Genomic DNA, 115,343 nt, shown 5'->3' on the forward strand with positions numbered 1-115,343 from the left:
CCAATGTCATCGAAATCCTGTCCATGTGGAGTCTCGGGGCGGCACTTCCGTATACGTTCGGTTTATTCGCCAAGAGCCGCAAACAGGGCTGGATTATTTTCTCGGTGATGATGACCTTGTTTATCGCTTTCCTGTCGCTGAACTATGCCGCTGAAACCAATGGCAATCCGGCGCTGAACCGCTTGGGCATCGATGCCTCGCAAGGCAGCATGGAGGGCAAGGAGGTCCGGTTCGGGGTTGCTCAATCTTCTCTGTTCACGACGGTGACGACCGCGGCCACAACCGGGTCGGTCAACAACATGCATGATACACTCACGCCGCTTGGAGGGATTACGCCGCTGTCCCTGATGATGCTGAACTCTGTTTTTGGCGGAAAGGGCGTTGGGCTGATGAATATGCTCATGTACGCGATATTGGCGGTGTTCCTGGCCGGTCTTATGGTTGGTCGAACCCCCGAATTTCTAGGCAGAAAAATCGAGGCGCGGGAGATGAAGCTGATTGCGATTGTTATCCTGGTGCATCCATTTATCATCCTGGCTCCGACCGCCCTTGCGCTGATGACGGATGCAGGGCAGGCAGGCATTACCAATGCGGGCTTTCATGGCATCTCGCAAGTATTGTACGAATACACGTCTTCCGCTGCCAATAACGGTTCCGGATTTGAGGGTCTGTCAGATAACACGCCGTTCTGGAACATTACAACAGGACTGGTCATGCTCTTCGGCCGTTACATTTCGATGATTGCCCTGTTGGCGGTGGGCGGCTCGCTGATGCGGAAGCAATGGGTTCCCGAGACGCTTGGGACGTTCCGGACAGATAATAAGCTGTTTGCCGGCATTCTCATTGCAGTGGTTCTGATTATCGGTGCATTGACCTTCCTGCCTGTACTTGTGCTTGGTCCGATTGCTGAGCATCTGACGATCCGTTAATAGAAAAGGTGGCCTATTACCATGAATAATACGAGAAAAAAAGTGATGTCCAAAGAGATGGTTCGTCAGGCGCTCAAGGAGAGCTTCACGAAGCTGAACCCCGTCCTGATGATGAGAAATCCGGTCATGTTTGTGGTGGAGGCCGGCACCCTGGTTGTTTTGCTGATGACGTTATTTCCGTCCTATTTCGGGACAGAGGGCAGTATCGGATTTAATCTGACGGTGTTTGTGATTTTGCTGTTGACGCTGCTGTTCGCTAACTTCGCAGAGGCTCTTGCCGAAGGACGCGGCAAGGCGCAGGCCGACTCCCTTAAGCAATCCAAGCAGGAAATGACGGCTCATAAAGTGATGGAGAACGGAGGGGTACAATCCGTACCATCCACGGATCTTCGCAAAGGAGATATCGTGATCGTTACGCAGGGCGAGATGATTCCCGGGGACGGGGAGGTCATTGCAGGCCTTGCGTCCGTTGACGAATCGGCGATTACCGGCGAGTCCGCGCCCGTCATTAAAGAAGCCGGCGGCGATTTCAGTTCGGTTACCGGGGGTACCCGGGTTGTCAGCGATACGATCAAAATCCGGATTACGAGCGATCCGGGGGAATCGTTTATCGACCGAATGATTTCGCTTGTTGAAGGAGCCGCCCGCCAGAAGACGCCGAATGAAATTGCTCTGAACACGTTGTTGATCGTCTTAACGCTGATTTTCCTGATCGTTGTCGTTACGCTCGCACCGATTGCGAAGTATCTTGGCATCGAGCTGTCCGTTCCGGTGCTGATCTCGCTGCTGGTGTGTCTTATCCCGACCACGATCGGGGGCTTGCTGTCGGCGATCGGGATTGCCGGCATGGACCGGGTGACGCAGTTCAATGTGCTGGCGATGTCGGGCAAGGCGGTGGAGGCAGCCGGTGACATCAATACAATGATTCTGGATAAGACGGGAACGATTACGTTTGGTAACCGGATGGCCAGCCAGTTGATTCCCGTCGGCGGTGAATCGCTTGCCTCGGTTTCCCAGTGGGCAGCCGTGAGCTCGTTGCAAGACGAGACGCCGGAAGGACGCTCGGTATTGGAGCTGCTGAAGAAGGAAGGACTCGAAGTGGATGAAAGCATGGCGGCTGGGGCGGAATTCATCGAATTTAAGGCTGAGACCCGGATGAGCGGCATGGATCTGCAGGATGGACGGAAAGTCCGCAAGGGTGCGGTGGATGCCGTCAAGGCGTGGGTGCAGTCGCAAGGAGGTTCCATCCCTTCGGATTTGACGCCAAACAGTGACGCCATCGCGACAGAGGGCGGAACTCCGCTCGCTGTCGCCGTGGATAACCGCATCTATGGTCTGATCTACCTTAAGGATACCGTGAAGCCGGGCATGAAGGAACGGTTTGAGCAGCTGCGCCGGATGGGCATCAAGACGATTATGTGCACGGGCGACAATCCGCTCACCGCGGCGACGATTGCCCGTGAAGCAGGTGTCGATGATTATATCGCCGAGAGCAAGCCCGAGGATAAGATTGCCGTCATCCGCCGAGAACAAGCCGAAGGGAAGTTAGTAGCGATGACCGGTGACGGTACGAACGACGCCCCGGCGCTGGCCCAGGCCGATGTGGGGCTGGCGATGAACAGCGGTACCACCGCAGCCAAGGAAGCGGCTAATATGGTGGATCTGGATTCAGATCCATCGAAGATTATCGAGGTGGTTGCCATCGGCAAGCAGCTGCTAATGACGAGGGGCGCGCTGACCACGTTCAGCGTCGCGAACGATGTCGCCAAATATTTTGCCATCATACCGGCGATGTTTGCAGCCGCCATACCAAGCATGAATGTTCTCAACGTCATGGGACTGGGTTCTCCCATGTCGGCGATTCTGTCTGCGCTGATCTTTAATGCCGTCATTATCCCACTGCTGATACCGCTTGCGATGAAGGGCGTAGCCTATAAGCCAATGAGTTCGTCGAAGCTGCTTCAGCGCAATGTGCTGATCTATGGCTTAGGTGGCGTGATCGTACCCTTTATCGGGATTAAGCTGATCGACATGATCGTCCATCTGTGGATTTAGATATGATCATCGTAGCAGGCATATCGAGATAACTCGAAGATTGCTTTACGTGGAAGATATCAAGGGAAGGATTGAGGAATTATGAATAATCCATTGCAGCAATCATCACCGGCGCCTCATACTAAGGCGGGTTCCGCCCGTGTCTCCCTGGGCATTGCCGTAAGAACGAGTCTTGTATTTATCGTGTTATGTGGAGTTCTCTATCCGCTGGTTACGACAGGAGCTGCGCAGCTGCTCATGCCGAAGCAAGCCGGCGGCAGCTTGGTCACGGATTCCGGCGGAAAGGTGGTTGGATCGGAATTGATCGGCCAGAACTTTACGGAACCTCAATATTTTCACGGCAGGGTGTCCAGCATTGAATACAACGGAGCCGGCTCAGGCAGCAATAACTACGCACCTTCCAATCCGGATTTGATCGAACGAACGAAGGCTTCGATTGAAGCATGGAAGGAGAACAATCCGGACGTTCCGGCGAGCAAGGTGCCGATCGATCTGGTAACGAATTCCGGCTCCGGGTTGGATCCTCACATATCGCCTCAGGCAGCGGATATTCAGATTCCGCGGATCAGCAAGCTGACCGGAATTGCGGAGGCAGAGCTTGATCAGCTGGTAAAGGAACATACGGAGGGACGGGACTTGGGCGTGTTTGGTGAATCGCGCGTCAATGTATTGAAGCTGAATCTGGCTCTTGCCGAGCTTCTTGATTGATCATGGACCCATTTCGGAGAAAATCGCCGGAGGAAATCTTAAGGTCGATTGCGAAGCTCCACCATGGGAGACTCAAGGTATATATCGGGGCTGTGAGCGGTTCGGGAAAAACCTATCATATGCTTCGCGAAGGACAGACTCTAAGGCTGCAAGGCATCGATGTCGTCATATGTGCCGTATCCACGATGCAGCGTCCGGAAACGGTGGAGCAGGTCCGGAATTTGGAGCGGGTGCCCAGCATTCATTGGGTGGAGGACGGCGTAGAGAAGAAGGATCTTGATCTGGATCTGCTGCTGCAGCGCAACCCGGAGGTGGTGCTTGTTGATGGGCTTGCCCATCGGAACCGGAAGGGAGCGCGGCATGCCACGCGGCTGGATGACATCCGATTCCTGTTAAGTCGGGGGATCAGCGTCATCACGACGGTCAACGTGTATGAGCTGGAGGACGTGCAGGGCATTGCCTCCAAGCTGACAGGCATTAAAGCCAGCCATACGGTACCGGCTGATACGCTGGAGAGCGCCGATGAGGTGGTGCTCATTGACGTAACACCCGAAACGATGCTGGAACGGGCACAGGATGGCCTGCTTGGAGGCGGCAGCGTATGGAAGCAGGGCAATCTGGCCGTGCTCCGGGAGTTGACGCTCCGTCTTGTTGCTGAAGGAGTGAGCCATTCGCTGGAGCGGTACCGCAAGGAACATGGGCTCGTCGGTCCATCGGGAGCCCTTGAGCGAATACTGGTGTCCACCCAGTACCATTGGAACGGGTCTATCTATATGCGACGCGGGCAGCAGATCGCGAAGCGATTAAACGGCGAGCTGTTGGCCGTCACGTTTGTGAAACCGGGATTGGAGCTTACCAAAGAACAGGCTGCCTTTAAGCGTTCCATGGTTAAGCTCGCGGTGCGGATTGGTGCCAAGCTGGAGGAACTTCCCCTCCGTTCCCGGAGGAAGCTGGCTGACGTGCTTGTTCAGTATGCGGTGGAGCACCATGTTACACGCATTGTTCTTGGCCATTCGAAGCAGACGCGCATGCAAGAGCTGTGGCAGGGCTCGATCCTTCAGGATCTGCTGAAGAAGACGCGTGGGATGGATATTTTTATGGTGGCAGATCGGGCGGCACATGACGGGGAGCGGATCATCCCGGCTCGGCTCCATCCGCAGCGGCTCCCTTCCGAATCGTTCCATCGCTTGAATGAACAAGAGCTGGACCGGAAGATGGAGCAGGTCAAGCGGGGGCGGTTTAAAGTCTATATCGGGGCTGCCCCGGGTGTGGGCAAGACGTATGCGATGCTGCGCGAAGGCAACGATCTGCTGAAGAAGGGATTGACGGTTCTGGCTGGATTGCTGGAGACGCACGGCCGGAAGGATACGCGGGCACAGGTAGCTGATCTGGAGGTTCTTCCGCGAAAAAGGGTGGACTACCGGGGATCGCTCCTTGAGGAGATGGATACCGATGAGATCATTCGCCGCAGACCGGACGTGGTCCTCGTGGATGAGCTGGCGCATACGAACGTGCCTGGGAGCAAGTACAAGAAACGGTATAAAGATGTGCTGGACATTCTGTCGGCCGGCATTTCCGTCATTACGACCGTGAACGTGCAGCATCTGGAGAGCTTGAATGATGCTGTCGAGCAGATTACAGGCGTCCGCGTCCGCGAGACGATACCGGATCATATTCTGCAATCGGCCGATGAGGTCCAGCTCGTCGATGTGACGCCGGAGTCTCTGCAGCAGCGGATGAAGGACGGGAACATTTATGCGAAGGAGAAGGTGCATCAGGCACTCAGCCATTTTTTCAAGACGGGAAACCTTATTGCCCTAAGAGAGCTTGCCTTAAGGGAAATTGCCGATGATGTGGACGAGAGACTGGAATCCTGGCAGCGCAGCGGCTCGCTTCGGGGGCCGTGGCGCCGCGAGGAGGTTATCTATGTCATGGTTGGCAGGGGCCCGCAAGCGGAGCGGCTCATTCGACGCGGCTTCCGGATCGCTCATCGGCTGAAGGCGAACTGGTATGTGGCGTTTCCTCTGGAACGTCATCACAGTCTGTCCCATGACGACGAGCAGCGCCTGACGGCGATTCAGACATTAACGGAGCGACTTGGGGGAACCTTCATGATGCTGCCGGTAAAAAGGGGGCCAGCATGCGCCTTTTCTTCTCAATTGGTCGCAGCAGCAGACGAGGTTAAGGCAACCCAATTCATTATCGGCCAGCCGCAGATGGCCGGATGGAAGCTGTGCGCTCAGAGGAGAATGATCCGGGGCCTGCTAAGAAGCGCAAGGCATATGGATGTGCTCGTAGTTGCGGATTATGATCCGCATATTTGATGGTTGAACTGCCGGGAGCTGGATGCTTTGCGAGCACCGGTGAGTCAGGAAACGGTGGAAATGCTGAAAGTGCAGGAAGTGCAGGAAACGCGGAAAACGCAGGAATTGCAGGAATTGCAGGAATCGCAGTAAGCGCGGATAACGCAGGAATCGCGGATAACGCAACATTCCGGAAACAAGAACGCAGAGAACCCAACAAATGCGGAAGCGGAAAAACTCAAGCAATACGAGCGGGAAATACTAGCGCAAATGACACGGATAACACCAAAAGGGGGCTGTCCCATAAGTAAGTTTGCTCACTCGATAACAGCTTGATAGGTGAAAAAGCAGGGGGAATAAAAGAATGGCGGTGCCAGGGAGGTCATCCCTGCACCGCCATTTCTGTACCTCATCCGCAAATATCCTGTATTAAACAATCAACTCTGGAACCTCTTTTAGATTTGCAATATTCCTATATGCCCTTGGACGATTCCCACTATTGGGCTCGTACGGATTTGAGTCCGTTCCGTCAAAAAGTAGGCGGAGTAGAAACTGCTATTAGCAACGTTTCGCCTTCCCAGATATTCTTATAACTATGGGGGATTCTGGCATCATAATAGATGCTGTCCCCTTCTTCGAGCCTATAACGTTCATTGCCCAGTACAAACTCCAAACGCCCGGAGTGAACAAATAGAAATTCCTCGCCATCACTGTGGCCGACGCTGACGTCGCCGTAAGCTGCTCCTTCCTCCAGCACTCCCCATATCGGCCCCATTTTGTTGCTGCTTCCTTGGCTGAGCGCGTACCAGGTAATGCGGGAGCCTTCGGAATGCACCAAAGGTTTACGCTCATTTTTTCTAACGACAATGCTTCGATTCTCCTCACCAAACAAATCCGTAAAATTCACGTTTAATGCATTCGCTATGCGCTTCAGAACGCTGATGGACGGATTCGCCTTATCGCGTTCAATTTCACTGAGAAAAGACAAGGATATGGAGGCTGCTTGGGCTACCTTCTTAAGCGTTAATTTCTGTTTTTTTCGTGTACTTCGAATTGCTTCTCCGATCGAATTCATGTGCCAGTCTCCTAAATCTCGAAATTATTTCGCTGACAGCGAAATTTACTATTTTATAATAGGTGTAATTATGAGCAATATCAAGCTCTTTTACTAGGGCGGAATTACGGTGTAAAAACGTTGATTTGGCGCTATTATTGGACTAAGATTTAATCAAGGTTGACGATCGAATTTCACCCGGGTATCTGCACATCGTTCACTCAACAGAATAATTTTCATTTACAGCGAAACTTTTGAAGGTAACAAGATACTAATCACATGATTGCAACAGAAAACCGTTCCTTGTTACTCGAATTCATAGAAACGTGTCAGAAGGACGAAAGGGGCATAAAAGAATGACTACCGAAATTTCCAAAGTCTATCAAGTAGGTGATGTTACTGTTACGCGTGTCACGGAAATGATGCTTGGCGGTATTCCGCCAGAAGTGTATTTTCCGGGATCGTGGGACCGCATGTTCCTGGAGGAGAATCGGGACTCTCTTCCGTCTGGCCTGATCGATGGCAATTCTCAGCTTATCGTTAGCATTGGAACATGGGTGGTGAAAACCACGAACCATACGATCCTAATCGATACAGCTACAGGGAACGATAAAAATCTGCCTCTTAATCCGGACCTTGCCAATCTCCAGCTCCCTTATCTCAAGCGGCTGAAGGAGGCGGGGGTTACGCCGGAGGAAGTGGACTACGTTCTGCTGACGCATCTTCACGTGGACCATGTTGGTTGGAATACGAAGCTTGTGGACGGAAAATGGGTGCCGACTTTCCCAAATGCCAAATACGTATTTCCCCTCGCGGAGCAAGAATATTACTCCAGCGAGGCCAGCCACAACAAAGCAAACGAAGTAAACTTTAACGTTTACGAAGAAAGCGTATTGCCCGTTGTCGAAGCTGGCTTAACGCAAACCATCGGCCCTGAGGGCGGGCATTTTCTTGAAATTTTCAAATTCATTCCGACACCCGGCCACAGTATCGGCCAAATGTCCATCAGTCTCAAATCTGACGGAGAAGAAGCTTTGTTTGGCGCCGATGTGATGCACCATCCGTTCCAGGTTTTTAATCCGGACTGGAACTCCATGTACTGCGAATTTACCGATCAAGCCCGTATTTCACGGCTTCGGGTACTGGAATACATCGCGGATCGCCCGGTCATTTATTTCAGCACGCATTTTCCGGAAAGCGCGGCGGGATACGTGACTCGAAACGGCGACGGCTACAAGTGGGACTTTATTTAATACGACCTGACGCAAACAAAATACGAAAGGTGCTGAGCTTATGACAAACCATGATTTTCTTAACGATGTAACCATCTTGACCGAAGACCTTCGTATCGCGAGCGATACACCCGGGATTGAGCTTTATGTACGAAATAAACGGCCAGCTTCCATGAATACCTTCTCTAACGAAAAAACAATCGTGATGGTTCATGGCGCTACCTATCCAATAGGCAGTCTGTATGACGTGGAGCTAGACGGTTTCTCTTTCCTAGACTTCCTTGCCAGCCATGGCTATGATGTTTACGCTGTGGACGTTCGCAGCTACGGCAGCTCGACAAGGCCGCCTGAGATGGAGCAGCCTGCCGACCTTAATCCTCCGTTGGTCCGTACGGAAACGGGAGTCCGAGATTTTGGCACAGCAGTGGACTACGTTTTGAAACGCCGAAATTTAACGAAAGTCAATGTTTTGGGAATGTCTTGGGGAGGAACGGTTGCGGGAGCTTATACCAGTCAAAACAACGATAAAGTAAACAAGCTTTCGCTTGTTGCCCCACAATGGTTGAGCTCTAAACCGGTTCCTATCGATACCGGCGGTCCGCTTGGTTCATATCGCTTTGTTGCTGCCGGCGGCACGAAGGAACGATGGCTAAGCGCCGCGCCAGAACATAAGCGCGGCGATTTGATTCCGGATGGCTGGTTTGAACAATGGGTCAAAGCAACTCTTGCTTCCGACCCGGGGAGCCTAACCGATCATCCTGAGCATATTCGGGCGACCAATGGCCCTATCCTGGATATTCGCGAATACTGGACGGCAGGTAAAGCTTTCTATGAGCCAAAAGAAATCACTGTTCCCGTCCTTCTTGTCCATGCGGAGTGGGATATCGATGTGCCCCTTGAATTGGCTCAGAATTTCTTCACTTCCCTGACAGGAGCTGCCTATCGCCGCTGGGTCGAAATCGGAGAAGGAACGCATATGGTTTTGCTGGAGAAAAACAGGCTTCAGGCTTTTCAAGCCATCTGCGGTTTCTTGGATGAAACGTACGCGCCAGCGAAGTAAATATGCCACTGCAAGAGCGGGTTTTAGTTTTATCGCTTGCCTAATTTAGAGGCCCGCGGCATTGTCGCCTCGGGCTCTTTATTCACCGAATTTACAAAAGACGGAGAGGAACTTAATACAATGAGCCACACCGCAATAACAACAACAAAAGCACCTGCAGCTATCGGTCCTTATTCGCAAGCCATCGCTTTTGGAGATGCCATCTATACGTCGGGCATGCTTCCGATTGATGCTGAAGGAAATCTCAAAGAAGGCATCGTGGACCAAACCCATCAAATATTAAAGAACCTGCGGGCCGTCTTAGCGAAGGCTGGATTTTCTTTGGAAGACGTTGTGAAAACATCCGTTTTCATGACGGATTTAGAGCAATTTCAACAGATGAATGAAGCGTACAGCCAATATTTCATTGATCATCACCCTGCCAGAACAACCGTAGAAGTGTCCAGACTACCAAGAGATGCTGGGATTGAAATCGAGCTTATCGCAGTTAAACGCATTTAAATCTGCCCCATTATCCGTATTTCTTTGAAAGAAGGCGCATCTGCTTGCGATCTTATTTGCTTCTCTTGTTTTGTGCAACACTTTACGGGAGCAATTTCGTATTAGGCTCGCTGCTACTGCAAGCATTTCCCGCCTTGCACCTGTCGGCATACCGACTTGTGGTTTCATCGGTGTTCCTGCTTATATATTTGATTGCAACCCATCGCTTGACGAAGATTACGTTCCGTGACTCCGTTTATTTGGTACCATTCGCTCTTATCGGGATGCTGCTGCACCAAGTTTCTTTCTTTACGGGACTTCGGACAACGGACGCAACGACGGCTTCGCTCATCTTATCGTTAGCTCCGATTTTCACAGCGCTGTTTGCCCGCTTATTTTTGAGGGAACCGTTTACGATACGTATGACCGCAGGCTCGATTGTTGCCCTTGCCGGCGTCTTCTTCGTTGTTGGACATGGCGGAAGCTTAGGCATTGACATCACCGAAGGCATCTGGATCATGTTTATCTGTATGTTGGCATTATCGGGATTTATTATCCTAATGAAAAAACTGACCGAACGTATGGACTCGTTTGTCGCAACCGTGTACACCACAGTGCTGGGGTGTATTACCGTATACCCGGTAGCGGTCTGGAGCGAGCCTCACGTGCAGGTGGAGCCTGGCTTCTGGTGGTGGGTTCTCTTAATCGGATCAGCGCTGCTTATTCAAGGCTTATGCGCGATCATCTGGAATGCACAGATCCGCAAGGTGGGGGCTGCTAAAGCCTCCCTGTTTCTGAATTTGCAGCCGTTTGTCGCCATGGTTTTAGGTTATATCACGCTCGGCACCCCGGTTTCCTTAACGCAAGTGGGAGGATCTGTTCTAATTATTTGCGGCGTAGTACTAGCTACCTTACAGGGGTACAAAACAAGGAAAACGCCTGACGATAAGCTGGAATTATCCGCTGCGGAGAGGTAATGGCCTATTCTTAAAAATTTATAGGTACGAAAGCAACATTATCGAAGCGAGCTAGAAGGCGGCAATTGACCAAAATACAGAAATGGTGGTGCCAGGGATGACCTCCCTGGCACCACCATTCTTTTATTCCCCTGCTTTTTCACCAATCAAGCTGTCTTATCGAGTGAACAAACTTACTTTTGGGACAGCCCCTTTTCTCTATGCTGCCAAACTGACAAATAGCTGATTCGCAGGCTTGTCCTATTCCCCCGACAGCGTGCGGTCGCCGGTCAAATATTTCTCGGTTAAGATGGAGAGCAGACGAATGCCAACCTCATTCTCTCCGCCTTCGGGAATGATCAGGTCGGCGTATTTCTTGGAGGGTTCAATGAACGCCTCATGCATCGGCTTGACGGTTGTCAGATACTGATTGTGAATCGACTGGATGGTCCGGCCGCGGTCTTCGATATCGCGTACGACCCGGCGAAGCAGGCGTACATCGGGATCGGTATCCACAAACACTTTAATGTGAAGCAGCTTGCGCAGATTCTCATCGGACAGCACGTGAAGGCCTTCAATGATGACGATGTTGTTCGGCTTCAGTTCGAGGGTCTGATCCGTGAAGCGGGCATGGGCAGTAAAATCATACACTGGTGCGAATGCGGGTTGTCCGCTTTTCAAAATGCCGAGATGTTCGACGAGCAGCTCGTTGTCAAAGGCGAACGGATGATCATAGTTAATCGCTTCGCGTTCCTCGAAACTGAGTTCCTTATGATCCTTGTAATAGTTATCCTGTGAAATGAAAGTCACTTTATCTGAACCAAGACGGTCAATGACAGAGCGGGCAACCGTCGTTTTGCCCGATCCGGTGCCGCCGGCGATACCAATTATGAGCATGGCGAATCCATAACCCTCCCTAGAGTTTGCAATTTTATTATTGTAGCACAGCATGCGCTTATTTTCACTATGGGGACATAGAGCAAAAGATGGGATTTCCCGTATGTTCTTTATTCTTACCACGGAATAGCGAACCGAATCTGTATGTCTTATCATAGAGGATAGATTAACCATTGAATTTTTTCGGAGGGATGATCATGCATTATACGGCAATTTACCCATGCAAGCCCGTTATATATATTCAGCAGGGAGAGCATCAGGGGAGCATCGATTGGGACCGTTATGAAGCAGTGGCCTTAAGTGATACCGTGACCGGGCTTGCTACGAGAGAAGCGACCGAGGTTCGCGCCTGCTGGAGCTCCGAATGCTTCTATGTACGGTTTGTTTGCCAAGATTCTCATATCGTATCGGAGTATCAGCATCGGGATGATCCGCTGTATGAACAGGATGTCGTGGAACTGTTTATCGATGAAGCAGGAACGGGAACGGAATATATCGAGCTTGAGGTTAGTCCGAACAATGTTATATTCGACGCCCTGATCCGTAATGATGGAGGGAAGTCGATCACAAGCAGCGATATTCATTGGGATCTTACCGGTCTTCAAACCTCGGTAGAACATGACGGTAAGGGGAATTTGATATATGAAATTCGCATTCCGGCTGCGAACTTCAAGAACACTCCGCAAGCGGGACGAAGCTGGGGCGTGAATTTTTACCGCATTGATGAGGACACCCAAGGAAACCGGGAGTATCAGGCATGGAGCCCGACCGGTGAGGTGAACTACCATATTCCTTCGCGTTTTGGGAAGCTGGAGTTTGTCGATGTCATTTAGCATATCAATGTAACCGGAATGCCGTATCGGTGGATTTTCATATCCGCTGTGCGGCATTCTTGTGTTTGCGAAGAGAATGTTGCAAAAGAGATTATTCACTTACCGACCGAAAAGTAAAATTATGAGGAGTTGTTTAGATCAAGATGAATAATCCATCAACAAACGAGGTTATTTTAGATACAAGCTATCGCTTGTTTGCGGAACAAGGGTTTGAGAAATCGAGCATGGCGATGATCGTCAAGGAACTGGATGTATCCAAGCCTGCGCTTTATTATCACTTTTCTTCGAAGGAAGCTCTTACCAATTATCGCTTCCGATAAGGTTTCAAAACAGCGAACATGAAGCTGATGACCAATACAACGAGAACCTCCTCCTTGAATACCTACATAGGTTACTCCCAAATCTGGTGTATGCACAGCCCCTGCCCAAACAACGCCATCTACGGCAATGGCCACGGAGATAGCACAATAGGGAAGACTACGTGAATAGTTTACGGTACCGTCCAACGGATCAATAATCTAAAGGGGACCTTCAAAGATATTTAGCCTAGACTCCATCGGTGGTTTCTTCAGAAAGAATGCCATGTTCAGGGTAAGCACTAGCAACTGCTTCACGAATAATCTCGGAGGCAAAGTCTGTTGAGGTTACAAGTTCTTCCCTTACACCTTCATAGGTCTTCCTTATTTTAGCAACGGAAGTTCCTGATGTTTTGTTTTCAGCACTCACACCAAGGTGCTTTTTAAATTCCGAGTAGTTTGATAATCGTTCTACTTCACCTATTGCTCCAATTAGGGCCGACCTGTTATGGCTGCGGGGAAAAACAAACACAGCTTTTCCACAATGAGATTTTCATCTGCATGCTTCCCCAATCCTTGATACAATGAAACTAAACAATACATCAACGTGAAAACAGTAATGAAAGGTTAGGGATCACGAAAACATGGACTGGAAAAACGGTGCCAACGGGCATGAATTTATAGCTTCTTTTAGTGGAGGAAAAGACAGCGTTCTGGCATTATATAAAGCCATGCGGGTGGGAGAAGCCGTTGGGCTGATTGTCATGCTGGAGGAAGAAGGAAAACGCTCCAGATCCCATGGTATGCCGCCGGAAATTATAAGCGCCCAAGCGGAGTCGATCGGCCTCCCGCTATATACCGGAGCAGCAAGCTGGACGGATTATGAATCCGTCTTTACGGGTCTGTTAAAACAGGCTAAAAATCAAGGCGCCGAAGCATTGGTGACCGGAGATTTGGACATGCCTGCCCACGGCTGCTGGCATGATAAAGTTACGAAAAATGCTGGGTTAAAGCTGGGGATGCCATTATGGGAAATGGATCATTTAGAAGCTGTTCAACAATTTATCAATCTTGGTTTTGTCACGATGCTTGTCACTGTTAATCTATCGTTGGGGATGAAGGAAGAGGATTTAGGTCGGTTTCTAACCCATGAATATGTAGAAGAACTGCAAGCCCGCGGCATCGACCCTTGCGGCGAAGGCGGCGAATTTCATACGACGGTAATCGATGGACCCATTTTTAAACGCCCGATGCCCGTTCGTAAGTGTGAGATTGTTAGAGACGGTGACTATGCATTTTTACCTTTGGAGCTGGATCAGATGGCGTAATATAATTCGTCACTCTTAAAACGAATGACCGGGCAAGTATATACTTGCTCGGTCATTTTCTTTGCAAAGGATGAACTCTTCTGAGAAAATCTCTTATTGTTTTCCAAAATCTTAAGCTGACTCAGTTATGGATTTTTAAATCCTATGGATGGTCTTTACGATATAGATCGCGACTTGAATAACCTGCCTGTAGAATCATCTTCATTTCTTCCCTGTGTTTTGCTTGTGCGGCCTCTTGTTTGGCGCTGTCCACATATCGTGCCCAATCTTTTCGGTACCCCGGGGACTGGATGAAACAGAGGCGGTGCCGATTCCATGTTGCCATCTACCGTGGAAGTTTCGTAAATCCCTAAAATTTCAAACTCTACTGTCGATGTATCATCTGTTGATGTGATCTTCAACTTATCACCAACCTGTAGATCGTTTTGTTTAGCTAATTGTTTTTCAATCAGGGCTGCTTTCTTATCTTTGTCTTCTGCTGTTATTGGACGCCCCTTAATCAGTTTATTCGTTTCTTCTGTAAATTCTTTCAATAAATCAGAACTTCTCACACCGTGAATCAATGTATTTGGCATTTTCATATTCCCTTGGTTTCCACCGCCCGTTTGATAAAATTCATAATCACTAACCTCCTCTGATATCTCTAATGTATAGGACTAATCTGGAGTCTATATGGAGATATCGAGGATTAAGGTATTATAATAGCTCTTAATCCAAATAAATGAGCTAGCTGAATCCATCAAGCTATGCGCAAAAGAAAACAGAAAGGAATCAGGTGTCTATCGTGAATGCGATTCTGATTATCGAAGATCAGGAATCCCTGGTTTCGAATTAGCCGATTCCGTCATGAAATTGCTGCGCTTCAGCAGCCATAAATATCCTGGTGTGTTTTCATAAAAGAACCAAAACGAACATCTCAAGAGGGATTTTGTCCCTTTTTTTGCATGTCGTAGGACATGTTGTTTTCATTGCAGCGTTCTATATACTTTTTAGTATAGGGAAGCACTCCGCTTGGAGTAAGTGGACATGTAATAAACGGAGGTTATTGTATGAATGCTGTCATTGATGGACTGATGCTCGAGCTGGAGCAGCAGTTGGAGGAGAAGGTTGCCGAAGATCTTCGGGATCTGCTGGAGGAATATAAACAATTGGAGGGGGCTGCTCCTGCCCAGTTGCAGCTTTTCGAAGCGGAGTTCGGGATCAAGTTGCCGCAGGACTTTCGTTCGTTTTACAGTAAGAAGAACGGCAGCGGATATGGGTTTCACGTGCTCTATCCCGGTAACGAGGGGGATGGAGAATACCCGCCGTTTTACCTGATGAGCCTGGAAGAGATGAAGGAAGTCAAATCTTATTTTTGCGAGCGGGATGTACCACTGGATGCGTATTACAGTTCGGAGGAAATACAGCAGCTGGATCCGAAGATTAAACCGTATCTGTTTCACAAGGCTTGGTATCCGTTTGCCACGATGGCAGGCGGGTCGCTGTATCTAATGCTGGATTTCGATCCGGCCGAGCCGGGAACGTCCGGGCAGATCATCATGTACGTGCATGATCCTGACTTTGTGTATTATATCGCGCCTTCCTTCACGGAACTGCTTCGGGCGTCCAATCGCAATTTGCGCACCGATATTGAAGAGGTGGACTACTGATGGAACGCCAGAAAGCGCTCTTGATGCTTACATACGATGTCGTTGTGCGTGATAATCAGAAGAAGAACTAGCGAGGGGGGTGGCAGCATGAAAGGCAGGCGGGTCCTCTGGGGAGTGATCATACTGGTGGCAGCCACGCTGTTGATACCCGGCTATTTTATTGCGCGCACGTATGGGCTTTTTCAGAATGAGGTGGTCCTGACCAAATACCAGCTGGCCGTTGATGTGGATGGTGAACAAGTGGATGCTTGGCCGCTGCTGGCCGGTTTCGCCGCAACCGATAAGCAAGGGGAACTTCGTCCGTTGTACTACAGGTTGGAAGGGTCGGACCTCAACATGCTGTATCAATTGGCATACGGGCAGTTCGAGGTGGAGGCTTCCGAGGACAATCCGTTCTTGGCAGGGCGGGTTCAGTATGGCCATCTGGAGAGCGACTATATCGAGACGCGAAAAGAGTATGTGAACGCAAAGGAATACCGGCAGGACATGATCTTTTATAATGACCGTAAAGAGCCCATATTTACATACGATCCGGACGCCAAAGCGGATGGGGATATGGTGAAAGAGATTATCACCGCAGGCATGACGCGTTCCAACGGCCGAGGAGGATCGGGAGTCGTCGAGGATAAGTATCTGAATGTCACCCGATTGTTCGAGGAGAAGCTGGGCATCAGCATGCGGGTTCAGGTGGATAAGGACCGCAGGCTGGCCACGATCCATATGGAGCGGCTTAAATAGAATGCAGATATCCAAAAAGCGAGGTGCTATACATATGCAGCATACAAAAATGACCCAAGAGGTGGACCTCACGATCTCTCACCATCAGATACAAGTCCGCTCACGGGACTTTGATGAGGATTTGTGCCAATGGGGAGAAACCAATATCAAGCAGGGCGTTGTCATTCATCCCGGTTATCTGACCTTTGATCCCATCCCTGACGATGCTTTCGGTGCTTGGGTGAAGCTGGCCTTGAAAGAAGCGTTCATCGAAGATCCGAACGCGCAGCGGCGGATGGTCGTGCCGTTTGATGTTCTGGATCCCGGGAAGCTGGAGCTGTTGTCCGTCATGTCGGACGCCGTTATTGAGCTGCCGCTGCAAAAGGGGCGATACGCACTGTATTTTGAGATTTGCGAGGATGAAGAAGTGTATTATCGTTTCACTTTTGTACATGAGGGAGAAGGGATTCATGCCCGGTATCTGATGGATGATGAATGGGGCGGCAAGGCTGGAGAAGCATTGTCGGAGGGGTATTGCTGACGGGATTTTGCGTTATAACAGGGACAAGGAAGGCCTAGTTAAGGTAAACGTTCTTCAGAGCTAACAGAAAATAAGAAGAGGCCGTCTCCGTGTTGGAGAGGGCCTCTTCTTTACCGCATGCTGTGCTGTCCCTGCTTTTAGAAAGATGGTGTGCAGGAGGCACAGGCTTTGAATGGAGTGGATCTATTATTTTGCAGCGGTCACCGTAATCTGGCCATGCTTGCTTTGATCTGCCTTCAGGTTCAGAACGTCTGTCAGGAAAGCAAGTGGAACATAGATGTGGCCTTTTTTCATTACAGGAGCCGAGCCCAGCGAACGTGGGGCCATTTTACCCAAAGTGTATGCATCCTTGTTCAGCTTCACCGCGCTCCAGACAGCTCCTTTGGAGATTTCGGTGGTTTTGCTCTTGCCGTTCCACTTGACATTGAATTGCAGCTGGCGCAGCACGGATACCTGAACCATGATCTTGCCGTTTTTATCTTTGTAATAAGCGCCTGATTTTACTACGGCTGCAGCAGGCTTTTTGTCTGATCCTTTACCCGGCAGCTTTATGGCAAATTCCGGTGTACCTGTGGATCCAGGGGCGATGCTGTATTTTTGGAATACGATATAGGCTTTTCCGTCTGCGACATAGAAGGATTGCTCCGCGTCTATGCCTTGAAATCCGTCTTCGTTCGCGAAGTATTGGTCCTGATCCGCGGCAATCGCGGTTTTGACAGCTTTATCCACGATGGATTTGTAATCTTTACCGAACAGGTCTTCGAGCGTCACGCGCTGGGCTTCGGCTTCGTTCGTGAAGTTGTACGTATCCACACGAGGATCACCATTGTTCATTCCGATGCCTTCGGTGATGACCTTAAGGGAAATCAAGCTGTCGTCTTTACCATCCGATGTGAGCTCATAATTAATGGTTAGCTGATAAGGGTGCATGGTATAGCCATTCTTTTGTGCATTTGCAGCCGCTTCCGCCGCTTCTTTCTCCCATTTGTCCATATCCTTGGAAGCATGGGATTCGATAATGTCATTCAACTGGTCTTGATATTTGGTGTCAGTCAGACCTTGGAATACAGGGATCTTAATATTGGTTTCCAGCCATTTTTCCTTGGATTGCAGTGTTTTGGATGTTACCAGTTGCGGGGCAGCGGTTGGAGCGGTCACCCGATTCGTGCTCGCTGCAGCTTTGGTTTCGGCATGGACATGAGCGGATGGCAGACCCGAAGCGGAGATCATAAGGATGCCCGCTAATCCGGCAGCCGCCAGGGTTTTAGTTAATGGGGTTGTTGTTTTCATTGTTTTTTTCATTATATATTACCTCCAGGTTTAGGGTTTGATATCTACAATTTGTGATCTGAAACGGAGAAGGCAGAATCGTTCTGGAGAAGCGAAGCGGTCCCCTTTGTCCCCGGATTTCCACTGACTCATAAAATTTCAAAAGAAAATCTGGGGGCAACAGGGATCGGAAGAACGATCTGCATTCCTAGTGATGTACGGCGGATCTATCGGATGTATTCGCTGCTGACGAGCTGGTCTGCGATCACTTCCGTTGGGATTGTAAATTCCACGACGCCCATATAGCCGGGTGCAACATCGTATTCATTAAAGCTGATGACCAGTTTGCCGTTTTGGTTGATGTAGAAGTTTTGGTCCTTGGCGATCGTTTGGAACAGATCCTCCGGTACATCGGACTCCACACCGGGCTGCTCCACCCAGTAGATGTTGTCAGGATTATTCTGCATCTGCTGGCGCATCTGCTCCTTGATATTGTCACTGATGACCTGGATATAACGATCATCCTTGAACAGACTTGGCAGTGTGATCACCATCTGGTTCTTCTTGTCGATCGTATCGTATTTTCTGGATTCGGCAGAGCTTCCAGCAGATTCGACAATATAGCGCGAAAGTGTCAACAGCTGTTCATTGTCGGTGATCACTTCATAACCGCTATCGAGACTCAGATGGGCGCCGCCTTCTTTATTTAGCAGGGCGACTTCGTCTTTGAAGTTCTCATACAGCTTTTTATTTTCTTCCAGGTATTTGTTATTCAGGGTTTGCTCAAGCTCTGTATTTCCTAAGTTGGCAATGCCGGGTGTTTCAATATGCACTTCCGTGTTATCGTCTTGCTCGGCATATTCACGGATGGTGATCACCTTGATGATATGGCCCAGAACCGGCACATCGGACATGGCCTGGGCAAAGGCAGGGCTGGTATTCACTCCGGCGAACAGTAGCATGCATGCAGCTGCAGCACTAGCGAGCCAGGGCAGCGCTCTATTTTTTTTTCTTCTGGTTGCTATGGTCTTGTTGATAATCGAGCTTAGTTCGTCAGGAATAGGAGTGCTCTCGTACTGCTCTTTCATCCTATTCAGCTTGTCATGCATTATCGTTGTGCCTCCTCTTGATCTTCCTCGCTTAAGTTCACCCGCAGTCTCTGTAGTCCTTGGTATAATCTCGTTTTCACTGTGCTGACGTTCTCGTTGAGCACTTCGGCAATTTCGTCAATCTTCATATCTTCAAAAAATCGGAGTATGATGACGACCCGATACTTGTCGGGTAATTCCTCCAAAGATTGGGCCAGATCCAGATTCGGATAGTGGTCATGGCTGCCGGGTAATATAACCTCCAGGTTCTCGTCATCCATGACATGGACTTTTTTCTGTTTTCTAATGAAATCCAGGGAGGTTGTTACAATAATTCGGAAAAACCAGCTTTTTATTGAACCCGTCTGCTTCAGCTTTTCCATGGATAAAAATGCTTTGTGGATCGCGTCCTGAACGATATCGAGGGCATCCTCTTTATTTCTAACGTAGCTGTATGCCAGCCGGTAGGCGCTGTCCTGATTTTCGGTTATACATTGAATAAGAAGCTTCTCAAGCTTCCGGCCGCCACTCATGTAAATATGACACTCCTTTGGGCCCGCGCGGGTAACCATCAATTGCAATTGACTTACGGAAGCAAGACGTGCGAGTCTTGCAAAAAGTTTGATTCTGCGAAAAAAAAATTTAAAAAGTGTTTCTGTCTCATTATTCAGCCCATTCTTCCAGAATCGCAACAAGAAAAAGACCCCAGTTTTCACTGGGGTCTGGAACTCATGGTTATTCATGCTCATATTTCTGGATAACAATCGCCGAATTATGTCCGCCGAAGCCAAAGGAATTCGACATGCCAATCCGGAGCTCGGCGTTTCTCGCCTGGTTCGGTACATAATCCAAATCGCATGCTGGATCGGGATGCTCCAGATTGATCGTCGGCGGTATGATGCCTTCTTGCAGAGATTTCACGAGTGCAATGGCCTCCACGCCGCCGGATGCGCCCAGCATATGTCCGGTCATCGACTTGTTGGCCGTTACCGGAATGCGATACGCCTCCTCGCCAAACACTTGCTTAATGGCCGCTGTCTCCGAAAGGTCACCGATGACCGTGCTTGTGGCATGGGCGCTGATGATATCCACGTCGGCTGGAGAGAGGTTCGCCTCGGTCAGGGCCAGCTTCATCGCCCGTGCCGCGCCGTTGCCGTCTTCCGGTGTGGCGACCATATGATAGGCATCCGAGCTGGCGCCGTATCCGATGACCTCGCCCAGAATTTCAGCGCCTCTGCGTAAGGCATGGGAGAGGGATTCCAGAACGAGGATGCCGGCACCTTCCGCCATGACGAATCCATCCCGGTCTGTATCGAACGGCCGGCTGGCCCGGCCCGGTTCATCGTTACGGGAGGAAAGGGCGGTTGCATTCGCGAAGCTGGCTAGCGAGATGTCGGTCAATGCGGCTTCGGATCCTCCCACGATGATGATGTCGGACCGGCCGGCTTGGATGTTAAAGAAAGCCTCGCCGATCGCCGTATTGCCGATCGAACATGCCGTAACCGGTGCCAGCGTGGAGCCCAGCGCCTTGTATTTAATGCTGATGAGCGCGGCCGCCATATTGGGAATCATCATGGGAACCAGTGTAGGACTGACCCGCTCGGGACCCCGCGACGACAGCGTGCCGCTCTGATTCATCAGGGTTTGGATGCCGCCGATGCCGGAGCCGACGTAGACCCCCATGCGCTCATGATCGATCTGATCAAGATCGAGTCCCGACTGGCTTATCGCTTGATCCGCCGCAGCCAGCGCAAACTGGCAGAAGCGGTCCAACCGCCGGGCTTCCTTAACGCCAAACAGCGCGTTTGCGTCAAACTCCTTCACGACGCCTGCTATTTGTACCTTTTGTCTTGATGTGTCCAAATTTTCTATATGTGTAATACCGGACTCTCCCCGAACAAGCCGGGACCAGAACGTCTCAACATCATGGCCCAGCGGCGATATGACGCCCATACCGGTGATAACAACTCTTTCCATGGATCAACAGCCTCCTTAAGACTTTATAACTTGTCAATCTTAAGGTTATAATGTCACGTGTAGTATCCTATTACAAGATACCGTTTATCCTAGTATAAATACTGCTATCCTTAATGAGTGAAGGGGGCTTGTACAATGAATTCCCAGGTTAGGCTGCAAGCGTTGTCGGCATTCTTGAAAGGGCAGCGTGCCAAAATCTCACCCGAGTCGGTCGGACTTCCGCCCGGGACTAGACGGAGAACACCAGGCTTGCGCAGGGAAGAGGTCGCCCAGTTGGCGGGTGTTAGCACCACTTGGTACACCTGGCTCGAGCAGGGACGGGACATCCAGGTATCGTCGTCCGTGCTGGACTGCGTCGCCAATGCGCTTCAGCTAAATGCGGATGAGCGCAGATATCTGTATTCGCTGGCGCTGGAGAGCGGGGCGGAGCCTTATACGGTCAAACAAGAAGCGGTGCAGATCAGTCCGTCCCTGCAAAAAATCATCACTGAGCTAAAATATTGCCCCGTCATGATATCGGATCGGATGTGCAACATCGTGGGGTGGAACCGTGCGGCTGCATACGTGTTCCTGGATTTTGACCGCATTCCGCCCGAGGAGCGGAACATGATCCGGCTGCTCTTCACCCGCAGGGAGTTTCAACGGCTGGCGGTAAATTGGGAGCAGTTCGCCAGCGGCTTCTTGTCGATGTTCCGGTCCTATTACGGTCAATATGTCGAGGATGAGTGGTATGACCGTTTTCTGGAAGAGATGAAGCAGGGGCATCCGGATTTCAATCGGATGTGGGAGCAGAGCCAGGTCAGCTACGCCCCGGAAGTACATCTGGAGTTCCGGCATGCCAAGGCCGGGAAAATGGTATATGAGCTCACGTCGCTCAAAGTGTACGGAAATGATGACCTGCGGTGCAGCATCTATACCCCCGCCCCCGATTCGACTACGGAAGCGAAGCTGCGGCAGCTGATGGAGGAGAAGTAAGCGGAGGGGGGCTGGGTGGCGCAATCGAGGGAAGCGGCGGGGCTTGTGCGTGAAGTAGAGGACCCGATTGCCGATTACACTTGCTGCACTAGAAGTATCGGACTCCAGTTCCACTATATTGCGAGATAACGCCATAATTTCAAACTTAGAGGACACTAGGTACGTTATTGGGCTCGCTTACGGCATTTTTATGCTGTTTTTGCACAAATAACAGATCCCATGTCCGTTCAGTATCTAAAAATGATGAATTTGTTCTAAATAACGTATTCTGTGTCCGTTAATGGTAAGAATCATTCTCCTCCTACCTAACTACCAGCAGGTTGCGCGACGTTCCGGTACCAGCCATCTTGCGCAGTTGAATCAGAGTTCTCCTCGTAAGTGAATTACTTTAAGACTGACCCAATTATTACACTCGTATAGCAAGAGTACCTCAAGTTGAACCGTATTACCCTCGAAAGCGGGAGTACATTAAGTTGAACTGGATTGCCCTCGAAAGCGAGAGTACCTTGAGTGAACTGGATTACCCTCGAAAGCGAGTACCTCAAGTTGAAACAGATTACTCAAGTGAGAGTACTTCAACTGGTTCGAACCTTAGATCTTTTAGCCATACAAGCTTCATGTGCGTAAACAATTTGAAATTTTTCTAAACAACATTACCTTTCTCTAAGCACATGAAACTTCACCGAATAACAAAAGCCCCGTGTCCGCTCAGTGCCTCCGAAAAATCGCAAGTTCTTCAGTGGCCTCGTCCGCATAACGGGGCATTCTATTATTCAACATATGGTTATAGAGCGACACCTGGTGGCTGCCTAGGAGTTCCACAGGCATTCCGCTGTGCTCCACCTGTTGGGGCCGTATGTCCAGATTGAGGTCCTGATCTATGAGGAAGAATTGCCGCAGATCCATCGAATGTCGCCTATCCGTGTACTTCTTGATCCGGCGATTACGCCCAGTCGCGCCGCAGCGTGAAGAGATCCTTCAGCTCATCGGTGGACAGCTCGGTAATCCAGCCCTCGCTGCTTGAGATCACCTGATCGCTCAGCTGCTGCTTGCTCTCCAGCATCTCATCGATTCGCTCTTCGAGCGTCCCCATGGAGATGAACTTGTACACCTGGACATCCTTGGTCTGTCCCATCCGATAAGCGCGGTCGGTAGCCTGATTCTCCACCGCAGGGTTCCACCAGCGGTCGAAATGGAACACATGATTCGCCGCGGTCAGATTCAGACCAACGCCGCCGGCCTTGATCGAGAGAATCATGACATTCGGTTGCTCTTCGGGCGGCAGCGTCTGGGATTGGAATTGCTCGATCATGCGGTCGCGAGTCCGCTTGGGCGTGCTGCCGTTCAAGTACAGCACGGGCTCCCCAAGCTCTTGATGGAGCACCTGCCGCATCATCTCACCCATACCGATATACTGGGTGAAGATCAGGCAGCGCTCGCCCTCGTCCCGCAGCTCCTTCACCATGGACAGCAGCCGCTCCAGCTTGGCTGAACGGTTGACGACAGCTTCGGTGTCGAGCAAGCCGCCTCCTCCCAGCAATTCCGGAAGCGGCTCCTTCGTAAGCAGAGCCGGATGATCGCAGAGCTGCTTGAATTGTGTAAGAGCTGCCAGGATGGCCCCTTTGCGCTCGATGCCCTCGAGCTTTTGCATGCGTTCCAGCAGGCTGTTCACGGTTTGATCGTAAAGCGCACCTTGCTCAGCTGTGAGATGGATATAGGTCTTCATCTCGTTTTTGTCCGGCAGGTCGAGCTGAATTGCAGGATCCTTCTTCTTGCGTCGAAGCATGAAGGGCTTGATCAGCTTCTGCAGATCGGCCGTGCGCTGTTCGCTCCTGTCTTTCTCGATGGCTTGGATGAACCGGAGATTGAACGCGCGCAGGCTGCCGAGATATCCGGGATTGATGAAGTCATAGATGGACCACAGTTCGGACAGCCGGTTCTCAATCGGTGTGCCGGTTAGCGCGACGCGATGTCTTGCCGGGAAACTTCGCACGGCGGCGGATTGCTTGGTGTCGGCATTTTTGATATTTTGGGCCTCGTCGATGCCGATCGCTTCCCACTTCATGTCTCTTAACATTTCTTGATCGAGCGTGGCCGTCGCATAGGAAGTAAGGATGATATCGGCTTGGTAAGCCTCTTTATAGAAATCCTCGCTGCTGCTTCGTTTGCCGCCGTAGTGAAGCATGACCTGGAGCGACGGGGCAAACCGTTCAAGCTCCTTCTGCCAATTGCCCAGCACCGAGGTGGGACAGATCAGCAGGGAAGGGAGGCGTCGCTCTTCCCGCTGCATCGCCGTCTCCTTCACATGCAGCAGGTAGGCGATAAACTGCACGGTTTTGCCAAGACCCATGTCATCGGCAAGGCATGCCCCAAGCCCGTAACGCCGCAAAAAGGCAAGCCAGGCAAAGCCGTCATGCTGATAAGTCCGCAGCTCGGCCTTCAGCCCAGCCGGGACAGGAAGGTTCGGCCATTCGCTTTGTCGGCCAAGCTGGCCGATAAGCTTCACGAGGTGCTCGTTCAGCTCCACCTCAAGCTTGATCCGTTCCGGGTCCCGCGCTTCCTCAGCATCCTGCTGAGTCTGCCCTGACTCATCGTTGTTCCCGAGCAGATGCAGGTGCAGAATATCCTGGAACGATAGGCCTTCCTCACGATCTACGCCCGCCATCATCTGGCGGATTTGGGCGACCAGAGCGGGATCCAGCGGAATCCACTGGCCCCGGAACCGTACCAGCCGTTCGTTCCGGGCAACAAGATCCGCGAATTCCGCCTCGGAAAGAGTAGCTTCGCCGATGGCGATCCGCCAATCGAAATTGACCAGCGCATCCAGACCGAACAGGGAACCGCCGCTGCTTCGCTCGGCGTTCTCGCCCTCGCCCGAGCGTACCTTCGCCCGCAGTTTGGGTTTCTTCTTGCTGGCGGCTTCCCACCAAGCGGGCAGCAGGACCAGCCAACCTGACTGGAGCAGCCGCTGGCTGTCAACGGTCAGGAACTGCCATGCGGCCTCGTCGGACAGAGGCGTACCGAGCACGTCTTCAGCCGGAGCGTGAAGCATACGTGCGGGCAGTGCTGCTTGCAAACCTTGGAGCCAGCCGGAGGATCGCTCCTTGATATGAGCCGTCCATGTCTCCGGCCATGATCCATATGCCTGCCCGTCTTCAGCCAGACGAACGGCTGCAAGCGATGCAGCGTCTAACTTGTCTTGCAATACAAGCCGAAGGCGCCATGCGGCTTCTTCTTCGTCAGGCTCCAACAATTGCAGCAGCGGTCGGAATGGAGCGGTATCCGGCCGCCATCCGATGGCGATCAGCCATGACTTGTCGTCCATGCCTTCGGCTGCCGTGCGGTTCGGCGAGAAGAGAAGAGGGTATTCTCTGCGCAGGTCAGCCGCCGCCTCTTCCCTGCCGTAACACTGATCTTGAACGGCGGCAGAGAACGCTGCCCGTAAGCCCTCATTCCATATCTCGTCTGCACTCAGCAGGGAAAGACGGGACAACTCTTCCGCTGTGAACGCCTCCGGATCCCAAATCCATTGCAGCTTGCCTGATTTGAAGGCACTCAAGCTGGGCGCGTATTGCTTGTCCTGAATGCAAGCTGCCAGCGAAGGAGCAATTTCAATGAAGGGAAGACAATCCTCGTCCCATACCCATTCAATATGCTCGAGCAGTCGTCCATCCGCAAAAAACGGTATGACCTGCTCGGAAGGTAGGATGACCACTTCCATATCCTGAACGGATTGAACGGTGAGCTCTGTTCCGTAGAAGGAAGCTTCGTGCCACGCAAATAAACGGTGCTTCAGGTATTGTCCGGACACGTAACCCCGCATGACGGTAGAGCCGTATATGACGGCATCTCCGTATTCGCTTAACGCCATGTGGACCGTGATGGTTTCTGTGTGTCTGCTCATGATATCAGCTTTCCTCTCCGCAGCTCTTCTTGGAATGCACGAAGCCGGCTGTTTCGTACGGACAATGAGATAATGAACAGATCCCAGCGCTCCTGCTGCTTGAGCTTTTTATATAGCTTGGCCAACCGTTTGAGCAGCTTGACCGCTGCTTTATAGCCGGCTCGGTTCTTATGAAGGATGTACCGCTCGACGGCCTGATGGTAAAAAGGCAGCAGCAGCTCGGGCGCATTCTTCTCAATCGGCGCGAGCTCGCTGACCCGGAGCTCCAGCGGCTCCCGGCCTGTGCTTAATTGGTAGTCGATCCATTCCCGCCATCTGCCGTGCGTGATCAAGGCATTCTGATAGATGTCCTTCGCATAAGGAAGCATGTCGGCAAGACTGCTCCACATCTGTTCAGCCTCCTCGGGCAAGTGCTCTATGACGGCATCCCAATAGAACTGATAGCTGCTGAGATGCTCGTTGCGGTGACTGCCAAGCAGCGGGCCGATCTCCGGGAGCCAGTGAGCCAAGCGTTCCCATTGTTGCCAGGAATGCAGCATGTCGAAGAAGCCCAGGACGGAAGCCGGGGACAGACTGCTAACCTTGTCTGCTTCCTTGATCAGGCTCCAAGACGTTTTGTCTTGTCCGAGGTAGAAGGACATTAAGCCCTGCGCCATATACCACGAGGCACGCGAGAGGGTGCTGCCGAATTCGACTTCGGCTGCCTGTAACTGCTCTAACTCCGCCTGGATTAAGCTGTTGTCCTTTTTGGCAAACGGATAGATCCAGTACATCCAGAGCTGCATATAGACCTGGGCGTAAAATTTGCGGTTCCGCGGCTCGCTCAGCATGCTCCGCCGGACATGCGAAATGGTCTCAGTCAGTCGCTGCTTGAATGCCTCTCCATGTTCGCCGCTCTCAAGCCCTTCATGGAAGATGCGCTCGATTCTGGCCAGGATATGATCCGCTGCTACCTGCGTATGATAGCCGATGTAGGATCCGGAGGAATTCCAGGCACTAGCGGGCTGCTTGACCAGCTTCTCGAGAATAAAGAGATGAGCATGAAACTCGTATAATGATCCCATTTCCGGCGGCATCGGCGGTTTGATGTGATGGAGGGAGGCCAGTGCATTTTTGGCGTAAAATGAGTTCTGCGTATTAGCTCCCAGCGAAGCCGTGCAAACTTCGAACAGCTCATGCCATGCGGAGATCGGCAGCTCGGGCAAATGGTCCGCCTTGACTCTCCATTTTGATGCTCCGGCAGACGGCCGTTCTTGCGCTGGGCTGAAGCCGGACTCGCTTCGGTCATACGAAGAGGTGGAAGCATACGTGGTGGAATGGGCATTAACTAGGGCGTGAATGGAACGACCCTGAAGCTGGGCATAGTCAAGCAGAACAGCCACCATATGCTTGCAGCCTTCATTAACGGGACAACTGCATGTGCTGTCACTCAGCGAATGAAGATGGAGTTGGATACGGTAAGTTTCCGTTCCATCAACGGCAGCCTCAATTATCCCGGAAGCCTCTGTCAACTCGCTTGTGTGAACACGACCTTGCTTGTAATATTGAAACCCCCGTTTAATAGTCAAATCGCTGAAGTAACCGGCGGTTTGTTGAATGAGCGTCTGCCACTGTATATCATCTAACGTTTGGTTTGGGTTCATTATTGGACTCTCCTAAGAGAAATAATTCTAAGTATCCATTTAATCTATCATATTCGCATAGATGAAGAAACAAGCCGGGTCAGCTTTGCACTGGAAAAGCCCGGCAACAGGCTGCTGAACGGGCTTTTTTATGGGTGGAGCAATATGTTGGCATCCTAAGCCTAATATTGAATCGTAAACCGTCCGATCTGATCGCATTCCTCGGCGAACCAGACCTCGCCGCCGGAATCCACGGTAATGCCATGTGGTTCCGCGGAGGGGGTAGGGATCGGGTACTCGGTAATGTCCCCGTTACAGGTAATTCGTCCGATTTGATTGGCTCCCCATTCGGTAAACCATAGATCTTCGCAAACCCCCGCCGTGATGGCATGGGGTCTGGCATTCCCGGACGGGAGCTTGAATTCAGTGAATTCCCCGGCCGTTGTGATTCGACCGATTTGATTGCCGTTGATTTGAACAAACCAAAGGGCGCCATCGGCACCTGCCGTGATGCCGACCGGGCCGGATTGCTCTGTTGGAATGCGGAATTCGGTAATCTCTCCGTCCACCGTAATCCGTCCGATGCAGTTGTTCTGGTTTTCCGTAAACCACAACGCGCCGTCCGGACCGGCTGTAATATAGGAAGGGTACGCCCCTTTGCATGGTAGGTCATATTCCGCGATAACGCCTGCCGGCGTTATATTTCCGATTCGGTTGCCGGTTAGCTCGGTGAACCATATGCCTCCATCCGGACCTTCCGTCAGGCCGTAAGGAGACGAGTTGGCTTCAGGCAGTTCGAATTCCGTAAATGTTCCTTCCACTGTCATTCTTCCGATTTTATTCGCTTTGTACTCCGTGAACCAGAGGTCACCGGTATGGGTAGATAGGATGGACATGACCCCGGCATCCGGAGTCGGCACTTCGAACGTGCGCATATCCCCATCCTTGGTGAGCCGCCCGATCCGGTTTCCTTTTTGTTCCGTGAACCATATGGTCCCATCTTGTCCTGTCGTAATACCATAAGGTCCCGACTCCCGATTTGCTGTCTTGTACTCCTGTGTTATGATCTGCATGCAAACATGCCTCCCTGTATAGAAAGTTGTTAGGAATGCTTAAAGACGGATTCTTCATTTGTCTGAGCATATCCAAGTCACCGCTCATGATCGCACCCATAAGTAGGTTAATTAACTCGATATCAGCGTCCCACCAACGGATCTCCAGCAGCTCCTGATCATGCCAGGATCATAGCTTTTACGAATGCTGCATAAAAAGCCTCCCACTCCGAGATTTCGGAATAGGAGGCTGAATACGGACAAAAGAAGATACCGGCTTCATGAATAAAGAAGCTTCAAGCATCTACCCGTCACATATAAAAAAGCCGCACGAATCCTATCCCGAAAAACCTTATATCGAAGTGTTTTTCCAATGTTTGGGACAGGATTAGTAGATCATCGGCTTTTGGTTCACCCTTTCATTTCTGGTTGCCTAGACTTTACCACAGGAGATTCAGTAGTTTCAATCCTAAATGATCTGAAGTTCACATTCACAATCGCCGGTTTCTTTTCTCATCGATGTAAAGCTCGACAGCTGTTATGGCACGAATCAAAAATTTAATAAGCAGATACAATGCATACAAACCAAGCAGCTTAAAAAGTCCGTTTATAATTAATATCAACATAGGCCATATACTAAACATGGAACCCATACAGCCCACCTCCCTTCAACATTTTTCGCACAGGACCTTCCTGGCACCGGCATCAGAACCATTTTGAACTCATTATATTCCATAATATAACAATCATATCCGATTCTAACATAACAGAAGGATCGTACTCATGTTTTTACATAAGATGGGGCAAATTCTTGGAGGCTCTGCAGGAAGGGGACGACAGAGGAAGTATTTTCATTATTTGTTGATATGGACTAACCAATCCCGGTCACGATGCGTTAAAGTTTATAAGGATTCATATTTTCAGCTAAGGAGATTTAAAGAACATGACAACCCAGAAATGGACAAAACTGGCGGCAAGCGGCGCTATAGCGGCCACAATGCTGTTAAGCTCGATGGTACAGGCTCAGGCTGCGGCTGTGCACAAGAAGGACTTGGAATTGAACATCAATCATTATGTTGTCACAACGGACGTTAAACCCGTTATCGTGAATGGTACGGCGCTGGTCCCTTTGAACACGGTGAGGGAATATTTGAAGCCTATGCAGCTCCGCTGGAACAACAAGAACAAGACGGTAACCGTCAACACAGGCACCGATCAAGTCACCCTAAAGATGGGGAGCAAGGAAGCCAAGGGAAAGGGGAAGATCTACACCTTGTCTGTTCCCGCTCAACTAAAGGATGGGCGCGTCATGGTTCCTGCTCGATGGATGGGGGAGCTGTATGGTGCACAGGTAAGCTTGGATACGAAGGCCGGGATGGTCTACATCTATACACCGGAAGTTGACGTGTCGACGGCTGAGGAGAACCGGGATGTGAAGCTGTATCCGGTAAGCGCCACGAAATACGGCAGATATGAAGGAATGGTGGTCGAGGTCGAAGGAAGGAAACAGGTCTTTAAGGACTGGAACGGCGGAGATGGTATGCGTAAACCCGTCCTTCAATATCAGGATGTTACAGGCGATGGCAAGCCGGAAGTTGTGGTGTTCTATGTGAACGGGACCGGCACGGGTCTTTACATGGGGGAGATGCATGTAGTCGATGCCGAGACTCTGAAGGAAATTCCTATCGAATCATTGGAACAGGCGGTATCGAGCCATGTGCAATCCAACATTGAGAATTATGCAGACCACTTTGTGATCAAACTTTGGATCGACGGGAAGGAGTATGTCGAAAGGATCGAGGATGATTCCAAGGATAAAAGCTACCTAAATGATAAGGTTGGCTTCGGGGCCGTCGTCAGACACAAACTAGCGGAAGGCCAGCTTGTTACGGAAGCTGCGGGAAGCATCAGCCCTGCCGGCTTCGCTGGCGATCTCCAAATAACATACCGATTTCAAGAAGAGTTGAACCGGTTTGTGGTGGATGGCATTGAATATAGTAGTCTGGAAGAATGGGGGAAGTAACGGTTTATTGATGTGGAACTTTAGATCTACATATAAACGCATATCTGATGAGACGTTATGAACATGGACTAGAAGCATAAATCTTGATAGAATGATGTGCTTCGCTTATCAAAAGGGTGCTACGGCGCCCTTTTTTGTGCTTTTTTAATGTCCAGTCCATCCCACTTATTCCCTCCATACTCTCCAAAAAGGAACCAGAGAGAATGGAGCATATAGAACCTATGCAGGAAGAATTCAACCTCTTTCATAGGCCTTTATTACCATTTACTTGAGTCTTAAGATTCCTCTAAGATAGTTAATAAACCTGACACATTTTTGCTAGGGGAAGAGAGTGATTTCGTAAGTAAACGCATTCAATGTTAAGTAATATAACAAGTCCATACCATGAGGGCTTTGAACGAGGTGTTTTTATGCAGCAATGGCTTGGGAAATCGCTAAAGCATAAATTGTCGTTACTTATTATTATCGCTACGCTGGTGCCGCTGCTGTTTCTCGGTATTTTCTCTTTTAACATAGCCAAGAGTCTGACGGAGGAGAAGGCCAAGATTACAGGAATGAATACGCTTCGGCAGCTGGAAGCTTACCTGGATACGATGGTCAAAGACGTGGAGAACATCTCGCTGTTTCTCATCGGGCATACCGGTGTTCAAGCCTATCTGAAGACCGAGCAAAGCAACTATGTCCAGCAGACGACGGTTATTAATTTTTTGACGAATCTGGCCTTTTCCAAAGATTATATCGCCAACATCATTGTCGAACCGCTCGGCAGCAAAGATGCGATCTCGCACAAATCCTTGGTACGCTCCGAGTTCCGGAATATTACCGAAGTGGTCCCCGGTTATTACGAGCATCATCCCAAATGGTGGTCCTTTGTGCATCGGCAGTGGACTTTTGAAGGCGTTAGGAAAGTCATTACGTTGGCCAGACCGATCCGGAGCACGGATAAATATAAGCCGATCGGGAATCTGCAGATCAACCTGGATCAGGGCGTCATTGCTAACCAATTCCGGCAGGCCGTCCTGGAGAAGACCGGGTTTGTCCTTCTTCTTGATGAGAATAACCGGATTATCGCCGGTCCGCCGGATATGGAGACCAATCTTACACTTGCAGACTATTATCCTTCGATTGGAGAGTTTGAGGGGCTCAGCGGAAATATAGACTATGGCGAGGGGAGCAACAAGAAGACCATTCTCTATAAGAAAATGTCCAGCGTGAACTGGAAACTGGTCGGCATCATACCCTCACAGGAATACCGTTCCCAGAACCAATACTTCATCAAATTGACGGCGGTTGCCGTCACCGTGGCTATACTGCTTGCCATTATACTGGTTCTTTTCCTTATCCAGAAAATTACGAATCCGCTGTCCGTGCTAACGAAGTTTCTCAAGAATTCAAGCCCGGAAGAGCCGCTGCCTGCGCTCCCGGTTAAGACGGTCGATGAGGTCGGGCAGCTCATTATCAGTTACAACCGGCTCAGCTCCCGGATTGTGAAGCTTACCGACGAAGTGAAGCTGAACGAGTCGTTGAAGAAAGAGGCGGATATGCATGCGCTGCAGGTGCAGATTAATCCGCATTTCCTCTACAATACGCTGTCATCCATCCATTGGCTGGCACTGATGAACCAGGATGTGAAAATCGCCGAGATGGTGGGATCGCTCAGCGATTTCCTGAGGTTCAGTCTCAATAACGGGCAGGAATATTGCACGATTCAGCAGGAAATTATGCATGTCCGTCATTACGTGAATATCCAAACCATCCGCTATCCGGAAAAGTTCAAGTTTGAGGTTCATGTGGAGGAAGAGCTGTATCAGCACACCATGTTAAAGCTGCTGCTGCAGCCGTTGGTTGAAAACTCCATGCTGCACGGTATTTTGAGCCGCGACGGGATGGGGACGATTACGATTCGCGGGTACCGCGAGCCTGAAGGGATCCGCTTCGTGGTGGAGGATGATGGCATCGGAATGACGACGGATCGCCTGAAATGGCTTCAGGATCAGCTGGTTGAGAATCCGCTGCAGTACGAGAAGGGGCAGACCCCGCGCGGAAGCTACGGGCTGCGCAATGTCCATAAACGGCTTCTCCTTCATTACGGCAAGGACGCGGGCTTGCGTGTGGAGAGTACGGAAGGAGTCGGAACACGTGTCATGTTTACGATACCTGATTTACCTGAAATTCAACAATCTGAATTATCCAATAAAGGGGATGGCGACATTGAAGGTACTGATCGTTGATGATGAAGTGATCATTCGAAATGGTCTGAGTACAGTGATCAATTGGGCCGATAACGGCTTTACGGTGCTGACGCCCGCGGCTTCAGCGGAGGAAGCCCTTCAGCGTATTCCTGTTGAAATGCCCGAAATTATTTTTACCGATATTCGCATGACAGGCTTGAGCGGACTGGATATGGCACATGAAGTCAAGCAGCAGTATCCCGAGATCGAAATCATTGTTATATCGGGATATGATGAATTTTCATATGCGCAGCAGGCGATGCGGGAAGGCGTAAGTGACTATTTGCTGAAGACGAGCAGACCCGGGGAAATTATTGAGGCTGCTGTCCAAGCCAGGGAACGGCTGTTACAGCGAAGGCTTACACAAGCGAAGGGAAGGGCGCAGGAGTTGGTAGTCAGCCGGGGTTTCCTGAGAAGGCTGCTTGCTTCCGGCACTCCGCTGGACGAGCATGCCGAGGCCGAATTGTGTGAGCGATACCCGGAGCTGCGTTTGGAATCGAACGGCTCGGTGCTGCAGATCTGGATGCTGTCGGTATATCCGCTGCATCCAGAAGAAGAGGAACAATCGAACGTTAGCGAGCTGCATCGATTAATCGGCACGGAGTTGGCCGAAGTGCTGCAATGTGCGTGGCTGGAATGGAACGGCTCCCTGCTTCTGTTGGTGCGGGCAGAGCCGAGTAATGGCTGGGGGCGGGTAGATTCCGCTCTGCGGAAAATGGAATCCATGCACGCCTGCCGCATCAAGGCTGCCAGCGGCCGACGGGTCGCAAACGCCAGGGAGCTGCACATTGCGCTGGCTACCGCGGTAGAGGCCAGCTCCTACGAGTGGCTGCTGCAATCGGAACGGCATATCCGCTATGAAGATATCGAAGGACGTACAGGCATCCGCACGGTCTGTTCGATGGAAGAAGAAACCAAGCTGTCATCCCTGCTGCGTTCGGGAGAATCCGCCGACTTGCAGGCATGGGTGACGGATTTGCTGCGGCGCATCCAAAGTCAGGACCAGGCAACGCCCGGCTCGGTTCAGGCTTACCTACATTCCCTGATCGTCTCGGCACAGCGCTGGCTTATACGGGCTGCAACGTCTATCGGCTATACCAGTCCGGTGAAAGTGGAAGAGACGTACGATATCCGCGAGTTGACCAAGGATCCGGAGAAGGTGCTGGTCGATTCGCTCGGGCTCATCATGAAGGAGTACCGTGATATGGTGTCGACGACAAGTCCCGTCCAGCGAGCGATCTCCTTCATTCATGAGCATCTGGGACAGAGCTTGTCTCTCCAACAAGTGGCCAAGCATGTTCATATGAACCCCAACTATTTCAGCGAGATGTTCAAGAAGGAAACCGGGCAGAATTATATCGAATTCGTGACCCAGGCGAAACTGCGAAAAGCGATGCACCTGCTGCGGGAAACGCCAGCCAAAATCAGTGAAATCGCGAATGAAATCGGCTATGAGGATATTAAGTATTTTAACCGCCTGTTCAAGAAATGGACAGGACAAACCCCGTCGGAGTATCGGGCAAATCCTGAATTTTGTCCCTCTATCGACTGAATTATATCCCCTATGTAAGCGTTATATCCTTTTATATACTTGGACTAATCATCTTAAGACGCTTCATCATTTTCGTATATTAAAAAGGGGGATTGACCATGAGACCAAAACGTAAAATAGGTCTTGTTCTGCTGATGATGTCACTGGTCCTTGCAGCTTGCGGAGGCGGGCAAAGCAAAGAGCAGGCGGGAGGAAATGAGAGTAATCAAGAGAAGGTCAAGCTGACAATCTGGCATAACTTTGCCGGTGATGACCTGCGTGCAAAATCAGTCCGAAGCTTTATCGATCAGTTTGCTCAGGACCATCCTGAAGTTACGCTCGATGCACAAGCGATTCCACCGGACGGTTACCGTCAACGTCTGAGTACGGTTGCGGCTGCGAATGAAATGCCGGATGTATTCTTCGTATATGCAGGAAGTCAGTCAGCTGAACTTCATCAGGCGAAACTGCTTCAGCCGATTACAGAGGTGCTCGATGCGCATTCGGATTGGAAGGATAAATTCCTGCCGGGAGCGTTTGATCCATACGAGTTCGAGGACGGCCAGATCTACTCTGCTCCACTAGGCATGTCCGCAACTTCGATTCTCTACTACAACAAAGCATTGTTTGACAAACATAACGTAAAAGTTCCAACGACTTGGGAAGAAATGATGGCGGCGGTTAAAACATTCAATGATAACGGCATTACGCCGATCGCACTCGGAAACAAAGCGCCATGGGTTGCGCAATCCACCATTATCGGATCGATTGCCGACCGTGTGACAGGCACCGAATGGTTCAAGAAAGCGGCAGCACAGGATGGCGCGAAATTTACCGATCCTGAGTTTATCGAAGCGCTTGGATATTTCAAAGAGCTGGTAGATAACAAAGCCTTCCAGGAAGGCGCGAACAGCATCGACAACACGCAAGCCGAGCAGTATTTCATCCAAGGAAATGCAGCGATGATGATCAGCGGTGCATGGACACTCACGAACCTGGCGGCTTCTTCTTCGGAGGAGCAAATGAAGGATATTGAAGTGACGACATTGCCTTCGATCCCGGGCGGTAAAGGTGAGGCTAACACCATCTCCGGCGGAGCTGGCGGCGGTCTGGCCCTTAGCAGCAGAACGGAAGGGAAAGCGAAAGAATTGGCGCTGGAACTGATTTATGCGGTCAGCGGACCAGAAGCGCAAAAAGCGATTGCCGAGAGCAACTCCATGGTAATGTACGATACCGAAATCGATCAGGCCAAAGTTACTTCCTTGTACTACAAAGCCTTTAACCTGGTGAAATCCACAAGCATTACGCCGGTATACGATGCTTATCTGTCTGCAGAAGCGGCTGAAGTCATCAACAACGGTCTGCAGGAAATTATGATGGGCGGCCCCGTCGAAGGTGTGGCCCAGAAGCTACAGGATGCGCAAGCCAGATCCGCTACTCCATAAGAAACCGTTCATCACTGCACAAGGATTAGGAGGGAGGAGGCTGCCATGCCTACAGCGATGAGAAGCAAAGGATTTATAGCCATAGCTCTTCTTCCTGCGCTTCTGTTGTTTCTGATATTTGTCATTATTCCGGTCTTCTGGTCAGCTTACTACGGATTTTTCAGTTGGAAAGGGTTCGGAGACGCCACATTTATCGGTCTTGATAATTATAAAGAGATGTTCAAGGATCCGATCTTCTGGCGGGCGCTTCGAAACAACCTGATTCTGGTCGTATCATCCATTATCGGTCAGGTTCCAATCGCGTTGATTCTGGCTATTGTATTGTTCAAGAATTCGTTCTTCTCCAGGTTCATTCGGTCTGCCGTATTCATGCCGATGGTTCTCTCCACGGTTGTTGTCGGTCTCATCTGGGGTTATATTTATCATCCTCAGTTCGGAATCGCCAACTATGTGCTGGAAATGCTCGGTCTGGAGTCATGGACCCGTGCCTGGCTGTCCGATCCAAAAGTCAACATGCTGGCGATATCAATCCCGATTAACTGGGCGAACATCGGCCCTTATCTGGTCATCTTTATCGCAGCACTGCAAAATATTTCACCGGAGATCCATGATGCGGCCAAAATCGATGGGTCCACCGGCTGGAACAAGCTGATGCAAATCACGCTGCCGATGATCTGGAGCACGGTTGTCGTAACCATTGTGCTATGCATCTCGGGAAGCCTGAAAGCTTTTGACCATGTCATCGTCATGACGGGTGGCGGACCGGCGCAATCGACCGAGCTGCTAGCCACTTATATGTACAACAGCACGTTCAGCGTGTACCGTTACGGTTACGGCTCCGCCGTCTCCACGATGATTATGATTGTCAGCGCCATTCTTATCGCGCTTAACTATTTCGCAACGCGCAGAAAGTCAAGTTAACATGAAGGAGGGAGCGATGTGAATTTACAGACGACCGGGACCGGAAACGCCTCAGGGAAACGCGTCATCACGAAGGGGTTAACCGGGTTCGTAAAATTGCTGCTGATTGTGTATGCGATTCTTACGCTCTATCCCTTGTACTGGCTTTTTACGAGCGCGTTTAAATCGAATCAGGATTTCTTCACCAACCCTTACGGCTTGCCGAAGGAGTGGATGACCGAGAATTTATTCCGGGCATGGGAGCTTGGAAATATGGGCAGAGCGATGCTGAATTCAACGGTTGTGACGATTACAGCTGTCGTTCTGACCATCCTGCTCAGTGTACTTGCGGCATATGTATTGTCCAGATTCGAGTTTCGGTTCAAAAAGCTGGTGGTCGTGTTGTTTACGACCGGGCTGCTGATTCCGATTCACAGTACGCTGGTGCCCCTATTTATTATGATGAAAAATATCGGCCTGCTCGACACGTACGGTGCGCTCATTCTGCCTTATACGGCATTTGAGCTGCCAATCGCGATCTTCTTGGCGATGGCTTACATGTCATCCATTCCAAGAGAGATTGAAGAAGCGGCCATGATTGATGGCAGCGGCTGGTGGGGAATCTTCGGCAGAATGATTCTTCCGCTCTGTACGCCGATCGTGGCAACGATATCGATTCTGGCATTCCTTCGATTCTGGAATGACTTCTCCTTCGCACTCGTATTTATCAATACGCAAGCGCTGAAGACGCTGCCGCTAAGTCTGTCCTTGTTCTCGGACGGCTTCGGCACGGATTACAGCTTGACGATGGGAGCGATGGCGATCGCAGTCATTCCAACGATTGTGGCCTACCTGATCTTGCAGGAGCAGATCATGAAGGGTATGGTGGCAGGGTCCATCAAAGGTTAAATCTTTGGTCTTAAGGAAATTCAATATTCTTAAAAGAAAGGCCTCTTCCGGTTCAAAGGAAGGGGTTTTTCGTATTATTAGGTCAACTAGGATTATTAGGTTGGTCTAATTCCGTAGTGCGGTTTGTTTAAGTACTGAAGTTGGCAAAGTTTTCGCTTCTCCCTCGAAAATATTCATGCACGATTTTCGGCTACGCTATGCCGGCATATCCAATATAATAGGAAGACAAGGACAAAGAGAGCATGAGATGATGGCTTGCAAGCGATAGCCACAGTGTACGTATATGAGATCGAGGGAGGAACCACAAGTGATATCGGCTGCGAATCAACAGGAGTATTATCAGGCATTAGTGGAAAAGAAATCGGAGTACGAGGGCGTTTTTTATGTGGGCGTGAAGACCACGGGGGTGTTCTGCCGCCCGACATGTCCGGCCCGAAAACCAAAAATGGAAAATTGCGAATTTTACGAGACGGCTCAAGAAGCGCTGCTTGCTTCCTTCAGGCCCTGTAAACGATGCCGTCCGCTATCACACCCCAATCAGGTGTCCGACCTGGTCCGGCTGCTCGTTGAGGCGGTGGAAGAAAATCCGGAGAAAAGGTGGACCAACCAGGATTTTCAGAAGCTGTCCGTGGATGCTTCGACGGCGAGACGCCAATTCAAGAAGCGGTTCGGGATGACCTTCGTCGAATATGCACGGGCACGGCGGATGGGACTTGCCCTGAAGCAAATCCGGGAGGGGCATGCCGTCATCGATGCGCAGCTGTCGACCGGCTACGAGTCCAGCAGTGGCTTTAGGGATGCTTTTTCGCGCATTATGGGCGCAGCGCCTACTCGATCGGGGAATAACAAGATCTTAAAAGCATCGTGGCTCGACACGCGCCTTGGACCGATGATGGCCATCGCGGATGAGGAGGCGCTGTATTTGCTCGAATTCGTGGACCGCCGGGGCCTGGAGCGTGAGGTTGAACGCCTTAGGCTGAGAACCAAGTCGGCGATCATTCCGGGTTACACTTCTCCTATCCGTTCGATTGAGCAAGAATTGGGTGCGTATTTTGACGGGGAATTAACGGAATTTAAAACCCCCTTGTTTCTGTTAGGATCGGCATTTCAAAAAGAGGTCTGGGACCAATTATTACGGATTCCACCTGGTCAAACGTCTTCGTATGGCGAGATCGCCGCGACGATGGGAAGACCTACCGCTTACCGCGCCGTCGCCCAAGCGAATGGGGCAAACCAGCTCGCGATTGTCATTCCATGCCATCGGGTGATCAATACGAGCGGCGAATTGGGCGGATATGGCGGAGGATTGTCGCGCAAGCAGTGGCTGCTGCATCATGAGAAATCGATGAGTGCTGCAACCATACATGAATAGCTGTCTTCCAATACGAGCAAGGAAAGAAATTAGAGTTCTGGAAAATATATCGAGTTATGAATACGCAAAGCAGCCAAGCTCCTGCCTTTAAGGTGAACTGTGACCCCAATTGTGGAGGATTTATAAAAAACAGCCTGAACTTAACTAGCAAGCAGATGGCCTCTGAATTCGTCAGGGGTCATCTTTTTTAATGTCCATTGGTATCGCTCAGCATTGTAGTAACTTATGTAATCAGCAACACGCGTCCTGACTTCATGAATGGATTCACAATCCGTAAAATCAACCTCATCTTTCATATGACCGAAGAATGATTCCATGGGGGCGTTATCCCAGCAGTTCCCACGGCGTGACATGGATTGCTTCATGCCGTTCCTGGCAATGAACAACTGTGTTTTAGGGTGGAGTGCAATATGGCTTCTGGATGCATGTTACCATCTAGTCGCGCTAGTAGACGTTGAAGTGTCCGTTCGACTAGTGAGAGTTCAAGCGTGGCCCCAACGCACTCGGCGAGGATTTGCCTAGTAGCTCCATCCTTGATGCAGGAAAGATAGGCCCATTGTCCGTTTCCATATCGCAGATAGGTAATATCAGTTAGAAACACTTTCTCAGGCTCTCCTTGGTCAAACTGCCGCTGAAGCAGATTCGGACAGGTCTTGTGTTCATGTGTAGCTTTTGCCATCCTACGGTATGGATTCGCTTGACGGATCGTTGCGACCAAGCCAGCTTTGCGCATAAGACGGCGGATCTTCTTGTGATTCATGACAACACCACTTATTTGCTCAAGTCGCATCTTAATCACGAGTGCGCCTGCCTTACCATTAAGGGCCTCAAAGTGCTGCTTGATGAGGAGAATGTCCTGCTCGTCCGCTGCCATACGAACCTGACGCTTCTCCTCGGCTGCAATCCATCTGTAATAACCGCTTGGACTTACAGTGACGAGCCTACACAAATAACGAGTCATACGCTTCATTCCATATGCACGAATCGTGCGATAAATGAGCTCGTAACGCTCGGAGGGCTTTAGTGTTTCTTCTGCCTTTCGAGCGCTTCGAGCTTTTTTAGCAAGTCCACCTGCGCTTCAAGCAATTTAATCTTAGCTTTTGCTCGTTTTAATTCGTCCTCCGCCGATAGCTCGCCAAGTGGTTTTCGCCCTACACTTCCCTTACCTCGTCGTTCTATGGCAAGTCCTTCTTCACCGTACAAGTCGAAGGTGTCACGCCAACGCTTCAGGCTATGTTTGGGCTTCTTATGACCAATGTCGTCTAGGTCGAACCCAGCCCGAATGAAGATTTCTGAAGGTGTTTGCCCCTCCTTGTAGGCTCGCAGCGCCGCACGTTTGAACTCAGATGTATACGTAATGGCAGATTCAGTTACGTGCTGCACATTGGGGTTTCTCTCCAATTTTCTCATCTGCTCTATTGTAAAAACTGCTCGTTTCAATTTTCCCATCTTCATCTCGCCCCTCATCTTATACCTTGATTAAAACACAAGTGACCCACAAGAGGGTCACTTTTTTAAAGTGTCCTTCTTATGGGTCACAGTTCAAAGGATGAGCATGGGCTGCTTTTTTATTACCTCATTATATAGAAGAAAAAATTCAGCGGGGGCCTTTTGCTTGTTCCGGCCTGGCTGGTACCGTTGCCGTTGCCCGGAACTTGACCGGGGACACGCCGTAGTTGGCCCGGAATACCCGGTGAAAATAGGAATAGCTAGCAAAGCCGCAGGTTTCCGCGATTTCCTCCAGCGTCATGGTGCTGTATTTCATGCGCTCGACGGCTGCATTCAACCTAATCTCCAGGGCGTACTGGATCATGGTTTTCCCATAATACTCCTTAAACAGTTTAACGGCACGGGATAAACTGAGTCCCACATGGGAAGCAGCCTCCTCCAGCTTGAAGGTGATGGTGGCATGTTCCTCTACGAATCGCTTCAGCCGCAGGGCGGTAAAGGCAAGACGATCGGTCGGCTTGATCTCGGTAATGGCCCGGTCCAGGCAGAGGCAGAGACTCCGCAGCAGGTAGTCGGTCAGCTCCCCGATTTCCCCCTCAAGTCCGCGCCGCTTCTCCAGCAGCATCTGTCTCCACAGGCCCAGCAAATGATCGTCGAGCCCGACATGGCTGACGACAGGGCGGGGGATGCGGTTCCACCAATCATCAATCCAGGAGCCATCGCAAAATATAAAATAATCCCCGCTGGACACGCGGCCATCCTCGCCGTCTTCCTTCACCCGCAGCTCGTATTCATCGCCGGGCTTCAGCAGCAGCAGGTCGCCTGCCTGCACGTGGTGCTCGATGCCGTTGCAGTAGATTTCGCAGGAGCCTTCGGTTTGGAGACGGAACAGATAGGTCGTCAAGCCACCCCGATGGCTGTTGCTGAACTGCTGAAAGTGATAGGAATAGTCGCAGATGAGCAACCTTGCTTCCATCATGGTAACAACCCCCAGTAAAAATATAAGCAGATAGTTCATGTTGCAGCAATATTGTTTATGTTCATTTTAGCCTATTTGCATGTATGATAGTAGCAGATAGAGCAGTAACTCATTTTTGGAATCGAGGTGCGCTATAATGAGAAGAATGAACATTGGTTTGCAAATGTATACGCTGCGCGATGAGACAGCACAGGATTTCCGCGGTACGCTTCGCAAAGTGGCTGAATTAGGTTATGAAGGGGTGGAATTCGCAGGGTATGGAGACATTCCAGCCGAGGAAATGAAAACGCTTCTTCAAGAACTTGGCCTGAAAGCGATCGGCAGTCACGTAGGCCTGCACCTTCTTCGTGCAGATCTGCAGAAGGAAATTGATTACCTGAAAACCATTGGCGCTAAATATATGATGTGTCCATATGTGGCCGAAGAAGATCGTAAAGATGCCGAGGATTGGAAGAACCTCTTCTCCTTCCTGGAGGAAGTAGGGGCCGAAGCCCGCAAGCAGGGACTGATCTTTGGATACCATAACCATGCATTCGAATTCGAAACCGAGGTCGATGGCCAGTTTGTCTTTGATGCGATGTATTCCGCAACGACGCCGGAAGCTGTGCAAGTGGAGATGGACGTATGCTGGGTACAATTCGCCGGACAAGATCCGCTCACCTACATTCCGAAATACGCTGGACGTCTTCCGCTGCTTCACCTGAAAGACTTCAGCAAGGATGCGGAAGGCAACATGAAAACGCTGGAGCTGAGCCAAGGGTCGGTTAACCTGCCGGGCGTCATTCAGGCTGCATCCGATGCAGGCACGGAATGGCTGATCGTCGAGCAGGACGTATGTCAGAATCCGCCGCTGCAAAGTGTGGAGAACAGTATGAACTGGCTGAAGCAGAACTATCTGAACCAATTTTAATCTAGGAGCACAAAGGAGACTTTCAATGAGTAAAATTAAAGTGGCTGTGTTTGGCTGCGGCGCAATCGCCCAGCGCAGACATATTCCTGAATACGCGAACAATGCTAACGTGGAGCTGGTTGCTTTTGCCGATCCGGTAAAGGAACGCGCCGAAGAAATGGCAGCCCAATATGGCGGTAAAGCTTATACAGACTATCAAGAACTGCTGAAGAACGAGAAGCTCGATGCTGTTAGCGTATGTACGCCGAACTATCTGCATGCCCCAATGAGCATCGCGGCTGCGAATGCCGGTCTTCATGTGCTGGTGGAGAAGCCGATGGCAACAACGGCTGAAGAAGGAGAGCAAATGATCGAGGCAGCCCGCAAAAATGGGGTTTACCTGATGGTAGGCCACAACCAGCGTCTCATGCCTCCGCACGTGAAAGCGAAGGAAATCCTGGATTCCGGCAAGCTCGGCAAGGTGCTTACCTTCCGTACTTCCTTCGGCCACGGCGGTCCGGAGAGCTGGAGCCTCGATGGTCGCGACAGCTGGTTCTTCCGCAAAGAAGAAGCGATTATGGGCGCTATGGGTGACCTCGGCGTGCATAAATCCGACTTTATCCGTTATTTGCTGAACGATGAAATCGCGGAAGTGGCGGGTTTCATCGGAACGGTTCATAAAGACGGAACCGATGTGGACGACAACGCGACTTGCATCGTTCGCATGAAGAGCGGGGCCGTAGGCACACTGATGGCGAGCTGGACGCATTACAGAGCCGGCGATAACGGAACGGTATTATGGTGCGAGAAGGGCGCCATGATGATCGGTACCGTTAACGGTGATGAAGTGGTTGTTGAGCTGACCGACGGTACGGTGGAAACCTACAAGGTCGGCGCCATGGCAACCAATGAGAAGCAGGTTCCGAGCGGCGTCATCGACGCTTTTGTCGAATCCATTCTTACGAATACGCCTCCAAGCATTTCCGGTGAGGAAGGACTGCGTTCCTTGAACGTGATCCTGGGTGCATTCGAATCCCAAGAGACCGGTAAAATTGTGAAGCTGTAATATGATATTCAGGGAGAGCCGTCTGCGGACGGCTCTTTTTCTGTTGTGTGTGGAGCACCCTTGTACAGCTTAAAAACGAACCAGATTGTTGATTCGGACAGGCATGCCGGTTGCGATGGCGCGGTTGGCTGCAATTCCTGTCAGTATGGATCTCGCTCCATCGATATGGTTGGCCGCACGGGCGTACGGATCTTCCACGGGCTCTCCGAACAAATCATTCAGAAGAACCGGGTCGCCTCCACCATGCCCGCCTTTTTTCTCTTCGACATGAACCTCATAAGGGGCATCCAACATTGGAAGCACCCGCAGCGTTTTTCCGATTAACGCGCCTTCCTGATTCTTGTCGCCCAGCGAATTCACGTAGGATTGTTCAACAATGTTCATCTCGATCCGGCCTTTGGTGCCGTTAATTGCGATGCGATAGCCTTCCCACGGCTGATAGGCCACCAGTGAATACGTTAAAATGGCTTTGTTCTGATACCGCACGAGAACGCCCATCGTATCTTCAATATTAATGCCGTCGCCGAAAACGCTCTGGTCCCGCTGATAGCCATCTTCCGGCTCAGCATCCAGATACATGGCTTTGAGATGCGCATCGGAATCCAGATGGAGCGCGAAAGGATCCTCCTTCGCAACCTGGTTGCCGGTGGCACGATTGTAAAATTGCGTTACGCCCCGTGTTTCGGCATTCTCTCTACCATAGTACATGAGATCTCCAAATGCGAAAACGGTTTCAGGATGCGAGCCGATCCAGAAATTGACTAAGTCGAAGTGATGGGTGGATTTATGGACGAGCAGTCCGCCGCTGTTCCGCTTGTCCCGGTGCCAACGCCGGAAGTAATCCGCTCCGTGGCGGGTATTCAGCAGCCATTCGAAGTGAACCGAGGTCACCTGGCCGATGGTATCATTCATGATTAGCTCCCGTACCTTGGTATGATGGGGAGCGTAACGGTAGTTAAAGGTGACCCTGATATTTTGTCCGGTCCGCTTGACGGCATCCAGGATGGCTTGGCATTTCTCCTCGTCGATCGTTATTGGCTTCTCGGTCACGACATCGCATCCAAGCTCCATCGCGCGGATAATGTACTTGTGATGGGTCCGGTCGATGCTCGTGACAATGACGAAGTCGGGCTTCTCGTTCTCGATCATCTGGTCGAATTGGTCCGCGGTGTATGTAGGCACCTCGGCGTATTTATATTTTTCCCGCAGCAGCTGATTCGCGTAATTCATGCGAGTCTGGTTGATATCGCAAAAGGCAGCAAGCTCGGATCTGTCACGGAAATTCTGGGCCAGAGCGCCATAAAAAAATTCGGCTCGGCCGCCGGTTCCGACCAATACATAGCGTTTCTTGTCACTCATCTCTATCGCCTCCCTGAATATAGCTATAGCCTATAACAAGGAAGCACTTCTTTCGCCGCATTTTATGCGCAATCGCTTTCAAATACCGCTTATTTTGCTATAATCCAAGCAAAGGGGGCAGCGACATGACGAAGCCGTTTCGAGCGGACTACCACGATCCCAGCGGATATTTGGACATTGAATATGACCGCCGCATTGGATATTTCTCCATGACGGTTGACCATCTTCATGATCATTACGAGTTGTACTACCTGTTATCGGGTGAGCGCATATACTTCATTAAGGATCGTTCCTACCGGATCAGAGCCGGGGATCTCGTTTTCGTGGACCGGAATGCCGTTCATAAGACGCTAGACAGCGGCCGGCCCGATCATGACCGGGTTGTCCTTTATATAAGTCCGGAGTTATTTGCGGAATTGACCGTATCACCCGACCTGGCCGAAGGACTGAAGGAGCCGTTCGGCTGGGATGTTCCGATTCTAAGGCTTCCTTCACCGGGATGTGAAGTCATGGAGCGAATGGTCGGTGAAATGGTGGAGGAGATGGTCCGTCCCCAGGCGGGAAGCAGCTGGCTGCTGCGGCACCGGACGGTTGAATTGCTGCTCTTCGCCTACCGTAACCGGCATCTGGGAACGGTTCGCTCCGCCGATACCGAGCCGGTTCTTCATCCGAAGACCCAGGCGGTCGTCCGGTATCTTAACGACAACTACCAGAAGGCCTTAACGCTGCCCGAGATAGCGGAGGCGTTCCGAATCAGTCCGCACTATCTCAGCCGGCTGTTCAAACAGACAACGGGGTTTACCTTTAGCGATTATCTTAATCTGCTTCGGGTCAAGGAAGCGCAGCGGCTGTTGCGGGAGAGTGATGATCCCATCACGGATATCGCCATGCGCTCGGGATTCAGTAACTTCTCCCACTTTGGTAAGATGTTCAAGCGGGCGGTTCAGATGTCGCCGAGGCAATATCGGCAGCAGTATCGAATGCGAAGTTAGAGGGATATGGCTATGTCTTCTTTCTGGCTCACTAGAAAAAGCTGAATTGAAATAGATAGTCTCTATTTTACTACAGCGAGGAGCTAGCCCTGATTTTGTGTATGACTCAGATTTTCTGCGCTTCCTGCCGAATGAGGCCGCGCAGCGTGCGTATTGCATCAATGAAAAAGATTATGCGCGTGCCGTCGCGCCTATTCGAGAGTCTGTTATTTTTGGGCCCCTTTCGGGTACGGGAGCATGACAACCAATCAACTCTATGCGAGAAGGGGTAATAGAGGCTGTAGCCCTAGTCCCTAATAGAGGCACCACATTCATCGAATTGGATCAGCCCGTGACTGTGGTGCTTTTTGGTGTGCATATGGTATCTTGGAATTGAACGGAAAACGCCATGTTTAATAGATTCGTTGAGAGGATCGACAGTCAAAATGAAAACAAAAATACAAGAGTTGCCGCTGTCGCCGGGCGTATATCTCATGAGAGATTCGCGGGGAACGGTCATTTACGTTGGCAAATCCAAAAGTCTCAAGAAGAGAGTGCAGTCGTATTTTTACAACAATAAATCGCACTCCCCAAAAGTGAAGAAGCTGGTTCAGCATATCAAAGACCTGGAGCATATCGTCACCGACACGGAGTTTGAGGCGTTCATGCTGGAATGCAGGCTCATTCAGGACTTAAAGCCGATGTATAACCGCAAGATGAAAAATCCGCTAGGTTATAGTTATATCGTATTGCGGCAAAAGCGAGATTGGCGATGGCTGGAAATTACAGATACACTGGATGAAGGTGGTCACGACTGCTCTCGTTTTTTCGGCCCCTATACAGCCAGCAGACATAGTCTTGAACATGCAGTGCAAAAGGTTAAGGAATGCTGTAAAATCGCCTGTAATCATACACCTGCCGCTTCTTCGGCAAATACTCCCTGCTTAAATTATTCGATTGGCCTCTGTCTTGGTAAGTGTCTTGGCGGCGAAACCGGGCGGCAATTTGATGAAATCATGGATCGATTCATTGCTCTGCTTCAGGGGGACGACCGAAGTTTATATGATGAAATGGAGCGCAACATGCTCGACGCCGCAGAGCGTTTCGATTTTGAGCAGGCTGCAAAATACAGGGACGGCATGGAGGCGGTGAACTTTCTCTTAAGTAAACGGCATGTGATCGAGTTCGCTGAAGAGAATCACAGCATCGTTGTCTACGAGTATCTAGACGAAGATACGATCAAGTTATTTCTGATTAAGGGGAACGTTGTGCTGCACAGCGAGCGATGCTCTGTGGCTACCACAGTGGACATGGAATCGTTGAGGCAGAGGGTCAAAGCCTTGATTCTCAGCTATTTCACGAGGGATATGGAATGCGATGCTACCGAGGTTACCCGGGAAGATATCGATGCTGCACAAATCATCTACAGCTATTTGCAGAGCAGTGCCTGCAGCTATCTTGTTCTTCAGGATTCATGGATCGAAGAGGGTGGGGAGCCTGATATGGAGGCTGCACTGCGGAATTTTTTGAATAACTATGTTGTGTCATCTTAATGATCATGAACCGGGTTGCTACAGCCCGGTTTTTTATTATCAATAAATTTCCAACCTTCTAAACTCAAGATGAGTTGGATCTCATTTCAAAAAGACGTTCCCGAATGATCAAGGGACGTCTTTTTGTGTCTCGTTTATCTGTGAATTCCAGACGGAGGAATTGCAAGCACAGCATCATCGCATTCAAGAACTGCCGCAGTCGATCGTATCGGAATAAATCGCCAAAGTCATAGACCGATCCGACATGAAATCGATTGCCTTCCATCTATTGCCAAAATGATATTATATTATTACACTCGCGTTAGAGAATTGATGTAATCCCTGTTTTTTACGAGAGCTGATTTCTCAATTAAATCAAACTCTTTTAAAAAAAATCCGAAGTTTTGTTCAATTCATGAGTGCCGCAGGCATCTTCTTCTATAGGACCATAAATAACCGATCAAGAGAGGAGGAAGGGGAGATTTATGCTGGAAATCACGGCAGATGGGACGACCATCGAGACGATGGAGGACCGTTTCTTAACAGAGCGGGCGAAGGCAGGAGATACGGAAGCCTTCGGGGAGCTTGTTCGCCGTCATCGAACCTCGGCTCGTTCCTGGGCGCGTTCCATGACCCGGGATACCCACATGGCAGAGGATATCGTGCAGGATTCGTTAATCAAGGCGTTCCTGCATGTCGGACAACTGATCGATTCTTCCAGATTCATGGGCTGGCTGCAGGCCATTGTCCGCAGGCAGGCGCAGATGAAGCTGCGACGCGGCGGTCCTTATCGAATCGAACAGCCCTTCACCAGCCTGAAGCCATCCCGAACGATGGATTCCGCCAATATCGATTGGGGCGATGTGGATCATATTTTGCAATTTCTGTCTGTGAAGCTAACGCACAAACAGAATGAGTTGAATCCGGAGACGTTGTACTTACGCAAGGAAACGATTGAAATGATCCAGTCCTTCCTGCACGGCTTAAGCCGCAAGGAACGCGGCATTTTTGAAGCTTATTTTTTTAAACAATGGTCTCCTGATGAGATCGCCGCGATGTTCCAGACGACAACCCAGTCGGTCTATACCTACATCTATAGGGCCAAACGCAAGGTGCGTGAGGAGCATTCCCGCATGCTGATCCCTGCTTCTTCAGGGAAACCGGATCAGGAGAAGAATGGAGGAAACAGCTGGGTGAAAAAGTTGCCATTGCCTAGAACTAGAACGAGGGAAACGGCGTCTTCCCTTATCGATACCGTCTCCATGACGTCTCCATGATGCTGGACATGATGAATCATACATATAGTGTGAGCGAGCTGATGGGACGCTCCGGTTATGCGTTCCGCTTGCGAATCTCCGGGTTGTCCACCTATGCTGACGGTGCGTTTGTATTCGATTGGCAGGAGGTATTAAGGCAGCTGTTTGATGGGATGGGATATGAAACTGCATTTGTGATCGGTCAGCTTCCGGATGAAGGTATTGTTCCACTGGTACCCGTAGCCTCCGCCTTTCCTTTTGCGAAGTCAAGGAGTCCTGAGGTCATGAACTTTGTCAGGGAATACTTGATTGCGGGAACGCCGGTGATGTTTTTTGATACCTACGTTCAGAAGCCCTTCACGTTTGAATGGAGCTTGATTTACGGTTACGATGACGGTCGGCAGGAGCTTTATGTGACGGACCCGTCGGCTCCTTACATGAAAACCATAACGTACGAAGAGCTGACAACAAGTAGCTTGCGTTTTTTGTGCGGAATTAAAAAGAGACCCGAACAGGTGAATGGTACGAGGCGGGTTGCATTGCCTTCTATGGAGGAGCAGCTAAGCCGTATCGCCAGAGTCGCCGTAGAGGGTGACGGTTATTCGCCGCGCACCCCATTTCCTCATTATGTGCAGGGTTTGGCGGCTTATGATGCCTGGAGAAATCACCTGAAGCAGGGTGAAGCGCATATCAATCTGCATGGGATGAGCTATTTGATTCGCGTGTATGGGGATGCCCGGAGGCATGCCGTGACGTATCTTCGCGATCTCAAGGACCGATGGAGTGCGCAAAGGGGCTGCCATGAAACGGCTGATAGCGGAGCAGTCCATGATTCGCCGACATTGCCTGTGTATCAGATAGATGAAGCCTATGATCATCTCATAACATGTTATGAAGAATCCGCAAGGATGTGGACGGAGTTGGAAGCGCTTTTCCCATTTCCTTGCGGCACCGGCCGTTCAGATCCGGAAGCGATCGTGGCGGCAAGCGATCTTTTGAAACGGGCTCATGAACAGGAAAGGGAAGCCATGCGAAGTTTGCAATTCGTGATTGATAATATAAGGAGGGATCATAAATGACAGCACCAACTGAGCTTCGCCTCATCACAGAAGCGAACGGACATGATCTTAAATATGTGCAAACGGTGATTCAATCATTCGAAGTTTTCAGGCCAGACGTCAAAGTGGTGCTGGTCCAGGCGGAGGACAGCTATGGTGTGATGGAACAATTCCATCACGAAGGGGCTGATCTGCTGCATATCCGTGAGGGTGGTTATTCTACTCAGTTACGTAAAGGTGTTGTTCAAGATTTGCTGCCTTATCTGAGGAATGATCCGGTGCTGAAGATGGATGATTTTTATCAGGGAGCATTGACGCAGCCGATGTGGGAGGGCCAGCTAGCTGTGCTGCCGGTTGTGGATGTCGCAGTACCCCAAATTTTTTATAACAAAAAATGGTTTGCCGAAGCGAATGTACCCTTTCCTACGAATGAATGGACAGAGGATCAATTTCTTGATGCTGCGGTCCGCTTGACGCGGCACGGAGAGAACGGGGATGAATCAGGGTATGGTTTTTACATTTATCCGGATGTAGAATTTTTGGAGCCGTTTCTTATGCGCAAGGGAGGGCGGCATTTGTCGGAGGACGGTTCTGTGGGCAGGGGCTATACGGATAGCGAGATTGCGCATGCAGCGTATCAATGGATTGTAGATCTTTACCGCAAGCATCGAGTGGCTCCTATGCCGGGCGTCCAAGTGGACAACATATTCCGTTCGAATCGGTTTGCCATGATCTATGACTTTAGCTGGCATAACGGGATTGCCTACGATCCCGAGTTAAGTGAAACCTATGGTGTGGTAGGATTGCCTCATGCACAGGGCGGCAGGGATATTTATACGATGTACTCGACAGGCTACGGCATTCCTGTCACGTCCAAGCATTCGGAGCTGGCATGGGAATTGCTGAAAGAATTAGCGCTACCTTCTTCGGAGGAAGCGAGGCGTGCTTATTGGGGTGTGCCCATCACAAAAACATTGGCTAAGGAGCTTGGACGTACCGGTAACCCATGGTGGGGGCCGGCGTTGTACGCTATCGACCGAATCGAGAAGAATGCTTATCTCTCCAATCAGGTATGGAATCTGTCCAGGCAGCAAATGAATCAGGATATTGAGCGGATGATCAAGGGAGAAGCCGGCGTTGAGGAGACGTTATCCCGCTGGGCGGAGATTGTATCGTAGGAAATCTATCAGTTTCTGGAATTGGTTTTTATCACATAAGCCTCTATCCAACACGGATAGAGGCTTTGGTTTACTTATTTATTTTCAAAAGAGAGTCCTGGGAACACAGTATAATTATCGACATCAAAGAGCTTGGCTCTCTTCATCGATTTAATTTTGCCTTGAGCATTTAGCCGTTATTGAAAAATCGGCCCATCGGCATCTCCCTCGTAAAGGTGATCCCTCCATACTTATATTTCACTTCAATCTGAATGATGGGCTCATCGTTATAAAGACGGATGCCATAATTAAGCGGAATGCGCGAACCTTGACCGAGCGCGGCTCTCTTCTCGTCTGGCACGAGCTCGGGCTTTAACGGCATCTCTCGAATATCGACGAATTCGATATCGGGATCTTCATCAAGGCCTTCGCCGCCCACAAGATGAAGGGAATAACTGACGCCCAGCTCGGCTTTGGCAGGCTTCATGCCATCATTCACCCGCACGTCCAGCAGCTCCACATCGGCGAATCCTTCATTAATCACCTCGAAGATCACGGTATTTTCATCCGCGAAGGATGTGAATCCACCCACCTTGATGGGCGTGGGACGAAGGAACAGCAGGAATAGGAGGATAGCTGAGAGGAGTAACCCCGGGCCCATATATAAGAGCCTGCGGAGAGGTTTGGATTTTGGTTTCATGGTAGAGCAATCTTCCTTCTCTATATTAAATGGACAGCTTCACAACCGATTTGCCTGCCTCAATATCAGCTTTCATCGCTAAGAGATAATTCCGGGTGCGCACGTTCATCTCATTCCAGTTTACGAATTTGGAGAAGTAGACAAAGGAGTAGATATTGCGGAAGTCGATGAAAAATGGAATTCGCTGGATCCATTCCTCGCTCAGCGAATTCTCTTGAAGATAGCCGGATAAGAACGAGTCGAAGAATCGGGCCACAAACTCGGCTTTCCGGTTTTCCGAAACCGTCTGAACCGCATGATAGATGGCGATGGCGATATCGTAGGCGAACCAATGGTACGAGACATCCCCGAAATCAAAAAAGATAATCTCCCCGTTATGTACGTGAAAATTGTTATGGTGGAGGTCATTGTGAACGAAGCCGTAGCCTTCCTGGTCTCGCGGGAGGGCCTCAAGTTCCTTAAGATACTGCTTCCACTGTGCATGGACTTTTTCACCTGCAGCCTCCGGGAATGCATTGGCAAATATTACATGATCATTCCACTGGGGAAAGGCCATTTGGTGAACGAGCGAAGCTGCGGTGGAGTCCTTTTTCCCGAGTTTATGCATACGGCCCATCCCGCGCCCCCACTGCTTGATCATGGCGAAATTCGATGCCAAATCCGTTAATGGGCTGCCTGGAGCCTTTGTAAAAGCAATGACATAATATCGCTTCGACTCATGAGTTATCTCTTCAATAAGAAGATCCTGAGCGGATCGAACCGACTCCACTATGTTCAGCCCATGCTCGGCAAGATAGGCCATCCACGTGAGCTCGCGAATGATCGAGGCTTTGCGGTATTTGGATGCGTCCAAGAATTTAATAATGAAGGGGCGTCCGTCTTCACCGTTGTATTCAAATACATTCTGATCGAATCCCCCAAGTAACTTCAGTGAATAAGAACCTTGTCCGAATCGCTCGGCACCTTGATCCAAAACAGCCTGTTCCATGGAAAGTCCCCTTTATCGTATTCTCGATATGCCCGTCTGACTGACATACCGGATAAGTTACAGGTATTCACTACCAACTACAAGTCTACCGAAGATGGTGATCGGTTGCAAAAAGGGGTGGACACATGAAAAAAGGGCGCTCCCTAAGGAGCGCCTCAGGCTGTCGAGAAAGTCTCGACAGCTCTTTTTTGTATATTTAATTCAACACGACACCGCGTTAATATTATATAATATTAGTAAATAAACCGTTCGGAAGGGTGTTAAATATGTTGCGTTCTAACCGAGAAAAACAGCAGGCTTACGAGTTTGTTTCGATTGAAGAATTGGTTCCTCAAGATCATCTGCTCCGTAAAGTGGACAAGTATATCGATTTCTCTTTCATCGACGAAAAGGTCCGTCCGCTTTACTGTGCTGATAACGGGCGACCAGCCATCGACCCTGTTGTGTTATTTAAGATGATTTTCCTCGGTTATTTTTACGGCATCCGTTCCGAACGTCAACTCGAACGTGAAATTCAGACCAACCTCGCCTATCGCTGGTTTTTGGGGTTAGGTCTGACCGACAAAGTGCCGGACCATTCTACGATTAGCTGGAATCGTCGCACTCGTTTTAAAGATACGGAGATTTTTCAAGAGGTCTTTGATGAGATTGTGCTGCAAGCCATTCAGCACCGTATGGTAGGTGGACGCGTCCTGGTTTCCGATTCGACCCATGTCAAAGCGAATGCGAATAAGCATAAGTACACAAAGGAACAGGTTTTACAAAACACCCGTGATTATGTAGGTGAACTTAATGCCGCCGTAGAGGCCGACCGGAAGGCACATGGAAAAAAGCGCTAAAGCCTAGAGAGGACGTGATGGAGGAAAAGGAAGTCAAAGTGAGCACGACAGATCCGGACAGCGGTTATATGATCCGCGATGGGAAACCGGAAGGATTTTTCTACTTAGACCACCGTACCGTAGACCTGAAATACAATATGATTACGGATGTACATGTCACTGCGGGAAATGTCCATGATTCTATACCCTATTTGTCCCGTTTGGATCGTCAACAACAACGATTTGGTTTTAAAGTAGAAGCTGTTGCTCTGGATTCCGGGTACTTGACTTCACCTATCTGCAAAGGGCTGCAAAGCCGAAACATATTTGCTGTTATTGCTCACCGAAGATTCCATCCGACTCAAGGTTTATTCCCAAAATGGAAGTTCACGTATGAAGCAGAGCGTAACCTTTATATCTGCCCGGCAGAGCACGAACTGCAATACAAGACGACCAACCGCGAGGGATACCGGCAGTACGCTTCAGATCCTCAGCACTGCAAGAGGTGTCCGTTATTAAACGAATGCACGCGGTCTCGCAACCACCGAAAGGTGGTAACCCGTCACGTCTGGGAGGACAGCAAAGAATGGGTGCGAGGCAACCGGTTGAGTCGATCCGGGAAATATCTCTACCGAAAACGAAAAGAAACGATTGAGCGAAGCTTCGCGGACGCAAAAGAGCTCCACGGGTTTCGCTATTGTCGTTTGCGCGGGTTGCAGAACGTCAGGGAGCAAGCCCTGATGACAGCAGCCGTACAGAATATGAAGAAGATGGCGATCCACCTGGATCGCCTGGAAAACAGGGGGTAAACCCCATTCCCCCCTTTTGAAGTGACCATTTGAAATGTGAGAAACCCTGTACTTTGAAAAAAGTACAGGGTTTCTCGACAATCTGGGGCGCTCCCTAAGGAGCGCCTCTTTTAAACTATGATCTGCCTTCAAACGTCTGCGCCAGTATACGGAAGTCCAGCTCCACCGTGCTGGACAGCACGACATCCGCGTGCGGGAAATGCGCGGCATTGCCGATTGCCACGGCGAACATGCCGGCGCCCTTGATGGCATCAACGCCGGATGCGGCATCCTCCACCCCGATGCAGTCAGCAGGCTCTACGCCAAGCTGCGCGGCAGCGGTGAGGAAGATCTCCGGGTCCGGCTTGTTGTTCTTCAGCTTGGTCACGTCGACGATGACGTCGAACTGGTCCATGACGCCAAGCCGGGTCAATACGGCAATGGCGTTCTTGCTGGCGGACGCGATGCCGGTCTTCAGGCCGGCCGACCGGATGTCTGCCACAAACTCCGTAATGCCGGGCAGCAGGTCGGCTGGCGTAATCGTTTCGATCAGCTCGACATACAGCTTATTTTTGCGGTCGGCCAGCTGTACCAGCTCTTCATCCGAATAGCTTACAGGCTTCTCCGCTTGGCTTAACAGCAGCTTTAAGGAGTCCATGCGGGATACCCCTTTAAGATTCTCGTTGAACTCTCGCGTGAAGGGAATGCCCAGCTCGGTTGCCGTGGCTTTCCATGCCTGATAATGATACTCCGCCGTATCGGTAATGACGCCGTCCAAGTCAAAGATGACAGCTTTCAACTTACGTGTTTCGTTCATGTTTTTTACAGCTCCTTTTTCAGAAATCAGAAAGTATAAAATCGATGCATGGGACCTCTCTGATAACGCAAGAAAAATGACGGCTTACCGCAGCCTGTCTTCATGGAATATATATCGATAGATCGTTTTCTTCGTAAACCGGGAGTGATGCCATACGTATAGGTAGGGCATCACCCCCACGGCCTAAACCTAATTACTTGCTCTGAAGCGCATGTTTCACAGATTTCCCTTCTTCAAGCGTTACGGCTTTGTCGTACAGCTTGATCTCGATGGAATCCCCTTCAACAATCTCCAGGGTCACGCCGTCCTTCTCGATGGATACGCCGATGAGGCGGCCGCGGAAGTTCAGGCGGAAGGCATACTTCTCCCAGTCCTGCGGAATGGCCGGGGAGAGGGAAAGTCCGCTTTCCTTCAGGCGCATGCCGGCAAAGCCGTAGACGATGGACATCCAGGTACCGCCCATGTTAGCCATGTGCAGGCCGTCCTTCGTGTTGCCGTGCGTATTGTCCAGATCCAGGCGTGCCGTCTCGATGAAATACTCATACGCCTTGTCCATGCTGCCGATCTTCGAAGCCATGATGCTGAAGATGCAGGAGGACAGGGACGAATCATGCGTCGTGATGCCTTCATAGTAGTCATACGAACGCTGGATCGTTTCCAAGCTTTGCTCGTCTTCCAGCAGGAAGTGAGCAAGCACTGTATCCGCCTGTTTACACACTTGGTAACGGTAAATGGTCAGCGGATGGTAGTTCAGCAGCAGCGGATATTTGTCCTCCGGCGTGTTGTCGAAGTCCCATACCGCCTTGCGGAGGAACGTATCATCCTGCGGGTTAATGCCGAGTGCCTCGTCGTACGGCAGCAGCATAGCGTCCGCCGCTTTGGCCCATGCCATGATCTCGTCTTCCGTGACGCCAAGCCGGTCACAGAGGGACTTGAAGCCTTGAGCATCGTAGGATTTCAGAATGGTGCAGCTTTGAGCAGCCCATTTCAGGTTATGCTTCGCCATAACGTTGGTGTAATAGTTGTTATTCACGCAGCAGGTATATTCATCCGGCCCCGTCACCTCATCAATATGAAAGGCGCCGTTATAATAGTGGCCGATGTCGGCCCACAAGCGGGCGGTTTCGATCAACACCTCGGCCCCATAGGACATGAGGAAATCCCGATCCTGTTCGGCGAGATAATACTGAATATAACTGTAGGCGATGTCTGCGCTGATATGGTATTGCGCCGTTCCCGATGGGAAGAAGGAGGAGCACTCGGTTCCCGAAATCGTACGCCACGGGAACAGAGCGCCTTGCCGGTGACCCATTTCCCGAGCTCTGTCTCTCGCTTGCTCCAGCGTGGAATAACGATACAGCAGCAGTTGGCGTGCAATGTCCGGCTGCGTCATCAGGAATACCGGGAACATGTAAATTTCCGTGTCCCAGAAATAATGGCCTTCATAACCTTCACCGCTCAGGCCTTTGGCGGAGATGTTGCTGTGCTTGTCCCGACCGGCGGATTGCAGCAGCTGGAACAGGTTGAAGCGGATGCCTTCCTGCAGCTGGTCATCGTTCTGAATCAGCACATCGGCCGACTTCCAGTAGGCATTTAGATACTCGGTCTGCTCAGCCAGCAAGTCCTCAAACGAGGTATCCTTCAACTCCTCCTGCAGCTGGATTCCACGTTCGATCATCTCCTGCCCGTGACGAAGACTGTCGGTATACAGATTGTATTTCGTAAAGTGGATCGGTCCGGTCAATGGAATAGTAGCCGTGAATGTAACCTCTCCGGTTCCGGCTTCGAGCTGAACGTCGGCGTCGGCATCCAACTGGTGACGGGTCACACAAGCTGCGCGCAGCTTGGAGGCCATCGTCTCATCAACAACATAGGCGTCGCTGCCCTTCACACCGGCATCGATGACGGTCATCCGTTCCGCATGCCCTGCGCCGACCCGGGGGTCATTGGCATTGGTGTAGTTCTTCACTTTGCCGTTCACGGTGGAGACGATGCGAACCTGACCGTTGAAATTAACCGGTTCGATCCGTACATGGATGGCAAACAATTCCCGGTGCGTGAAGGACACCAGACGGCGAAAGGCCAGCTTGATCTCTTTGCCTTCAGGCGATTTCCACTGTACGATTCGCTCCGAATACCCCTTGTCCATATGCAAGTGGCGCTCATGTGAAGTGATCGTGCCGTGATCAAGGCGGAAAGGTTCTTTTTCTTCACCTAAATAGATCAGGACCGTTTGGGCATCAATATTGTTAACGAGTTTTTGCTGTGTATCGGGAAAGGCGAAGAGCTTCTCGCCGTAAGGGATGTCAATCACGTCGTGGAAAGCGTTCAGATAGGTGCCGCGAATGGTGGACAAACTCTCTCCGTAGCCTTCTTCGAAGTTGCCACGCACACCCAAGTAACCGTTTCCGAGTGCAAAAATACTTTCCATATTCAGCAACGCTTGCTGTGACAAATCAGGATTTGATATATTCCAGGTCATGGTCTACACTTCCTTCCTAGCATGGTTATGCTTGAATTCTAGAGCTAATCGGGGTTATGTTATACTAAAATATCAAGGTTTTTATCAATATTTTTAGGTGGTGTGGAAATAATGAAAGAGCCTTCACGCTCGGGAAACCGTCCGTTTTATCTGTCTTCCCGTATGCATTATTTGCGCGAGAATTTTATCCATCCCCCATTTGATTATGAGCACGAGCTGCTGGAAGCGATCCGCTTCGGCGATGAGAATAGAGCCATGGATATGCTTCGTAAGATTAACGAGCTGGAAGCGGCTGTGCTGGCGACGTATCCGCTTCGGTCGAAGAAGAATGCCTTGATTGCTTCCTGTACCTTATTTACCCGCGCAATCATCCGGGGCGGCGTGGATCCTGAGATTGCTTTTCACTTAAGCGATACGCTGATCCTTGAGATCGAGAAAATGACCGATGTGGAGCGGCTGGTTCATTTTGAGTATGAAATGCTGGTGCAGTTTGTTTCGATGATTCGCTCCGAGAAAGAGGATGTGTCCTTCTCTCACATTGTGAACCTGGCGATCTATTACATTAGGGAGCATATTTTTGAGGAACTGACCTTGCAGAGAGTTGCGGAATATTTGAAAGTCCACCCAAGCTATCTATCCGATCGCTTTAAGCGGGAGACGGGCGTATCCATTACAACCTTTATTAATCGGCGGAAGATTGAGGAGTCCAAACATTTGCTGGCTAATACGAACCAGTCCATATCCGAAATCGCGTTTACGTTCAAGTTTTGCAGTCAGAGTTATTATACGCAATTGTTCAAGAATTTTACGGGGATGACGCCGAGAAAATTCCGGATAAGCGGGACGGCGCGATAAAGGATGATCCCAACGAGAAGAGAGAGACACGGCTCATGAAGAAACTAAAGCAGAAGATGCTTCACTTAAGTCTGGAGAAGAAACTGATCGCGGCGTTCTCCGCCTTTATCATCGTTCCCCTCCTGCTGATCGGCGGCATCGTATCCTGGGTATACGTGGAGAATAACCGGAGTACGATGATTGATGCCGCCGTGGAGAACAACAAACAAATTATTAAAAATATCGACACCTCCCTGCAGCCGCTGCTGCGACTGTCGATGTTTCCGATTCAGGACTCCACGGTGTATGCCATTATGCGCAAGGATTACGGCAAGGTGACGTATCCATTGCTTGAACGGGGGCAGGATTTCGATAAAGTGAACGGCTTGATCCAGAGCGGGATCATGCTGTATTCGGATTTGATTGACTCCGTTGTCATCTATCACGAGAACAGTCAGTCGATTATTGGCCGAAGCAACAGGGAATATATGAACTTCGCTTATTTCAAGGAGCAGTTTACCCGTGAGCCTTTTGTCCAGAAGATCAGAGGAGCCCATGGTCGCCTTGTCCCTGTAGGGATTCGTCAGGAGCGGCTGCTGTCAGCCAAGGGAATTCCGGTCGTGTCGGTTGGCCGGGCCATCATGGATCCGTACACGAAGGAGGATCTTGGGTTTATCCTCTTTAACATTTCGGTGGATAAACTCAAGACGCTGTGGAGCGATACGGCATTTTCCGAGAATACGAATTTCTATCTGATCGATGAAGCTGATCATATCGTGCATAGCGTCCACCCCGAGGAAATCGGGCTGTCGGCATCCGAAGTATTGGGGAATGATTTTCAATATAACGCAGACGGCGAAGTGAACACGAAGATCAATCGGGATACCTACATGATTTCTTCTTCCTCTTCTTTGGCTAATTGGAAGGCGGTTACGGTCATTCCGAAGAAGGATTTGTTCTCGATTGTCTATCTTATGGTTGCCATCTTAATCGCCGCATTGATTCTGCTACTCGTGCTGTCCATCCTGATCTCGGCACGCATTGCGACCACGATCATGAAACCGCTGGCGGTGCTGAACAGCAAAATGAAGCTTGTCTCCCAAGGTCAGCTTGACGTAAGCTTTGATACGAGACAGCACGGTGAAATCGGTGTGATCAGCCATACCGTAGACCAGATGCTGCAGGAAATTCGCGATTTAATCGAGCGGATCTATGTGGAGGAAGAGGAGAAGCGGAATCTGGAGATGAATGCGCTGCAGTCGCAGATTCGTCCGCATTTTATATATAACACGCTGAACGTCATCAAGTGGATGGCCAAGATCCAGGGAGCAACCGGCATTGAAGAAGCGCTTCAGGCTTTCTCTTCAGTCATCAAGTTTACGGTGAAGAAGGAAGGCGACTACGTGACCATTGCGGAGGAAGTCCAATTCATGGAGAACTATACGAAAATTCTTGATTTCCGTTATTTTAATAAATTTGATGTCTCGTATGAGGTCGATCCAGCCGTAATGAATCATAGGACCCTGAAGTTTCTGCTTCAGCCCCTTGTGGAGAACGCGGTGTTCCATGGCTTTGAAGGTATCGATTACAAGGGCAGCCTTGTGATATCGATTTATGAGGAACGAGACGCGCTCATCATGGAAGTAAGTGATAATGGACGCGGTTTTCCGGAGGGTGGACAAGCGAAGGTGGAGCAGGGCGGTCCACAAGATACCTTTAACTCGATTGGACTTAACAATATACGGAACCGGATATCCCTTCATTTTGGGCCGGAATACGGCCTGTGGATCAAGAGGGGAGAGCATGGCGGAACTGTGGCATGGCTTCGGGTTCCGATCATCACAGAAGAAACAGGGTGATAAGCAAGTGCGAATACTTATAGTAGATGACGAGCCGCTCGTGCGGATTGGAATCAAATCGGCGATTGATTGGGAGGCCCAGGGTGTGGCTATTGTGGGTGAGGCTGGCGACGGCGAAGAGGCCCTGCGCATGATAATGGAAATCGCACCTGACGTGGTGCTGCTGGATATCAAAATGCCGAAGATGGACGGGATCGAAGTACTCCGGGCGATTAAGGAGCGGCAGCTTCCTGTGCAGACCATTGTGCTGAGCAGCTTCGATGATATTACATATGTGAAGGAAGCTTTGAAGCTGGGGGCGTTCGATTATTTTCACAAACCCGATATGAATGAACGTGAGCTGACCGCGATGCTGAAGAGCGTACGGGAACAGTTTGGAAGCCGTGGGACTCCGGCTCAGGCGGAGTCGGGTGCAGCGGGCAACCGGAAGGAGAAGATGCTATATGACGCTCTCCATGGTTATGTTCATGACCTGCACGAAACGGAACTTAAAGAGGGTAACATATACGTCGTTCTTTTTAAAATCAAGAATTATCATACGGTCATCCAAAGGTATACCAAAGAAACCGAATCCATCCTGCCGAATACGGTTCAGAACGTGGTCAGCGAGATTCTGTCCACGGAGAAGGAAGTTGAATATCTTCAACTGGATGAGCAGTGCAGCGTCGTATTCATCAGCAACAGCGAGCTGAAAAGCCTGCTGGCTTCGTTGACGCGTGTCAATAAAATGGTGCAGATGATCAGCTCCGCGCTCAAGCGCTTTGTGAACATCGACATCGTGCTGGGTATCAGCGACTGGTTTGCTGATTTTGGTGGCATTCAGAAGGGCTACGAGCAAGCAGGAACCGCGTTAGCGCATCAATTTTATAACCCGGATACGTCGATATTCTATTATCAGCATCTGAAGCAGAAGAGTGAGAGTGTCTATAAACAGGCGGATGCCTATTTAAGCCAGATGAAATCTGCACTCAGGGAAGAAGCGAACGATCGGTTTATGGAGCTGCTGTCCAAGTGGGAGACGTTTCTGGAGCAAGAAGAATGCATGGAAGAGAAGGATGTCCGCAAGGTTTACGAAGGTCTGCTGTTTATGATCGGGGAGAGCACGGGGACGCCCGGCGGGACCGTTCAAGAGGATGTAACGGCTTTTGAAGAGATCCATCATTTCCAGCAGCTGTCGGCTGCGTACCGGGCCAGATTCGAGGAGCGGTTTAAGAACCGCAACCATCTGGAGATGAAGGGATACAGCCAGCTCACGCGCAATATTATGGAGTATACAGAAGAGCACTACCCGGAGAGCCTCTCGTTAAAATTGTTCGGGGACCTATTTCATGTCAGCCCGAATTATGTCAGTCGTCTGTTTAAACAAGAGGTCGGTCAAGGTCTGTTCGATTATATTAATGAGCTCCGGATCGAGAAGGCGAAGGTGCTTCTCAAGGACTACCGCTATAAAATCTATGACGTTGCCGAGATGGTAGGATTTAATAATCAGGCCCATTTTGCGATTGTATTTCAGAAATACACGGGCTTTTCTCCTAAACAGTATAGGAAAGAAGAAGTGTGATATTTGAAAAGAAAGTGTGATTTTTCATAAAAACGCTCTTGCCGTGCAACCTATTTATAAAAAAATAGTCAATTTTAAAAAATTAATCATCATTTGATTAATTTTTTTTATTGTCCCGGCTCTTTATGATGTAGGTGTAAGGTAAAACGAAAAGAAACGTGGGGGGTAGCATCATGGGTAAATTGAACAAGAAGTTTTCGGCCATGCTGGTGTTGTGCCTGGCTCTTGTTGTTGGTTTAACCGCTTGCGGCGGCAATAAAAGCGCTGACAATAAAGATAATGGAGCCGCAGATACGGAAAAAGTAACAGTGAATTTCGGATTCTGGGGTACGGCACAGGATTTGGAGATTTATCAAAAAGCGGCGGACACCATCTCCGAGCAATATCCGGAGCTTGAACTGAAAATCAAACAATATCCAAGCAGTGAACAATTCTGGAACACGCTTCCGGGTGAAATAGCGGCCGGCGTCGCGCCGGACTTCATTAAAATGTCCAACGAAGGTGCTTACGAGTACATCAACAAAGGATTGTTCTCGCCAATCGATGACCTGGTTCCGGCAACAGGCGTTGACATGAACCGTTTCCCGGATACATCGAAGAACATCTGGAATGTGGACGGTAAGCAATACGGTGTGCCGAACAGTGATATGCCGGCGATGTTCTTCATCAATGAGCAAATGTGGAAAGATGCTGGTCTCGGCGAGTACCCAACCACTTGGGATGAAGTGATCAAAGCGGCGAAAGTGCTGAACAAAGGCGATGTGAAGGGCATTATCGTCAATCTGGATGCCTTCCATATTACGAACTACGTGAAGAGCTTCGGCGGCGGCTGGGGCAATGGTGAGACCATCAACTCGCCAGAGAACGTCAAAGCGCTGGAAATGATCATCGATATGTATGACCAAGGACTGGCTGTAACTCCTAAATCACTCGGCTTTGGCTGGGACGGCGAAGTATTCAGCAACGAGCAGGGCGCTATGAGTACAGGCGGTTACTGGTACAAAGGTTACCTGAAGGATGCAAATCCGGACCTGAAAATGGTAGCTATTCCGGTACCAAAAGGAACAACCAACGGAAGCACCATGAGCTCTGACGCTTACATGGTACTGAAAGACGCGAAGAACAAAGAAGCTGCGCTCAAAGCTGCTTATTACATGACCAATGACGATACGCAAACCGCATTCATGGAGCTTGGCTTTAATCCGGCGGTAGCCTCATTGTCCGAGCAGTATTTCGAGAAAAACCCTGAATTCAAGGCGCTGCAGCCTGCGCTGGAGTACAGCACAGACTATGGTTATCCGACAGATACCAAGCGTTTCACGGATGAACTCGTGAAAGAATTGGAAGGCTTGATTCTAGGTGGCTCCGGTAAAACGGCTCAGCAAATTCTCGACGATATTCAAAGCCAGTTCAAATAAGAAAAAGGCAACACCCGCTCCCGCTCCTTGTTCTAAGGGAGCGGGAGCGTTTGTTAAATGATCCATTCAATTTAAGCCATGGAAGCGGGGGATAAATTATGTCCGATTACAGCAGCAAGCACGCTGATATGAAAGGGAACAAGATCAGGCAATCCTGGTTCCGTTCGCTGGCAGACTCCGACAAGACGCTGGGCTGGTTGTTTACGCTGCCCTTTTTGATTTTATGGGCGTGGTGGTTTCTCTATCCATTTATCCAGTCTTTCGTAAGGAGTTTTCAGGATGCGAATTTCGCTGCCTTGGACCAGGCGAAATTCATCGGCCTCGAAAACTATGTCACCATTCTTCAAGATAAGGAATTCTTCCAGGCGCTGCTTCACTCCCTGGAAATCGTTGTCATCTCGATTCCGATTCAGACCCTGCTGGGTCTGCTCCTGGCGATCCTGGTCAACCAGAAGCTGAAGGGCAAGGGAATATTCCGGACGGTATTCTTCATTCCGTACATTACCTCGCAAATCGCGATCACCACGGTGTTCATGATGCTCTTCAAGAAGGGTACCTTCCTGACGGAATTTTTCGGAGCGTTGGGCTTCGGGAATGTGACATGGTTTGCGGATACTAACTATGCGCTCTTATTCGTATGTATTCTGTTTATCTTTCAACAAGCCGGCTTCACCATGATTGTGTATTTGTCGGGTCTACAGGAAATTCCGAAGGATCTGTATGAAGCGAGCGAGATTGACGGAGCGTCCAAGTGGAACAAATTCCGCTACATTACGGTGCCGTTCCTGAAGCCGATCACGTTCTTCATCGTGTCGGTATCCACGATTGCCGGTTTCCAGATCTACGATCAGATTGCAGCGATTTCCCGGTATGGCGCACTCGGTTCGCCAGCGGGCGCTACCAGTACGGTGGTTACGTATTTCTACCAGCACGGGATCCGTTACATGAACATTGGATACGGAAGCGCGGCGGTGGTGCTGTTCTTCATGATCATCATGCTGATTACGTATCTGCAAAAAAAATTCTTGGATGAGAAGGAGTGAGGGTAATGTTGACCCGTACGAATAACGGTCGGCTGTTTCTGTATATCGGCACGATCATCCTTGGGCTCTTATTTGCCCTTCCTTTTCTCTATACCCTCTATACGTCTATCATCCCGATGCGCTATGTCAATACGCTGACGTCGCCGGCCAACTGGACGCTCGAGAACTTTAAAATCTTCTTCACGAACGATGCCTACAACGTGCCGAGATGGTTTCTGAACACCATTATCATGACCGGCGTTGTTGTCATCGGGAACCTGATCATTAACCCGATGGCCGGCTTTGCGCTGGCCAAGCTGAATTTTAAGGGGAAAGGGCTGATTTATTGGATCGTCGTTGCCACCATGATGGTGCCATACCATATGATCCTGATCCCGGTATATGTGAATGTGGCACAGCTCGGTTGGCTGAACACATTCTGGGGGTTAACGGTACCGTTCCTATATCAAGGTCTGTACATTTTCATGCTCCGCCAGTTCTTCATCTCGGTTCCGAATGAGTTTCTGGAAGCTGCGCGGATGGATGGTCTGACGAAGATGGGCGCTTTCTGGCGGATCGTCTACCCGCTGGCCCGTTCATCACTGATTACGATGTCGATTCTTGCTTTTGCCGGAACCTGGAACAGTTACCTTGTTCCGAGTACGCTTGCGAATACACCGGAAATGTATGTGCTGGTTGTGGGTCTGAACAGCGTGAAGGATATGTTCTTTGAGAATACGCCGATGATTATGGCGGGGGTTGTCCTGTCCACGCTGCCGATCATCCTGTTCTTCTTCCTGTTCCAGCGCCAATATATTGAGGGGATTTCGAACGCCGGCGTCAAAGGTTGATATAAAAGCCTTGGGAGGGATTAGATATGGATAACGTGGAACAGCGTGCGAAGGACCTTGTCGCGCAGATGACCTTAACCGAGAAGATAGGCCAGACGGTCCAGTATGGCCGGTGCGAGGAGCAGGAGCTGAAGCTGGTTGCCGAAGGCAAGATCGGGTCCTTGCTGAATGTACATGGTCCGAAAAAGATCAATGAGCTTCAGCGTCTGGCCGTAGAGGGGACGCGGCTGGGGATTCCCCTTCTCATCGGGGATGATGTCATTCACGGTTTTCGCACCATCTTTCCGATTCCGCTCGGCGAAGCCGCCAGCTGGGATCCCGAAGGGATGGAGAAGAACGCCCGCATTGCGGCAGTAGAGGCCGCAGCGGAAGGCATCCGCTGGACGTTTGCCCCGATGGTTGACATCACGCGTGATCCCCGTTGGGGCCGCATCGCGGAGAGCACGGGGGAGGACGTCTATCTGTCCTCCCTGGCCGCTGCCGCGAAGGTCAGGGGATTTCAAAGTCCGAATGAGGACGGCTACCCGACGGTGGCGGCATGCGTGAAGCATTTTGCCGGTTACGGCTGGATCGAAGGCGGCCGGGACTATGACACGACGGACATGTCGGAGCGGACGCTCCGGGAAACCGTACTTCCCCCGTTCTATCACGGGATTCAGGCCGGGGCTCTGTCCGTGATGAGTGCCTTCAGCGAACTGAACGGCGTTCCGGCTTCCGGCAGCCGGTATCTGCTGAGGGGTATATTAAAGCAGGAATGGGGCTTTGACGGCATGGTGGTCAGCGATTGGGAGTCGATTGAAGAGCTGATCCACCATGGCTATGCGGAAGACCGAAAGGATTCCGCGTTGAAGGGATTGAACGCCGGCGTCGACATGGACATGCACGCCGGAGTCTATCTCGATCATCTGGAAACGCTGGTCCAGGAAAACCCTGAGCTGCTTAAGCTATTGGACGATGCGGTTCTCCGCATATTACAGGTAAAAATTCGCCTTGGATTGTTCGAGAATCCGTATGTGAGCGAAGACGCTGAAGGCGCCGGAGATCCGCTGAAAGAGCAAGCCATTCCAGCGGATCATCTGGCTCAGGCCAGGGACAGCGCCCGGAGATCGATCGTGCTGCTGCAGAATAACGGCGGGATTTTGCCGTTGGATACCAGTAAGCACAAGAGACTGGCGTTAATTGGGCCGCTGGCGGATGACCGCCACAATTCGATGGGCTGCTGGGCTTGGAAAGGCCGCGATGAGGACGTCGTCACGGTATGGGATGCTTTTCAATCGGAAATCGCACCTAAAGCCGAGGTATTCTATGAGCAGGGCAGCGGCATTCTGGAGGAACTGGATGGGGGAGTAGAACGGGCTGTGGAGCTCGCCAGACAGTGTGATGCCGCCGTGGTCGTTGTGGGTGAATCCGAAGCGATGACGGGCGAGCATTACAACGTAACGTCCATCACGCTTCCATCCTGCCAGGAGCGCCTGATTCAGGAGCTGAAACGTCAGACCGACACGCCGATCGTCGTCGTCCTGATGAACGGACGTCCGCTTGCCACTCCATGGCTGCATGAACATGCGGATGCTGTGGTTGAAGCGTGGCATTTGGGAACCACCACAGGTCATGCGCTTGTGGACGTGCTCACCGGCGCTTACAATCCGAGTGGTCGCCTGCCGGTTACCGTTCCGCGTGCGACGGGCCAAATTCCGATGTATTACAACCGGAAGAATACCGGACGTCCTCATTTGTACGAAGATTATATCGATTGCGATGATTCTCCGCTGTATCCGTTCGGGTATGGCCTCAGTTATACAACGTTCGAATATACGGATTTGCAGCTGGATCGGCATCAAATCGGCCGGGACGAGACCGTACATGTATCCGTGAGCATAACGAATACCGGATCCAGAGCCGGCGAGGAAACCGCGCAGCTGTATATCCGCGACTTGGTGGCAAGCTCTACCCGGCCGGTCAAAGAGTTGAAGGGATTCCGCAAGGTACAGCTGCAGCCGGGCGAGAACCGGACGGTGCATTTTACGCTGGGGCGTGAAGAACTGGGGCTCTTGGATGAGAGGCTTGCGTTTACGGTCGAGCCCGGGAAGTTCCATGTCTGGGTCGGCCCGCATTCGGAAGAAGGATTGCAGGCTGAGCTTGTGGTTGTTGAATAAACCGGAATCAAAGGGGGATTTATGCATGGACTACCGCGTAATTAAAGAAGGAGACGTATTTTTTCTGACCGGGCTTAATGGAGATATCGTCCTCGGGGATGATCAAGGCCATGGGTTATATACGAAGGATACGCGTTTCCTGAGCCGCATGGAGCTGTTCATCGACGGTGAGAAGCCTTCGCTCTTGTCCTCTACGGGCGACAAGAGTTATGTGGCATCCTTCCGCCTAATGAAGGATACAAAGGATGTAGGGGCGATTGAAGTGCTTCGGGAGCGTTTTATCTATAATGGCATCCTGTACGAGCGCTGCACCTTGACCAATTATTTTGTGACGGATTCGAATATCGAGTTCACGGTTTCCTTTGATGCCGATTTTCAGGATATGTTCCTGGTGCGTAAATATCGTACCGGGGAAGTTGGCAAGATGGAGGGTATACGGACAGGCGATCAAGATATGACGCTGGCCTATGTCGGCGCCGACAACCTGAGAAGGCAGACACGCATTACTTGGGATGCGGATGGCGGCCAAGCGGATGAATCCGGGAATGTTTCGTTCCCTTTGTCCCTGAAAGCCAAAGAGCAGAAGGTTATTACGTTCTTTGTTTCGCCGATGACGGAGCAGCATTCCGCAGCGGATCAGTTGACCTACGAAGAGGGGCTGAAGAAGCTCGAAGCCTCCTATGAAGCTTGGTACGCGAACAGCTCGCAGGTCCAGTCGGACTCCGCGCTGTTCAGCGGCTTGTACCAGAGAGGACTGCAGGATCTGCGCATGCTGACGACCGATGTAGGCTTCGGCGATACAACGGTCGCGGGGCTGCCGTGGTTCGCGGTTCCATTCGGCAGAGACAGCTTGATCACGGCCCTGTTCATGCTTCCGGTGAATCCGCTCCATGCCAAGGGGACCCTGAGAACGCTCGCAGCTTATCAAGGTGAGAAGACCGATCCTTGGCGGGATGAGCAGCCGGGCAAAATCATGCATGAGATTCGCTATGGTGAGCTGGTCACGACGAACCAATCCCCGTTCTCGCCGTACTACGGCACCATCGACTCCACGCCGCTGTTTCTGGCGCTGATCGGCGAATATTACCGCTGGACGGGCGATCTTTCCTTGGCGGAGGAGCTTAAGCCAAACATGCTGCGGGCATTGGATTACATCGATGCCGCACTTGAAGCGGGCTCCGGCTTCATGGCCTACAAACAGGAAGCGGAGAAAGGCTTTCCGAACCAGGGCTGGAAGGATTCCGCCAACTCGATCATTCATGAGAACGGGGAGTACGCGGAATCTCCGATCGCGCTGTCGGAGGTTCAGGGTTACGTGTATCAAGCGAAGAAATCGCTGGCACCCGTCTTCGCAGAGCTGGGCGAGCCGGATCTGGCCCGCAAGCTGGAGACGGAAGCCGAGGAGCTTCGCGCCCGTTTCGAAGCGGCCTTCTGGATGGAGGATCAGCAGTGTTATGCCATCGCTTTGGATAAGGACCTGCGTCAGGTCCGAAGCGTCACCTCGAACCCGGGGCATCTGCTCATGAGCGGACTGCCGGAAGAGAGCCGGGCGAAAGCCCAGTCCGAGCGGATGCTCCGAAACGATATGTTTAACGGATACGGTATCCGTACGATGAGCACAGACTCCACCGGATATTATCCGGCGAGCTATCACAATGGCAGCGTATGGCCGCATGACAATGCCATGATCCTGCTGGGTCTCGGCAAGCAAGGATTCAAAGCTGAGGCAGGCAAGGTGATCTCCGGCCTGCTGCAGGCTTCCGCACATTTTGAATACCAGCGTCTTCCGGAGCTGTTCTGCGGACATGATGCGAAGCTGGGCCATCCGGTTCCGTACCCGACAACCTGCTCGCCGCAGGCATGGGCGGCCGGAACCTCGATTGTCTTCCTACAGGCAATGCTCGGATTGTACCCGAATGCGGTGACCAAGGAAATCGCATTGTCCCCGTTCCTTCCGGAAGGGATGAATGAACTGAAGGCCGAACGGATTGCGATCGGAAGCGGCCATCTGTCCGTCAGCGTCGTGCGTGAAGCTGACGGCAGCACGTTCCGCGTGGAAGTGCTTGAGAATACAACCGGATTTAATCTCGTTGGCTGATCGGTCATAAGATGTATGGCGGAACAACCTGCCTCTTAGCATTTAAGGAGCAGGTTGTTTTTTTGTTGAAATTTTAGGAACGTATGTTCTATAATAATGAAGCGAGTTCGAACAACATATTAGTGTATACATATTGGATTGGAGAGAACATATGAATTCCTATTGTACATATGCATTACATCAGATTGAGGTTGCTATCGTTTCCATTGTTGCGATTATCGACAAGCTCGATGAAGCGGATTTGCTCGTTAAGCCGACAGAGGGTAAATATTCTGTCGGGGAACTGCTTAAGCATATCGCCGTCATCTGCCGAGCCGATTTCCACATATCCGGAGGAGCCACGCAAGAGGAGATGAGCACCTATTATGCAGGTGTATCGTTAAATAACCTGAAGGATTTACAGGCTGAATTATTAAGCAGCTATTCCTATCTGGAGCAGGCGTTTAGAGAGATGACAGAAGAAGAGCTCCATCAGGAGATGACGTCCTACTGGGGTGTCACCTATTCGAGGTATGAATGGCTGCTCGAAATCGTGGCGCATGTGTATCACCACAGAGGACAACTGCATGCGATGCTGGTTCATTGTAACGGGAAGGACCCGAAGGTACCGTTATTCGAGTAGCAATTGCGTGGAGGATTATCAGCCCTGGCCGGACAAGGATTTATTCTTGGTCGGCTTTTTTTCAGCATTTGAAAGTTCCTTTCCTCGCATAGAAATTCACATAAAAAACATACAATCGCGCATCGTCAATCCTTCTGGGAATCCTTTATAGTAATGACACAGCATGGAATGTGCTTGTCACCCACCGTTAAGCCCCCGCAGATTTACTCACGGCAATATCGTGTTACTTATCTTACAGCAGCGCGTGAACCAACATACCCACTCATTATATTTTCCGGATGATTCACTACAAACATTGCTAGTACTCAAGATTTTACCTTTGTTAGGGCTAACCAACAAGGTTATTCGCGTTTGCGGCGTGACGTGGAGTACTGCGGCGACGGTTGACCGACACAGGGCACATAGAAGTTCAAGGGAGGTGATCGGCACGAACGGAACATAAATGTAAGCGCATACTTTTTTTCTTTCAACATGCGGCCAAAAAGGCGAGATTATGTATGCAATGTACAGAAGGAAAGCATTTGATATCAGGAGGTTGGATAATGAAATCCAGAAGGTTGATGAATACAATCAAGCCTGCTGTAATGAGCTTACTCGCATGGATTCTGATATGGACACAGCTGATCATCGTGCCTGACCCGGGCTTTGCGGAACAATCCCATACCGATTCGCACCCAGCCACTCAGATTGGAGATTGGCAGCAAATGGATGGCGATCCCGCGACGGGGGAACCCGTTAGTGATAATCCGGACACAGGGCAGCCTGGTTCAGGTCATGAGGAGGTGCCTGGAGATGGCTCAGGTAATGAAGGCACTCCCGGCAGTGGATCCGGAGAAGGTAAAGCTCCTGCATCCGGGGATGCCGTAATCGTGGTGGAGCCTGGCAATCTGGCGGCGGGCAAGAATATGACAGCCAGCTCCTATAACCAGACTTATGTTGCCGGGAATGCCAATGACTCTAACCAGGCCACCTACTGGGAAAGCAATAACAATGCCTTTCCACAGTGGCTTCAGGTGGATCTGGATGGCTCCTACAATGTCAACAAAGTGATATTGAAGCTGCCCGCGAGCGGGTGGGAGACGAGATCCCAGACCTTGACCGTACAGGCCAGCAGCAACGGCTCGACGTTCACCAACCTGGCTTCATCCGCTGCCTATACATTTAATCCGGCAGACGGCAATAAGGTTACGATCAATCTGACGGCACAATCGGCGCGATATGTGCGGCTGCTCTTCACGGCCAATACGGCATGGCCTGCCGGTCAGATTTCCGAGTTCGAAGTATACGGCCAGGCTCCAACCGGGGATACAGAGGCTCCGGCTGCCCCGGGTAACCTCGCTTATACTGAGCCTGCTTCTGGTCAGATTAAGCTGACTTGGTCGGCATCAGCCGACAATGTCGGTGTATCGGGGTACGATGTTTATGCCGATCATGCGGTGAGGGCAAGTGTAGCCGGCAATGTGCTGACGTATACGGATAATCAGCCTGCTGCTGCCACTGTCAGTTACTATGTGAAGGCCAAAGATGCTGCTGGTAATGTATCTGCCGCTAGCAACACGGTGACCCGCACGGGCAGTGGCAGCGGAGGCACCGGAACCAATCTCGCACTGAACAAACCGATCACAGCTTCATCGAACGAGTACATTTATGCCGCTTCCAATGCCAATGATGGCAGCTTGAGCACGTATTGGGAAGGTGGGGCAAACAGCTATCCGCATACGCTGACCATCGACTTAGGCTCAAATTCGGACATCTCCTCGGTCGTACTGAAACTGAATCCGGATAGCCAGTGGGGAACGCGGACACAGACTATTCAGGTGCTGGGTCACGATCAGAACAGTACCACCTTCACGAATCTGGTATCCGCTGCGCAGTATACCTTTAACCCGGCTTTGGGAAATACCGTGACCATTCCGGTTGCTGCGAAGGTTAGCGCCGTACAGCTGAGAATCACCGCAAATACCGGTTCGTCCGGAGGGCAAATTGCCGAATTTCAGGTCATCGGCACGCCTGCTTCCAATCCGGATTTGACGATTACGGGAATGTCTTGGTCACCGGTGAACCCGGTGGAAACCGACAGCATTGTAGTAACGGCAGTAGTGAAGAATATCGGAACTTTGTCTTCCGGGGCGACAACAGTAAATTTCTACCACGGCAATACCAAGCTCGGTACTTCGAATGTGGCAGGATTGGCAGCCGGTGCTTCGGCTAATGTGACATTGAATCTTGGTGCGAAGGAGGCTGGTACGTATCAGCTCACAGCCAAGGTGGATGAGAACAATGCCGTTATTGAGCAGAACGAAGTCAACAACAGCTACATGCATCCGACATCCATGGTCATCAGCCCTGTTCAAAGCTCCGACCTGGTGGCAACGACGAGCTGGTCACCGGGCAATCCAGCTGCCGGAAACAGCGTGAATTTCACCGTTACGGTGAAGAACCAGGGTACGGCCGCATCCGCTGGAGGAGCCCACAACATTAAGGTGACCTTGAGCGATGCGAATACGAACAATATCATTCAGACCTTTACAGGCACAGTGAATGGCGCCATCGCCAGCGGGGCTTCGGCTCAGCCGGTGAACGTCGGCAGTTGGACGGCTGCCAACGGCAAGTATAACGTGAAGACCGAGGTGGCTGTGGATGCCAATGAGCTGCCGGTGAAGCAAGGTAACAACATCTCAACAAGCCCACTATTTATCGGGCGGGGCGCAAATATGCCGTACGACATGTATGAGGCTGAGGATGCCGTCGTTGGCGGCGGAGCGGCTGTTGTCGGGCCGAACCGCAACATCGGGGATATTGCCGGAGAAGCAGCCGGCCGGAAGGCGGTCACACTCAATTCAACAGGCAGCTTCGTAGAGTTCACGACGAAAGCCAGCACGAATAGTCTGGTTACGCGCTTCTCGATTCCGGATGCGCCTGGCGGCGGAGGGATCGATGCCACGCTGAACATCTATGTGAATGGCGTCTTTACGAAGGCAATCAATCTCACTTCCAAATATGCATGGCTGTATGGCGATGAGGCCGATCCAAGAAATAGCCCATCTGAGGGAGCACCTCGTCATATATATGACGAGGCCAACATCATGTTTGACACCACCATCCCGAAGGGCAGCAAAATCCGCCTGCAGAAGGATGCGGCCAACACAAGCCAGTACGCCATTGATTTTATCAACCTGGAACAGGTGTCGTTAATTCCGAATCCGGACCCGGCTAAATATGTCGTTCCGGCAGGTTTTACGCATCAGGACGTGCAGAACGCCTTGGATAAATTCCGCATGGATACGACGGGGAATTTGGTCGGCGTCTATCTCCCGGCTGGAACCTATCAGACTTCGAATAAGCTCCAGGTTTACGGCAAGCCCGTGAAGATCGTCGGTGCGGGTCCATGGTTTACGCGTTTTACCGCCCCATCGTCACAGAACAATACCGATATCGGATTTTCCATCAATTCAACGGCGAACGGCTCTACCTTCGCGAACTTTGCATACTTTGGCAATTACACCTCGCGGATCGACGGACCGGGTAAAGTGTTCGATTTCTCGAATGTCGCGAACATTACGATCGATAACATCTGGGTGGAGCACCAAGTGTGCATGTATTGGGGAGCCAACACGGATTACATGAAAATTACCAACTCCCGGATCCGCAACGTGTTTGCTGACGGGATCAACATGACCAATGGCAGCACGAACAATCTCGTAAGCAACATTGAGGCACGGGCAACGGGTGATGACAGCTTTGCTCTGTTCTCCGCGATTGATGCGGGAGGGGCAGACGAGAAGGATAACGTCTACGAGAATCTGACTTCGCTGCTGACCTGGCGTGCGGCGGGCCTTGCGGTATATGGAGGATACGGCAATACGTTCCGTAATATCTACATTGCGGATACGCTCTGTTATTCCGGCGTCACGATCAGCTCGCTGGATTTCGGATACCCGATGAACGGCTTCGGAGCATCGCCGCCGACCCAATTCGAGAATATCTCGATTGTCCGTGCTGGCGGCCATTTCTGGGACCAGCAGACCTTCCCGGCGATGTGGCTGTTCTCAGCCTCGAAGGTGTTCCAAGGCATTCGGGTAACGGACGTAGATATTATCGATCCGACTTACCACGGCATTATGTTCCAGACCAATTATGTTGGCGGGCAGCCGCAGAATCCGGTCAAGGATACGATCTTTACGAACATTACGATCACAGGGGCCAAAAAGAGCGGCGACGCATTTGACGCGAAATCAGGCGTAGGGATCTGGGCTAACGAAATGCCGGAACCGAACCAAGGTCCGGCCGTTGGCAGCGTGACCTTTAATAACCTGAAGATCACCGATACCGTAACGCCGATCAAGAATAACACATCGACGTTTACGATTAATGTGAATCCTTAATACTCAAGCTGTGAAGCAAGATCAGCGCGGCTTGCAGAACGAGCAGCTAAGCTACGTGCAGAGCAGACCCGAATGGTGCATTTGAAGCATGGAACCGTAAGCCGTCCGAACTTTTCGGGCGGCCTGTTCCATGTTCGATCTTAGCCTACGCTGCAGGAGGCCTTTTTCTAGATGCACCGTAACTGCGGACGGGTGAAACATGATCACACCTTTTTACTCTCGTAAATCTCCAACAAGAGCATGCTCTATTGGGGTGTAGCGGTGTCATAGTATCGTCGTTCGTGCCATGATATTTGTTACATTGAGTTGATATTCTTTTAAATTCGACAAAATAATACAAATTTCGCTATAGACTATGGCTAAATCATTCCTCTATGATAGATATTAAATAGTTTGGCGAGCTATTCTGAAAGCGCTATCCTAACCTCTTCGCTGAACCGAATGATCCTAAGTCTAGGGGGAATCCAACAAACCAGGGATATAGCAGAATCTGTTGTTAACTGAATAGTAAGCGTATACATGATATATCGGAGCCTTGATGAGTGCCGTTAACACAGATTTTACATATCGTTAATACTGTCATGATCTTATCGCTTTATCATAAGAGTGTTCGGTAGAAGGGGGACACGCACTTATGGCAGATCAAAGGACACGGCGTCTTCCCGTAATCGCTTCGATTACCAAGCTGGAACAGATCGATGCAGCTGTGAACAGCACGGTGGAGCGTGTGAACCTGATGACAGGCGATATCATAAAACTCAGGGATATCGTTAATCGACTTCACTCCTCAGGCAAAAAAGTGTTTGTTCATCTGGAGATGGTAAGCGGCATTGGCCGGGATAATTCGGCTGTGCAGTATTTGGCGGATTCGTACAAGATCGACGGGATTATTACGACGAAGACGAATACGGTATTGGCTTCGCGCCAAGCGGGCATTAGCTCGATACAGCGAGTGTTTGCCATTGATACGACAGCTTTAAGAACCGCAGTGAAAATGATCGGACAAGCCCGTCCGGATGAGGTGGAATTAATGCCGGGACTCATACCCCGCGTGATCCGCGACCTGAAGAAGGAAATTCACTGTCCGCTTATTGTGGGAGGTTTTTTACGAAGCGAGGAAGAAATCGATGAGGCGCTGGCAAATGGTGCAGACCTCGTATCTACAGGAGATACGCGTTTTTGGACATAAGATTCCTGTACGGTTGATGGATTAACTATAATTACATATTTGCTAGGGGTGGAGACGATGAGATAACCCGAGTAGCAGCTACTTTAGCTTTTATAGGAGGTGGTGGCTCTTAGGTTGCGCTCTTTTGACGTCTCTATTTTTGTGCGCTTTTTAAGGGGTAGACGGATTGATTGGATGGGGGAATCCCCCCCATATTAGGATCCGCGTGCCGTTAAACCGGCCATTTGATGAAGTGGATAGACAGTAGTGATGAAGATGAATGATGAATAGATTCGAGAGGGGACAACAGATCATCTATGAAAAAGAAATCATGGTTGTTAATGTTACTGACCATATTTATGGTTATTACCACGGCTTGCGGAGGCGGCGGTGGAAGTGAAAGTGCCGGAGGAGAGGTTTCGCTCGACGATGTGGAAGCTGCTTCGATGGATATGAAGAATGATACAACGCCTGTCAAAATCCAGTACTGGCATGCCCATGCGGATGCTCAACTGGAAGGCTTGAACTACATGATCGCAGAGTTCCAGAAGAAGTACCCACATATTACGGTAGAACCGGTGTTCCAAGGCGGCTATCCTGATCTTCACAAAAAATTATCGGCTGCAGTAGCAGCGAACGATGTACCGGCCGTTACTAATGTTGAGGTATCTTCACTCGCTAACTTTGCGGATAGCGGCGTTTTTGCCGATCTGGGTCCGTGGATTAAGCGCGACGAAGTGAAGATGGAGGATTTCGCTCAAGGTATGCTGAACGCTTATGCATACAACGGGAAACAATTCGGATTCCCTCTGATCGTCAGCACCAGCGTATTCGTCTACAACAAAACGATGCTGGACGAGCTGGGCGTAGAGCCTCCTGCGAAATGGGATGAGATCGAGGATTTCAATGCGAAAGTAACGAAAAAGGAAGGCGACAAAACGACGCGTTATGCTTTCTCTGTTCCAGGCTGGGACACATGGTACTATGACCCGTGGAACATTAACGGCGGTGGACAAATTCTGACGGAGGACCTGAGTGCCTCGGCTGTCGAGAATGAGGATTCTCTCCGTTACCTCCAGAATTTCTACAAGTGGCAAAATGACGGCAGCATGCATATGGGCTTCGGTAAAGGGGCCTCCGATAATATGCGTCAAATGTTCCTGAACGGTGAAATCGCGATGGTACAGCATACTTCCGCGATGCTGAAAATGTACCGCGAGAATGCGAACTTCGAGGTTGGCGTATCCTTCATCCCTGGTGATAAAGTACGGACCTCCAACATCGGCGGTGCGGGGATCGTCATGATGGACGGTGCCGAGGATCTGGAGAAGGAAGCGGCTTGGAAATTCATCGAGTTCATGACTTCGGCGGAGCAAAACATTAAGTGGGCTGAATCCGTTGGATACCTGCCGACAAGAAAATCCGCAATCGAGTCTGAGGAAGGCGATCAATATTTCGAAAGATGGCCGCAATACAGAGCGGTATACGAGCACTTTGACGAAGTGACACCGCGCATGCAGCACCCGGCTTACCCTGAATTCAGCGAAGTTTACAAAGAAGTCGTAGGGGAAATGGTGCTGAACAAAAAAGATCCGACACCACTTATGCAGGATGCAGCCAAGAAGATCAACGATATTCTGGCTGACTATGAGTGATGCCTATGGAGACCAATAAACATATGACAAAGGCGGCGTCCAATCGGGCGACCGCTTCGGTCTCTAAACGGATCTCCCATACGTTGATCGAGAAGTGGAAGGACTTCTCGTTCGCGGTCCCGGCGTTGTTATTCATGGGCGTGTTCCTGTATTATCCTCTGGGTTATTCCGTGTACATCAGCTTTACGAACTGGAATATGACGCGGCCCATGAAGAAGTTCGTGGGCGTCGATAACTATACGCGCTTGCTGTCAAACCCGGATTTCTATCACTCCTTGAAGGTCACGTTCTTGTACACCGTTATGGACGTAGTGTTCACGCTTGTCATCGGGCTGCTGCTGGCGCTGCTGCTCAACGTGTCATCCTCACGGTTGTTCGGTTTCATGCGCGGCGTAATCTTCATGCCGTATTATGTCTCGATGGTTGTCGCCGCCATGGTATTTACCTGGATTTACAACGGGCAATATGGGCTGCTGAATTCCATTGTCTCCTGGTTCGGCATGGAACCGGTCGAATGGCTGACCAACCCTTCGACGGCATTGCCGGCGCTGGTTGCCGTTTCGGTCTGGAAGGGCGTCGGTTTTGCGATGATCCTCTTTATCGCGGGCATGCGCGGGATTCCGGCCGAGTATTATGAGGCGGCTTCGATTGATGGAGCCAGCAAGTTCCGGCAGTTCCGCAACATTACGCTGCCGCTCTTGTCGCCTATGACACTGTTTCTTGTCATCACGAGCTTTATCTCCTCCATGCAGGTGTTCCAGTCCATCGACGTCATGACGGACGGCGGCCCGCTCAAGGCAACAAACGCGATTGTGTACTGGATCTATACGATGGCCTTTGATGAATTCAAAACAGGAAGAGCCTCGGCGCTTGTCATGATTCTGTTTGTAATCATATTGCTGTTAACATTGGTACAATGGGTGGTCAGCAGGAAGAAGGTGCACTATGAAGGATAATTATATGGCTGGGTCCGCCAAGTACCGAAAGACCATGATGGCGTTCCGTATCATCGGAGCCGTGATCGTGACGCTCGTCATGTTCTTTCCGGTGTATTGGCTGCTGATCAGCGCGCTCAAGACACAGTCTGAGATGCGGATGGCCGTACCTACATTCTGGCCGGAAACCTTTGCCTGGCAGAACTTTGCCGAAGCCTTCCGGGTTATCCCATATGCGCGATTTTTCGGCAATACGCTGCTGATGGCGGTCGGAACGATTATTCTGCAGCTGAACGTGGCGCTTATGGCGGCGTATGCATTTGCGAAGGGGAAGTTCTGGGGACGGGACGCTCTATTCTTGCTCGTTCTCGCCGCATTGATCGTACCGGAGCAGGTTATTTTCGTTCCGGTATACGTCATGATGTCCAAGCTGGATTGGCTGAATACGTTCTGGGCGCTCATCGTGCCCCACGGGGCTTCCGCCTACGCGATATTCCTGCTCAGGCAGGCGTTCAAATCGATTAACAACGACGTGCTGGAAGCGGCGCGGGTGGATGGAGCCGGTCGTTTCTCCATACTGTACAAGCTTTTATTCCCGATGGCGATGCCGACGATCGTTACCATGGGCGTGTTGATCTTCATCTCGTCCTGGAACTCGTATTTCTGGCCGCTAATCATGACTAATAACAACGACATGCGCGTGCTAACGGTAGGTATTGCGATGCTGAGGGACTCCATTGCCGGAAATGAAGCCATGTTCTTCAATGTCATTATGGCGTCCAGCGTCATGGCGATTATCCCGATCGTGCTGGTCTTTACGGTCATGCAGAAGCATATCGTGGCCGCGATGGCGAATTCGACGTTTAAATAACCGCATAACCGGATGAAGCAGGTATTCTAGACGGTATGGAAACGGTGGTCAAGGATACACCGCCATGCCGTCTCTCTGTTTTCTCCCGAAGGTTATGATCCGCTGCAGACAGCAGGGATCGGAAGGTTCATGGCGAACAGTCCTATAGAGCTTCAAATGGCATCCCGATTACGTAACTCAGTCCGTTAACGTACGGTATTGGCCGTGATCGAGGCCATCAATCGACTTAAGTTTGGAGGGAATGGTACATGGAAGTACGGGGATTGGCTCATAGAGGGTATCCGCTGAAATACCCGGAGAACACGATGCTGGGCTTTCGGAAAGCGCTGGAGCTTGGTTTCTCGCACCTGGAGCTGGATGTCCAGCTGACGAAGGACGGCGTGCCTGTTGTGATCCATGATCCAACGGTAAACCGGACGACCAACGGAACAGGGACAATCAATGCCTTCACGCTGGATGAAATACGCAAGCTGGATGCAGGTTCAGGAGAGGTCATTCCCACGCTGGAGGAAGCTCTGCGCTTTGCCAAGGATCGGATGATCGTTGACATTGAGCTGAAGCAGATGGGGGATACCTATCCCGGCCTGGAACAAAAGGTTGTTGACGTGATCAAGGATACAGGCATGGAGAAGCAGGTATTCCTCACCTCCTTCGATCATTATTCCATTGAACGAGCACGTTCCCTGGACCCTGAAATCGAGCTGGGCCTGGTGATATATGGAGCTACGCCATCGGTATTCCCTTACCTGGAGGAGATCGGCGCTCGTTATGTGTCCGTTAAATATGTTTACGTGACCCCTTCATTTATGGAGGAAGCGCGCAAGCGGGGGGTTCAGCTCATTGTCTGGACGCCGGATGATGAGGCTGTACTGGAATCTCTTGCCCAATACCCTGAGCTCTTGATCGTTACGAACAATCTGGAGGGCTGGGCCAGAGTATACAAGGAGAAGATTGCGCTGAACGCGTAACGGCTCACGAAGCCGACGTGCGTGAATACTAATATCGAAGGATCTGTCCTAAGTTGCGGCGTAGGGCGGATCCTTTTTTTGTGAAGAAGATAACAACCCATAATTCTATGTGTGTCCACTGCATGACCCAGCGGATTCGTACCATGGACGGCATCGATTTTTCTTTTATTGAAAATTTAATGAAAATTTTCAGTTGACCTGCGGACAATTGTCCGTTACAATAAAAAACGCATTACCGGACAATTGTCCGTGTATACAGAGATAAGGGAGGATAAGCTCTTGGATATGGGAGTGGGGCCAAGTTCGGCCAAGATTGATTTAAGCAAAATAAAGAGAGGGCCGATTGTTGCCGCGCTGATTATTGGCGCGTTCGTTTCCATCTTGAATGAGACACTGCTGAACATCGCTTTCCCAAGCTTGATGGAGCAGTTTGGTATTGGAGAGTCGACGGTGCAGTGGCTTTCAACATCCTATATGCTGGTTGTCGGTATTCTGGTGCCAGTCACGGCGCTGCTGCAGCTGTGGTTCACGACAAGACAGATGTTTATAGGCGCCATGACGCTATTTCTTATAGGTACGATTATTTGCGGCTTTTCACCGGTATTTGGGGTGCTGCTGGTAGGGCGTATCCTGCAAGCGGTCGGAACGGGGCTTATGCTGCCGGTTCTGATGAACACGATACTTAGTATTTATCCGCCTCAGAATCGTGGAGCCGCCATGGGGATGATCGGTCTTGTCATCATGACTGCCCCGGCGATCGGACCGACGCTGTCCGGCTTGATCGTGGACGCGCTGAACTGGCGCTGGTTGTTCTATCTGGTCATTCCGCTTGCTGCGTTCTCCATTGCATTTGCAGCGGTTTTCCTTAAGAACGTATCGATCCTGACCAAGCCGAAGGTTGATTATATCTCGATTATTCTGTCTACTATCGGTTTTGGGGGTATCGTATATGGATTCAGCAGTGCCGGAGAAGGCACTTGGTCTGATCCGAAGGTAGTATGGTGCATTACGGCAGGGGCTATCAGCTTGCTGCTCTTCGTATGGCGCCAACTGAAGATGAAGGAACCGATGCTGGATCTGCGTACCTTCAAATTTCCGATGTTCTCGCTCGTAACCGTGCTGATGCTGGTGCTGATGATGAGCATGTTCTCCACTATGATCATGCTGCCATTGTTCCTGCAGAACGCACTGGGCTTAACTGCGCTTGCAGCTGGCCTTGTCATGATGCCAGGCGGTATCATCAACGGATTGATGGCGCCGATTACAGGAAAGCTATTCGATAAATTCGGACCGAGAGTTCTGATTATCCCAGGTCTTGCTCTCTTGAGCGTCGCCATTTTCCTGTTCTCGCGCATCGACTCTTCATGGACCGGTGGTTATGTCATCTTCCTTCATGTTATGATGATGATAGGGATTTCGATGGTTATGATGCCGGCCCAGACTACAGCGTTGAATCAGCTGCCGCGATTGCTGTATCCGCATGGAACAGCCATCATGAATACACTGCAGCAGGTAGCAGGAGCCGTAGGTATGGCGCTCTTTATCAGCATCATGACAGCAGGTGCTAAAAATTACGTTGAAACAACCGGGGATCTCAATCCGGTAGAGAGCATGGTTGCCGGTCTTCATAATGCTTTTGTAATCGGACTTGTTCTTGCAATCATCGCTTTAGTACTGGGCTTATTTGTTAAACGTACAACTTCACCCGTTGAAGAAGAACAGTCTGCTGCATAAGGTTCCCGTGTGTTCAAATTAGAAAGGGATGCGTGCATTGCCGAAAGAGAATGACGAGTTGGGTCAAAAGATTTTGGATACGGCTCAGGCTTTATTTAATAAATACGGAGTCGAGGACGTCTCCATGCATCAAGTGGCGAAAACGGCTGGGATCGGGCAAGGCACCTTGTACCGCCGTTACCCCAGCAAGAGCAAGATTTGCTTCACGTTGATGGAAGCCAAGATCGATCGGTTTATGGAGGGGCTGGACGTTTACCTTCAGAGCAGCGAAGGTGAACCGGTGGCTCATCGGCTGCGGACGGTGATGACAAAGGTCATTCTGCATTTCAATGAAGATTTGGAGTGGCTAAGGGTGATGCTGACCTCTGACCGTCTGGAGGAAACCAAGAACATTATGTGCGAGAACCCGCCCTTCACGTTTTTACGGTTTCAGATTAAGCGCCTGCTGGAGCGTGCGGCGGAGCAGGGAGTACTGATGCCGCTTGACCCTCAGTTTACCTCTGTGATGCTCGCATCTCTGCCGCGCGCGGATATCATTCTCTACATGCGTGATATGGGATACAGCGCGGAGCAGATTGCGGAGGAATATTGCAGAAGCTTTGTTGACCCGCTATTTATCCATCGCTAAGTCAGATAAAGAGGCCGTTTCGGAAGACTTGATAAGTCTATCCCGGAACGGCCTTTCTGCGTACTATCTTGCACATTCGCTTATCATTTCATTGCAACATTTGGCTAATACGCCCGTCAGTATAGTAGTACATGATAATTTAAGGCACCTAGAAAGGATGATGAGCATGAATAAACAATGGAAGAAGCAAGCGGCGACATTGATGGTTGCGGCCATCGCTGTCTCTGGTGGCGCAGCGGCTTATGCAGCACCCCAGGCTGGAGGCAACCAGGAACAACAACCGGTCGTGATATCGGCTGTAATTGATTATGGGGTTCTGGTTAACGGTAAGAAAGTGGCTGGCGCCGGTTATATGAACGCCGATGCGAAGCAGGTCATGATCCCGCTGCGGAGCGTATCCGAGGCGCTCGGATTTGAACTGGGCTGGAATCAACAGGACCGCTCTGCGGAGCTGACTAAACCGGGATCCCCGATCTGGACCCTCGTGCAAACGGGGAAAGACCAGTATACGGTTAACAAAATGTACAAGTCCCTCGGCGCTGCGCCAGTAAATGTGAAGGGCACGCTTTATGTTCCGGCTAATTTCTTCAGCGAAGTGCTCCAAGCTAACGTATCGGTTGATGGCACTAAGGTGAGCATCTCGTCCGAAGAAGATGTTAAGAAAGAAACCGTCGTGGGAACCATCACGGAAGTTATCAATCATGAGGATCGCAAAGCCGTTCACATTAACGGCACGGGTACCGAAGGGATCGTACTGAACGTGGATGAGAACACCGTCATCCGTGATGCGGAAGGCAAGAAGATCGAGCTTAAGGATCTTGCAAAAGACATGAAGATTGAAGCGGTTCACAGCATGGCGATGACCATGAGCCTGCCTCCTCAGACCTATGCATTTGAAATCAGCGTTAAATTGGACAAGGAAGAGACGGACCAGCTCGCTACAGCTGGTGTCATCACGGATATCAATGCCGATGGCGGTAACCTGCGTGTTACGATCAAGGGAAAAGGACTAACGGAACAATCGCCGAGCGAAGTGATCCTGAATCTGACACCCGAGACGGTCGTCGTGAATAAAGACGGTAAAACCTTGAAAGCTACCGAATTGACCGACGACGCGGAGATTATCGGTTATTACAGCCCCGTGCTGACCAAGAGCCTGCCTCCGATCGGCAATGCCATTAAAATCGTTCTTCAATAAGTCACAAACACAACAAGCCTGGCGGCAGCGCCAGGCTTTTTTTTGGATCATTAGTGATACAGGGGAGGGATCGGGATCTCCTTATCGTAGACGGTGATGTTTAAACGCTTCTGTTCATCGAGTGAAGCGAAGAACACCTGATCGAGCGGAATTCCCCGCTCATCCAGCTGAGTCTCCAGCCATTTCCCGGTAAGGTTTAATTTTTGGAGGGTGATCGTCTGAATGCGTCCTTCTTTGACGACGGCGTAAGACAGCCCGGAATTCGGCCGTTTTAACTTCAGGTCCTCCAGCGTGACGGCGGTCTTCTCCATCTTTTTCAGTATGGATAAGACGCCACTCGGCTCCAATACCGCCATATCGACTTCAGCTATGTCAAATATCTGCTCCTCGCGCAGCATTTGCAAAATGTTATCGATGGAGTATCTGGCTTTTTTCAAATTCGGATAAATGAACTTCCCGTCTTTAACGACAATCATCGGTTCGAACGTAATCCACTTGCCGATGCGCCGGCTCTTCACATGAAGGACAGAGGCTATCTTCTGTAACACGCCGATGGCGACGATCGCGAAGGCGGTATGGATATGTTCGATTTTTGGATCTGCGATGTCTGCTCCGATCACGGAACCGAGCGACAGGATGATGATGTAGTCAAACACGGGAAGCTCGCCGATGGAACGGCGGCCCATGAATAAGGTAACGCCCAAGAGCAGCGGGTAGATGGTATAAATTCTTCCAAGCACTAACAGAAGATCTTTGAGGAGTTCCATGGCACAGACCCTTTCTGAAAATTTTACGGTCTTATTTAGAAGGGTTGGCCGATGCCATGAAAAATATGTATGCTCATCCAATTCTATGATCCCATCGTGGCTATTGTCCGGTTCCGTAGGCGTAATCAACTTAGCCTTCGCATAGGCAGGTATATTCGTGCCATCCGCAGAATACTGTACAACAAAATCGTCCATGACGGATGGAGGGAAACGGATGAAGCGCAGTTGGGTGAATTCGCCGTATTCATTTTCGCTTGGCATGTTTGCCATGATGGTCCCGAGCCAGGCGTTCAGCTCCTTTTACATCTTTTTCTACGTCGATACCTTGGGTCTTGGCATAGGGCTGGCATCCCTGGCACGAACCGTATTTCTGATCTGGGATGCGGTTAACAATCCGCTGATGGGGTATTGGTCGGATCGCACCAAAACCCGGCTGGGACGGCGCAGGCCGTGGGTGTTCGGCGCCATTCCGCTGTTCATGCTGACCTTCGTGCTCGTGTTCTCGCCGCCGGAAGGGTTGTCGCAGAACGGACTATTTATGTGGTTTTTGGTTGCCCTTATCCTGTACGAAGCTGTTGCAACCGTATTATGGGTCAATTATGGAGCGCTGTTCCCCGAGCTGTTCCGCGGAGACCGCATCCGGGCGAAGGCCTCGGCCATCCAACAGGGCTACCAGGTCGTGGCACTATTGATCGGTACTGCGTTGACCCCGATTATTTATGACGCCATGGGGTTCTCGAATATGGCGATTCTGTACGCACTGCTGTTCGGCGTGTTCATGTTTCTCTGCATGATGAGCGTCCGGGAGCAGGAGGTGTACACCGTAAGCGAGCCGCTCAAACTTGTCCAAGCGTTCCGCGAAACCTTGCGCAATAAGAAGTTTTGGGTGTTTAACCTCTCCAACTCCTTTGCCCAGACGGTGAATGGACTGATAAGCTCGACGATCCCTTTTTATGCAAAGTACGTGCTCAACATCCCGGACAATCAAGTATCGATTCTGCTGGCAGCCGTGTTTGTATCGGTCATTCCGCTGGTATTCGTCTGGTATTGGATGATCCGAAGAATGGACGGTGTGAGAGCATGGCGGTTGTCGCTCGGCGTGTATGGCCTTTCGGTCATTCCGCTCTGGTTTGGTTACGATCTGATCAGCGGGATTCTGGCAGGCATCGGCGTTGGGTTCGGTCTGGCGGGATTTCTGGTAACGCCGGCCATGGTTAGCGGCAACATCATCGACGAGGATGCGGAGCGGACGGGGCTGCGCAGAGAGGGGATCTATACGGCTGTCAGCGGATTTATTACGCGTTCCAGCGGATTGATATCTGCCCTGGCATTTTTTGTGGTAGGCATGATATTCGGATATGAAAGCGGTGACAATCCGGGAAGTGATCCGGAATCGACCTTCAGGTATTTGATCAGTGTCGTTCCATTGTGCTTGCTGGCTATTTCCTTCCTGTTATCGTTTGCAACCAAAATCGAATTCTCAAAAACTATAGGAGGCGGACACGACCATGGAGCGAAGACTGATCATCAACTGTGACGATTTCGGGCAAAGCAAGGCCATGAATGAGGCGATTCGCCATCTGCTGGAGGAGAACAAAGTCTCCTCGGCAACCATCATGACCGTGGCTCCCGGCTTTGAAGAGGCGGCCTCCTGGGCCGCACGCCGACGCCAATCCAATGTGGGGCTGCATCTGACCTTGACGAGCGAATTTGAGGCTCTGCGATGGCGCAGCTTGACGGGGCACTCCTCCCTTCATGACGCCAGCGGTCATCAATACCGGACCGTTCCGGAGTTTGAACGGGGGGCAGAGACAGGCGCCGTGTTAAAAGAGCTTGAGGCGCAGTACCGGCTGGCGAGCAAGGCCGGCATTCGGATCAGTCATGTGGATAATCATATGGGCAGCCTGTACGGGATGGAAACGGGGCGAAGCCTCATTCCGCAGATGCTGTGGAAGACTTCGCGTTGGCGCCTCCCCGCACGATTGTTCCGCTATATCTACCCGGAGGATCCGCTGCTCAGCTCGCTGCCGAATATCGAGCGTCCGGTTGCGCTCGCCTCAGGCCTTGCTGATACGTTTGGCGTGCCAATCCCGGATTATCTGCTCTCGCATCCGTTTCCTGTTGTCGAGGGAGAGACCTACGACAGCTTCAAGCAATCACTCATCGATAAGCTGTACAGACTTCCTGAAGGAGTCAGCGAAACCTATGTCCATCCAGGAGCGGAAGATGAATGGATGCTGGCGAATATTCCAAATTGGGAGAAGCGGGTATGGGAGTATCGGCTGCTGTTCGATGACGATTTTGCTTACGGACTACGGGATGCCAAAGTGATCCTGACGGATTACCGCTATGTGGAAGAGCACTTAAAGCGGCCCCGCGTGCGCTCGGCTGTTAAGCTGATGAAGGTCATGACGAAAAAATCGTGATATAGGCCTATACAGAAGAACAACCCCTGCCGCGGCACCGGCAAGGGTTGTTTGTGCTTTAAGTAGGATCGGCTTGCGCCGACATATGCTGCTCCGTATAACCTTACTTCGCTTCAGCTTCCAGCTTGGCGATCTGTTCCTTGTATTGGTCCAGCAATTTCGTCAGCGCCTTTTTGATAGAGTCGGAGTCCTTGGAATCCACCGCTTTGAAGAGATCGATTTTGGCATGGATGAACGCCAGATCCTCCTCGTTGATCTTCACTTCCAAACTTGCTGCATCACTGATCTTCACTGCCGCGAAACTTGCTGCCTCGCCTTGGATCACGTCGTATTTCACTTCACCGGACTCTGCATTCACCATTTCGGCCCTTTCCAGCGTTATGCCTTCAAGTGGCCTGATAACGTCCTTAATCTGGGTTGCTTTGAATTCCTTGATGTCCCCGCTGTCTATTAATTCCTGGATATCTTTTGCCGGAGAAGTCTTCATAGCAACGGAAACCTCGAATTCGCCTTCAGCCACTACCGGCTTCATCTCTCCGGCAACTGCAGTTGTAGCGTCGGAGAAAAAGAATGCTCCCTCAGCTCCCTCAGCTCCGGCAAGCTTGCCGTACTTCTCAAGCGTCTCCTTCCAATCCTGTACCGTTTCCGGTGCGTGTTTCTCAGCCAATTCCAGCGGATTCGGCAGAATGGAGATGGTTGCAGTAGTTTTAAGAGGCGCGCTTTTGCCTGTTTGACCCGGTACGTCACTTGGGGTATCAGCACCAGAGGCATGTACGGGCAGGGCGGCTGATCCCAGCAGGGCAGCGGATAGGGCAAGTTTACCAAACAGTTTGTGTTTCATCGTATAACACTCCTTATCGGGTTGGTTTGTCTTACAGTACCCAGTGTACGAATCAGCATTGGCAGAACATTGGTGTATTTGTGGAAAAATAATGGCATTCCCCTTCATCATCCCGGAGCTTGGTATACTGGGAGGAGACGAAGCTCGGAGGTACATGGATATGAACCAAAATTATCTCATCGCCGTGATTGACGATGATCAGCATATACGAAATTTAGTGGAGGCTTATTTGCGCAAGGAAGGCTATCGAACCGTGGGCCTTGGCACGGCTGAGGAAGGGTGGGAGATGTGGAGAACGAACCCGCCGGATATGTGGGTGCTGGATATTATGCTGCCCGGCATGGACGGTTTCGAATTGTGCCGGCGGATCCGTGCGGAAGCCGAGGTCCCGATCATCATGATCTCTGCCAAGGATAGCGAAGTGGATAAAATACTGGGGCTTGAGCTGGGAAGCGACGACTATATGGTCAAGCCATTCAGTCCCCGCGAGCTGGTTGCCCGAATCAAACGGCAGCTAAATCGATGGTACAAATTCAATCAGGCGGAGAGCGTTCCGCGGCTTGCGGCCGCTTCCCCGGAGCTTAGCAATGGACGGCTTCAGTTAATGCTGGAGGAGCGGCGCGTATTCTGGAACGGGGAAGAAGTGGATATGACGAACAAGGAATTCGAGATGCTAAAAGTGTTTGCCGAGCATCCGAACCGTGCGTTTACGAGGGACGAACTGCTGACCTCCGTATGGGGGGACGACTATTTTGGAAGCGACCGGGCGGTCGACCATCTCATCAAACGGCTGCGAAAGAAAGTGGAGCAGCTGCCGATCGAGGCGATATGGGGACATGGATACCGAATGAGAACGGATGGGGAGGAAACGTTGATATGAAGCTGGTGCATCAGATCAATCTTGCTTTTGCTTTATCGCTAATACTCGTGCTTTCCGTTACGGCCGTTGTCATTCATTACGTACTGCTGGATCACTTTATCGGTACGCAGCGCAAGGACATGCAGTCCATCGGTGCCGAGCTGACGGCAAAACTCGAAACCGCCGCCGCCCAGCGTATCCCTATTGAGAGTGCGCCTTTGGCCGTTAGCGGATTGACTTCGACACAGATTGCGGATGTAGGCGTAATCATTCAGGATGACGAAGGGAAGGTGGTCAGCTCGATTCCGGTAACTCCCGCCGCTCAGTTCATGGTAAGTCCGGCGATCGGTCCGGACATTGTGGCTACGTTCTCATCCGCAGCGGGGAGCGGGCAATTCCTCACCGAGGTGACGGCGGTTCCCCAAGGGACGATGACGCTGATCACTCCGATCAGCAAGATCAAGGCTATTGAGCAGGCGCTGATGGGGCGTTTGATGCTCGTGTTTGCGGTGGGGGGCGTAATTATGGTGATCTTAAGCCTGTTCATTACCAAGAGGCTGATTAAGCCGCTTATGCATCTGCGCGAAGAATTGAAGAAGGTGAAGGAGCGCCAGTTCTCCGAAGTCCGGCGTGTGTCCGCAAGCGGGGAGATCGGCGCAGTTGCAGAGTCCGTCTACGAAATGGCGGGTGAGCTGGAGCGGTACAACCATGTGCAGAAGCAATTTTTCCAGAATGCCTCCCACGAGCTAAAGTCGCCGCTCATGTCCATATCCGGCTATGCGGAGGGAATTCGGGACGGCGTATTCGAAGGGGAGGATATCCGCAAAGGGCTGGATATCATTATGAGCGAAAGCAGCCGGATGAGAAATATCGTGACCGAGATGACGCTGCTCGCTAAACTGGACAGTGAAGATGATATATTCAAGGCGACAGAAGTGAATTTGAGGGAGCTCGTGGAAGAGACGATCGAAAGAGTCAATCCTCTCCTGGTGAAAAAAGGACTGTTCGTGCATCCTTCCTATGGAGATGATGAATCGTTAATGGTGTATGCCGACCGGGATAAGCTGCTGCAAGCACTGCTGAACATCGTTTCGAATGGAGCAAGGCACGCAAGCAAGCACATCTACATTCAAGCGGCCATCCAGAAAGGCCAAGTCGTGCTCACCGTTTCCGATGATGGCGAAGGCATATCCGAGGAGCTGCTTCCGTATTTGTTCCACCGTTTCGTGAAGGGCAAGAACGGGGAATCCGGCCTGGGCTTGGCGATTGCCCGCGCCATTGTGGAACGCTGCGGAGGTCTGATCACGGCAGGGAATCGCACAGAGGGAGGGGCCGTCATCTCGGTAGGATTCCCTCCGTATAGGAAGACCAGCATGGTCTAATTCATGTGTGCCCCAATCAATCTTCACGAATGAAAGCTCACGATGGGGTAAGAGGGACTTTTTTGGGTATTTATACTTAAAGGAAGTCTCTTTTTTTGCGCATTCGCACATATCAATCAATATTCTCTAACAAAACGCGTAAGCTATAGAGGATTTCACGTGGGAAGGCAGAATTCTGTATATATCCGGGCAAGCTGGATGATAACAGGTGACAAGCATGATACAAAATAATCAAAAGGCGATGGTGATGTTGTCCATGGATATGCAGTATCGAATTGAAAAAGATTTTCTGGGGGAAAAACAGCTTCCTGTAGAAGCCTATTACGGCATTAATACGGTTAGGGCGGTAGAGAACTTTCCGATCAGCGGGGTACCCATTCATGCAGAATTGATTTCTGCACTGGGCGAGGTTAAGAAAGCCGCGGCGCTGGCGAACATGGAGCTTGGCCTGCTGCCGAAAAAGATAGGCAGTGCCATTATAGAGGCGGCAGACGAGATCATCGCGGGCAATCTCCGTTCCGAATTCATTGTCGATTCCATCCAGGGCGGAGCAGGCACTTCGATCAATATGAATATGAATGAGGTCTTGGCGAACCGAGCGCTGGAGATTTTGGGAAAACAGAAGGCCGAGTATTTCTACTGTAATCCTAATAATCATGTCAATATGTCGCAATCTACGAACGATGCCATTCCGACGGCGATCCGCATTGCGTCTTACCGTCTGACACAGGATCTGCTTGAGGTGTTCCGGACCTTGGTTGCCGGCATTCAGGAGAAGGCCAAGGAATTTGACGATGTCATCAAGATGGGGCGCACACATCTGCAGGATGCGGTACCGATTCGACTCGGACAAGAGTTCGGGGCTTATGCCAATGTTCTGACGCGTGACATCAATCGCATCGAGCGGGCGGCGCAAGGTTTGTTAGTCGTTAATATGGGGGCGACGGCCGTAGGTACGGGGCTTAATGCAACGCCTGACTATATGCACAGCGTTGTTCAGCATTTGATTGAGCAGACAGGCTTCTCCTTGAAGCAAGCCGAAGATTTGGTCGATGCCACCCAGAACACCGACGCGTATATGGAATTGTCGGCTGCGCTCAAAGTGTGTGCCGTGAACTTCTCGAAAATGTGCAACGATATCCGCTTGATGGCTTCCGGCCCGAGAGCGGGCTTGAACGAATTGAACGTACCGGCGAGACAACCGGGTTCGTCGATTATGCCGGGCAAGGTCAATCCGGTGATGGCCGAGGTCATGAACCAGGTGTCGTTTCAAGTTATCGGCAATGACCATACGATCAGTTTGGCATGCGAAGCCGGGCAATTCGAACTTAACGTCATGGTTCCGGTCGCAGCGAACAACTTGATGCATTCCCTCAAAATTCTGAAGAACGGTATGGATGTGTTCTACAAGAATCTGATGGTCGATCTTACAGCGAATAAGGAACGCTGCAAGTACTTCGTGGATAACAGCTACGGCATTATTACGGCGTTGAACCCGCATCTGGGTTATGACGTAGCCTCCAGACTGGTGAAGGAAGCCCAGAAGACAGGCCAAAGCATCAAGGAGATTATTCTGGAGCAAGGTCTTTTGACAGAGGAACAGATACAGGTCATCCTGGACCCTTACCATATGACATCCCCAGGCATTGCCGGAGAAGAGTTTCTGCTAAACCAATAAGGTGTACCCTTGTTTTATCGATACAAAGAGCCGACTAAGATGTAGATCTTGGTCGGCTTTTTTTGCGTTGTCGGTTATCTCGAATTGATGACATAGATAAGGTTTGTAAACCGTTTGAATCCGGTCGCAAGATGTTACCGGCAGGATAAGGGTGGTGTGTTGGTATTATGGATTGTTGAGTGCGTCTATAAGGGAGGCGATGACGTTCTTCTCGCGATCATCCAGCCCCTTATTCGTTTGCCATGGTTCGAGCTCTTGTTTCACCTGTGAAACATCCTGGTAACCAAGATGGTAAGCAATACTGGAAATGACACTTTGCCTGTTAGCATCGTCACTCAAATCAGCGAGTGCTTGAACCACGCCTTCCGTGTCTTTGGTAAACAATTCTCCTGCGATGGCGGCATATTGCTCGGCAGAGGCGCCGTCGAGATTTGTTGTTGCCAGGAACAGGCTTCTGTAATGCTCGGGTGTGATAAGGGAGCGGTAGGTATACAGCAGCTCAAGAGTCGCCAATGTTTGGCTATTACTCAGGCGGTTATATTCTGCCCAGTCTATGCCTTCCAATTGAGCAAGCATGTTCGTGACTTTATTCTCGGTACTCATGTCCTCCCCTTTATATAATGAAAATACGTTCTCCGCCGGACTGTTGTGGTCAATCACTGCAGTTGTCGCAGGTTCGGATGATGAAGTCGGCGCTTCAGCTTGATTGCTCGAGCAGGCTGTTACAAGAAATAGAACGGCCATGAGGAATAGGTAAGCAATATTGGGTTTGAACATGGATTCTCATCTCCTTTACATCCTAAACGGATATTTCCTGTAAAGAGTTACATAACGGGAGAAGAATAAAAGAATATGTTTCCAAAGTTCTGCTTATCCCGTATATATTCATAAATGTTAAGATGAAGGCTGCCAGTTCACTTTCTATTAAGTTTACCGGCAGGCTCCATCTGCCGATAAAAGTGATAGAATAAACGTTAGGTTACATTAAAGTGGCAGTATGATAAAAAGGGGTATGTGATTTTGGATAATCAATGTGGTGAAATAACTGATCTGGAGATCATTCAGCAAACTAAGCAGCAGTGTATAGACAAGGGGATGGACCCGGAGCTTGTTCCAACACATACGAATCGATTGAATGATGAGGTATTGGCCGCAAGGCGTGCAAAATATAAAGAGTACATTGAAGTGATACAAGTTTTCGTGAATAAGTTCCTTTCCTCCGGATCAGGAAACCCTGTCGTGATTACAATTACGGATAACGAGGGATTCATTCTTGATATGGAAGGGGACCCGACCATTATAGAAACAGCCCGGTATTTGGGTATTGCCGAAGGCAACGGCTATTCCCAAGTAGACGGTCCGAGCTCAATTGATCTGTGTCTCCGGTACGAACGGCCATTTACGTTGATAGGAGAGGACCATTTTCATCATATTCTTCATCGCATGGCATGTTATTCGGCTCCCTTTCACGGCGAGGATGGGAAGGCGATTATAGGAACGATCTCTCTAATGACGAACAGGGAGTTTGTTCACCCGCATTTGCATGCCTTGCTGTGCACGATGGCCGATTCCCTGGAACGGGAGATGGTTACCCGCAAACAGAACACGCAGTTGCAAACCCTGAATCAGGTGCTCCTCGGAACGAATCATTATGGCGTAATCATTACCGATGCAACGGGTCAAATTCTGGAGATGAACGAAACCAGCTTAAGCCTGCTGTGCAAAGGCGGCAGCGACCGAAACCGAGCCCAATATGTGGGTCGATCGGTCTTCGGAATTAAGCCGATTGGCGAGTTTTATGAGCGGGTGATACACCGGCAGCAAATCTGCATCGGAGAAGAGCTTTCGCTTGAGATTTCTGGAAACATGAATCACTATATACTTGATGTTCAGCCTGCTTATGACCGTGAGGGACAGCTCATGCGGGTGGTAGGTTTTCTTCGTGATATTACAGAGCTGAAGCGGACGGAGGAAGTACTGCGGAATACGGAAAAGCTGGTATTTGCCGGTCAGGTTGCCGTAAGCATCGCTCATGAAGTGCGCAATCCTCTCACCACAGTGAAGGGAATGCTCCAGTTAGCGAATAAGGACGCCTGCCTTCGGCACTATGACCTGATTATGTCGGAGCTGGAGCGGGCTAATCTGATGGTAGGGGAATTTATGATTCTGGGAAAGCCCCAGGCTGCGGTTTTTAAGCTAGAGGACTGCGGTGAAATTCTGACAGAGGTGCTCCACTTGTTTGCCATTCAGGCGGAGCTTAGCGGGATCGACATGACCCAATGCATCGGGCAGCATGCAACGATTCTATGTGACCGGAATCAGATTAAGCAGGTATTTCTTAATATTCTGAAGAATGCGATGGAAGCCTTGCCGCATGGCGGGAACATTCACATTCATCTGGATGTGCAGGAAGGATATCAACGCGTGATTTTTACGGATAACGGCTCCGGCATGACGGATGATGTGCTTCAGCGGATTGGGGAGCCTTTTCATACGACCAAGCCGGACGGCAATGGCCTTGGTATTATGATCGTCCACCGGATCATGGAGAGCCACAATGGCCGGATTGTCATCCGGAGTGAGGAAGAGCGGGGAACATCGGTCGAAATAAGTCTGCCGATCTCGAGTCAGAGCCCATCTAGTTAAGCTGATTAACTATTAAGGTTATGCAGAATTATGCGGATTAACAGAAACAGCGCTGACCATGCCGGTCCTTGAACCTCAAGGACAGGGCGCGTCAGCGCTGTTTGTTGTATGATGAAGTACTTAATCATTATTCCCAGTAACGGGACATGATGTCCGTAGCCCATTCGGGCTGCTTGGTCTTTGTCTTCGGCAAAAATTCCTCCATGACAGGCTTGATATCAACGACGGGAGTCCCGTCTATGGCATCCAGCCCTTTCACGAAAACGGACCTGCCCTCTCTGCTTACCAACTCCACCATGGTGGCTCCTAGCTTGTTGGGGCGGTTTTTGCCCCGCTGGGCGAAGATACCGACCTTGGGAAAGCTCGGATTATTTCGCGGATGTCTCGCCGCGTACTGGATGCTGTCGTCCTGGACGAGATGGAATACATAGATGATTTCAAGGTGGCTGAACGTTTCAATCCCATCCAGGGAGCATTCATCCCATTCTTTGCCCAGCTTGATCTCCGAGATAACATCCCCCCAGTAATCATCCTGAATCGCCTTTCTTTCGTTATGGATCGTTCCGATCGCCTGTATCGTATACATGCTGTTTCCTCCTTCAGGTTTATCGTTCCTTTATATAAACTTCTGGTGTTTTACCGATCACCGCTTTAAAATCCCGGATAAAATGCGACTGGTCATAATAACCCATGTCCATGGCCAGCTCCAGCACATCCTGATGATCAAGGCCTTCAAGCATCTCGGCGACATTCTGCAGTCGGTACAGGCGAATCACCCATTTAGGGTTTACCCCGACGTATTGCTTGAACAGGCGCTGAAGTGATCTCGGGCTCATCTGGAACCATTCGTAAACCTGCTCGACCCGAATGATGTCCCGGTTGTGATGAATCCGATCAATGATGGTATGAATCCGTTCGATCTGTTCATCTTCTTCGGGAAGAACGCGGCGAATAAGCTCCTCCATGTACCTAACCTTTTGCTCCGGTTCCTCTGCGGTCAATAGCTGCTGCTCCAGCGTATAGGGCTCGGCTTGGAGAATCTCCATGGTCCCTATGGAGGAATCCGTCAAACGGTCCATGGACGTGTTTACGAACGGATAGAACCCGCCGGGTCTGAACTTGATTCCGAATACTTGTCCAATGCCTTCCAGATGGTGGGAATGCCTGGTGCTGGATACGCCATAAAAAGCGGTTCGATGGGGCTGAACCACCAAGTTGGCGCAAGGATTAGGAACAACATCCTGCAGATGAGGCTCCTGATCGGTTAAATCCCAATGAATGATCCAGTAATGCTTGATGAAATAGGAAAGGTCCTTGGATGGGGGAACTCGCAGGAGCTGGAACTTCTCTCCGGCTCTGTTCATGTTCAAAATGCCGAGGCTGGACTGATGAGGATGCTGAATCATGGATACAAAAACACCTCCGATAATCCGTAACAGGCCAGGATCGATGGACCACTTGGCCCTCACACGGGACTTGTGCTTGAAGTGATTCTGCAGGTTGCAGCCTGTCGCATTTTTACAATACTTGGATCGCAGCTTCTTGATAACATCATCATATCACAGGAGGACAAGCCGGTCTTACTGCGTATTTCATGGATGGTAGGAGGAAACTAAAATGGAGCCGTTACATTATGAGTTTTATATCGGTGCTTCGCCGGAGAAGGTATGGGATGTCTTAACTTTGCCGGAGGGAACTCGGGCCACCTTTTTCGGGAGCGAGCTGAGATCTTCATTTGAAATCGGGGAGCCTTACGCTTATGTGGGTCCGGGGAATGACGGAGAGGAGACGGTTCATGTCTATGGGAAGGTTCTGGCTTATGAGCCGCAGAAGAGACTGAGTCTGTCCGAACATCCGGGTCCGTCGTATTACGCGAATCATGAGGAGCTGGAGTCTCGGATTACGTTCACCCTCGAGCCGGTAGGGAATTGTACCAAGCTGACGCTCGTCAATGATCAATACACGCCGGATCATCCGTCCCGCGCCAAGGCGGCGGACAGCTGGTGGATGGTCATGAGCATTCTGAAGACCTATGCGGAGACGGGGGAGACCCTGGATCTGGGCTGGTAGCCTCATGGTGAATAATCGGCATATGGTCGATCGAATCCAAGCATGCCCGGACCGCGCACCGTGCGCATGATTTATGGATTCGTTATATATTAAAGAAAGCCTGTTAAAGAGCCGTAATGGCTCTTTTTTTGTAGGGAATTATAGGTGGCAGGCAGCAGGGGTGGAATTGAAAAGTAATGAATCCCGCTGGCCAATTTCACTTGCCAAATATTCGATAGTGGGTATGATTTAAGTATCCATGCCGGCTTGCCGATAAGCGGCTTCTCGGCAATGGGAAAGATGGGAGTGAAGGAGACATGACGGAGCGGAGGCAACTCCCTGTCCAGCAAATTCGTATCGGTATTATCGGAACCCAGACGATCGTTGAAAAAATCATGAAGGTCATTGAAACCTTTCCTTCCTTTGACCCCGTGCCGCTTGTTTTTCAGGATGATGACGAAGCGCCGGCACTGGCTGAGCGGATCGGAGGCGAGGTTGAGGTATTGTTCCTCTCGGATCCGCTGTCCCAGCGCAAGGTGAAGGAGCTCGGACAGGTCACAATCCCTGTGCATTATGTCCCCGTCACGGACGCGGGTTTATATAAAGCGCTGTTCCATGCCGGGCAGCGGGGAAGACTGGCTGGTGGCATATCGGTGGATACTTTAACCGAGACGATGGTGGTCCGGACGATAAGGGATCTGGGTATCCCGGCTGTACAAGCTGTTATTTACGATGGACCGGCTTATGCCCCGAAGAGGAATCTGATTGATTTTCACCGTCTTCAATATAAATCCGGCGGTTGCTCTGCTGCGTTCACGGGCGTAGAATCGGTGGCCCATGAGCTGACGAGGCTTGGGGTCCCTAATGAATGGCTGCTGCCTTCCGATCAGGATATCGTGGTATCGCTCGAGCGGGCTTTGCTGTCCACGGCATCCCGCCGTAGCAGGGAAGGCCAGATCGTGGTCGGGATGATTAATATAGACGATTTCGGAACCCAGGCGTTAAGACGGAATAATGAGCACGAGGTGCAGAAGCTGAAGCTGGATATTCACCGGATGGTGCTCGATTATGTGGAATCGCTGGATGGCTATCTGACCCATCTGGGCGGTGACGAGTATCTGTTCTTCACGACGCGCGGCATCTTTGAACGGGAAACCGGAGGTTACAAAACGATTCCCTTGGCTAAAGACGTGAACAAAACCTATGGTATTTCGCTCAGCATCGGCATGGGATTCGGCCAGTCGGCCAGCATGGCGGGAACCAATGCGCGCATCGCGATGCGGAAATCCAAGGAAGTTGGCGGCAACGCCTGCTTTATTGTCCGGGAGGATGGAACGCTGATAGGACCGCTGGAGATGGCCGACCCTGTGCAGGAGGTGCTGTCCTTTACAGATGCAGAGCTGATCAAGCGGGCAGAGGACGCGGGTATGACGAGTGCCTATTTGAGCAAGCTGCTGAACCAGCGTGCCCGTTCGGGTAAATATGAATACAAGGTCCACGAGCTCGCTCACCTGCTGGACATTACCGTCCGCAGTGCACATCGGCTGCTCCAGCTGTGGACCGACAACGACTTGGTCGAGATTGCCGGAATCGAGAAGGTGCCGAGGGGGAGACCAAGGCAGATTTTCAGATTTACGTTTTTGGAATAGCGCTGTGAAATTGCTTTGGAACGGGCGCCCCTTTCGTTACGCGACGAAAGGAGGCGCTTTTTCTGCGCTGTTTTGAACGAAAAAGGCAAGTATATGCCATATCGACATGGCGAATACGTTCCAGGTTCCATCAATGCGGGGATATAAAGTGACTTTTTAAGGTATTCCGCGAAATGACAGGCTATCTGCCGGGAGAGTTCCGGAAAAGCTGCAGGCTAGATTGAACCTACCGGTGTGCATTGACCATGACGTTCGTACTTACCGTGTGCGGCAAAGCGATGCATGGAGAGGGCAAAGGCTTCTTGGAGAAAAAGGCCCGGCCTTGATAAATTTCTTTAGCGCTTGCAACCTTCCAGATGATGGAACCGTTAGTAGATAAAATGGAAAATATTTATCTTCAGGGGGTTGAAGTATGAGAAAACCGGGTTCATGGATTGCTGCTTTGATGCTTATCGTATTGCTGGTCGGCGGCTGCTCTTCGGGTTCTCAAGACAAAAGCGCTGGAGGGGCCACGGCTGTCGAATCGCAAGAAACAACGGTGGATCAAGCCTCAAACAAAACAGATGGAGGTGAGGCGGAAGCCAAAAACGAAATGGCGGTGACGAGCAAGAAGAGCGTCGAGGAGCCGGCATCGGCGGATGCCGAGCTTCCGAATATGTCATCGTCTGCCCAGGCTTCCGGCGCAGGGTTTAATTCGCAGGATTTATCAGCCGGGCTCAACAAAAAGCTGATGTACAAAGCGAATATCGTGATGGAGATTCAGGACTATGGAAAAGCGCAGTCGGAAGTCCGGAACACAGTGGCGCTTTCTGGCGGTTATATTGTTAATTTCAGCGAAACCCAGTCCAGCAGCGAAAAAGGCGGCACGTTTATTGTGAAAGTTCCTGCAAACGATTTCTCCTCCTTTTTAAACCGTTTGGAGAACATTGCGCATGAAAACCTGCAGCGAAGCATTGAAGGGCAGGACGTGACTGAGGAATACGTCGATTTGGAATCCAGGCTCAAGGCCAAACAAATCATGGAGGAGCAGTACGTCGCCTTCATGAAAAAAGCGACCAAAACGGCCGACCTTGTCGCTTTTGCCAACGAGCTGGAGCGCATCCAATCGGAAATCGAGCAGATGAAAGGCCGAATGCGTTACATTGACCAAAACGTGTCTTATTCCACGGTAGAAATCAGGCTTTACGAGACGCCACAAAAAAAGGATGATCCCAAAACGTCCGCCATTCAGGCACCGCTCGGGCAGCGGATTTCCCAAGCTTTTCAGGGCAGCATCGACGTGATCACCATCATCGTCCAATGGATTATCGTCATCCTTTCCGGCTCGCTTCCCGTATTGTTCATCGCGGTCTTCGTTCTGCTCATCCTATGGCTGGCGCGAAGATCAGGGCAGCGGAAACGGGAAGAGGTAGTCCGTAAACGAAAGCTGCTCAATAACGGGCCGGCATCTGAGCAAGGGCATCCGGAAGACCAAAAGGACGAGGAAAAACGAATGAAAGACGAATAACGGCAGGAGCAGACCCGCATCAAAAAACGCACATAAAATCCAGAGGAAGGCCAAGGCAAATCTTCAGATTTGTGTTTCTGGAATATGGTATCATATTTGTACTATAATGGAATTCGAGGTGGTTGTGATGAATAAAACGAAGGTCAAATTTACTCGCGTTGAGAAAATCGTCATCTTCACGATGTTGGGGCTGGCAGCCTCCTTTATCATTGCCTTCCTCGTGCTTCGACACATCGTGCTGAACGTTTCGTTTGCTCCCTGAGATCAGGGGGCTTTTTTTAGTATAAACATTCGAGGCTTAGCATCCTTATCTCGCAAGAAAAACTTCCTCTAAACGCGGTCTGTCTACTGAGAAAGTACGTCGATAGACGTTTTTCTTATGCTGTCATGAAGATGGTTGCAGCTCGACCGCCGGGGGGTGAAAGTCCCCGTTTCCCGGAAGCAAGTCTGCGAGTATAATGGCACATCGCTGCCTATTTAAAGACGATTTAAAGATTTGTCTTTATATCAAGCGAGGCCGTATGATGAGGATGAATCATCAATCGGAGGAGGAGATTGTTCATGTTAACCGTTGCAGAATTAGAAGCAAAGCTGGCTGAGCCTTCAGCACAGCTTGTTGCCGACCTGGCGTCTTTGGAGGGGGATATCCTTGTGCTGGGGGTCGGCGGGAAGATGGGTCCCAGCCTTGCAAGGCTGGCAGCGAACGCCGTACGTGAAGGCGGTGGCGGCAAACGGATCATCGGCGTATCCCGGTTCTCGAACCAAGAGGCCAGACGCGAGCTGGAGGAGGCGGGCGTCCAAACGATTTCGTGCGACCTGCTGAACGATGGGGAGCTGCAGCAGCTGCCCGAGACTCCTAATGTGATCTATATGGCGGGCAATAAATTCGGCACGACCGGTCGTGAATATTTTACTTGGGCAATGAATTCGTATTTGCCGGGCCGGGTGGCCGAGAAATTCAAGCAATCTCGCATGGTGGTGTTCTCGTCAGGAAATGTGTATCCGTTCTCACCGGCGGGCAGCGGCGGAGTCAACGAATCGGTAGCGCCGGAGCCGGTCGGAGAGTATGCGCAGTCCTGTCTCGGCAGAGAGCGCGTCTTTGAATATTTCTCCCACCAGAATGGTACGCCGATGGCGATCTACCGCCTGAATTATGCTATCGACATGCGTTACGGCGTTCTGCATGAGCTGGCCAGATCGATCCACGAGGACCGGCCGATTCACCTGGCGATGGGGCATGCGAATATCATATGGCAAGGGGATGCCAACGAGATGGCGCTCCGTTCGCTCCTGCACTGCAGCTCGCCTCCTGAAATCATCAACATTACGGGGCCGGAGACGATGTCGATCCGCTGGGCGGCACAGGAATTGGCGGTACGGATGGGCAAGGAAGTGACCTTTACGGGTACGGAATCCGAGACTGCACTCCTGAACAATGCTGCGAAATCCCACCAGCTGTTCGGTTATCCGAAGGTGTCTCTGCTGCAGATGCTCGATTGGACCGCAGCATGGGTACAATCCGGCGGCGAGAGCTGGAATAAGCCGACTCACTTCCAAGAGAGAAAGGGGAAATTCTAATGAGCGGACAGGTTCCTGCAACTCAACGTTTGGCCCCCGAGAAGCTTAAAGCTCTGCATGAAGGGCTCGTTATACCGGCTCACCCGCTGGCATTGGATGAGAATCGGAAGCTGGACGAACGACGCCAGCGGGCATTAACGCGTTATTATGCGGCATCCGGTGCAGGCGGTATTGCGGTCGGCGTTCATTCGACTCAATTCGAAATCCGCGACAAGGGCATCGACTTGTATGAACCCGTGTTGCGACTTGCGGCAGAAGAGGTTCGCAGGGCGGAGCTCGATCGGCCGTTCATGATGGTGGCCGGTGTCTGCGGCGAAACGGAGCAGGCTGTGGAGGAAACAGAGATTGCCCGCAAGCTTGGCTATGACGCCGTCCTTCTCAGCATGGGCGGTTTAAGCGGCTGGAGCGAAGAAGACATTCTAAAGCGCACGGAGGAGATTGCACAGAGGATGCCGGTGATCGGTTTCTATCTTCAACCGTCGGTTGGCGGTAATATCTTCTCCTTCGATTTCTGGCGGACCTTCGCCGAAATTCCGAATATCGTGGCGATCAAGATGGCTCCCTTCAACCGCTACCAGACGATGGACGTCGTTCGTGCCGTCTGTTATTCGAGCCGTAGAGATGATATTGCGCTGTACACGGGGAACGACGATAACATCGTCAATGATTTGCTGACGACGTATCAATTCCAGGTGGACGGGACGCTGGTCACCAAGCCTATCGTCGGCGGTCTGCTTGGTCATTGGGCAGTCTGGACGAAGAAAGCGGTGGAGCTGCTGGAAGAGATCAAGGAGGCACGCAAGCAGGATCGATTCGCGAAGGAATGGCTGACACGGAACGTGGAGATTACCGACTCCAATGCAGCCTTCTTCGATCCTGCACATCAGTTTGCAGGCTGTATTCCGGGTATCCATGAGGTGCTCCGCAGGCAGGGACTGCTTCAAGGCATATGGTGCCTGAATCCGCATGAGACGCTGTCTCCCGGCCAATCCGAAGAGATTGACAGAGTCTACCGGGATTATCCGCATTTGAACGATGACGATTTTATTCAAGAGCACTTGGAAAGATGGCTGGCGGACTGATACAATGAGGGCAGAATAGTTGAAAGTGGGGAATCGCGCATGCGGTTTAAAGATGTGTTTTCTATTATTGGGCCCAGTATGGTGGGGCCGTCGAGCTCTCATACCGCTGGGGCCGTGCGGATCGGAAGGGCTGCGCGGCGCATATTTGGAGCATTCCCCGATCAAGCGGAAATTGTGTTCTACGGTTCTTTTGCTGAAACCTACCGCGGCCACGGCACCGATCTGGCTGTCGTGGGCGGATTGCTCGATTTTGCCACGGATGATATGCGTATCCGGAATTCGATCGAGCTTGCCGAAGCGGCAGGCATTGAACTTAAATTTAAGACGGCACAGAATGTGGCCTTTCACCCCAATACCGTGGAGTTGAGGCTGACGGACGGCGATCATACCGATGTCATTGCAGGCGCTTCCATTGGCGGAGGCAGCGTGGAAATGCTGCGCGTGAATGGCTTCGACGTCAAGTTTACGATGAATTATCCGGTGCTGCTGGTCTTTCATGACGATACGCCGGGCATGGTCGCGCATATCACCCGGCTCCTGGAGGCCGGCGGCGTCAATATTGCCTATATGGATGTCGACCGCAAGGGAAGAGGCGGTGATGCCATGACGGTGGTGGAGTCGGATGAAGCGGTTCCGGCTGAGTTGATGAAGCATATCGAAGGGTTGCCGAGCGTGCACCGTGTCGTCGTTGCGGATTTGACAGTAGAGGAGGCGTTGTCATGAAGTTTTCTACGCTGGAGCAGATCATCGCATGCTGCCGGGAGGATCAGGTTACGATTGGCCAGCTGATGCTGAATGAACAGATCAAGGAAACGGGGAAAAGCCGGGACGAGACGTTCAAGCAAATGGCCGATTACTACGGCATCATGAAGGAAGCTGTGCACCGGGGGATCCATGAACCCGTCCCTTCCAAAAGCGGCCTGACCGGCGGCGATGCCGTACGCGTCCATCAATACATGAGCAGCGGGATACCCGCGCTCGGTACGGACGCCTGCACGGCACTGGCCTACGCCCTGTCCGTGTCTGAAGTGAATGCCTCTATGGGGCGCATCGTGGCAACGCCGACGGCAGGCTCCTGCGGCATTATCCCCGGGGTGTTCGTCAGCACGCAGGAACGCTTCGGCTGGGAAGACGAGCATTTGGTGATGGGGCTGTTCAGCGCAGGCGCGATCGGCTATGTTATCGCCAACAACTCGTTTATTTCCGGTGCGGAGGGCGGCTGTCAAGCCGAAGTTGGCTCAGCCATCGGTATGGCGGCAGGTGCTTTGACTGAACTTCGAGGCGGCACGCCGGAGCAGGCAGTTCATGCTGTTGGACTTGCACTAAAAAACTCTTTGGGGCTCATTTGTGATCCGGTTGGCGGACTGGTTGAGATCCCTTGCATCGTGCGCAACGGCTTTGGGGCCGTGACAGCACTGGCGGCATCGGATATGGCGCTTGCCGGTGTACGCAGTGTCATTCCATCCGATGAAGTTATTGACGTGATGCTGGAAGTCGGCACGGCCATGCCGTCCAAGCACAGGGAAACGGCGAAGGGTGGTCTTGCGCAGACGCCGACCGGCAAGAAAATCCTGAAGGACTTGTACGGTAAGGAAGGCAAGAAATTGCGGGAAAAGGGTGCCAAAGCAAGAAAAGACGAAATGGGTGAATGAGTTCACACTCATTTTCATAAAAGCCCAAGGCGTCAGGCTTCTCTAATGTACGATGAGGAGGAGAAGAAATTTAACATGCTCCGTGAGGGATTTCATTATGAAATCCCTCATTTTTTTTAGATATTTCTACCGCTTTAGCATTTTCCACATGTCTGAAAAGCCTGATACTACGCGGTTTTTTGGCATTTTAATGGCTTGGGTGAGAAAAAACAGCATCTCGCCGAAATACGCTTCTTTACGAAACGTGAAAGCGTTTTTATGATGTGGATGGATAGAAAAATCCGTGCCGGAAGATCGGTATCGGCTGCCGAGTGATTTTAGAATATTCCCTGCGCTGAGCTAGGGATCTTCGCCAACAAGGAGGAGTGGTAGGGAGCATCTTGCTATTTGAAACGTAGTCCAGATGAATAAACCAACACGCACAGATGAGAAGAAATAACGGGGGTAGAGTAGCGATTACACAGATTCAGTCAGCAGCATGTAAATGATCTTTTTAAAGGAGGAACGAAAATGACAAAAAAGTGGTTTCGTATGGCACTCGCATTCACACTGATAGTTTCGATCCTGGCCGCATGCAGCGGAGGGGGTAAAGAGGCAGCTCCCAAAACGGACGGAGACAAAGCCCCTCCAACGGCACCGGCAGATCCGGATCAATATGGGGATACTGGGGGGCTCGCGCTTCCTTTGGTCGATAAACCGACAACGATCAATTGGATGGTCGTCAGCGAGAAAACCAACCTGAATGATTCCCTGCTTGCAAAGGAAATCGAGAAGCGAACCGGCATCAAGGTGAATTTCCAAGCCTATTCTTCGGCTACCTTTCAAGACAAACTGAAAGTAACCGTTGCTTCCGGCAAGCTCCCGGACATTATCCATGGGCTAACGCCTCCGGAGCTGAAGAAGATCGGCAAGCAGAAAGCGGTCGTTGCCATCAACGAATATCTCGACATGCTGCCGAATTTTAAAAAGATGTATGTCGATGATAATCCGTGGGTCATTCCGTCCTACGGAGACGAATCCGGAAACATCTATACCTGGCCGGTTGCAAACATCAACCGTGACGTTAACCACGGCTTCCTGTACCGCAAAGACATCTTCGATGAGCTGGGCATCAAGGAATGGACGAATACCGATGAATTCTATCAGGCACTCAAAAAGTTGAAGGAAGCCTATCCGGATTCCTATCCTTACGCCTCCAAGACGAAAGAACATATTTTCCGCGATTGGGCCTTCGGCTGGGGAATCGGCGGAGCCAACTATCCGACGTATTACGACGAGAACGCCAAGGTGTGGAAGTACGCTACTATACAGCCCGAGCATAAAGAAATGCTCGATTTCATGAAGAAGCTGTACAACGAGGGACTCCTCGATCCGGAATTCATGACGGACACCGACGATTCCTGGACGGCGAAAATGACGTCAGGCAACAAATCCTTTGTGACCTATGACTGGATCGGACGTTTGGACCTGTTCTACAACCAGGTCAAGGACCAAAACCCGAACTATGATCTGAGATACGGCAACCCGGTCGGACCGACCGGCAACGGCAAGACGATCGAGAGCATTACGAACGGCTTCAGCATCGCGGTAGCCAACAACGACAACAAGGAAGCTGCCCTGAAGCTCCTCGACTACCTGACGAGCCCGTCCGGCGCAACGCTGGTAACGATGGGCGTGGAAGGCGAGACATTCAAGATGGAAGGCGATAAAGCCGTCTATCCGGAGCTGACCGACGTGCCGCTGGTGGACATCAGCGTGCTGGAGGACCGTTATGGTCTGTGGCTGCAAGGTCTGTATGTCAACTCCGATAAGCGCAGCGTGTACTTCAACTACACGGAGAAGGAACAGGAGGCTCAGGATAAGTTGCTGAACGGTAATAAATTCGAGCCGCTGGATCCGGTCGTGAACTTTACGGATGATGAAACCGCAACAATTGCGGAGATTCAAACCTCGCTGAAGAAATTGGCGGATGAATTTAACGCGAAATACATTCTCAACAAAAATTACGGCGATACGCAGTGGCAGCAATGGCAAGCGCAAGCCGAGAAGCAGGGAGCCAAGCAGATCGTCGATATTTTCAACGCAGCCCAGAAGAGATTGGATGAAGCTACGAATTAATCCGCGGAAGAAATAGGACTGATGGCGGCATCCGGGTACAACGCTCGGGTGCTGCTCATCATCTTAAGGAGGGAACACCATGTCAAGTGCAGGGACAGAGACAAAACTGGCCAATCCCCGCGGCGGGCTTGGAAGAAGAATGGCTTCGGCCTTTCAGCATATGAAACGGGACAGACAACTGTTGATTTTGTTTATCCCGTGCCTGTTATTTTACATCATTTTTCGTTACGGGCCCCTGTACGGCTTAATCATTGCCTTCAAGGACTACAGCGTATTCACTGGTATCATGGAGAGTGACTGGGTAGGGCTCAAGCATTTCGAGAAATTCTTCAACAGTCCGGATTTCTGGCTGTTGTTCAAGAATACGCTGCTTCTCGGCGTATATAATCTCATTTTCGGGTTTCCATTTCCCATCATTCTGGCGATTCTCTTAAACGAGGTCAGAGTCAAATGGTTTAAAAAGTCGGTTCAAACGCTCAGCTATCTTCCTTCGTTCCTGTCGGTTGTCATTATCAGCAGCATGATTATCGACTTCCTGTCGCCCAATCAAGGAATCATTAACCAGCTTATCGCCGCGCTAGGCTTTGAGAAGACGTACTTTCTCATAGAACCGAGCTGGTTCCGAACCATCTATGTTTCATCGGACATCTGGGCAACCGTCGGTTATGAGGCTATCATCTATATGGCTGCGATCGCAGGGATCAGCCCGTCGCTTTACGAAGCGGCCAAGGTGGATGGTGCCAAGAGGCGCCATATGATCTTCAGAATTACGATTCCCGCCATTCTGCCTACGATTATAATCATGTTTGTCTTGAAGACGGGATCGATGCTCCGGATCGGATACGAGAAGGTACTGCTGCTTTACAATCCGATGACCTATGAGGTAGCGGACGTATTCTCGACTTATGTCTACCGAAAAGGGCTACTGGAGAGCAACTACAGCTATGGTGCAGCCGTGGGCTTGTTTGAAGCCGTTGTCGCTATGATATTGCTGCTGTCCTCGAACTACTTCAGCAAGAGACTGGGAGGTAGCGGGCTATGGTAAACAACAAACGATTTGGCCTTCGGAACATCTCGTTATTCGGCATCATCAATACGCTGATTCTGACGTGCCTTGCCATTATTACCGTGTACCCCGTCGTATATATCACCGCCGTTTCCCTCAGTGCGACATCCGAAGTGGTGCAAGGGAATATCACCTTGTTTCCCAAGGGATTTAATCTGGACGCCTATGCCCAGGTGCTGAACGATGACCGGGTGCCGCGCGCCTACCTGAACACGATTTTTTATACCGCGCTTGGTACGGTCATTAACCTGCTGCTTACGGCAGTAGCGGCATATCCGCTCGCGCGCAAAAATTTCTTCGGGCGCAAGTTTTTCCTGTTGGCGATCATCATGACCATGTTCCTGAATCCGGGGATCATTCCGAACTACCTGATCGTATCGGAGCTTGGCCTGCTGGATAGCGTATGGGCACTCGTGCTTCCGAATGCGATCTGGACCTTTGAACTGTTAATCCTCAAAAGCTTCTATGAGAATATGTCGGAGTCCCTGCGCGAGGCAGCCGTTGTCGACGGTGCTTCCGAGTATCGCATCCTGTTCCAGATCGTGCTTCCGCTGTCCAAACCGGCGCTGGCCTCGATCGGATTGTTTTACTTCATGGGTCATTGGAACAGCTTCTTTATCCCGCTGATTTATCTGAACGATGCGAATATGTATCCACTCCAGGTTGTCCTTAGGGATATGCTGATTTTCAGTGAGAACGGAAGCAACCCGAGTCTGGTGGACGCGTCGGCGCTGGCGCCTCAAGCTATGAAGAATGCAACGATCGTGTTGTCCATGATTCCGGTGCTGCTGATTTATCCGTTTGCTCAGAAGTATTTTGCCAAAGGAGTCATGCTCGGTTCCGAAAAGGGATAACCGGAAGGTGCCGGGGGCTTTCATGTTGAATATGAAGGGATGACATCCAAGAGAGGTGAATCCGTATGAATCGATTGATCGCCAACAGAGGATTGCTCCAGATTTTCTTCGCTCTGCAACTGGTCGTCGGCATCATGTTCATATTCAATTACATCGTGTACAAGAATTCCATTACGGGAATTTACGACAAGGTGAGCGAGAACAACCGGATGGTGATCAGAAACATTATTCAGTCGTTTGATACCAGTTTCTCCTCCGTCAACAATTTAATTTTTAACATTCATGCGCTTCCTTCAGACCGGATGCAATTGGATAACGGCATGCTGGACATGGAGAAGGTCATTTCCCTTCAGGATAGCGTCACCAGCATAGTGTCCAATGTGGACATCGTGGAAGATGTGGTCGTCTCTTTCGACAATCATGATTTGGCCATTACGACACGCGGGACCAGCAATCTGGACGCTCTGTTTGACAGACGGTACAAATCCCAGAAGTTCAACTCGATGTTCTGGAAGACGTTTACCCGATCGGAGCACGAGCTTACGATCTTTCCAGCAGAGGTTTATGCGGATCAGAGCAGCGGGTATGGCCGGAATTTGATGATTGCCGTGGACGGCAACAAGGTCAGGATGTCGAACAAAAACCTCATGGTCATGATCAACGTGAACCGGCTGCTTAAAGGGATCGATTTGAACTCGATGATTCCCGGTGCCTCGCTCATCGTGCTGGATGCGAACCGGAACGTCATCTTGAGCACTGAGAAGGATCTGGATTTGGTAGGCATTCTTAACGACGTATACTTTAACCCGTCGCAGGAAGCCTCCCTCACACACGATGATTTTGAGTACAATTTTTACAAATCGGATTATAACGGTTTTATTTATATCAACAAGCTGCCGTACAAGTTTCAAAATATCGATTCCGTCACTAATGCCAATACGTGGATCATGTACGGCGCGATTGCGTTAAACGTCATTCTGTCGGTGCTGCTCAGCATTTATCTGTACCGGCCGGTGAAGAACATCGTGCAGCTGCTCGGAGGCAGTTCGCTGAAAGGGAATGATTTTGTAAAAATCCAGAGCGGCATTATCAAGGTCCAGCGGGAGAATGAATCCTTGAAGAAGCAGATGGACCTGGTGGATGAAGATATTCGCCGCGGCGTGTTTCTGCAAACGCTGGACGGCCATCACCATTCACGCGAGCAGGAAATGCAGATGCAGAAGCATTACACACATTTTTTCCAGTGTCGGCATTTCATGATGGCGGCCGTATATTTGCAGCCTGCCGGCAAGGGGGCAGCCAAGGCGGATTTTGTCCTTGAAGAGTTGACGGCCCAGATCCGAAACGGCCTGCAGGAACGCTATGAACATGTGGTGGTTTATCATATCGAAGAGCTGAGATTCCTCGCGCTTATCGGTTTGGATCAGCCGTCGGACCGCAAGCAGCTGGTACGAAAATTCGAAGAGTATATCGGCCTGTGCAACCAGGAGTTTATAGATACGTTTATGGTGTGGGGCTGCGTTAGCCAGACGTATGAGTCCAAGATCAGCAATTGCTGCGAGGCATACCGGAACATTAAGGATGGCCGATTATACCGGAGTGTGAATGCGAACACGGATATGGTTGATACAGAGCAAATCCGCTATGTCCCGGATATTTATTATCCGCTTCAGAAGATTGAGAAGCTGAGCAACTGCATGCTGAGCGGCAAGGTGGATGAAGGACTGCAGATTGTGAGTGACATTTTTCAGCAGAATGCGGACCTTCATATTCATCATCATCAGATGGTGCACATTGCGAAGAGCATGTTCTTTCTTGTCATGAAGCAGGCGGATTCGCCGTCCGTTGATCGCAATGAGCTGTTTTTGCTGGAGAGTGATTTCATCCGCAAGGTCGATCAAGCCTTTACCTATGAAGAGATCCAGAAGGCGCTAATGGAAGTGATGCGCGTGGTGGCCAATACGCGGAACCATGATCCGCGGAGCAAGCTGAATCCCGCTTTCATCTCGCAATATATCGAACTGCATTATATGGAGAATTTGTATTTGGACCATATGGCCGAAGTGCTGGATACCAGCTCGAAATATTTCTCGAATTATTTCAAGAAGACATTCGGCGTGAATTATGTGGAGTATTTGAACAAGGTCCGACTATCGCACGCACGTGAATATCTCCGGAACACGGATCTCAGCATTGCCGAAATCGGAGAGAAGACGGGGTATTCGAACTCTTCCACATTTACGACAACGTTTAAGAAGTATAGCGGCGTCTCGCCGAGCGAATATCGGAAAGCATCAGGAAAATAAGGTGGAGCAGGAGGGTTCATATTGAAGGCTGTTGCCACGATTCATGGAAAGGTGATTGTTGATCAAATCGAGAAGCCGGCTGAATTACCGGCAGGTCATGTGCAGATTCGTACCGAATACTCGGCGGTCAGCCCGGGCACGGAGATGATCTTTATACGAAGAGCATCGGATCAAAAAGTCATTATGGGTTACAGCGCCGTGGGGATCGTCGAAGACTTGGGAGAAGGCGTGAAGGGACTTGCCGTCGGTCAACGGGTGGCCTGCTATGGGGCTCCTTACGTCCGTCATGCCCAGTGGCTTACGGTGCCTTCCAATCTAACGGCGATTGTTCCGGATGGAGTGGACCCGCAAGAAGCGGCATTTGCGGGACTCGGAGCGATTGCGATCCATGCCCTGCGGGTAGCGGATCTTCGTTTTGGCGAATCGGCTGTGGTGGTCGGACTTGGCATACTGGGGCAGATGATTGCCCAGGTCGCGCACGCGGCAGCTTGCCCGGTTGCGGGATTTGATCTGAACCCGGAGCGGGTACAGGGAATGAAGCGGCATATTGCTTATGCCTACGATAACCAGGAGCAGCTTGAGGAGCAGATTCAGCGAATGACCGGCGGGCATGGAGCCGACAGTGTCATTCTGTGTGCAAGTGGCTCCGGGGAAGAACTCATTAACTCTTCGATGACATGGATTCGGGATAAGGGGAAAATCGTCATTGTTGGTGATTTGTCTATGACGTACGCCCGGGACCGGATGTTTGGCAAGGAGGCGCAGGTGCTCATATCGCGAGCAGGCGGTCCGGGCCGGTATGACGCAAGTTATGAACTCCGCAATACGGATTACCCGATCGGCTTTGTACGCTGGACGGAAGGTCGTAACATCGCGGAATATATTCGTTTGTTGGCCGAAGGGAGAATATCGGTCAAACCGCTGATCTCGCATGTGGTCCCCGTGGATGAAGCGGGCAAGGCTTATGAGCGGTACGGTCCCGGGTCAACGACGCTGGGGACGATATTTAACTACGCGGACAATGCGTGAATTCCGGGAATGGGATTCGCGGTAGAGGAACGAGAAGAGGAATCGTTATAGCTGTCTTTCCGAGCAGTGATGCCACTGCAGAAAGACGGCTTTTTGCGTGCGACGGGATCCGATCTGCCAAACTATTAATTTACAATAATATACAATTATATTATACTAGTAGTAGATATGGATAATTTATCATTTTATATCGAGATATTTACATATCTAATCTTCTTAGGATTTATACATATAAGCAGCATTCCTCGTTTCCATCGATTTTGGAAGGGTGGTGGTTTATTCGAAACCGTTTTACCAAACTGTAGCGGTAATGGCTTTCCAATTCGAAAAACAAAGGAGCGAAGCGTGATGAAAGTATTCCGAAATTCGATCATCCGTAAGTCGGCTGTGTTGTTCTGTGCTGTTCTACTGATCTTGCCAGCCGGATTGTCTCTGGCGGCCAACAAGCCGTTTCCCCAGCATACGTCGTATACGAGCGGTTCGATTAAACCAAACAATGTGACGCAGTCAGCGATGGACAGTGCGGTCAAGAACAAATGGAACAGCTGGAAAGGGTCTTTCCTGAAGCCTGCAGCGACAGGGCAATATTACGTAAAATACAATTCGGCGGGTGAGACAGTGTCCGAGGCTCATGGCTACGGGATGCTCTTCACCGTTCTGATGGCGGGATACGACAGTAATGCCCAGTCGTATTTCGACGGACTTTATCGATATTATAAGGCGCATCCGAGTAATAACAATCCATATCTGATGGCTTGGAAGCAAAACAGCAGCTTTCAGAATATAGGGGGAGCCAATTCGGCAACGGACGGCGATATGGACATTGCTTACGCACTCCTGCTTGCGGACAAGCAGTGGGGAAGCAGCGGATCGATTAATTACCTCCAGGCAGCTAAGGATATTATCAATGCTATCATGAGCAGTGACGTTAATCAGTCCCAGTGGACGCTGCGCTTAGGCGATTGGGCAACAAGCGGCATCTTCGACACCGCCACGCGCCCATCGGATTTCATGCTGAACCATATGAAGGCATTCCGTGCGGCTACTGGCGATGCCCGTTGGGATAATGTCATTAACAAAACCTATACCATCATCAACTCCATCTATAACGGCTACAGCTCCAATACTGGCTTGCTTCCGGATTTCGTAGTCAAGTCGGACAGCAATTATCAGCCTGCGGAAGGGGGATTCCTGGAAGGGGCGAATGATGGAAAATACTATTACAATTCATCCCGGACTCCTTGGCGGATTACGACTGACTATCTGATGACCGGCGATACGCGTGCGCTGAATCAATTGAACAAGATGAACACGTTCATTAAATCAGCCACAAGCAGCAATCCTGCCAACATCAAGGCAGGGTATAACCTGAACGGCACCGCGCTGGTAACTTATAACAGTGGGGCGTTCTATGCTCCTTTTGGCGTAAGTGCGATGACTTCGTCCAGCCACCAGAGCTGGCTGAATTCGGTATGGAGTTACACGGCGAACGCATCCGCAGAGGGATATTATGAGGAAAGCATCAAGCTGTTCTCGATGATCGTGATGTCGGGGAACTGGTGGTCATATTAAACATCAGGTCCTTTAAGTTTAAGGAATCATAAAATAAATCCCTGATCCGTTACGGATCAGGTTTTTTTTAGTTCTTTCCTACCAATAATTGATTTATAGTAAAAAATAATAAGAATTTGCATTGATATTTCACATAGAGCAATGTTAATATTTTGTTAAATATAAAACATTTTATATTAATATGAATTAAATTCGGGCTGAAGGCTTAACTAAGGGCATTGACATCTTGGTTTTTCTTTTTGTGAAAGGGTTTACAAGAATGAAATCGGGAACGAAGGGAGAATCGTATGCACAAGAGCATGGTGCGTAAGATGGCTGTGGCAGGGATAGCGGCAGTTTTACTGGTTGGAGGTTTAGGCTCTGCAGGTCAAGAACCTTCGACGAGCGGTCCGGAGGTAAACGCGGAGGCAGCGCCGCTAAAGAAGGGGGAGAAGGCGCCTATATTCCGAGAGGCATCCGTTCATGATCCGTCCGTCATTAAAACAGGGGATACATACTATGTGTTCGGTTCCCACCTGGCCGCCGCCAAATCGAAGGACCTGATGAGCTGGGGCATGGTGGCGTCGGGGGTCTCGAATGGCAACCCGCTGATTCCGAACGTGACGGAGGAATTGAAGGAAACGCTGGAATGGGCACAGAGTGATACCTTGTGGGCAGCCGATGTGATTCAGCTGGCAGACGGCAAATTCTATATGTACTATAACGCCTGTAAAGGGGATTCTCCGCGATCTGCCATGGGGATTGCGGTTGCAGATCAGATTGAGGGGCCTTATAAGGATACGGGCATTATTCTGAAATCCGGCATGTGGGACGAGATCAGTGAGGATGGAACCATCTATGATGCAACGAAGCACCCGAATGTGGTGGATCCGGATGTGTTCTTTGATAAGAACGGCAAGCTGTGGATGGTATACGGCTCCTATTCCGGCGGGATTTTTATCATGGAGCTGGATCCGAAGACCGGAAAACCGCTGCCTGGGCAGGGATACGGCAAGAAGCTGCTCGGCGGCAACCACAGCCGGATTGAAGGGCCGTACATGCTCTACAATCCGGTGACGGATTATTATTATCTGTATCTGTCATATGGCGGATTGGATGCGGTTGGCGGCTACAATATGCGGGTCGTCCGCTCCAAAAGTCCGGACGGTCCTTTCTACGATGCGGAGGGTAACGATATGAGAGAGGTGAAGGCGGATCCTTCCCTTCCGCTCTTTGATGACCGGTCGATTGAGCCGTATGGCGTGAAGCTGATGGGGAACTATTTGTTTAAGCGCTTGATCGGCGATCCGGGAACGGGAATTGGCACGGGGGCCGTATCGCCGGGCCATAACTCCGTCTATTACGATGAACGGAATGGAAGAACATTCCTTGTTTTTCACAGCCGCTTCCCGCAGCGGGGGGAAGAGCATGAAATCCGGGTGCATGAATTGTATATGAACCAGGACGGCTGGCCGGTATCCGCTCCATACCGCTATGCGGGTGAAGAAGCCAAGGAATCCAAGAAAATCACGCCGAATGATGCGGCAGGAGACTACAAGCTGATTCAACACGGAAAGGATATTTCGTCCGTCATCAAAGAATCGGTGCCAATGGAGCTTCATAAGAACGGCAAAGTTACGGGCGAAGCAGAAGGCACATGGAAGATCAGCGGAAAGCGGGATGTGCAGCTTACCCTGGATGGAAAGAGTTATAAAGGCGTATTAACTCCGCAGTGGGATGCGGAAGCGAAGCGGCAGGCGATGACCTTTACGGCCCTTGCGGCCGATGGAACCGCCGTGTGGGGTGTTCGTCAGTTTGATCGGAGCGACAGGGAACTTGTGGATGCCGTGCAGAAGGATCTGTTCCTCGGGGATGTGAGCGGTGTGTTCTACGATCTTGATTTGCCGTCAGAGGCTTCAGGCAGTGCGGTCATTCGCTGGAGTTCCTCTCATCCCGAGGTTGTATCAGCCGAAGGTAAGGTCCATCGTCCTGCTGCCGGGGCCGGGGACGCGAAGGTGACGCTGACCGCTCAGATAACGAAGGGTAAAGTGAAGACTTCCAAAGCCTTTGACGTGACCGTGCTGCAGCAGTCGGCAGGGCCGTTGCTGCTGAATTATCCATTCAGTGAGAATGAGGGTGGCTCGGTATTAGACAGCTCGGATAATGGATTTCACGGCAAGGTCCTTGGAGGGGCCAAGTGGAATGAGAAGAGTCGGCAGGGAGGCGGAATGGACTTTGGCGGGACAGACGGCTACATTGAGCTGCCGAGTCGGGTTACGGATACAGAGGACTTTACCTTTGCGGCTTGGGTATATTGGAAGGGTGGAGCACCCTGGCAGCGAGTGCTGGACGTAGGGAATGGACTTGCCAGGCATATGTTTCTGACACCATCCCAGCATTCGGGCGTTCTTCAATTCACGCTGCATGGCAGTGAAGGAGACCAGAGTCTCTTGTCAAAGGCACCGCTGCCGAGCCATGAATGGACGCATGTTGCGGTCACGCTGCAAGGGAATACCGGTAAGCTGTACGTGAACGGTCAAGTCGTTGCATCTGGTGATCATATGAAACTGAATCCGAATGAACTACTGGCAACGGAAGCTTATTTAGGTAAAAGCCGTTTTGCGGCCGATCCTTATTTTAACGGGAGCTTGGATGAGGTTCGGATTTATAACGAGGCGCTAACCGACAACGAAAT

91 protein-coding genes and 1 pseudogene (2 of these 92 running past the window's edge) are annotated in these 115,343 nt (G+C 50.8%); 69 read left to right on the forward strand and 23 right to left on the reverse strand.

From position 1 onward, the window contains the following. The 4 genes from kdpA to NYE54_RS02440 form a co-directional block, all read left to right on the forward strand. A protein-coding gene (gene kdpA, locus NYE54_RS02425; RefSeq protein WP_076322441.1) for a potassium-transporting ATPase subunit KdpA crosses the window boundary here: on the forward strand, window positions 1-929 show its 3' portion. The gene continues 751 nt to the left of window position 1, outside the view; 929 of the gene's 1,680 nt are visible here — the last part of the coding sequence; the start codon falls outside the window, past its left edge; it ends in the stop codon at window positions 927-929. Between the two features lie 21 nt (window positions 930-950). Next, window positions 951-2,984 carry a potassium-transporting ATPase subunit KdpB gene (gene kdpB / locus NYE54_RS02430; protein WP_339269760.1) on the forward strand — a complete coding sequence of 678 codons (2,034 nt, stop codon included), beginning with the start codon at window positions 951-953 and terminating at the stop codon, window positions 2,982-2,984. A gap of 81 nt (window positions 2,985-3,065) precedes the next feature. Further along, window positions 3,066-3,692, forward strand: a complete 627-nt coding sequence (gene kdpC, locus NYE54_RS02435; protein ID WP_339269762.1) for a potassium-transporting ATPase subunit KdpC — start codon at window positions 3,066-3,068, stop codon at window positions 3,690-3,692. 2 nt (window positions 3,693-3,694) lie between these two features. Beyond that, window positions 3,695-6,016 (forward strand): histidine kinase, encoded by a 2,322-nt coding sequence (locus NYE54_RS02440; protein ID WP_339269764.1) that lies wholly within the window; start codon window positions 3,695-3,697, stop codon window positions 6,014-6,016. Between the two features lie 508 nt (window positions 6,017-6,524). Here NYE54_RS02440 and NYE54_RS02445 read toward each other — a convergent pair. Then, a complete protein-coding gene (locus NYE54_RS02445; RefSeq protein ID WP_339269766.1) occupies window positions 6,525-7,070 on the reverse strand; it encodes an XRE family transcriptional regulator in 546 nt (181 codons plus the stop codon). Window positions 7,071-7,405: 335 nt separating this feature from the next. On the opposite strand from NYE54_RS02445, the gene NYE54_RS02450 reads away from it, so the two are divergent. From NYE54_RS02450 to NYE54_RS02465, 4 genes are all read left to right on the forward strand, one after another. Further along, window positions 7,406-8,302: an MBL fold metallo-hydrolase gene (locus NYE54_RS02450; RefSeq protein WP_339269768.1), complete on the forward strand. Its 897-nt coding sequence runs from the start codon at window positions 7,406-7,408 to the stop codon at window positions 8,300-8,302. A 40-nt stretch (window positions 8,303-8,342) separates the two neighbouring features. Next, window positions 8,343-9,341: an alpha/beta hydrolase gene (locus NYE54_RS02455; RefSeq protein ID WP_339269770.1), complete on the forward strand. Its 999-nt coding sequence runs from the start codon at window positions 8,343-8,345 to the stop codon at window positions 9,339-9,341. Window positions 9,342-9,461: 120 nt separating this feature from the next. Further along, entirely contained in the window at window positions 9,462-9,842 is a 381-nt protein-coding gene (locus NYE54_RS02460; protein WP_076322435.1) for a RidA family protein, read from the forward strand. A gap of 44 nt (window positions 9,843-9,886) precedes the next feature. Then, a complete protein-coding gene (locus tag NYE54_RS02465; protein ID WP_339269772.1) occupies window positions 9,887-10,798 on the forward strand; it encodes a DMT family transporter in 912 nt (303 codons plus the stop codon). 240 nt (window positions 10,799-11,038) lie between these two features. Here NYE54_RS02465 and udk read toward each other — a convergent pair whose 3' ends face one another. Next, window positions 11,039-11,674: a uridine kinase gene (gene udk / locus NYE54_RS02470; RefSeq protein ID WP_076322433.1), complete on the reverse strand. Its 636-nt coding sequence runs from the start codon at window positions 11,672-11,674 to the stop codon at window positions 11,039-11,041. A 197-nt stretch (window positions 11,675-11,871) separates the two neighbouring features. On the opposite strand from udk, the gene NYE54_RS02475 reads away from it, so the two are divergent. Both NYE54_RS02475 and NYE54_RS02480 read left to right on the forward strand, forming a co-directional pair. Next, entirely contained in the window at window positions 11,872-12,507 is a 636-nt protein-coding gene (locus NYE54_RS02475; RefSeq protein WP_339269774.1) for a carbohydrate-binding family 9-like protein, read from the forward strand. 143 nt (window positions 12,508-12,650) lie between these two features. Then, window positions 12,651-12,827 carry a helix-turn-helix domain-containing protein gene (locus NYE54_RS02480; RefSeq protein WP_339269775.1) on the forward strand — a complete coding sequence of 59 codons (177 nt, stop codon included), beginning with the start codon at window positions 12,651-12,653 and terminating at the stop codon, window positions 12,825-12,827. Window positions 12,828-13,053: 226 nt separating this feature from the next. Here the strand turns inward: NYE54_RS02480 and NYE54_RS02485 are convergent, their stop codons facing one another. After that, a complete protein-coding gene (locus tag NYE54_RS02485) occupies window positions 13,054-13,335 on the reverse strand; it encodes a hypothetical protein (RefSeq protein WP_339269777.1) in 282 nt (93 codons plus the stop codon). A gap of 112 nt (window positions 13,336-13,447) precedes the next feature. Here NYE54_RS02485 and NYE54_RS02490 point away from each other — a divergent pair, with 112 nt between their 5' ends. Then, window positions 13,448-14,131 (forward strand): diphthine--ammonia ligase, encoded by a 684-nt coding sequence (locus NYE54_RS02490; protein ID WP_339269778.1) that lies wholly within the window; start codon window positions 13,448-13,450, stop codon window positions 14,129-14,131. A gap of 155 nt (window positions 14,132-14,286) precedes the next feature. On the opposite strand, the gene NYE54_RS02495 is transcribed toward NYE54_RS02490, so the two are convergent. After that, window positions 14,287-14,706 (reverse strand): hypothetical protein, encoded by a 420-nt coding sequence (locus tag NYE54_RS02495; RefSeq protein ID WP_339269779.1) that lies wholly within the window; start codon window positions 14,704-14,706, stop codon window positions 14,287-14,289. Window positions 14,707-15,180: 474 nt separating this feature from the next. Here NYE54_RS02495 and NYE54_RS02500 point away from each other — a divergent pair, with 474 nt between their 5' ends. The 3 genes from NYE54_RS02500 to comJ all read left to right on the forward strand — a co-directional run bounded on the left by NYE54_RS02500 (window position 15,181) and on the right by comJ (window position 17,038). Continuing rightward, window positions 15,181-15,780, forward strand: coding sequence for an SMI1/KNR4 family protein (locus NYE54_RS02500; protein ID WP_339269780.1), 600 nt, complete (start codon window positions 15,181-15,183; stop codon window positions 15,778-15,780). Window positions 15,781-15,867: 87 nt separating this feature from the next. Beyond that, window positions 15,868-16,518 carry a hypothetical protein gene (locus NYE54_RS02505; protein ID WP_339269782.1) on the forward strand — a complete coding sequence of 217 codons (651 nt, stop codon included), beginning with the start codon at window positions 15,868-15,870 and terminating at the stop codon, window positions 16,516-16,518. A gap of 34 nt (window positions 16,519-16,552) precedes the next feature. After that, window positions 16,553-17,038 (forward strand): competence protein ComJ, encoded by a 486-nt coding sequence (gene comJ, locus NYE54_RS02510; protein ID WP_339269784.1) that lies wholly within the window; start codon window positions 16,553-16,555, stop codon window positions 17,036-17,038. Between the two features lie 186 nt (window positions 17,039-17,224). On the opposite strand, the gene NYE54_RS02515 is transcribed toward comJ, so the two are convergent. From NYE54_RS02515 to fabF, 4 genes are all read right to left on the reverse strand, one after another. After that, complete coding sequence (locus tag NYE54_RS02515; protein ID WP_339269786.1) at window positions 17,225-18,340, reverse strand: DUF3298 domain-containing protein; 1,116 nt, start codon at window positions 18,338-18,340, stop codon at window positions 17,225-17,227. A 194-nt stretch (window positions 18,341-18,534) separates the two neighbouring features. Next, window positions 18,535-19,416, reverse strand: a complete 882-nt coding sequence (locus NYE54_RS02520) for a DUF3298 domain-containing protein (protein ID WP_339269788.1) — start codon at window positions 19,414-19,416, stop codon at window positions 18,535-18,537. Next, window positions 19,416-19,928, reverse strand: a complete 513-nt coding sequence (locus NYE54_RS02525; RefSeq protein ID WP_076322425.1) for an RNA polymerase sigma factor — start codon at window positions 19,926-19,928, stop codon at window positions 19,416-19,418. The genes NYE54_RS02520 and NYE54_RS02525 overlap by 1 nt, the downstream gene beginning before the upstream one ends. 202 nt (window positions 19,929-20,130) lie before the next feature. Next, entirely contained in the window at window positions 20,131-21,372 is a 1,242-nt protein-coding gene (gene fabF / locus NYE54_RS02530) for a beta-ketoacyl-ACP synthase II (RefSeq protein WP_339269790.1), read from the reverse strand. 135 nt (window positions 21,373-21,507) lie between these two features. On the opposite strand from fabF, the gene NYE54_RS02535 reads away from it, so the two are divergent. Further along, complete coding sequence (locus NYE54_RS02535; protein WP_339269791.1) at window positions 21,508-22,347, forward strand: helix-turn-helix transcriptional regulator; 840 nt, start codon at window positions 21,508-21,510, stop codon at window positions 22,345-22,347. 943 nt (window positions 22,348-23,290) lie between these two features. On the opposite strand, the gene NYE54_RS02540 is transcribed toward NYE54_RS02535, so the two are convergent. From NYE54_RS02540 to vgb(C), 3 genes are all read right to left on the reverse strand, one after another. After that, window positions 23,291-26,251 (reverse strand): DEAD/DEAH box helicase, encoded by a 2,961-nt coding sequence (locus tag NYE54_RS02540; protein WP_339269793.1) that lies wholly within the window; start codon window positions 26,249-26,251, stop codon window positions 23,291-23,293. Beyond that, window positions 26,248-27,894 (reverse strand): SWIM zinc finger family protein, encoded by a 1,647-nt coding sequence (locus NYE54_RS02545; RefSeq protein WP_339269795.1) that lies wholly within the window; start codon window positions 27,892-27,894, stop codon window positions 26,248-26,250. Before NYE54_RS02545 ends, NYE54_RS02540 begins: the two co-directional genes overlap by 4 nt. Window positions 27,895-28,055: 161 nt before the next feature. Further along, window positions 28,056-28,946: a streptogramin B lyase Vgb(C) gene (gene vgb(C), locus NYE54_RS02550; RefSeq protein ID WP_339269796.1), complete on the reverse strand. Its 891-nt coding sequence runs from the start codon at window positions 28,944-28,946 to the stop codon at window positions 28,056-28,058. A gap of 922 nt (window positions 28,947-29,868) precedes the next feature. Here vgb(C) and NYE54_RS02555 point away from each other — a divergent pair. The 7 genes from NYE54_RS02555 (at window position 29,869) to NYE54_RS02585 (ending at window position 39,336) form a co-directional block, all read left to right on the forward strand. Beyond that, on the forward strand, window positions 29,869-30,948 hold the full coding sequence (locus NYE54_RS02555; RefSeq protein ID WP_339269798.1) for a copper amine oxidase N-terminal domain-containing protein: 1,080 nt from the start codon (window positions 29,869-29,871) through the stop codon (window positions 30,946-30,948). 410 nt (window positions 30,949-31,358) lie between these two features. Then, complete coding sequence (locus tag NYE54_RS02560) at window positions 31,359-33,179, forward strand: sensor histidine kinase (RefSeq protein ID WP_339269800.1); 1,821 nt, start codon at window positions 31,359-31,361, stop codon at window positions 33,177-33,179. Further along, the gene (locus tag NYE54_RS02565; RefSeq protein ID WP_339273369.1) at window positions 33,151-34,731 is read left to right on the forward strand and encodes a helix-turn-helix domain-containing protein; all 1,581 of its coding nucleotides are present in this window, start codon (window positions 33,151-33,153) and stop codon (window positions 34,729-34,731) included. Before NYE54_RS02560 ends, NYE54_RS02565 begins: the two co-directional genes overlap by 29 nt. 98 nt (window positions 34,732-34,829) lie before the next feature. Beyond that, complete coding sequence (locus tag NYE54_RS02570; RefSeq protein WP_339269802.1) at window positions 34,830-36,155, forward strand: extracellular solute-binding protein; 1,326 nt, start codon at window positions 34,830-34,832, stop codon at window positions 36,153-36,155. A 45-nt stretch (window positions 36,156-36,200) separates the two neighbouring features. Then, window positions 36,201-37,076 carry a sugar ABC transporter permease gene (locus NYE54_RS02575; protein ID WP_076322415.1) on the forward strand — a complete coding sequence of 292 codons (876 nt, stop codon included), beginning with the start codon at window positions 36,201-36,203 and terminating at the stop codon, window positions 37,074-37,076. Between the two features lie 18 nt (window positions 37,077-37,094). Further along, complete coding sequence (locus NYE54_RS02580; protein ID WP_339269804.1) at window positions 37,095-37,964, forward strand: carbohydrate ABC transporter permease; 870 nt, start codon at window positions 37,095-37,097, stop codon at window positions 37,962-37,964. Between the two features lie 307 nt (window positions 37,965-38,271). Continuing rightward, on the forward strand, window positions 38,272-39,336 hold the full coding sequence (locus tag NYE54_RS02585) for a trifunctional transcriptional activator/DNA repair protein Ada/methylated-DNA--[protein]-cysteine S-methyltransferase (protein ID WP_339269806.1): 1,065 nt from the start codon (window positions 38,272-38,274) through the stop codon (window positions 39,334-39,336). 140 nt (window positions 39,337-39,476) lie between these two features. Here the strand turns inward: NYE54_RS02585 and NYE54_RS02590 are convergent. Then, window positions 39,477-40,785, reverse strand: a pseudogene (locus NYE54_RS02590) (IS3 family transposase). A 148-nt stretch (window positions 40,786-40,933) separates the two neighbouring features. Then, a complete protein-coding gene (locus tag NYE54_RS02595; RefSeq protein WP_339273371.1) occupies window positions 40,934-41,761 on the reverse strand; it encodes an AraC family transcriptional regulator in 828 nt (275 codons plus the stop codon). 139 nt (window positions 41,762-41,900) lie between these two features. On the opposite strand from NYE54_RS02595, the gene NYE54_RS02600 reads away from it, so the two are divergent. Together NYE54_RS02600 and NYE54_RS02605 are read left to right on the forward strand one after the other, a co-directional pair. Then, window positions 41,901-42,674 carry a sugar phosphate isomerase/epimerase gene (locus tag NYE54_RS02600; protein ID WP_339269808.1) on the forward strand — a complete coding sequence of 258 codons (774 nt, stop codon included), beginning with the start codon at window positions 41,901-41,903 and terminating at the stop codon, window positions 42,672-42,674. Window positions 42,675-42,699: 25 nt separating this feature from the next. Next, on the forward strand, window positions 42,700-43,719 hold the full coding sequence (locus NYE54_RS02605; RefSeq protein ID WP_339269810.1) for a Gfo/Idh/MocA family oxidoreductase: 1,020 nt from the start codon (window positions 42,700-42,702) through the stop codon (window positions 43,717-43,719). A gap of 69 nt (window positions 43,720-43,788) precedes the next feature. Here the strand turns inward: NYE54_RS02605 and NYE54_RS02610 are convergent, their stop codons facing one another. After that, complete coding sequence (locus tag NYE54_RS02610) at window positions 43,789-45,078, reverse strand: Gfo/Idh/MocA family oxidoreductase (protein ID WP_339269812.1); 1,290 nt, start codon at window positions 45,076-45,078, stop codon at window positions 43,789-43,791. A 125-nt stretch (window positions 45,079-45,203) separates the two neighbouring features. On the opposite strand from NYE54_RS02610, the gene NYE54_RS02615 reads away from it, so the two are divergent. The 5 genes from NYE54_RS02615 (at window position 45,204) to NYE54_RS02635 (ending at window position 51,073) form a co-directional block, all read left to right on the forward strand. Then, complete coding sequence (locus NYE54_RS02615) at window positions 45,204-46,070, forward strand: AraC family transcriptional regulator (protein ID WP_339269814.1); 867 nt, start codon at window positions 45,204-45,206, stop codon at window positions 46,068-46,070. Window positions 46,071-46,495: 425 nt separating this feature from the next. Continuing rightward, the gene (locus NYE54_RS02620) at window positions 46,496-47,602 is read left to right on the forward strand and encodes a GIY-YIG nuclease family protein (protein WP_339269815.1); all 1,107 of its coding nucleotides are present in this window, start codon (window positions 46,496-46,498) and stop codon (window positions 47,600-47,602) included. A gap of 464 nt (window positions 47,603-48,066) precedes the next feature. Beyond that, window positions 48,067-48,858, forward strand: a complete 792-nt coding sequence (locus NYE54_RS02625) for a sigma-70 family RNA polymerase sigma factor (protein WP_339269816.1) — start codon at window positions 48,067-48,069, stop codon at window positions 48,856-48,858. A gap of 8 nt (window positions 48,859-48,866) precedes the next feature. Next, window positions 48,867-49,916 (forward strand): hypothetical protein, encoded by a 1,050-nt coding sequence (locus NYE54_RS02630; protein WP_339269818.1) that lies wholly within the window; start codon window positions 48,867-48,869, stop codon window positions 49,914-49,916. Beyond that, a complete protein-coding gene (locus NYE54_RS02635; protein ID WP_339269820.1) occupies window positions 49,913-51,073 on the forward strand; it encodes an extracellular solute-binding protein in 1,161 nt (386 codons plus the stop codon). The genes NYE54_RS02630 and NYE54_RS02635 overlap by 4 nt, the downstream gene beginning before the upstream one ends. 169 nt (window positions 51,074-51,242) lie before the next feature. Here the strand turns inward: NYE54_RS02635 and NYE54_RS02640 are convergent, their stop codons facing one another. Next, a complete protein-coding gene (locus NYE54_RS02640) occupies window positions 51,243-51,752 on the reverse strand; it encodes a hypothetical protein (protein WP_339269822.1) in 510 nt (169 codons plus the stop codon). A 25-nt stretch (window positions 51,753-51,777) separates the two neighbouring features. Then, window positions 51,778-52,740: a phosphotransferase gene (locus NYE54_RS02645; protein WP_339269823.1), complete on the reverse strand. Its 963-nt coding sequence runs from the start codon at window positions 52,738-52,740 to the stop codon at window positions 51,778-51,780. A gap of 266 nt (window positions 52,741-53,006) precedes the next feature. Here NYE54_RS02645 and NYE54_RS02650 point away from each other — a divergent pair. Beyond that, a protein-coding gene (locus NYE54_RS02650; protein WP_339265774.1) for an IS1182 family transposase occupies window positions 53,007-54,367 on the forward strand; the annotation gives its coding sequence in 2 pieces (ribosomal slippage) (window positions 53,007-53,574 and window positions 53,574-54,367; 1,362 coding nt in all). A 115-nt stretch (window positions 54,368-54,482) separates the two neighbouring features. On the opposite strand, the gene pgmB is transcribed toward NYE54_RS02650, so the two are convergent. Further along, window positions 54,483-55,163 carry a beta-phosphoglucomutase gene (gene pgmB, locus NYE54_RS02655; RefSeq protein ID WP_339269824.1) on the reverse strand — a complete coding sequence of 227 codons (681 nt, stop codon included), beginning with the start codon at window positions 55,161-55,163 and terminating at the stop codon, window positions 54,483-54,485. Window positions 55,164-55,356: 193 nt separating this feature from the next. After that, window positions 55,357-57,645, reverse strand: a complete 2,289-nt coding sequence (locus NYE54_RS02660; protein ID WP_339269826.1) for a glycosyl hydrolase family 65 protein — start codon at window positions 57,643-57,645, stop codon at window positions 55,357-55,359. Window positions 57,646-57,756: 111 nt separating this feature from the next. Between NYE54_RS02660 and NYE54_RS02665 the strand changes: the two genes are divergently transcribed. The 18 genes from NYE54_RS02665 to NYE54_RS02750 all read left to right on the forward strand — a co-directional run bounded on the left by NYE54_RS02665 (window position 57,757) and on the right by NYE54_RS02750 (window position 83,608). Next, the gene (locus tag NYE54_RS02665) at window positions 57,757-58,500 is read left to right on the forward strand and encodes an AraC family transcriptional regulator (RefSeq protein WP_076322399.1); all 744 of its coding nucleotides are present in this window, start codon (window positions 57,757-57,759) and stop codon (window positions 58,498-58,500) included. A 35-nt stretch (window positions 58,501-58,535) separates the two neighbouring features. Next, window positions 58,536-60,338: a histidine kinase gene (locus tag NYE54_RS02670; protein ID WP_339269828.1), complete on the forward strand. Its 1,803-nt coding sequence runs from the start codon at window positions 58,536-58,538 to the stop codon at window positions 60,336-60,338. 7 nt (window positions 60,339-60,345) lie between these two features. After that, window positions 60,346-61,899, forward strand: a complete 1,554-nt coding sequence (locus NYE54_RS02675) for a response regulator (RefSeq protein WP_339273373.1) — start codon at window positions 60,346-60,348, stop codon at window positions 61,897-61,899. 173 nt (window positions 61,900-62,072) lie between these two features. Further along, window positions 62,073-63,317 (forward strand): sugar ABC transporter substrate-binding protein, encoded by a 1,245-nt coding sequence (locus NYE54_RS02680; RefSeq protein ID WP_339269830.1) that lies wholly within the window; start codon window positions 62,073-62,075, stop codon window positions 63,315-63,317. A 98-nt stretch (window positions 63,318-63,415) separates the two neighbouring features. Beyond that, window positions 63,416-64,360 (forward strand): sugar ABC transporter permease, encoded by a 945-nt coding sequence (locus NYE54_RS02685; RefSeq protein ID WP_076322396.1) that lies wholly within the window; start codon window positions 63,416-63,418, stop codon window positions 64,358-64,360. A 5-nt stretch (window positions 64,361-64,365) separates the two neighbouring features. After that, complete coding sequence (locus NYE54_RS02690) at window positions 64,366-65,190, forward strand: carbohydrate ABC transporter permease (RefSeq protein WP_339269833.1); 825 nt, start codon at window positions 64,366-64,368, stop codon at window positions 65,188-65,190. Between the two features lie 26 nt (window positions 65,191-65,216). Further along, window positions 65,217-67,346 carry a glycoside hydrolase family 3 N-terminal domain-containing protein gene (locus NYE54_RS02695; protein WP_339269834.1) on the forward strand — a complete coding sequence of 710 codons (2,130 nt, stop codon included), beginning with the start codon at window positions 65,217-65,219 and terminating at the stop codon, window positions 67,344-67,346. A gap of 25 nt (window positions 67,347-67,371) precedes the next feature. Further along, a complete protein-coding gene (locus tag NYE54_RS02700) occupies window positions 67,372-69,444 on the forward strand; it encodes an amylo-alpha-1,6-glucosidase (RefSeq protein WP_339269836.1) in 2,073 nt (690 codons plus the stop codon). Window positions 69,445-69,595: 151 nt separating this feature from the next. Continuing rightward, window positions 69,596-70,066, forward strand: a complete 471-nt coding sequence (locus tag NYE54_RS02705) for a DinB family protein (protein WP_339269838.1) — start codon at window positions 69,596-69,598, stop codon at window positions 70,064-70,066. Window positions 70,067-70,608: 542 nt separating this feature from the next. Then, complete coding sequence (locus NYE54_RS02710) at window positions 70,609-74,451, forward strand: discoidin domain-containing protein (protein ID WP_339269840.1); 3,843 nt, start codon at window positions 70,609-70,611, stop codon at window positions 74,449-74,451. A 634-nt stretch (window positions 74,452-75,085) separates the two neighbouring features. Further along, window positions 75,086-75,640 carry a glycerol-3-phosphate responsive antiterminator gene (locus tag NYE54_RS02715; protein WP_076322389.1) on the forward strand — a complete coding sequence of 185 codons (555 nt, stop codon included), beginning with the start codon at window positions 75,086-75,088 and terminating at the stop codon, window positions 75,638-75,640. Between the two features lie 296 nt (window positions 75,641-75,936). Further along, window positions 75,937-77,274: an ABC transporter substrate-binding protein gene (locus tag NYE54_RS02720; protein ID WP_339269841.1), complete on the forward strand. Its 1,338-nt coding sequence runs from the start codon at window positions 75,937-75,939 to the stop codon at window positions 77,272-77,274. Window positions 77,275-77,279: 5 nt separating this feature from the next. Further along, window positions 77,280-78,230, forward strand: a complete 951-nt coding sequence (locus NYE54_RS02725; protein WP_339269842.1) for a sugar ABC transporter permease — start codon at window positions 77,280-77,282, stop codon at window positions 78,228-78,230. Beyond that, a complete protein-coding gene (locus NYE54_RS02730) occupies window positions 78,220-79,080 on the forward strand; it encodes a carbohydrate ABC transporter permease (protein ID WP_339269844.1) in 861 nt (286 codons plus the stop codon). Before NYE54_RS02725 ends, NYE54_RS02730 begins: the two co-directional genes overlap by 11 nt. Before the next feature lie 248 nt (window positions 79,081-79,328). Beyond that, complete coding sequence (locus NYE54_RS02735) at window positions 79,329-80,048, forward strand: glycerophosphodiester phosphodiesterase family protein (RefSeq protein ID WP_339269846.1); 720 nt, start codon at window positions 79,329-79,331, stop codon at window positions 80,046-80,048. A 279-nt stretch (window positions 80,049-80,327) separates the two neighbouring features. Then, the gene (locus NYE54_RS02740) at window positions 80,328-81,782 is read left to right on the forward strand and encodes an MDR family MFS transporter (protein ID WP_076322384.1); all 1,455 of its coding nucleotides are present in this window, start codon (window positions 80,328-80,330) and stop codon (window positions 81,780-81,782) included. Between the two features lie 28 nt (window positions 81,783-81,810). Beyond that, window positions 81,811-82,410, forward strand: coding sequence for a TetR/AcrR family transcriptional regulator (locus tag NYE54_RS02745; protein WP_339269848.1), 600 nt, complete (start codon window positions 81,811-81,813; stop codon window positions 82,408-82,410). A gap of 166 nt (window positions 82,411-82,576) precedes the next feature. Further along, the gene (locus NYE54_RS02750; protein ID WP_339269850.1) at window positions 82,577-83,608 is read left to right on the forward strand and encodes a copper amine oxidase N-terminal domain-containing protein; all 1,032 of its coding nucleotides are present in this window, start codon (window positions 82,577-82,579) and stop codon (window positions 83,606-83,608) included. Window positions 83,609-83,658: 50 nt separating this feature from the next. On the opposite strand, the gene NYE54_RS02755 is transcribed toward NYE54_RS02750, so the two are convergent. Then, window positions 83,659-84,375 (reverse strand): DUF421 domain-containing protein, encoded by a 717-nt coding sequence (locus NYE54_RS02755; RefSeq protein ID WP_339269852.1) that lies wholly within the window; start codon window positions 84,373-84,375, stop codon window positions 83,659-83,661. A 214-nt stretch (window positions 84,376-84,589) separates the two neighbouring features. Between NYE54_RS02755 and NYE54_RS02760 the strand changes: the two genes are divergently transcribed. Next, on the forward strand, window positions 84,590-85,912 hold the full coding sequence (locus NYE54_RS02760; RefSeq protein ID WP_339269854.1) for an MFS transporter: 1,323 nt from the start codon (window positions 84,590-84,592) through the stop codon (window positions 85,910-85,912). Next, window positions 85,884-86,801 (forward strand): polysaccharide deacetylase family protein, encoded by a 918-nt coding sequence (locus tag NYE54_RS02765; protein ID WP_339269856.1) that lies wholly within the window; start codon window positions 85,884-85,886, stop codon window positions 86,799-86,801. Before NYE54_RS02760 ends, NYE54_RS02765 begins: the two co-directional genes overlap by 29 nt. 103 nt (window positions 86,802-86,904) lie before the next feature. Here the strand turns inward: NYE54_RS02765 and NYE54_RS02770 are convergent, their stop codons facing one another. After that, window positions 86,905-87,642, reverse strand: coding sequence for a hypothetical protein (locus NYE54_RS02770; protein WP_339269858.1), 738 nt, complete (start codon window positions 87,640-87,642; stop codon window positions 86,905-86,907). A gap of 160 nt (window positions 87,643-87,802) precedes the next feature. Between NYE54_RS02770 and NYE54_RS02775 the strand changes: the two genes are divergently transcribed. The 3 genes from NYE54_RS02775 (at window position 87,803) to NYE54_RS02785 (ending at window position 91,561) form a co-directional block, all read left to right on the forward strand. Beyond that, on the forward strand, window positions 87,803-88,522 hold the full coding sequence (locus NYE54_RS02775) for a response regulator transcription factor (protein ID WP_076322377.1): 720 nt from the start codon (window positions 87,803-87,805) through the stop codon (window positions 88,520-88,522). After that, complete coding sequence (locus tag NYE54_RS02780; protein ID WP_339269860.1) at window positions 88,519-89,883, forward strand: HAMP domain-containing sensor histidine kinase; 1,365 nt, start codon at window positions 88,519-88,521, stop codon at window positions 89,881-89,883. The genes NYE54_RS02775 and NYE54_RS02780 overlap by 4 nt, the downstream gene beginning before the upstream one ends. Before the next feature lie 217 nt (window positions 89,884-90,100). After that, window positions 90,101-91,561 carry an aspartate ammonia-lyase gene (locus tag NYE54_RS02785; RefSeq protein WP_326093559.1) on the forward strand — a complete coding sequence of 487 codons (1,461 nt, stop codon included), beginning with the start codon at window positions 90,101-90,103 and terminating at the stop codon, window positions 91,559-91,561. A 165-nt stretch (window positions 91,562-91,726) separates the two neighbouring features. Here NYE54_RS02785 and NYE54_RS02790 read toward each other — a convergent pair whose 3' ends face one another. After that, window positions 91,727-92,338: a hypothetical protein gene (locus tag NYE54_RS02790; protein ID WP_339269864.1), complete on the reverse strand. Its 612-nt coding sequence runs from the start codon at window positions 92,336-92,338 to the stop codon at window positions 91,727-91,729. A 237-nt stretch (window positions 92,339-92,575) separates the two neighbouring features. On the opposite strand from NYE54_RS02790, the gene NYE54_RS02795 reads away from it, so the two are divergent. Continuing rightward, on the forward strand, window positions 92,576-94,207 hold the full coding sequence (locus NYE54_RS02795) for an ATP-binding protein (protein ID WP_339269866.1): 1,632 nt from the start codon (window positions 92,576-92,578) through the stop codon (window positions 94,205-94,207). 127 nt (window positions 94,208-94,334) lie between these two features. Here the strand turns inward: NYE54_RS02795 and NYE54_RS02800 are convergent, their stop codons facing one another. Then, complete coding sequence (locus tag NYE54_RS02800) at window positions 94,335-94,793, reverse strand: SAM-dependent methyltransferase (RefSeq protein WP_076322373.1); 459 nt, start codon at window positions 94,791-94,793, stop codon at window positions 94,335-94,337. A 19-nt stretch (window positions 94,794-94,812) separates the two neighbouring features. Beyond that, window positions 94,813-95,613 (reverse strand): helix-turn-helix domain-containing protein, encoded by an 801-nt coding sequence (locus NYE54_RS02805; protein ID WP_339269868.1) that lies wholly within the window; start codon window positions 95,611-95,613, stop codon window positions 94,813-94,815. A gap of 211 nt (window positions 95,614-95,824) precedes the next feature. Here NYE54_RS02805 and NYE54_RS02810 point away from each other — a divergent pair, with 211 nt between their 5' ends. The 15 genes from NYE54_RS02810 to NYE54_RS02880 all read left to right on the forward strand — a co-directional run. Further along, a complete protein-coding gene (locus tag NYE54_RS02810) occupies window positions 95,825-96,277 on the forward strand; it encodes an SRPBCC family protein (RefSeq protein WP_076322371.1) in 453 nt (150 codons plus the stop codon). A 296-nt stretch (window positions 96,278-96,573) separates the two neighbouring features. Beyond that, the gene (locus tag NYE54_RS02815; protein WP_339269870.1) at window positions 96,574-97,905 is read left to right on the forward strand and encodes a hypothetical protein; all 1,332 of its coding nucleotides are present in this window, start codon (window positions 96,574-96,576) and stop codon (window positions 97,903-97,905) included. A 412-nt stretch (window positions 97,906-98,317) separates the two neighbouring features. Continuing rightward, on the forward strand, window positions 98,318-99,412 hold the full coding sequence (locus NYE54_RS02820) for a DUF4349 domain-containing protein (protein WP_339269872.1): 1,095 nt from the start codon (window positions 98,318-98,320) through the stop codon (window positions 99,410-99,412). 127 nt (window positions 99,413-99,539) lie between these two features. After that, complete coding sequence (locus tag NYE54_RS02825) at window positions 99,540-99,674, forward strand: hypothetical protein (protein ID WP_256720511.1); 135 nt, start codon at window positions 99,540-99,542, stop codon at window positions 99,672-99,674. 299 nt (window positions 99,675-99,973) lie between these two features. Then, complete coding sequence (locus tag NYE54_RS02830; protein WP_339269874.1) at window positions 99,974-100,990, forward strand: NAD(P)-dependent oxidoreductase; 1,017 nt, start codon at window positions 99,974-99,976, stop codon at window positions 100,988-100,990. Then, window positions 100,990-102,072, forward strand: coding sequence for a dihydrodipicolinate synthase family protein (locus tag NYE54_RS02835; protein ID WP_339269876.1), 1,083 nt, complete (start codon window positions 100,990-100,992; stop codon window positions 102,070-102,072). Before NYE54_RS02830 ends, NYE54_RS02835 begins: the two co-directional genes overlap by 1 nt. A 39-nt stretch (window positions 102,073-102,111) precedes the next feature. After that, the gene (gene sdaAB, locus NYE54_RS02840; RefSeq protein WP_339269878.1) at window positions 102,112-102,795 is read left to right on the forward strand and encodes an L-serine ammonia-lyase, iron-sulfur-dependent subunit beta; all 684 of its coding nucleotides are present in this window, start codon (window positions 102,112-102,114) and stop codon (window positions 102,793-102,795) included. After that, window positions 102,792-103,724, forward strand: a complete 933-nt coding sequence (sdaAA, locus tag NYE54_RS02845; RefSeq protein WP_339269880.1) for an L-serine ammonia-lyase, iron-sulfur-dependent, subunit alpha — start codon at window positions 102,792-102,794, stop codon at window positions 103,722-103,724. The genes sdaAB and sdaAA overlap by 4 nt, the downstream gene beginning before the upstream one ends. A gap of 510 nt (window positions 103,725-104,234) precedes the next feature. Then, window positions 104,235-105,842, forward strand: a complete 1,608-nt coding sequence (locus NYE54_RS02850; protein ID WP_339269881.1) for an extracellular solute-binding protein — start codon at window positions 104,235-104,237, stop codon at window positions 105,840-105,842. Window positions 105,843-105,921: 79 nt separating this feature from the next. Further along, window positions 105,922-106,887: an ABC transporter permease subunit gene (locus NYE54_RS02855; protein ID WP_339269882.1), complete on the forward strand. Its 966-nt coding sequence runs from the start codon at window positions 105,922-105,924 to the stop codon at window positions 106,885-106,887. Beyond that, a complete protein-coding gene (locus NYE54_RS02860; RefSeq protein WP_339269884.1) occupies window positions 106,881-107,762 on the forward strand; it encodes a carbohydrate ABC transporter permease in 882 nt (293 codons plus the stop codon). The genes NYE54_RS02855 and NYE54_RS02860 overlap by 7 nt, the downstream gene beginning before the upstream one ends. 65 nt (window positions 107,763-107,827) lie before the next feature. After that, a complete protein-coding gene (locus NYE54_RS02865; RefSeq protein WP_339269886.1) occupies window positions 107,828-110,068 on the forward strand; it encodes an AraC family transcriptional regulator in 2,241 nt (746 codons plus the stop codon). A gap of 21 nt (window positions 110,069-110,089) precedes the next feature. Further along, window positions 110,090-111,097 (forward strand): zinc-binding alcohol dehydrogenase, encoded by a 1,008-nt coding sequence (locus NYE54_RS02870; RefSeq protein ID WP_339269887.1) that lies wholly within the window; start codon window positions 110,090-110,092, stop codon window positions 111,095-111,097. A gap of 348 nt (window positions 111,098-111,445) precedes the next feature. Then, window positions 111,446-112,669, forward strand: coding sequence for a glycosyl hydrolase family 8 (locus tag NYE54_RS02875; RefSeq protein WP_339269889.1), 1,224 nt, complete (start codon window positions 111,446-111,448; stop codon window positions 112,667-112,669). A 287-nt stretch (window positions 112,670-112,956) separates the two neighbouring features. Beyond that, a protein-coding gene (locus NYE54_RS02880; protein ID WP_339269891.1) for a LamG-like jellyroll fold domain-containing protein crosses the window boundary here: on the forward strand, window positions 112,957-115,343 show its 5' portion. It continues 19 nt past the right edge of the window; the window shows 2,387 of its 2,406 coding nt (coding positions 1-2,387); the start codon lies at window positions 112,957-112,959; the stop codon falls past the right edge of the window.

It is taken from the genome of Paenibacillus sp. FSL K6-1330, assembly GCF_037976825.1.
Classification (GTDB): Bacteria; Bacillota; Bacilli; order Paenibacillales; family Paenibacillaceae; genus Paenibacillus_AQ.

Coding starts and splice junctions, on each gene's coding strand:
- NYE54_RS02685 (WP_076322396.1), top strand. CDS start 63,416: ATGTCCGATTACAGCAGCAAGCACGCTGATATGAAAGGGAACAAGATC.
- kdpB (WP_339269760.1), top strand. CDS start 951: ATGAATAATACGAGAAAAAAAGTGATGTCCAAAGAGATGGTTCGTCAG.
- NYE54_RS02750 (WP_339269850.1), top strand. CDS start 82,577: ATGAATAAACAATGGAAGAAGCAAGCGGCGACATTGATGGTTGCGGCC.
- comJ (WP_339269784.1), top strand. CDS start 16,553: ATGCAGCATACAAAAATGACCCAAGAGGTGGACCTCACGATCTCTCAC.
- NYE54_RS02540 (WP_339269793.1), bottom strand. CDS start 26,251: ATGAGCAGACACACAGAAACCATCACGGTCCACATGGCGTTAAGCGAA.
- NYE54_RS02800 (WP_076322373.1), bottom strand. CDS start 94,793: ATGTATACGATACAGGCGATCGGAACGATCCATAACGAAAGAAAGGCG.
- NYE54_RS02490 (WP_339269778.1), top strand. CDS start 13,448: ATGGACTGGAAAAACGGTGCCAACGGGCATGAATTTATAGCTTCTTTT.
- NYE54_RS02455 (WP_339269770.1), top strand. CDS start 8,343: ATGACAAACCATGATTTTCTTAACGATGTAACCATCTTGACCGAAGAC.
- NYE54_RS02695 (WP_339269834.1), top strand. CDS start 65,217: ATGGATAACGTGGAACAGCGTGCGAAGGACCTTGTCGCGCAGATGACC.
- NYE54_RS02640 (WP_339269822.1), bottom strand. CDS start 51,752: ATGAAACCAAAATCCAAACCTCTCCGCAGGCTCTTATATATGGGCCCG.
- NYE54_RS02475 (WP_339269774.1), top strand. CDS start 11,872: ATGCATTATACGGCAATTTACCCATGCAAGCCCGTTATATATATTCAG.
- NYE54_RS02620 (WP_339269815.1), top strand. CDS start 46,496: ATGAAAACAAAAATACAAGAGTTGCCGCTGTCGCCGGGCGTATATCTC.
- NYE54_RS02875 (WP_339269889.1), top strand. CDS start 111,446: ATGAAAGTATTCCGAAATTCGATCATCCGTAAGTCGGCTGTGTTGTTC.
- NYE54_RS02705 (WP_339269838.1), top strand. CDS start 69,596: ATGAATTCCTATTGTACATATGCATTACATCAGATTGAGGTTGCTATC.
- NYE54_RS02575 (WP_076322415.1), top strand. CDS start 36,201: ATGCCTACAGCGATGAGAAGCAAAGGATTTATAGCCATAGCTCTTCTT.
- NYE54_RS02850 (WP_339269881.1), top strand. CDS start 104,235: ATGACAAAAAAGTGGTTTCGTATGGCACTCGCATTCACACTGATAGTT.
- NYE54_RS02600 (WP_339269808.1), top strand. CDS start 41,901: ATGAGAAGAATGAACATTGGTTTGCAAATGTATACGCTGCGCGATGAG.
- NYE54_RS02780 (WP_339269860.1), top strand. CDS start 88,519: ATGAAGCTGGTGCATCAGATCAATCTTGCTTTTGCTTTATCGCTAATA.
- pgmB (WP_339269824.1), bottom strand. CDS start 55,163: ATGAACGAAACACGTAAGTTGAAAGCTGTCATCTTTGACTTGGACGGC.
- NYE54_RS02810 (WP_076322371.1), top strand. CDS start 95,825: ATGGAGCCGTTACATTATGAGTTTTATATCGGTGCTTCGCCGGAGAAG.
- NYE54_RS02495 (WP_339269779.1), bottom strand. CDS start 14,706: ATGCCAAATACATTGATTCACGGTGTGAGAAGTTCTGATTTATTGAAA.
- NYE54_RS02625 (WP_339269816.1), top strand. CDS start 48,067: ATGCTGGAAATCACGGCAGATGGGACGACCATCGAGACGATGGAGGAC.
- NYE54_RS02505 (WP_339269782.1), top strand. CDS start 15,868: ATGAAAGGCAGGCGGGTCCTCTGGGGAGTGATCATACTGGTGGCAGCC.
- NYE54_RS02450 (WP_339269768.1), top strand. CDS start 7,406: ATGACTACCGAAATTTCCAAAGTCTATCAAGTAGGTGATGTTACTGTT.
- NYE54_RS02610 (WP_339269812.1), bottom strand. CDS start 45,078: ATGAGTGACAAGAAACGCTATGTATTGGTCGGAACCGGCGGCCGAGCC.
- NYE54_RS02440 (WP_339269764.1), top strand. CDS start 3,695: ATGGACCCATTTCGGAGAAAATCGCCGGAGGAAATCTTAAGGTCGATT.
- NYE54_RS02865 (WP_339269886.1), top strand. CDS start 107,828: ATGAATCGATTGATCGCCAACAGAGGATTGCTCCAGATTTTCTTCGCT.
- NYE54_RS02515 (WP_339269786.1), bottom strand. CDS start 18,340: ATGAAAAAAACAATGAAAACAACAACCCCATTAACTAAAACCCTGGCG.
- NYE54_RS02630 (WP_339269818.1), top strand. CDS start 48,867: ATGATGAATCATACATATAGTGTGAGCGAGCTGATGGGACGCTCCGGT.
- NYE54_RS02560 (WP_339269800.1), top strand. CDS start 31,359: ATGCAGCAATGGCTTGGGAAATCGCTAAAGCATAAATTGTCGTTACTT.
- NYE54_RS02680 (WP_339269830.1), top strand. CDS start 62,073: ATGGGTAAATTGAACAAGAAGTTTTCGGCCATGCTGGTGTTGTGCCTG.
- fabF (WP_339269790.1), bottom strand. CDS start 21,372: ATGGAAAGAGTTGTTATCACCGGTATGGGCGTCATATCGCCGCTGGGC.
- NYE54_RS02765 (WP_339269856.1), top strand. CDS start 85,884: ATGGAGCGAAGACTGATCATCAACTGTGACGATTTCGGGCAAAGCAAG.
- NYE54_RS02830 (WP_339269874.1), top strand. CDS start 99,974: ATGTTAACCGTTGCAGAATTAGAAGCAAAGCTGGCTGAGCCTTCAGCA.
- NYE54_RS02500 (WP_339269780.1), top strand. CDS start 15,181: ATGAATGCTGTCATTGATGGACTGATGCTCGAGCTGGAGCAGCAGTTG.
- NYE54_RS02700 (WP_339269836.1), top strand. CDS start 67,372: ATGGACTACCGCGTAATTAAAGAAGGAGACGTATTTTTTCTGACCGGG.
- NYE54_RS02535 (WP_339269791.1), top strand. CDS start 21,508: ATGAATTCCCAGGTTAGGCTGCAAGCGTTGTCGGCATTCTTGAAAGGG.
- NYE54_RS02825 (WP_256720511.1), top strand. CDS start 99,540: ATGAATAAAACGAAGGTCAAATTTACTCGCGTTGAGAAAATCGTCATC.
- NYE54_RS02785 (WP_326093559.1), top strand. CDS start 90,101: ATGATACAAAATAATCAAAAGGCGATGGTGATGTTGTCCATGGATATG.
- NYE54_RS02660 (WP_339269826.1), bottom strand. CDS start 57,645: ATGACCTGGAATATATCAAATCCTGATTTGTCACAGCAAGCGTTGCTG.
- NYE54_RS02735 (WP_339269846.1), top strand. CDS start 79,329: ATGGAAGTACGGGGATTGGCTCATAGAGGGTATCCGCTGAAATACCCG.
- NYE54_RS02820 (WP_339269872.1), top strand. CDS start 98,318: ATGAGAAAACCGGGTTCATGGATTGCTGCTTTGATGCTTATCGTATTG.
- NYE54_RS02565 (WP_339273369.1), top strand. CDS start 33,151: ATGGCGACATTGAAGGTACTGATCGTTGATGATGAAGTGATCATTCGA.
- NYE54_RS02595 (WP_339273371.1), bottom strand. CDS start 41,761: ATGGAAGCAAGGTTGCTCATCTGCGACTATTCCTATCACTTTCAGCAG.
- NYE54_RS02715 (WP_076322389.1), top strand. CDS start 75,086: ATGGCAGATCAAAGGACACGGCGTCTTCCCGTAATCGCTTCGATTACC.
- sdaAB (WP_339269878.1), top strand. CDS start 102,112: ATGCGGTTTAAAGATGTGTTTTCTATTATTGGGCCCAGTATGGTGGGG.
- NYE54_RS02645 (WP_339269823.1), bottom strand. CDS start 52,740: ATGGAACAGGCTGTTTTGGATCAAGGTGCCGAGCGATTCGGACAAGGT.
- NYE54_RS02460 (WP_076322435.1), top strand. CDS start 9,462: ATGAGCCACACCGCAATAACAACAACAAAAGCACCTGCAGCTATCGGT.
- NYE54_RS02545 (WP_339269795.1), bottom strand. CDS start 27,894: ATGAACCCAAACCAAACGTTAGATGATATACAGTGGCAGACGCTCATT.
- NYE54_RS02525 (WP_076322425.1), bottom strand. CDS start 19,928: ATGAGTGGCGGCCGGAAGCTTGAGAAGCTTCTTATTCAATGTATAACC.
- NYE54_RS02730 (WP_339269844.1), top strand. CDS start 78,220: ATGAAGGATAATTATATGGCTGGGTCCGCCAAGTACCGAAAGACCATG.
- NYE54_RS02555 (WP_339269798.1), top strand. CDS start 29,869: ATGACAACCCAGAAATGGACAAAACTGGCGGCAAGCGGCGCTATAGCG.
- NYE54_RS02770 (WP_339269858.1), bottom strand. CDS start 87,642: ATGAAACACAAACTGTTTGGTAAACTTGCCCTATCCGCTGCCCTGCTG.
- NYE54_RS02570 (WP_339269802.1), top strand. CDS start 34,830: ATGAGACCAAAACGTAAAATAGGTCTTGTTCTGCTGATGATGTCACTG.
- NYE54_RS02790 (WP_339269864.1), bottom strand. CDS start 92,338: ATGTTCAAACCCAATATTGCTTACCTATTCCTCATGGCCGTTCTATTT.
- NYE54_RS02775 (WP_076322377.1), top strand. CDS start 87,803: ATGAACCAAAATTATCTCATCGCCGTGATTGACGATGATCAGCATATA.
- NYE54_RS02815 (WP_339269870.1), top strand. CDS start 96,574: ATGACGGAGCGGAGGCAACTCCCTGTCCAGCAAATTCGTATCGGTATT.
- NYE54_RS02605 (WP_339269810.1), top strand. CDS start 42,700: ATGAGTAAAATTAAAGTGGCTGTGTTTGGCTGCGGCGCAATCGCCCAG.
- NYE54_RS02690 (WP_339269833.1), top strand. CDS start 64,366: ATGTTGACCCGTACGAATAACGGTCGGCTGTTTCTGTATATCGGCACG.
- NYE54_RS02805 (WP_339269868.1), bottom strand. CDS start 95,613: ATGATTCAGCATCCTCATCAGTCCAGCCTCGGCATTTTGAACATGAAC.
- NYE54_RS02670 (WP_339269828.1), top strand. CDS start 58,536: ATGAAGAAACTAAAGCAGAAGATGCTTCACTTAAGTCTGGAGAAGAAA.
- NYE54_RS02725 (WP_339269842.1), top strand. CDS start 77,280: ATGGAGACCAATAAACATATGACAAAGGCGGCGTCCAATCGGGCGACC.
- NYE54_RS02635 (WP_339269820.1), top strand. CDS start 49,913: ATGACAGCACCAACTGAGCTTCGCCTCATCACAGAAGCGAACGGACAT.
- NYE54_RS02615 (WP_339269814.1), top strand. CDS start 45,204: ATGACGAAGCCGTTTCGAGCGGACTACCACGATCCCAGCGGATATTTG.
- NYE54_RS02760 (WP_339269854.1), top strand. CDS start 84,590: ATGAAGCGCAGTTGGGTGAATTCGCCGTATTCATTTTCGCTTGGCATG.
- NYE54_RS02720 (WP_339269841.1), top strand. CDS start 75,937: ATGAAAAAGAAATCATGGTTGTTAATGTTACTGACCATATTTATGGTT.
- kdpC (WP_339269762.1), top strand. CDS start 3,066: ATGAATAATCCATTGCAGCAATCATCACCGGCGCCTCATACTAAGGCG.
- NYE54_RS02755 (WP_339269852.1), bottom strand. CDS start 84,375: ATGGAACTCCTCAAAGATCTTCTGTTAGTGCTTGGAAGAATTTATACC.
- NYE54_RS02855 (WP_339269882.1), top strand. CDS start 105,922: ATGTCAAGTGCAGGGACAGAGACAAAACTGGCCAATCCCCGCGGCGGG.
- sdaAA (WP_339269880.1), top strand. CDS start 102,792: ATGAAGTTTTCTACGCTGGAGCAGATCATCGCATGCTGCCGGGAGGAT.
- NYE54_RS02835 (WP_339269876.1), top strand. CDS start 100,990: ATGAGCGGACAGGTTCCTGCAACTCAACGTTTGGCCCCCGAGAAGCTT.
- udk (WP_076322433.1), bottom strand. CDS start 11,674: ATGCTCATAATTGGTATCGCCGGCGGCACCGGATCGGGCAAAACGACG.
- NYE54_RS02745 (WP_339269848.1), top strand. CDS start 81,811: ATGCGTGCATTGCCGAAAGAGAATGACGAGTTGGGTCAAAAGATTTTG.
- NYE54_RS02445 (WP_339269766.1), bottom strand. CDS start 7,070: ATGAATTCGATCGGAGAAGCAATTCGAAGTACACGAAAAAAACAGAAA.
- NYE54_RS02665 (WP_076322399.1), top strand. CDS start 57,757: ATGAAAGAGCCTTCACGCTCGGGAAACCGTCCGTTTTATCTGTCTTCC.
- NYE54_RS02520 (WP_339269788.1), bottom strand. CDS start 19,416: ATGCATGACAAGCTGAATAGGATGAAAGAGCAGTACGAGAGCACTCCT.
- NYE54_RS02710 (WP_339269840.1), top strand. CDS start 70,609: ATGAAATCCAGAAGGTTGATGAATACAATCAAGCCTGCTGTAATGAGC.
- NYE54_RS02480 (WP_339269775.1), top strand. CDS start 12,651: ATGAATAATCCATCAACAAACGAGGTTATTTTAGATACAAGCTATCGC.
- NYE54_RS02860 (WP_339269884.1), top strand. CDS start 106,881: ATGGTAAACAACAAACGATTTGGCCTTCGGAACATCTCGTTATTCGGC.